This window comes from Mycobacterium sp. pUA109, from assembly GCF_041287095.1.
Lineage (GTDB): Bacteria > Actinomycetota > Actinomycetes > Mycobacteriales > Mycobacteriaceae > Mycobacterium.
In genome coordinates this window covers 1-114,792 of the sequence record NZ_JBGGKS010000018.1, presented here as the reverse complement: position 1 = coordinate 114,792, position 114,792 = coordinate 1, and the positions used below count along the sequence as shown (strand labels likewise).

Here is a 114,792-nt window from a genome sequence, read left to right as displayed (position 1 = left end):
GCCGTGGAAGGCCGAACAGCTCGGCGGCGGCTACCGGGTGTCGTCCTGGGTGGAACACACCGCGGTGAGCGCCGCCGACGCCGTCATCGCGGTCAGCTCCGGGATGCGTGAGGACGTGCTGCGGGTCTATCCCGCGCTCGATCCCAGCCGGGTGCACGTGGTGCGCAACGGCATCGACACCGAGGTGTGGCGCCCCACCCCACCCCAGCCGGGCGAGTCAGTGCTGGCCGACCTCGGCGTCGACCCGGACCGGCCGATGGTGGCGTTCGTCGGGCGGATCACCCGGCAAAAGGGGGTCGCGCACCTGGTGGCGGCCGCGCATCGGTTCGACCCCGGTGTGCAGCTGGTGCTGTGCGCCGGGGCCCCCGACACCCCGCAGATCGCCGCGGAAGTGACCGTCGCGGTTGAGGCGCTGGCTCGGGTGCGCACCGGCGTGTTCTGGGTCCGGGACATGCTCCCGATCGGCGGGGTGCGCGAAATATTATCCGCAGCAACGGTTTTCGTATGCCCGTCGGTGTACGAGCCGCTGGGTATCGTCAACCTGGAGGCGATGGCCTGCGGGACCGCGGTGGTGGCCTCCGACGTCGGCGGCATCCCGGAGGTGGTCGCCGACGGGGCGACCGGGTCGCTGGTGCACTACGACCCCACCGATCCGGCCCGCTACGAGCTCGCCCTGGCCGAGGCCGTCAACGCACTGGTCGCCGACACCGCGACGGCCGAGCGCTACGGCCGGGCCGGTCGTCAACGGTGCATCGACGAATTCTCGTGGGAGCACATCGCCGAGCAGACGGTGGATATCTACCGGAAGGTGTGCAGGTAGCGGTCAGCTGGATTCAGCTGGTGACGCCTTTGAGTTCGTCACCTAGTGCTGCAGCCTCGTCGGGGGTCAGCTCGACGACGAGCCGGCCGCCGCCCTCAAGTGGTACCCGCATCACGATGCCGCGCCCCTCCTTAGTCGCTTCCAGTGGACCGTCTCCGGTCCGGGGCTTCATCGCCGCCATCGAGTGCTCCCTCCAGATTTGAGCTGGCCCGTCGTCACGGACTCAGTCGGCGTCGGGTGTGCCCCGCCGTTGCCACTCCCGACGTTGAACTGCACATTCACCCCCCTATTGTTCCCTATCGGCGACCACAGGTGTACAAGACCCGGTTCTCGGCGGGTCTCAGCGCGCTGGCGGCACCCAGCAGGCCTGCAGGTGGTCATCGACCATCCCGGTGGCCTGCATCAGTGCGTAGGCGGTGGTGGGCCCCACGAACCGGAACCCGCGGCGTTTCAATTCGCGGGCCATGGCGGTGGATTCGGGGCTGAACGCCGGGATGTCGGCGGCGTCGACGGGTCGGCGCCGCGGCGCCGGCGCGAACGACCACAGCAACTCCGACAGGTCCACCCCGTCGGCCGCGCGGGCGTTGGCGATGGTGGCTTCGATCTTGGCCCGATTGCGGACGATGCCGGCGTCGGCCATCAGCCGGGCCACGTCGGCGTCGGTGTAGCCGGCGACCGTTTCGATATCGAATCCGGCGAACGCGCGGCGGAAGTTGTCCCGTTTGCGCAGGATCACCAGCCACGACAGTCCGCTCTGGAAGGCCTCCAGGCTCATCCGCTCGAACAATGCGACCCGGCCGCGCAGCGGTTGGCCCCATTCCTGGTCGTGGTAGTCGCGGTACAGCTGGGAACCGGTCGCCCACCCGCAACGCACCCGGCCGTCCGCATCGGTCATGCCGACTCCGGGTCCGGCCCGTCGTCCTCGGCGTCGACATCGGCGCCGGTGACGCCCGACGCCGGCAGCACGGTCGCGGTGGTCGCCCGCCGCAGCGGCGGCAGCGATTCGCCGCGACCGAACAGCACACTGGCCACACCGAACAGCACCAGCGCGATGAGGACCAAAACCACCAGGTAGAGCAGCACCAACGTCACGTCATCGATAGTGCCTCATCGGTACGACGGATCCGGCGGCGACCGCCGTCAGCGTGGTCGCAACGTGGCCACCACCTGGCGGCTAATCACCCCCAGCTCATCGAGCGGACAGTTACGATGGGCCCGCGCACCGAGATTGACCTGCACGATCACATCCAGGTCCAGCCGGTCTTAGGTGTCGGCGTCGCCATCGAGTGCTCCCTCCAGATCCACGCTGTCTTGCCCCCGGTGCGGACTTGGCCGACGCCGGGCACGCCCACCACACCCGACGTTGAACTGCACATTCACCCCCCGTTATTCGTAATCGGCGCCAACGCGTGTACCAGACCCGGCGATGGGCCGGTTTCATCTGCTTGAAGCCGCCCAGCAGGCCCGGATGTGGTCGTCCCGAGGACGACTCCGACGTCGCGGACTCGTTCGAGACCAAGACTGACCCGGCGACCGCGCGCGCGGTGGCCAAGGCCGAGGTCGACGCCCGCACCGCGCCGCCGGCGCTGACCAAGTCCGGTCCGCAAATGCCCGGCCGGCGGGGCCGATCCAGCCGGGCCTCGGACCGGGTCTGCGGAGCGGTGCCCACCGGCCGGCCAGTGACCATCGAGAGGAACCGCGCCGCATGAGCCTGACGTCACCGCGCACCTACCAGGGCCTGACCTTCCTCCAGGCCGTCGATGCCGCGCTGTGCATCCCACCGGTGGCCCCGACCGAGGAGGCGCTCGACACCGTCGGTGTGCCGGAGAAGTACCGGCCCGTCCTTGCCGATGGTCAAAGGCGCCTCGGCGCTGGGCTTGACCGCAGTGGCTCGGTTCCCGGCGCTGACCCGGCTCACCACGGCACTGCTCACCGTGTATCTCACCCTCGCGGCCGGCTCGCACCTGCGAGCCAAGGACTACAGCGCGGGCCTAGCGGCGTCGTCGTCGCTGTTGGCGTTGTTCGCGGTGCTCACGGTCAAGGGGCCGGAGCAGAGCCGGTCGAATCAGTGACCGCCGCCCGAGCGCACCAGCGCCGGGTTGCCGGGAGAACGGCCAGGACACCAGCGGCGACCGCCGGCGGAAGCGCGATCAGCGGCAGAACCGGGAAGACGGGGAACAGGCGACTGGCGATGGCCACCGGCGCAAAGAACTCGCCGCCGGGCTGTTCCCAAACGGGCGTCGTCGTATTGACGACCAGCCCGCCGACCGCCAGCACGCCCACTACCGCGCTACCCGCCGCGGCGAATACCGGGCCGCTGGATCGACGGCCCACCATCCGGGCGCCGGCGATCAACAGCATCACCACGGTGTACAGCAGTGTGGCAGCGACGATGGCCGACCACCAGATCGATCCGGTGAGGTCCGGACGCTCTATATCCGGGCGGGCCTCCGCCGCGTAATCCACCCAGAACAGTGCCAGCCCGATCAATGGCAGCAGCGCCGCCGCGGTCAGGAAACTCAGTGTTGCCGCGGCGATGGCGGTCTGACGTCCCCTGGGGGATGGCGTCGTCACGGTTGGTCCTCATAGGACGCGTCGAGCTTCAGCACTCGCGAATCCTTGTCGGCGCGGTCGCCGAGGTAGACATTGCCTTCGGCGTCGACGGCGATGCCGAAGACGCCTTCCGGGACGGTGAAGGGCAGATCGGTCTTGTCGCTGGTGCCGGCCGCCAGTTTCCACGCCCCAGAGTTCCACGCCCCAGAGCCGTCGGCGCCGTACAGATTGCCGGCGACGTCGGTGGCCAGCGCCGAGGTGTACCTCCATTCGAGGCCCGGCATCTTGGCCGGAAGCGCGGCATCCGGATCGAGCTTCCATACCGCGGGTCTCCCATCATCGGTGGGGGAACTGGTGTGGCCTGAGGTAGCGACATAAACAGCGCCAGCCGGGTCCACCGTGACAGCATTTGGCCAATCAAGGTTCGGGAACGGCAAGAGCGTGGGGGTTTCGTCGCCCGCGCTGAGTTTCCACACTTGGCCACTGTTCGGCAATCCGTTGGAACCAATCCCATCGGTTACGTACACGCTTCCGCGACTGTCGACGGCGATGCTGGTCGGATGGTGGACTTCAGGCAGCGCGATGGTTGACGGTTCGGCTTGGACTGCAACCAGCTTCCACGTGGCGATCACCCCGCGGCCAGCACCGCGGCTGCGATCGCTGTAGTCCGTCCCGACGACATAGAGATCATCTGCGGTGTCGACGGCCAACGCCTGGGCAATCCGGTGGGTCTGGTACCCGAAGGCTTGTAACACGGTGGGGCCTGCGGCGCCGGGGGGCAGCTTCAGCACCCGCGTTTGATCGTCGATGACATAGGCATTGCCGGTTGAGTCCACTGCCAGACCGCCTGCCGACTGCAGTCCGTTGAACGCCAGTGTGGTGATAGGAGGAGGTGGTGGCGGCGGAGGCGCCGGTCGAAACGGCCCGATGCCCGCGGCGGCGATGACGGTCGCGGTCAGGAGGGTCGCGATCATCGCCAGAGCGCTGATGACGGCGGCCCGCGAACCGCGCCGCTCCCGCTGCGGATTCATCGGGCGAGGCGGCTTCGCCGTCGCAGGCGCCCCGAAGTAGGGCTGAGGAGGTACCGGCGGGGCGGGCTGCATCGAGCCGGGCGCCAACTGGGTGGGTGCGTTGTGGGGCGCGGCCTGCGTGGGTGCGGCGTGGGGCTCGACCCGGGCCGGAGTCTGGCCGATTGCGTGTCGTGCGGCCCTGACGAGTTCGCGTGCGTTGGGGTAGCGGTCTGCGGGGTTCTTGGCCATACCGGTGACGATGACGTCATCGAGGGCTGCCGGGAGAGCGGGGTCGTGGCGGCTGGGTCGCGGGATCGGTGCGGTGAGATGAGCGGAGATGAGTTGGGGCAGGTCGACGCTGGTATATGGGGGTGTTCCGGTGAGCATTTCGTACAGGACACAGGTCAGCGAGTAAATGTCAGAAGACGCTCGGACGTCGGCGTTGTGGGTGAGGCGTTCAGGCGCCAGATACGCGAAAGTGCCAATGGTGGTGCCGGTACTGGTGAGTTTGGTGTCAGCGGCGGCATTGGCCAGGCCGAAGTCCACCAGGTAAGCGAAGTCGTCGTCGGTGAGCAAGATGTTGGCGGGTTTGACGTCACGGTGCACCATGCCGGCAGCGTGCGCGGCGTCCAATGCGGCGCCGACATGCGCGACGATCCCGACAGCGCGGTCCGGTTCCAGCGGACCCCGTTTGAGCACGACGGCCAGGTCGTTGCCGTTGATCAGGCGCATGTCGATGTAGAGCTGGCCGTCGATTTCCCCGCAGCCGTGAACCGGGACCACATGCGGTTCGTTGAGCGCGCCGGCGGTACGGGCTTCGCGGAAAAGCCGTTCACGGAAGCCAGGGTCGTGACCGTAAGTGGGATTGAGCAGTTTCAGCGCGACCCGCCGGTGCATGACGGTGTCCTCGGCCTCATAAACCTCGCCGAAACCCCCGGCGCCAAGCAACCGCGTCAACCGGTACTTCCCGAACACAGAGCCAACACGGGAACCGCGACCACCAACACCCGCCGTCGAATCCACGCCCGTCCCTCGCCACCTGTGTCGTCAACCCACCGCAGTCTAGGGTCGAATCTTGGCTGCTGCGCACCAGCGTGCCATGGCCGTCGATTCCGGGGTCGAGGACGGGATCTGGGCAAACTCGGTGGGTCGCGGCCGGGGCGGCGCGAACGACCACAGCAGCTCGGACAAGTCCAGCCCGTCGGCCGCGCGCGCGTTGGCGATCGTCGCCTCGATCTTCGCGCGATTACGGACGATGCCGGTGTCGGCCATCAACCGGGCCACGTCGGCGTCGGTGTAGCGGGCCACCGTCTCGATGTCGAAGCCGGCGAAGGCGGACCGGAGTTTGTTCCGTTTGCGCAGGATCACGAGCCACGACAGCCCGCTCTGGAAGGCCTCCAGGCTCATCCGCTCGAACATCGCGACCCGCCCGTGCAGCGGCTGACCCCATTCCCGGTCGTGATAGTCGCGATAGAGCTCAGAACTGGTGTCGGCCCACCCGCGGCGGACCTTGCCGTCGGGTGTCACGACGGCTCCGGGCCCTCGCCGGTGTCTTCGGCGGGGGCGTCGTCGCGGGCGTGGACCGCAGCGAGTTGGCCACGGAGTTGGTCGAGTTCCTGGCCCAGCCGGTCCAGCACCCAGTCCACCTCGCTGGTCTTGTAGCCGCGCAGCACCTGGGTGAACTTGACGGCGTCGACGTCGGCGCCGGTGACGCCCGACGCCGGCAGCACGGTCGCGGTGGTGGCCCGCGGCAGCGGCGGCAGCGATTCGCCACGACCGAACAGCACACTGGCCACGCCGAACAGCACCAGCGCGATGAGGACCAACACCACCAGGTAGAGCAGCACCAACGTCACGTCATCGATAGTGCCTCATGGCCCGGGGAGCCGGCCGGTCAGCGCGGGCGCAGCGTGTTCATCGGCGGCCGGTCGGCCAGCGACACCGCCGAGGTGCGCGGCAAAAAATCCTCCCCGTCGGCGAAGAACTGGGTCAGGCCCACCCCGGAGTCGCCGATCCCGCAGCGGGACAGCAAGGTGGCGACCACCTGGCGGCTCATCACCCCGAGTTCGTCCAGCGGCCGGTTGCGGTGCGCCCGCACCCCCAGGTTGACCTGTGCGATCGCGTCCAGACCCAGTCGGTCGTAGGTGTCGACCAGCAGGCCGATCTCCACGCCGTAGCCCGGCGCGAACGGCACCGACGTCAGCAGTTCCCGGGTGCCGGCGTACTCGCCGCCCAGCGGCTGCAGGACGCAGCCCAGCCCCGGGCGCAGCGCGGTCAGCAGCGGGCGGGCGACCAGCTCGGTGACCCGGCCGCCGCCGTTGGCCTCCTCGGTGCCGTTGACCTTGAGCGGGCGCCGGTAGAACCCCTTGACCAGGTGGACGCCGTCGCCGGTGAGCAGCGGGCCGACCAGTTTGGGCACGAACATCGGGTCGGGGTCGATCAGGTCGGAGTCGATGAACACCACGATGTCGCCGCTGGTCGCCGCCAGCGACCGCCACAGCGCCTCGCCCTTGCCGGGCTGCGGCGCGAGCTCGGGCACCGCTTGTTCGCGGCTGACGACGCGGGCCCCGGCGGCGATCGACCGGATTTCGGTGTCGTCGGTCGACCCGGAGTCCAACACGATCAGCTCGTCGACGAGGCTGCCGACCACCGGGGTGATGCTGTCGATCACCGATTCGATGGTCTTTTCCTCGTTGAGGGCGGGCAGCACCACCGACACGGTGCGCCCGGTGTGGGCCTTGGCCGCCACCAGCTCGGCGACGGTCCACTCCGGCCGGCTCCAGGTGCGCTCGGACAGCCAGACGTCACCGGAGAACCCGGCCAGGGCCTGGTCAGCCAGTTCGGTCATCTGCGCCGCTCCTCCTCATCGCTTCGTCGCGCTCCCCGCTGGGTCACGCCAATCCCCGCACGGTGCGCACGGGTGCGCGGTCGCCCTGGATGGCTGCCACCATCTCCAGCACCCGTCGGGTGGGCCCGACCTCATGCACCCGGAACATCCGGGCGCCCGCCGCCGCGGCCAGCGCGGTGGCCGCCAGCGTTCCCTCCAGGCGTTCGGTCAAACCCACCCCCAGAGTCTCCCCGACGAAGTCTTTGTTGCTCAGCGCCATCAACACCGGCCATCCGGTGTTAACAAGATCTTTTGTGTGCCGCAACAACGCCAGGCCGTGGAAGGTGTTCTTGCCGAAATCGTGGGTGGGGTCGATCAGTATCCGATCCCGCGCCACCCCGGCCGCCGCCGCGCGTTCGGCCGCGGCGGTGACCTCGCCGATCACCGCATCCACCACGCCCCGGGTGCTCGTCCCGTAGCACACCCGGAACGGACGGGTGCGCGGCGCCGCGCCGCCGGTGTGCGAGCACACCAGCCCGGCCCCGAATTCGGCGGCCACCCCCGGCAGGGCGGGATCCACCCCACCCCAGGTGTCGTTGATCAGGTCGGCGCCGGCCGCGCACGCGCGGCTGGCCACCCCCGACCGCCAGGTGTCGACGCTGATCAGCTGGTCCGGGTAGGCGCCGCGCAGCCATTCGATGAACGGCACCACCCGGGCGATCTCGGCGTCCTCGTCGACGCTGTCGCCGGGCCCGGCCTTGACGCCACCGACATCGATGACGTCGGCGCCCTCGGCGATGACGCGGTGCACCGCGGACTTGGCGGCTTCGTCGCTGAAGGTGGCGCCCCGGTCGTAGAAGGAGTCCGGGGTGCGGTTGACGATCGCCATGATCAGCGCGCGGTCGCCGGCCACCGGACGACCGCAGAGGGTGGAGTGCACCCGTCTATCGTGCCTGGTCGGCTTCCCGCGGTGTCCAGCGCGGGCGCATTAACCCTGCGGGCGCTTACCGGCCGCCACCTCGTCGGGGTAGTCGGCGTAGTAGGGCACATAGCCCTCGTCGCGGCTGGCCAGCACGTACAGCGGGTCCTCGATATCGTGGCCGTCGGCGCCGTAACCCTGTTCGCGCAGCTCGACCTTGCGGCTTTTGAACGTGGTGGTGTGTTCCATCGACTCCACCACCCGCACGAACAGCGGCAGCGCGTACGACGGCAGCCGGTCATAGACGGTGCGAGCCAGCGCGCCGCCGTCGAACTCGGCGCCGTCGCGGAGTTTGACCGCGGCCATCCCGGCGCGGCCACCGGTGCGCGGAATCTCCACGCCGTAGACCGCGCACTCTTCGACGCCCGCGTCGGCGGCCAGCGCCGCCTCCACCTCGGTGGTGGCGACGTTCTCGCCCTTCCAGCGGAAGGTGTCGCCGAGCCGGTCGGCGAACGCGGCGTGCGCCATCCCCTGCGGGCTCATCAGGTCGCCGGTGTTGAACCAGCAGTCGCCGGTCTTGAATGCGTTGCGCACCAGCTTCTTTTCGCTGGCCTCCGGGTCGGTGTAGCCGTCGAACGGGGAGAGCCGGTTGACCGGGCTGAGCAGCAGCCCGGGCTGACCGGCCGGTACCTTACGGACCCAGCCGTCGTCGCCGCGCAGCGGTTGACCGGTGTCGGGGTCGTATTCCACGTAGGCCAGCGGGGTCGGGCAGATCCCGGTGCTCTTGGGCACGTTGAAGATATTGAGAAACGCGGTGTTGCCCTCACTGGCGGCGTAGAACTCGCAGACCCGTTTGATGCCGAACCGGGCGGTGAACTCGTCCCAGATCTCCGGGCGCAGGCCGTTGCCGCAGATCACCCGCACCTTGTGCGCCCGGTCGGTGGGTTTGGCGGGCTGGTTGAGCAGATAGCGGCACACCTCGCCGATGTAGACGAACGCGGTGGCGTCGGCGGCGATCACCTCATCCCAAAACTTCGACGCCGAGAACGAGCGGCCCAGCGCCAGCGTCGCCCCCGCATTGAGCACCGACGACACCGCCACCGTCAGCGCGTTGTTGTGGTACAGCGGCAGGCAGCTGTAGAGGGTGTCGGAGCTCTTCAACCGCAACCCCAGCCCGCCGAACCCGGCCAGCGCCCGCAGCCAGCGGTAATGCGTCATCACGCTGGCTTTGGGATACCCGGTGGTGCCCGAGGTGAAGATATAGAACGCGGTGTCTTTGGCCAGCACCGCCGACACCGACGCCGGGTTGCCGGTGGGAGCGGTGGCGGCCAGTCGCTCCATTTCCTCAATGGTCATCGGGTCGGCCACCGCGCCGCACTCGGTCACCGCGCTGACCAGATCGGACTCGACGACCAGCAGTTTGGCGTCGAGCAGCCCCAGGCTGTGGGCCAGCACGTCGCCGCGCTGGTGGTAATTGACCATGCCGGCGATGGCGCCGGTTTTGGCCACGGCCAGCATCATCAGCACCGCATTGGGCGAGTTGCGCAGCATGATGCCGACCACGTCGCCGTGCCCGACGCCGCGCGCGGCCAGCACCGCAGCGTACCGATTGACGGTGGTGTTGGCCGCACGGTAGGTCAGCTGCTGCTCGCCGAACTTCAGGAAGACCCGGTCACCGTAGTGCGCGGCCCGGTCTTGGAACACCTTGCCGATCGAGGACTTCGAGGTGGGCCGGGCGAGCAGCCCGGTCGCTACGCCGCGCAGGATCGACGGTGCATCGGCCAATAGCCCCGGCAGCCCGGTTGCGATATCAGCCAATCCCACCGAGGTACGGGCACCGGAAGGGTCAGACACGTTATCCCTCGTTTCGCTGTCTCTTGGCGGCCAAGCGTATCGCCGACGTCGCCGCTGGTCGACACGGCCCGAGCCGGTCCGCAGGCGCGACGACCCGGCCGCAGGCGCGGCGAGGATTCACCGGGGCGCGCAGGCCGCCAGCGCCGCATCCAGCTCGTCGACGACCAGCAGCCGATCCAGCGCGGCCTGCCGGACGTAACCATCGTCGATCAGCCCGTACAGCCAGGCCCGCAGCCCGTCGTAGTGGCCGTGCGGGTCGAGCATCACCACCGGTTTGTCGTGGAAACCCAGGTAGCCGGCGGTCCACGCCTCGAACAGTTCCTCGAGTGTGCCGATGCCGCCGGGCAGCGCCAGGAACGCGTCGGCGCGCTCCTCCATGATCTGCTTGCGTTCCCGCATGGTGTCGGTGACGATCAGCTCGTCGGCGTCGACGTCGGCCAGTTCGCGGTGCACCAGCGCCTTGGGGATCACCCCGACGGTCCGCCCGCCGCGGTTCCGTGCCGCCACCGACAACGCGCCCATCGCCGACACATTGCCGCCGCCCCACACCAGCGTCCAGCCGCGGTCGGCGATCGCCGCACCCACCTGGCTGGCCAGCGTCAGCAGCTCCGGGCGGGTCGGCCCGGACGCGCAGTACACACACACCGCCCAGTTCACATCCGAAAGGCTATCGGGCCCCTACCCGGCACCGTAAAATCCGCGCGGTGCCGGTTCGGTGGAATGTTCCCCAACATGCGGCCGCAGCGCGGCAACTCGATGCCGCGCTGAATGGGGCCCGGCGCGGCGCCGTGGTGCTCGGACCGGACGGGGTCGGGAAATCCACGCTGGCCCGGTTGGCCGCCGAACGCGTCGCCGCCCAGCACCCGGCCACCCTCATCCGCTGGGTGACCGGCACCCCGACCGAGGCGGTGGTCCCGTTCGGGGCGTTCAGCCACCTGGTGGAGATCGCCGACCTGGGTAAGCCGGCCGCGTTGCTGCGGGCCGCCCGCGCGTCACTGTCCCGCGACGCGGCCGCGAGTGGCACTCCTGCGACGTCGGCCGCGGCGTGTCCGTCGTCAGGTTGCCACTCGGCGCCCGAGGGCGATCTGCTGCTGGTCGTCGACGACGCGCAATACCTCGACGTGTTGTCGGCCACCCTGGTGTATCAGCTGGCGCTGGCCGGGGTGGCCCGGATGATCGTCACCGCCCGCGCCGACACCGCCCCCGCGGCCATCGCGGCGCTGTGGACCGACGCCCTGCTGGACCGGCTCGAGGTCGAACCGCCCGGCGGGGCCACCTCGGCCGCCGAGGTCGACGCGTATCTCGCCGAGTTGCCGGCGCCGGCGCGGGCGGTGCTGACCTATCTGGCCGTGCAGGAGCCGCTGGCGCGCACTGATCTGGAAAGCCTCACCGGCGCCGACGCGCTCGCGCTCGCCGAGGACCTGGGTGCGGTGGAAACCCGGGTGCGCGGCGGGCGCGGACCCGACCCGGTGGTGTACACCGCCCACCCGCTGTTCGCCGACCGCACGCTGGTCGCGCTGGGCGGCGACGGGGCGCGACGGGCCCGCACCGAGCTGGTGACGCTGCTCGCCACCCACCCGGTCACCCATGTCAGCGACCGGCTGCGGCTGGCGGCGCTGGCCGCCGGCAGCGACGCACCGCAACCGGTCGACGACGTCGTGGCGGGCGCCCAGCAGGCGCTGCGGCTCGGGGATCTGGCGCTGACCGAACGGCTGGCCACCGCGGCCCTGGACCGCGGCGCGGGCCTGCCGGCCCGGTTGGCCTTGGCGTACGCGCTGGGCTACCAGGGCCGCGGCCGCGAGGCCGACGCGGTGCTGGCCGTCGTCGACCCGGCCGTCCTGCCCGAACCCGAGCTGATGGCGTGGGCGCTGCCCCGGGCCGCCAACCAGTTCTTCATGCTCAACGAGCCGGAGCGGGCCACCGCGTTTTTGCAGGCCACCCGCAACCGGGTCACCACCCCGAGCGCGCAGACCACCCTGGACGCGCTGACCGCCACGTTTGCGATGAACGCCGGCAACCTGGATCGCGCCGTCGAGGTCGCCGACCGGGTGCTGGCGTCGCCCGACGCCGGGGATACCGCGGTGGCGTGGGCCGGCAGCGCCGCCGCGCTGTGCGCGGCGCGGCAGGGCCGCGTCGACGACGTCGAACCCGCCGCCCGCCGCGCGTTGGACGCCGAACATCCCGGGCTGCTGCGGTTCACCATCGGCCTGGCCCAGATCACCGCGCTGGTGCTGGCCGATCAGCTCGGCACCGCCCGCGAGTTGGCGCAACAGTTCACCGACTTCGCCGAGCTGCAGCAGCCGGGCCGCGCGATCGGCGAGGTGCTGCTCGCCGAGGTGGCCCTCGCCGGCGGCGAGCATGCGCAGGCCGCGGCGCTGCTCGGGCCGGCGGCCGCCGCCCTGGAACGCACCGGCTACTCGTGGGGGCCGCTGGCGCTGATGCATCTGGCCACCGCGCTGGCCCGCGGCGGCGACATCGCCGGCGCCTCGAAAGCATTGAGCCGGGCCGAATCCCGGCACGGCACCAAGTCGGCCCTGTTCGCCCCGGAACTAGGGGTGGCGCGGGCGTGGCGGCTGGCCTGCATGCGGGATGCGCACGGCGCGGTGGCCGCCGCCCGGGACGCCGCCCGGATGGCCGAGCGCGGCGGGCAACGGGCGGTGGCGCTGCGGGCCTGGCGGGCGGCGGCGCAGCTCGGCGACACCCGCGCCGCGGATCCGCTGGCCCGGCTGTGCGCGCAGGTGGACTGCGCGCTGGGCCGGGCCGCGCTGGCCGAGGCCCGCGCGCTGGCGGCGAGTTAGCCGCTGAGGTAGCGGCGCAGCAGCTCGACCGCGGCGGTGATCTGCGCGACCGGCACCCGCTCGTCGCGGCGGTGCGCCAGGCTGGGGTCGCCGGGCCCGTAGTTGACCGCCGGCACCCCGCGGGCGGCAAACCGCGCCACGTCGGTCCAGCCGTATTTCGCCCGGACCCGGCCGTCGGCGGCGTCGACCAGAGCTTTGGCGGCCGGCTGGGACAGGCCGGGCAGCGCGCCGGCGGCGGCGTCGGTCTGCTCGATGGCCACGTCGAGCCCGTCGAACACCTCGTGCACATGGGCCAGCGCCTGCTCGGGTGACCGGTCCGGGGCGAACCGGAAGTTGACCGTCACCGAGGCGGCGTCGGGGATGACGTTGCCGGCCACGCCGCCGTCGATGCGCACCGCCGACAGCCCCTCGCGGTAGGTGCAGCCGTCGATGTCGACGGTGCGGGCCCGGTACTCGGTGAGCCGGCCCAGCACCGCGCCCAGTTTGTGGATGGCGTTGTCGCCCATCCAGGACCGCGCCGAGTGGGCGCGGGTGCCGCCGGCGCGGATGACCGCGCGCAGCGTGCCCTGGCAGCCGGCCTCGATGTAGCCGCCGCTGGGCTCCCCGAGAATGGCGACGTCGGCTGCTAGCCAGTCCGGCAGGTCGCGTTCGATGCGCCCCAAACCGTTGGCGGCGGCGTCGATCTCCTCGCACTCGTAGAACACCAGGGTCAGATCGTGGGCGGGGGCGTCGAGGGTGGCGGCCAGATGCAGGAAGACCGCGTCCCCGGATTTCATGTCCACGGTGCCGCAGCCGTGCAGCAGCTCGCCGTCGTCGCCGTGCGAGCGACGGCTGGGCAGGTTGTCGGCCACCGGGACGGTGTCCAGGTGCCCGGCCAACAGCACCCGGGTGGGTCGGCCCAGCGAGGTGCGGGCCAGCACCGCGTCCCCGCTGCGCAGGATCTCGAAGCCGGTGGTCTGTGCCCGCAGCGCGGCCTCGACCGCGTCGGCGATGCGGGCCTCGTGGCGCGACTCACTGGGGATGTCGACCAGGGCGGCGGTCAGCTCGATCGGGTCCCCACGCAGGTCCAGCACGGACTCACCATAACCGCCGAGCAGACGTAAAAGCCCCCTCGCGGGGCATCTCAAGGGTACTTTTGCGTCTGCTCGCGCAGGGAAAGTAGCCTGACCGCGTGACTGGAGCTTCGGGTATTGGATTGGCGACGCTGGCCGGTGACGGGTCGGTGCTCGACACCTGGTTTCCCGCACCGGAACTGACCGACGCCGGCGAGGCCGGCACCATCCGGCTGTCGGTGGCCGAGGTTCCCGACGAGCTGGCCGCGCTGACCGGACGCGACGAGGACCGCGGCACCGAGACCGTCGCGGTGCGGACCGTGATCGCCGACCTGGCCGACAAGGCCACCGACGCCTACGACGTCTACCTACGGCTGCACCTGCTGTCGCACCGGCTGGTGGCCCCGCACGGGTTGAACGCCGACGGCTTCTTTCCCCTGTTGACCAACGTGGTGTGGACCAACCACGGGCCGTGCGCCGTCGACGGCTTCGAAACCGTGCGGGCCCGGTTGCGCCGCCGCGGCCCGGTGACGGTGTACGGGGTGGACAAGTTCCCGCGGATGGTCGACTACGTGCTGCCGGCCGGGGTGCGGATCGCCGACGCCGACCGGGTGCGGCTGGGCGCGCATCTGGCGTCGGGCACCACCGTCATGCACGAAGGCTTCGTCAACTTCAACGCCGGCACCCTGGGCGCCTCGATGGTCGAGGGCCGCATCTCGGGGGGCGTGGTGGTCGGCGACGGCTCCGACGTCGGCGGCGGCGCCTCCATCATGGGCACGCTGTCCGGTGGTGGGACGCAGGTCATTTCGATCGGCAAGCGCTGCCTGCTGGGCGCCAACGCCGGTTTGGGGATCTCATTGGGCGACGACTGCGTCGTTGAGGCCGGCCTGTACGTCACCGCCGGCACCAAGGTCACCATGCCCGACGGGCGTGCCGTCAAGGCCCGCGACCTCTCCGGCGAGAACAACCTGCTGTTCCGGCGCAATTCGGTCAGCGGCGCGGTCGAGGTGGTGGCCCGCGACGGGCAGGGCATCGCGCTCAACGAGGACCTGCACGCCAACTAACCGTCGGCTCAGATCTGCACTTCGCTGATCTTGCTGCTGTCTTTCCCGACGGTCTGGCAGTAGACGTCCACCGCCGCCCGGGTTGCCGAGACCTCAAGATTAGCCGGCTCGTTGCCGTGCTGGTCCTTAAGCATCTTGGCGACTTCGGATTTCTGCTTCTCTTGGTCCTGGCTCCGGAATTCCTTGCAGGTGGTGTCGCCACCCTTGTTGGTGAGCTTGTCCACGGCCGAACAGCCACTCAGGACGCACACCGCGGCGACGATGCCGACCACGCCGATGCCGAATCGTCTCATCGTGGGTCTCCCCTTTTCGTATCGCATCGATCACCCCGCCAGCGGGCCACCAGCGAGCTTAGGCCAGCAGTTCCTTTTTCAGCACTTTCCCCATCGCGTTGCGCGGCAATCCATCGACAACCCGCACTTCGCGGGGCCGTTTGTGCACGGAAAGTTGCTCGGCCACATGGGTGATCAGCTCGTCGGGCGTGGCGTCGCCGACGACGAACGCGACGATCCGCTGGCCCAGGTCGGCGTCGGGCACCCCGACGACGGCCGCCTCGGCCACCCCGGGATGCCCCAGCAGCACGGTCTCGATTTCGCCGGCGCCGACCCGAAAACCGCCCGATTTGATCAGGTCGACCGATTCGCGCCCGACGATGCGGTGCATGCCGTCCCCGTCGACCACCGCGACGTCACCGGTGCGGTACCAGCCGTCGGTATCAAACGCCTCGGCGGTGGCGTCGGGACAGTTCAAGTAGCCATCGAACAGCGTCGAACCGCGGACTTGAAGGCGCCCAATGGTTTCCCCGTCATGCGGAACCGGGCCGCCGTCGTCGTCGACCAGCCGGGTCTGCACCCCGTCCAGCGGCAGCCCCACCCAGCCCGGGCGGCGGTCGCCGTCGACCCGGGTGGACACCGTGATCAGCGATTCGGTACTGCCGTACCGTTCGATCGGCGAGTGGCCGGTGAGGTCGGCCAGCCGCTCGAACACCGGCACCGGCAACGGCGCACTGCCCGACACCAGCAGCCGCGCCGAGCGCAGCGCCGCAGCGGCCGCGGTGTCGGCCACCACCCGCGACCACACCGTGGGCACCCCGAAGTACAGCGATCCACCCGCTTCGGCGTATCGGTCCGGTGTCGGTTTCCCGGTGTGCACGAATCGGTTTCCCACCCGCAGTGATCCCAGCAGACCCAGCACCAGACCGTGGACATGAAACAACGGCAACCCGTGCACCAGCACGTCGTCGGGGGTCCACTGCCAGGCCTGGGCCAGCGCATCCAGGTCGGCGGCCAGCGCGCGCCGGCTCAACTGCACTCCCTTGGGCGGTCCGGTGGTGCCCGAGGTGTAGATGACCAGGGCGGGGTCGTCAGGTGCCGGTTCGCGATGGCGGTGCCAGGACCGCGCATGCAGCCGAACCGGGATGTGCGGCAAGCCGCCCAGGTCGTCGGGCGCCTCCCCCAGCCAGGCCTGGGCGCGCGAGTCGGTGAGGATGTGGCGGCGTTCGGTGGCGCCGACGTCGGCGGGCACCGGCACCGCGGGCACGCCGGCAATCAAGCAGCCGGTGATGGCCAGCACGGTCGACGCCGTCGGGGGGGCCAGCACCGCGACTCGTTCGGCGCCGCCGACGCGTTCGGCCACCGCGGTCGCCGCCCCGATCAGATCGGCGCGGCCCAGCGTCACCCCGTCGATGCGCACCGCGTCGGCGAGGTCGCGTCCGTCCGGATTCAGCGAGGTCAACAGCACGCCAGCGAGGCTACCGGGTAGCGGCGCCGCGAGGTCGCAGCAGTCACCACCGGACTGATATTATTAATGAAACGTGTCCGTTAAATTGACAGTGCGGGAGGTAGGGGTGGCGACCCAGGGCCGCGGCCGACCGCAACGCTGGCCGCGCAACCGGCAGCGGGAACGGGTGCTGCAGCTGGTACGTGAGCACGACGGCGCGGTGGATGCCGCCGAACTCGCCGACCGGATGGGCTTGCACATCACCACGGTGCGGTTCCACCTGGACGCCCTGTGCGAGGAGGGGGCGGTGGCGCGGACCCGGATCAAGCCGGCCGGTGTGGGCCGTCCCCGGACCGGATACGTCGCCGTACAAGGGCGACTGGACTATCGCAGTTTTGCCGAAGTGCTGGCCCTGGAACTGGGTGCCACCGCCGAGCAGCGGCAACGACGCGCACAGCGCGCTGGGCAGCGCTGGGCGGCGCGGATCCTGGCCAGCGAAGGCGCTGCACCGCAGCGTGTTCCGGACATCGACGAGCGAATCGCCGGCACCGTGCAGGTTTTCGAGCGGATGGGCTTCGGCCCCGAAGCCACTCCGGGCGCCGGCGGTGAGCAACTCATCCGCCTGCACGGCTGTCCGGTGCGCGACCTCGCCCGCGCGCATCCGGAGGTGACCTGCGGCGTCCACCTGGGGCTGTTGCGCGGTCTGCTCGAGGGCAACCCCGATACGGCCGTGCAGGCCGACCTCGAACCCTTTGCCGAGCCGGAACTGTGCATCGCCCGGGTGCGCGCCGATGACTGAGCTGCTGGAGCGCAGCGGCGCCGACCTGACCGACCGCGCCGACGTGGAGGCGCTGCTGCGCCGCTTCTACGGCCAGGTGCTGGTCGACGACGTCCTGGCCGACCCGTTCACCGAGGTGCGGGAGGTCACCGGGCTCGACGCCCACATCCCGGTGATGGCCGACTTCTGGGAGACGGTGCTGTTTCGCGCCGGGCGCTATAAGGGCAGCGCGCTGACCGCCCACCGGCACGTTCACCAGCACACCCCGCTGTCCGCGCAGCACTTCATCCGCTGGCTGACCACGTGGCAGGCCACCGTTGACGCGATGTACCGCGGGCCGGTCGCCGAGCAGGCGAAAGTTCAAGCCACCCGGATCGCCTGGGCCATGCACCGCCGGCTCACCGGTGGCGACGCGCCGGAACTCGACGCCCTGCTCAAACGCTAACCCGGCCCCGCCCAAGGTGACTCTCGGCGCGCAGCCGCGACACCAGGTGCGGGTAGTGCAGTTCGAAGGCCGGACGCTCCGAACGGATTCGGGGCAGGTCGGTGAAGTTGTGCCGCGGCGGCGGGCAGCTGGTCGCCCACTCCAGCGAGTTGCCGTGACCCCACGGGTCGTCGACGGTCACCACCTCGCCGTAGCGCCAGCTGCGGAACACGTTCCAGCAGAACACGATCATCGACGAGCCCAGGATGAACGAGCCGATGGTGGACACGATGTTCAGGGGTTGGAAGCCGTCGGTGGGCAGGTAGTCGGCGTAGCGGCGCGGCATGCCCTCATCACCGAGCCAGTGCTGCACCAAAAACGTGGTGTGGAACCCGATCAGCGTCAACCAGAAGTGCAGCTTGCCCAGCCGCTCGTCGAGCAGCCGGCCGGTCATCTTCGGGAACCAGAAGTAGATGCCGGCGAAGGTGGCGAACACGATGGTGCCGAATAGCACGTAGTGGAAGTGCGCGACGAGGAAGTAGGTGTCGGTGACGTGGAAGTCCAGCGGCGGGCTGGCCAGCAGCACCCCGGTCAGACCACCGGCCAAGAAGGTGACCGCGAAGCCCACCGAGAACAGCATCGGGGTCTCGAAGGTCAACTGCCCCTTCCACATGGTGCCGATCCAGTTGAAGAACTTGATGCCGGTCGGTACCGCGATCAAGTAACTCATCAGGGAGAAGAACGGCAGCAGCACCGCACCGGTGGCGAACATGTGGTGCGCCCACACCGCGGTCGACAGGCCCGCGATGGTCATCGTGGCGTACACCATCATGGTGTAGCCGAACAGCGGCTTGCGGGAAAACACCGGGAACACTTCGGTGACGATGCCGAAGAACGGCAACGCGATGATGTACACCTCGGGGTGCCCGAAGAACCAGAACAGGTGCTGCCACAGGATCACGCCGCCATTGGCCGGGTCGTAGATGTGGGCACCCAGGTGCCGGTCGGCGAACAGGCCCAGCAGCGCCGACGTCAGCAGCGGGAACACCATCAGCACCATGATCGAGGTGATCAGGATGTTCCAGGTGAAGATCGGCATCCGGAACATCGTCATACCGGGGGCGCGCATGCACACCACGGTGGTGACCATGTTGACCGCACCCAGGATGGTGCCCAAGCCGGCGACGGCCAGGCCCATGATCCACAGGTCCGCACCGGCGCCCGGGTTATGCACGGCGGTGCTGAGCGGGGTGTACCCCGTCCAGCCGAAATCCGCGGCCCCGCCGGGAGTAAGGAAACCCGATACCGTGATCAACGCCCCGCATAAATACAGCCAGTAGCTCAGCGCGTTGAGCCGCGGGAAGGCCACGTCGGGGGCGCCGATCTGCAGCGGCAGCACCAGGTTGGCGAACCCGAACACGATCGGGGTGGCATACAGCAGCAGCATGATCGTGCCGTGCATGGTGAACAGCTGGTTGAACTGCTCGTTGGACAGGAACTGCAGGCCCGGCGCGGCCAGTTCCGAGCGCATCAGCAACGCCATCAATCCGCCGGCCAGGAAGAAGCCGAACGTCGTCACCATGTACAAGATGCCGATCGTCTTGTGGTCGGTGGTGGTCACCATCCGGTAGAAAAATGTTCCCTGCAGGCCGGTGCGCGGCGGGTACGGCCGAACTGCGGTCACCTCGGGCGCGGAAGTAAGAGAGGCGGTCACGTTGCGCCTCGACTCCATGGTTGCGCCATGCGCTGCCCTCCCAGTCAGTCTCGGCAGCGGGTCCGTTTATAAATGATGATACTACTCTAAATGCCGGTTTTGGGAACCGCTCGTTCCGCCAGCGCACGCAGGAAGAAGGCGAGGTTGGCGGGGCGTTCGGCTAACCGGCGCAGGAAGTAGCCGTACCAGTGGGTGCCGAACGGCAGGTACACCCGCACCTGCTGTCCCGCGTCAACGAGACGCTGCTGCTCGGCGTCCCGGATGCCGTACAGCATCTGGTATTCGAAGTCGCCGGCGCCGCGTCCGGATCGGGCGGCCAGACCCGGCGCCGCGGCGAGCACGGCGGGGTCGTGGGAGGCCACCATCGGATACCCCGTCCCGCCCATCAGAATCCGCAGACACCGCAGGTAGGTGTCGGTGATGGTGTCGCCGTCGCGGAAGGCCACCGCGCCGGGTTCGTCATAGGCGCCCTTGCACAATCGGATCCGCGCCCCGGCGGCGGCCAACTCTCGGCAGTCGCCCGCGCTGCGTTTGAGGTAGGCCTGCACCACCGTGCCCAGCGACGGGAAGTCCGCCCGCAGCTGCGCGACGATCGACAGCCGCGACTCGGTGGTGGTGTGGTCCTCGGCGTCGATGGTCACCCAGATCCCGGCCCGGGCGGCCCGCGCGCAGATGGTGTGGGCGTTTTCCAGGGCGATCTTCTCGCCGTCGCGGTCCAGCGCTTGCCCCAGCGCGGACAGCTTCACCGACACCTCCAGCGGCCGCACGCCGCCCGGGGCGGCGTCGGCGCGCCGGCCCAGCGCGTCGAGCAGGCGACCGTATGCGGCCACGATCGCGGAGGTGTCGAGAACGTTGGCGACGTCCTCCCCCAGATAGTCGAGGCTGACGTAGCGTCCCCCGGCGCGCAGCCGCGCCGCAATGTCCAGTGCCTCCGCGCACGTTTCGCCGGGCACAAACCGGTGTACCACTTTGCGGGTCACCGGGTTTCGTTGCGCGGTGCGGCGCAGCCGGTCCGAGCGGCTGGCGGCCAGCAGCGCCGGGCGGGCGGTCCTCGCGAAGACGCCGGTCATGCCGGGGCCGCCATGTGCGGGTAGGTGTGTTCGGTCGGCGGGGCGAACGTCTCCTTGATAGCGCGCGCCGACGTCCAGCGCAGCAGGTTAAGCGCCGACCCGGCCTTGTCGTTGGTGCCCGACCCGCGGGAGCCGCCGAACGGCTGCTGGCCCACCACCGCGCCGGTCGGTTTGTCGTTGATGTAGAAGTTGCCCGCGGCGAACCGCAGCCGGCGCTGCGCGGCCTGCACCGCAGCGCGGTCGTCGGCGATCACCGCGCCGGTCAGCGCATACTTCGACCCGGTGTCGACGAGGTCGAGGATCTGCTCGTAGGCGTCGTCGGGGTAGACATAGACCGCCAGGATCGGCCCGAAGTATTCGCAGGCGAACGCCTCGTCGGTCGGGTCGTCGGACAGCAACACCGTGGGCCGCACGAAATAGCCTTCGCTGTTGTCGTATTCGCCGCCCACCGCGACGGTGATCCGCGCAGCGCTCTTGGCGCGTTCGATCGCAGCGACGTTCTTGGCGAAAGCGCGCGCGTCGATCAGCGCGCCGCCGTAATTGGATAAGTCGGTGACGTCGCCGTAGCGCAGCGCCCCGGCGGCGTCCAACAACTCGTCGCCCATCTGCTGCCACGCCGACCGGGCGATGAACGCCCGGGAGGCCGCCGAGCACTTTTGCCCCTGGTAGTCGAAGGCGCCGCGGATCAAGGCGGTGCGCAGCACCTCGGGACGCGCCGAGGCGTGGGCGACCACGAAGTCCTTACCGCCGGTCTCGCCGACGATGCGCGGATAGCTGTGGTAGTGCTCGATGTTGGTGCCGACGCGCCGCCACAGCTGCTGGAAGGTCGGCGGCGAGCCGGTGAAGTGGATACCGGCCAGCCGCGGATCGGCCAGCGCCACATCGGAGACCGCGAACCCGTCGCCGGCGACCAGGTTGATCACGCCGGGCGGCAGCCCGGCCGCCTCCAACAGTTGCATGGTGAGATAGGCGGCGAACGTCTGGGTGATCGACGGCTTCCACACCACGGTGTTGCCCATCAACGCCGGCGCGGTCGGAAGGTTGCCGGCGATCGCCGAGAAGTTGAACGGGGTGATCGCGTAGATGAACCCATCCAGCGGGCGGTAGTCCAGCCGGTTCCACACCCCGGGGGTGCTGATCGGTTGCTGCGCCAGGATCTGGTGGGCGAAGGCGACGTTGAACCGCCAAAAGTCGACCAGTTCGCACGGCGCGTCGATCTCGGCCTGGTAGGCGGATTTGGACTGGCCGAGCATGGTGGCCGCCGCCAGCGTCTCCCGCCACGACCCGGCCAGCAGGTCGGCGGCCCGCAAAAACACCGCCGCCCGCTCCTCGAACGGGGTGGCCGCCCACTCGTTCTTGGCGGCCATAGCCGCCTCGATCGCCGCGGCGGCGTCGGCGCGGGTGGCGTTGGTCAGCGTGCCCAGCCGGTGGCGGTGCCGGTGCGGCTGAACGACGTCGACGCGTTCCCCCTCACCGAGTCGGTGCTCGCCGGCGATGACGTGCGGCAGGTCGATGGGGTCGGCGGCCAGGGCGTGCAATGCGGCGACCAGCCGGCCGCGTTCCAGGCTGTGCGGTGCGTAGTCGTGAACCGGCTCGTTGGCCGGCAGCGGTACCTGGGTGATCGCGTCCATGCCGCCAGGATCCTCGGCCAGGACGCTTCGAGGCTTGGCTGATCCGACAAATTTTAGAACCTGGCTAGTAGAATCAGACAATATGCGGGCCACCGGTGTAGGCCTGGGCCAACTGCTGCTGGCCCTGGACGCGACCCTGGCGCAGTTGGTCGAGGCGCCGCGCGGCTTGGATCTGCCGGTGTCCTCGGCGACGCTGATCGATTCCGACGACGTGCGCCTGGGGTTGGCGCCGGGCGCCGGATCCGCGGATGTGTTCTTCCTGCTCGGCGTGGCCGAGCGGGACGCGCTGGACTGGATCGAGGGACAGACCGCCCGCCCGGTGGCGATCTTTGTCAAGCAACCCTCCGAGCCGGTGGCAGCCCGTGCCGTCGCCGCCGGGATCGCGGTGGTCGCCGTCGACCCACGGGCCCGCTGGGAGCGGCTCTACCGGTTGGTCCACCACGTCTTGGAGCATCACGGCGATCACGCCGACCCAGTGGAGAGCGACACCGACCTGTTCGGCCTGGCGCAGGCCGTCGCCAACCGCACGCACGGCATGGTCAGCATCGAGGACGCGCAGTCGCACGTGCTGGCGTACTCGGCGTCCGAAGAAGCCGACGAACTGCGGCGGCTGTCCATCCTGGGCCGGGCCGGGCCGCCCGAACACCTGGAATGGATTGCCAAGGCAGGCATTTTCGATGCGCTGCGCACCGAGCCGACGGTGGTCCGGGTGGGTCAGCGCCCCGAGCTGGGTCTGCAGCCGCGGCTGGCTATCGGCATCCATCGCCGAACGGGGGCGGCACGGCGGGCCCCGGAGTTTGTCGGCACCATCTGGGTGCAACAGGGGTCGCACCCGTTGGCCGACGACGCCGAGCAGGTGCTGCACGGCGCCGCCGTGCTGGCCGAGCGGATCATGGCCCGGCTGGTGGCCCGTCCGTCGGCACGCGCGCTACGGGTGCAGCAGCTGCTCGGGTTGGCCGAGCCGGACGATACCGACCTGGCCGTGCTGGGCCGCGAGCTCGGCGTCAACGCGGACGGGCGCGCCGCGGTGATCGGCTTTCAGGGCGCACCGGCCGATGTCATCGCGTTGAGCGCCACCGCGTTTCGGTTCGACGCTCAGGTCACGTCGGTCGGTGACCAAGTGTATGTGGTGTTGCCGCAGACCCCGGCGCCGTCGACGGTGACGTCCTGGGTACGGGGCACCGTCGCCGCGCTGCACCGCGAACTCGACCTGGAGCTGCGGGCCGTGATCGCCGCACCGCTGAGCGGGTTGGCCTCGGCGGCGTCGGCGCGCGCGGGGGTGGACCGGGTGTTCGACAGCGCCGGTCGCCACCCGGCGACCATCGGGCAGGTCACCTCGCTCGATGAGGCGCACACCACCGTGCTGCTCGACGAGATCGTTGGCCTAGTCGGCGACCGGCTGGTGGATCCGCGGGTGCGCCAGCTGCGCGAACAGCACCCGCTGCTGGCCGACACGCTGCGGGTCTACTTGGACAGTTTCGGCGATATCGCCGCCGCGGCGGCGAACCTGCATGTGCACCCCAATACCGTGCGCTACCGGGTACGGCGCATCGAGACGCTGCTGTCCATCTCACTGGCCGATCCGGAGGTGCGGCTGGTGCTTTCGCTGAGCTTGCGGGCCACCGAACGCTAGCCGCCGACGCTGGGCCGAGGCATCGTGAACCGGTGATTGCGCATGCGCAATACCTTCTTGCTCATCGCCTGCGCCGGGCTGCCGCGCAGCGGTCCCGGTCCCCACATCCGCGACCCACCCGGGTCGTTTGCCGAGGGGTCGTGCGCCCACGCCGGAACCGCCCGGAAACCCATTCCCGCCGAAGGTGAATCCGCCACGGTGCCGGCCATCGGGGTCGTTGACGCCCAACCCTGCGGTACCGATAATCCACCGACCGCCATGGTGCGGCCCATGCTGGCAAGCACTGGCCCGCGAACTCCTGCTGCCGCGGACGGTGCCGGTTTCGCTGCGATGAGTTGCGGGGCCAAGGTGGGCTGCGCCGCCGCGCTACCGGCTTCGGCATCGGCTTTCATCGCATAGATGAGGCTCACCCATTGATTAGTGGCGTAGGCGGTCTGCCACACCGGTGTTAGCGGGCCAGTAACGGTACTGAAATCCTTGACGGCGCTGAGCAACCCGGAAGATGCGTTCCCCGTCGCAGCGTCGGCGGCAGCAGATTTCGTCGACCCCGCCAATGTTTGCAGCTGTTGGGTCACCGCGGACATCAACTGAGCGTGGCCGGCGGTTTGGGCCAGCGCGGTGTCGTGGCCGGATCGCTCCGCGGGGTTGCTGATCGGCGGTGGCGGGCTGAACGCCGTCAGCCGGGTCGCCGTCAATGCGGACGCGGCGTAGCCGTACATCGCCGCGGCGTCTTGGGCCCACATTTCGGCGTAGGCCGCCTCGACGGCCGCAATCGCCGGCGTGTGCTGACCCAGAAAGTTGGTCGCGCTCAGCGATATCACCAATGCCCGGTTGGCTTCGATCACCGGGGGTGGCACGGTGGCGGCGAACGCGGCCTCGTATGCGGCTATGGCGGCTGCGATCTGATCGGCCGTCTGCTGCGCTTGGGTAGCGGTTTGGGTCATCCACGCCACGTAGCGCGCGGCGGCGGCCTCCATGTCCGTTGACGACCGGCCCTGCCAGTGGGTGGCCAGCTCGGCGAGCTCCGCCCGGAAGCCAGCCGCGGTGGAACTCAATTCGGCGGACAGCGAATTCCATTCGGAGGCCGCGGCATGCAGCGGTCCTGCCCCGGGGCCGTCATACATTCTGGCTGAGTTGACTTCGGGGGGAAGAACCCCAAAATCAAACATTGACAATACCTTTCGCGACGGCGGTCCCAGGTGGCAAAGATCGCGGTGCTGCCGGCGACCGGACAGGCGCTAGCGGGCTATCCCCCGACCGGGGTGCGCGGCATTTTGAAGCGGCGCGGCGCCACGCGCAATACGCTGCTGACGGTGGACCGCGCCGCCGCACCGGTCATCCGGCCCGCGCCCGCCACCGGCGCGGCGCCCATCATGGCGGTGGCTTCCTCTGTTTCCACGGCGGGCGCCGCCGCCAGGTTGGATTCCGGCACCCACACCGGCTCATCACCGAGCAGGGCCGCTGCCGCCGGCGGCGCCCAGCGCGGTGGAACGGTCAGGCCGCCAACCGGTGCCGCCCCACCCATGGTTGCGCTCACCGGGCCGCGGATAGCGCCCGGCTCCGATTCGACAGCCGGGGGGCCCGCGCCGACCGGTTGCCGGACCGGTTCGGGTCGCGGAGCCGGCTCGGGTTGGGGCGCGGGCTTGGGTTGCGCGGCCGGGTTGTGCGTCTCGATATCACGCTTGGCGGCGTAGCCCATGCTGCCCGCCGAGGTGTAGGTGCGGCTCAGGCCGGCACCCAGGCTGATCGGCGAGGTCAAGGTATTGAAGTCACTGAAGGCGGTGAGCAGCGACGGCAGACCCGTCGCCGTGGAACCCCCGGTCGCCGAGGTGGTCGCCGATCCGCCCGACGCGAGGGCTTGCAGGTGTTGTGGTACCGCCGAGATCAGCTGTGTCAGCGATGTCGGCGACCCTGTGGCGGCTGCGGTACTAGCGGCCGGGTCGGGTTGCGCGGCAAGGTTGGTGGTGTTGGGTGCTGCGCTGAACGGCGTCAGCCGAGTCGCTGCCGACGAACTCGCCGCGTAGCCATACATCGCGGCGGCGTCTTGCGCCCACATGTCGGCGTAGGCCGCCTCCACGGCCGCGATCGCCGGGGTGTTGAGCCCCAGCATGTCCGTGGCGATCAGGTTCGCCAACTCGGTGCGGTTGGCCTCGATGAGCTGGGGCGGGACGGTGGCGGCGTGCGCGGTTTCGTAGGCCGCGGCCGCGGTGCGCGCCCGCCGAGCCGCCTCCTCGGCCGTTGCCGCGGTGGCGGTCAGCCAGGCCACGTACGGTGTGGCCGCGTCGGCCATGGCATCCGAGGCGACCCCAGACCAGCTCTCGCCATGCAATCCCGAGATCGCCGCGGAGTAGCCCCGCGACGTCGAGGCCAAGCGGCCGGCCAGCGCCTCCCAAGCCGCGGCCGCCGCCATCAACGGTCCCGAACCCGGGCCGGCATACATCCGGGCCGAGTTCACTTCCGGTGGCAACGCTGCGAAGTCCATCGATCACACCCAAACACAGTCGACCACCACACAGCATCCAGCCGACGGGCTCGGCGCGGGTCGATACCTGCGGTGCGGGGGGCCGCCCGAGAATCCGGTCGGCGGGGCCACTAGCCACGCCAACACGCCCCGACCGCCGACACGAACGTGAGATGACCGAAGGGTGGCCGGACATTTAAATCACGGTGAACAGAAATCCGCAAAGACCTGTCGGTGGGCGCTGGTAGCGTCCGGCACTGCCCCGCCAAACACCCCGGAGGTCGCCGTGCTCTTCCACCCACACCGGCCGCGGCTCATCGCCGCCGCAGCGGTTGTCGGCGCCCTGAGCCTGACCGGCCTGGTCATCGCCGGCCGGGTGCCCGGCACCGGCCACGGGTGGGTCAGCCCGGTCGCCACCTCGGAGGTGGCCCCGGCCCCGGCCGGCGACGCCGAGAACGAGGCGTTGGCCACCCTGGACAGTTTGCCGATCAAGGGCCGCGCCCCCAAGACCGGCTACCATCGCGAACTCTTCGGCCCGGCGTGGAGCGATGACGTGACGGTGGCCGACGGGCACAACGGCTGCGACACCCGCAACGACATCCTGCGCCGCGATTTGGTCGACGTGCAGCTCAAACCCGGCAGCAACGGATGCGTGGTGCTGTCCGGCACGCTGCACGACCCCTACACCGGCACCGTCATCGGCTTCCAGCGCGGCCGCGGCACGTCGCGGGCGGTGCAGATCGACCACATCGTCGCGTTATCGGATGCCTGGCAAAAGGGCGCGCAAGGCTGGGACGAAGCCACCCGACGCAACTTCGCCAACGACCCGGTCAACCTGCAGGCCACCGACGGGCCGATCAACGAGCAGAAGGAGGACGGGGACGCCGCAACCTGGTTGCCGCCCAACAAGTCCTACCGCTGCATCTACGTGACCCGCATTGTGACGGTGAAGGCCGGCTACGGGTTGTGGGTCACCCAGGCCGAGCACGATGCGATCGCGCGGATCCTGACCGACGACTGCGCCGCGCCCTAATCCCGCGTGCCGATGAGAAGACCACCAAGACCGAACGCTGCCACCGCGGTGGTGGTCAACGCCACCGGCCACAACGCCCCGCCCAGCTGGGCGACCGTCGACGTCAGCAGCAGCGGAACAAGTCCGCCGATGATGGTGGAAGTCTGGCCCGACAGCGACATTCCGCTGTAGCGCACCCGAGCCGGGAACGCCTCGGACAGGTATTTCGGCAGCGCGCCCCAGATGACCCACAACGACGCGCCGATCAGGACCTCGGCAACCAGCAGCGCCGGCAGCGTCGACGGGCCGGACAGAATGTCCAGCAACCCCACCGGCGGCAGCACCAGCAATCCGACCAAGCCCGCGCGCACCACCGAAATCGCGCCGACCCGATCCGCCAGCCAGCCACCCAGCAGGGTCAGTGCGCAGAACACGATGGCGTGCAGCACCGATACGCCCAGCAGCACCGACGAGGAGGGCAGCCCGAGGGTCTTGGTGCCGTAGCCGGTCAGGAAGACGGTCTCGACGAAAAACGGAACGGTGACACCGCCCAAATAGACCGCGAAGCACACCAGCACGGTGCGCGCATGCCGACGAAGGACTTCGCGCACCGGGAACGCCGACAACTCGCCGCTGCGGCGTAGCTCGGTGAATTCCGGAGACTCCATCACCTTCAGCCGGATGAACAGACCGACGACGCTCAACGCGACGCCGAACAGGAATGGCACCCGCCAACCCCACGCCAGGAAGCCGTCATCGCTGAGCAGCCAGGCGAGGATGAACAGCGACCCGGTGGCCAGCGCCTGTCCCAGCGCGGAGCCGGTCTGCACCACCGCTCCCCACAAACCGCGGCTGCGGCGTGGGCTGGTCTCGGTGACCACCAGTACCGAGCCGGCCCACTCGCCGCCGAGCCCCACGCCTTGAAAAAACCGCAGCACCACCAGCAGCGCGGGCGCGGCCGGACCGATGGTGGCGTAGCCGGGAAGCAGCCCGATCAGAAACGAGGGGATTCCCATAATCAACAGGGTGGCTACCAGCATCTTCTTGCGCCCCAGCCGATCACCCCAATGTCCGAACAGGACCCCGCCCAGCGGACGGGCGACGAACCCCACCGCGAACGTGCCCAGCGCGGCCAGCACACCGACCGTCGAGGAGGCGTGCGGGAAGAACTGCGGACCGAACACCAGGGTGGCGGCGAACCCGTAGAGGAAAAAGTCGTACCACTCCAGCACGCTGCCGGCGAGGCTGGCCAACGCCACCCGCCGCATCGGCGATTTGGGTGCGGTGCGGCCTCCCGCGGTCGAAACGGCGGTGCGGTCCTGTTCTGTGGTTGTCATAGCGAGCCTTAGTTACTCGGCGCGAGCCGACGCGAAAGCACCCAAATCAGCGTGATTTTGGGGACTTTTGCGTCCGCTCGGCGGGGTGTTAGCCAGCCGAGAATGGCCGAGCCATGATGGTCGGCCGGAACCCGTATTTCGGCCCGGCACCACCGCCGGCGCCGGCGCCCGCGCCGGCCAACGGCATTCCACCCAAAAGCTGTCCGGCACCGCCGATATCCGGGGAGGCGGCACTGACGCTGTTGATCGGTACCGAGGACAGCGGCTTCAACACCGGACCGCTCCCCAGCCAGGCGGGCGGCACCGACAAGCGGCCGGCCGCAGCCGCATTCCCCAACCCCGCGGCTACCGGGCCGCCGCCTAGCAGACCCCCCGCTCCCCCGGTAGCTGGCAATCCCGCCGCTGCGGCGGCGGCGCCGTCGCCGACCGCCTTGGCGGCCGCGGTGGCGGGCACCCAGGCTTTGGAGAGCGCGGTCGTGTTGTTCATGAAACCGGTGAGGAAGTGCGGGATCGCGACGCTGCTCTGAATCGCCCCAACGTAGGTTGTCCACGGGGCAAGCAGGTTCGCGATCGGTGCCCCGTCTTTGTAGGTCAGGCCGAACGCGCTATACAGGCTGCTCAGGATGGTGTCGAGCGACGTACTCGACGACGTGGACGAGGTCGCCGTCGATGAGCCGGACGAGGCCAGGCTCTGCAAGGCATTTTGTACCGAGGAGATCACCGACGAGCTCTGCGAGCTGCCAGCGGTGCCGGCCGCTTGGCCGACCGCGGCGCCCTGCGCGGCCGCCCCGGCCGCATTCGTGGTCTGCTGCGGCGACGTGAACGCCGTCACCTTCGCGGCATTCGCCGACTGGCCGGCATACCCATACATGGCGGCCGCGTCCTGTGCCCACATTTCGCCGTAGTTGGCCTCGGTCGCCGCGATGGCCGGGGTGTTTTGCCCCAGCACGTTCGTCGACAGCAGCGACTGCAGTTGGGTGCGGTTGGTGGTGACCTCCGACGGATGCACCGTCGCAGCCAACGCGTTTTCGTAGGCGGCGGCGGCCTCCCGCGCTCGGGTAGCCGTCTGCTCAGCCTGGGCGGCGGTGGTTTGCATCCACTCCACATAGGGTGCGGCGGCCTGCGCCATCGACGACGACGCGGGACCAAGCCACTCTTCGCTGCTCAGTCGCGTGATGATCGACTCGTAGCCGTTGGCCGCCGAGTTCAACTCGGCGGCCAACTGGTTCCACGCTGACGCGGCGGCCGTCAAGGATGACGACCCAGCGCCGGAATAGATGCGCGCGGAGTTGACTTCTGGCGGTAATGCCCCGAAATCCATTGCTGCGCCCGTTATCCAGCTGCGGACGCGTTGGCCGCCTCGGTGGCCGCGTACGACCCGGCACTGAGCCCCAACGTCTTGACAAATGCCTCGTGCACCGCGGCGGCCTGAGCACTGACCTGCTGATAGGCCTGCGCGTGCGCGGCGAACAACACCGCGGTCAGGGCCGAAACCTCATCGGCGGCCGCCGGCACCACTCCGGTCGTCGGCGCCGCCGCAGCGGCGTTCTGGGCAACCACCCCCGAGCCGATACCCTGCAGATCGCCCGCGGCGGCGGTCAACGCCTCCGGCTGCGTGTTCACGAACGACATGAATCCCTCCTCAATGACCGTTAGCACCAATGGCCTTCGCGCATCCGTTGATGTTGTGACACTAGATGGAATCTTTCGCGTCACCTACCGCAGGTATTTTTCGCGGCTCGCCGCACCGCGTGGATCGCCCTTGTCGTGAACGGCGCACCGCAGTCGGCCGTCGGCTTCCTCGACGGCTGTGAGCTGCTGAAATGCGCCAGATTTCGCGCTCGGCCGCAGAATTGCCAACCCCATATCGATCACCTTCTCCGTCCGGGCGGGGTAAAAATCTGGCCGCAAATAAAGTCTCACCACGCTTGCTCTTCGATCCCGCGAATTGCCGAATCGCACGGCACAGCCGCTTAATTGGTTACCCGTTGAATCAGATGAAATCGACATCGTGGCACAACGGCGGGGAGCGCCGGCTGCGTCGAACCGTCCGTCGGCCTTGGTGCGCGGTGGTGAACCGCGCGCCTATCCGGCGAACGGCGGGCGGGGGATCACGGTGTTGCGGAACCCATATCGGTTGACGAAGCCATCGGCGCGCCGACCGGAACTGGTCATCGGTATTCCCCGCAGCAGCCCGCGGGGCTGGTCCGCGGCGGCGGCAGTAGCGCTCACCCGCAGCGGGCTGACGTCAGCGCTGGCCACCGGAGTCGCGCCGACCCAACTCGGTGGCACCGACAACCTGCCGATAGTTCCGGCTCGACCCACGTTCACGGCCGGTCCACCGCCCGCCGACGCCGACGCCGACCCAAAACCAGCCTTGCCCGGAATACCCGCTGGCAGAACGGGTTTCACCGACCCGGCTGGGCTGGCGGGCGCCGGGCTGCCGGTCAAGAGCTTTGCAAGGGAAGTATCGTAGAACGGGGTCGAGATGAGGCGTTGAAAAATCTGCTCGGTCTTGGTGGAATTCCCCGGGAGCTGCTTGAGGTAGCTCTGAAGCTGAGTCCAGATGTCCTGCAGGGACGTCGATGAGGACGTCTGCGTCGAACCCGAGGACGTCAGTTGCTGCAGCGCCTGCTGCGCGGAAGACACCAGATGCGAGGAACTGCTTTCCTGACTGCTTTCGGCGGCTTTGGCGACCGCCGCCTGTTGCAGAGCCGATCCGTTTTCGTTGCTGGTCTGCGGCGCGGCCGTGAAGGGGGTCACCGTCGTCGATGCGGCCGACGACGTATCCGCGTAGCTGTACATCACCGCGGCATCCTGGGCCCACATTTCGGCGTAATGCGCCTCGGTGGCTGCGATTGCCGGTGTGTTTTGTCCGAAGAAGTTCGTCGCGACGAGCGCGGCCAGTAGGGCGCGGTTGGCCGCAATCTCCGCCGGCGGCACGGTGGCGGCGAACGCGGTTTCGTAAGCGCTGACCACCGCCCGGGCGTGGGCGGCGGTCTCCTCCGCTTGGCTCGCGGTGGCGCTGAGCCACGACACATAGGGTGCGGCCGCCGACGCCATCGCCAGCGACGCCGGCCCCGTCCACACACCGCTCGTCAACCCCGAAACCACCGATTGGTACATGCCGGCCGCCGTGTGCAATTCGGCGGCCAGTTCGTCCCAGGCCGTCGCCGCGGTCAACAGCGGCCCCGAGCCGGCTCCGGAATACATTCGCGCGGAATTGATCTCCGGCGGCAGCGCTCCGAAGTCCACTGCTCAACTCCTCCTCATGACAGCACCGGATGAGCCGGGCGTGACCATCGGTTATCGAGGAGGTTAAAGGACCGCGTCGTCGCATGCCCGCTGCCGACGCCAGCTTGCATCCCCACTGCGAACCCGATCCAGCCGGATGCGCGACCGCCGGACAAGGCCCCGAGCTGGTGAAACGCGCCGCCGCCGTGGCGGTCTGCGGCCAGTACTGCGCCGCGTCGGGTCATCGCAGATGAATAAAATCTGAACGCGAGTAAACCCATGGCGCTAGCTCCACCGGAACGCAGCGTCGAGGGTCAGCGTCCGTTCCGCCTTCGGATACCACCCCTGCGGCGCGTGCTGGCTGGTGTGCAGATAGCACTGCACCCGCACGTCGCGACTACCGGGAGTGAACGTCAGCAGCCGGCTCATGGGCAGCGTGGTCAGCGGCATGTGATGCCGACTCAGCGAGGCCACGTTGAGAAACCAGGTTCCCCAGCGGCGCTCGATGTGGGTCTTGCCGCCGCACGCGTCGTCGGGGTGGGTGTGCGTGTGCCCAGCGAGCCACAGCGCCACCCGGCCGGGGTGTTCGGCAAGGAATTCCTCGAAGGCGCCGGAATCCGGGGTGCTGTCGACCCAGTACAGATACGACGCCGCCTGCGGGGTGCCTTGCGCGAAGTAGCGGTGGTAGTGCTCTTCCCACTGCCCGCTCAGGCCTTTGCGCACGCCTTCCCACGGGCCGGACGCGACGGTGGTGTTTTTCAGGACGTAGTGATGCACCGTCACGATGATCGCGTCGGGATTGTCCAGCACCATCCGCTGCCACCAGGCGAAGGTCTCGCCGCTCACCACACCGCCCGGGTTTCCGCCCAGGGTGCCGCGACCGACGAGTTGGGTGGGTTCATTGCGGTCACTCATCATCAAGAACAGCAGGTTCCCGACTCGGAACGAATAGCGTTCCCAGGTCCCCTCCACCCGATACCGGCGCGCCGTCGGGTCCACACCGGAGTACTCGGTGTGCTCACCCAGCGGGTCGACCCATTTCTGCCACCACCATGCCTCCGGCTCGTCCAGGCCGCTGCGGTCGTGGTTGCCGCAGACGCTGTAGACGTCCTCGCGGCGGTGGCTGCGCAGCGCGGAGAACTGTCGCCGGAGCTCGGCGCCCTCGGCGTCGTCGGGCAGGCTGTGATGCGCCCCCGACATATCGCCGACGTCGACGGCGATGTCCCACGGCACGGCCGGGCCACCGTCCGGCCCGTCCGACTCGGTCTGCGTAATCGCTTCGGCGAGGCTGCGTCGACCAAAACGTTGGTCGGTCCCCACGTGCGCATCGCCGAATGCCCACAGCCGAAACGGTGCGGACGGTGACTCGGGTGGCATTACTCGATCAGCTCTTTCTGGTGTGTGTAGCCTCAGCCGCTACCGGACTCGGTGAGGCCGCGTCGTCGGCGGATCGCCCGATCCGCCTGGGTAAACAGCGTGTCGATAATCATTCCGACCGCCAGGATGACAATCATGATGGCGATCGCGGACGGCATATCGCTCAGATTCTGGGCGTTGTTGAGCAGCACGCCGATCGAGGGCGTGTTAGCCATGACGACCAGTAGCTCCCCGGCCATGAGGCTGCGCCACGCGAAGGCCCATCCTTGTTGGAGTCCGGCCAGAACCATCGGGAGGGCGGCCGGCAGCACCAGGTAGCGGTAGCGCACCACGCCCTTGAGCCCCATCGTGGTCGAGGCCCGCAGCAGCAACGGCGGGATGTGGTTGACTCCGGCCACCACCCCGTTGGCGATCGAGGGAGCCGCTCCGATCACGATCACAAACACGATCGCCGAGGTGGACAGGCCGAAGAAGATGATCGCGAAGGGAAACCAGGCGATGGCCGGCATCGCCTGGACCGCACTGATGATCGGCCCGAATCCCACCCGCAGGATCCTGTTGCGTGACACCGCTAGACCGAGCGCGGTGCCGATCAGCACCGCGATGCTGAACCCGCAGACGGCCCTGTCCATCGTGGTGCGCAGGGCCTGCCAGAGCACCGGGGTGTGCCATTGGTGCCATAGGTTGGTGAAGACGGTCGCCGGGCCGGGCAGCACCGACGACGGCTTCCAGCCGCTGAGGTACACCAACTGCCAGGCGACTAGCACGAGCGCGATCGCCAGCAGGTTGGCGCCCACCACCTGCAATCCGCGCCGGGCCAGGGGCCGGCCTTCGGCCCGGTCCGTGACGGCGGCTTCAGTGGTCATCGCACACCCGTTGCAGCCGAGCGGTGATCATGGCGGCGACCTCGGCCATCACCGGGGTGTTGATCTGTCTGGGCCGCTGCACCGGCACGCTGAATTCGGCGACGATCCGCCCGGGCCGGTTGCTCAGCAGCACGACGCGGTCACCGAGCCGGGCGGCTTCGCGCACATTGTGGGTCACAAACAGCACGGTCAGGTGTCGCTCCTGGCAGATTCGTTCGAGCTCCCCATGCAGCAGATCGCGGGTGATCGCATCCAGCGCACCGAACGGCTCATCCATCACCAGCACGTCCGCGTCTTGGGCGAGCGCCCGCGCCAGCGCGACGCGTTGGCGCATCCCCCCGGACAGCTGATGGGGGCGCTTGTCGGCGAATTCGGACAGGCCCACCGTGTCGAGCAGATCCACCGCACGTCGGCGCCGCTGCCGCTTGGGCACCCGGCGCGCCCGCAGCGGAAGTTCGACGTTTTCGGCCGCGGTCAACCAGGGGAACAGCGCGGGTTCTTGAAACATCATCGCGACCCGACGGCCGTCGGTATCGACGCGTCCTGAGGTGGGCCGATCCAGCCCGGCCACCAGCGACAGCAAGGTGCTCTTCCCGCACCCCGACGGCCCAACCAGACAGACGAACTCGCCGACACCGACATTGAGCGAGATGTGCTCGATCGCAGCGACCGCCGAACGTCCCGCCCGGTAGCTCTTGCCGACATCGATCAACCGAACCGCGATCGCCGCGGCCGTCGGGTCTTGCACCGCAACCGGCAGCGGGCGTGCGATACCGGTCATTCGGGCACCTCCGGTTTGCCCGAAGCGCGCAGGACTTCGTTCAGCAAGCGGCCGTCGAAGATGCCCTGCAGGCTCAGCGGTTCCAGCAGACCCAGCGCTACCGCCTTGCTCGCCTGGTCGCTCAGTGACACGGTGTTCGGGTCGTTGGTGAACACGGTCTCCTGGAAGGAGGCCGTCACGATGTCGGGCTCCAATCCGGTGCCCAGCGCCTTGGCTAGGGCGGCATTGGCGGCCTGCGCCGCCCCGTCACGATCATTGTGGATGAGGTCGTCGGCGGCGACCTGGCCGCGCAACAGTCCTCGGACCGCGTCGGGGTGGGCGTCGAGAAACTCCTGCCGCGCCACCAAGACGGTGATAGTGCCCGGGTCCGACCATAGCCGCGTTCCGCCCGCCTGGAGTAGCTCCACGTCGTAGGGCGCGGAGACCAGCGCCCCGGCAATCTGGTTCGTCTGGAACAGCTGCAGGTAAGCGGACTCGGGGGTGGTCGGTTTGATGGAGACGTCCCCGCCGCCTTGGGTGTTGGTGGTGAGCCCGTGTTCGGCGAGCCAGTGACGCAGGCTCACATCCTGGGTGCCGCCGAGCGCGGGGTCGGCCACCGTCTTGCCGCGGAGGTCTGAAGCGGTGACGATTCCCGGTTTGACGACCAGTGCGGTGCCACCGGTCGCCGAACCGGAGATGATCTTGACGGTGCCGCCCGACTTCTGCCACGCGTTGATGGCCGGGTTGGGACCGACATAGGCGGCGTCGAGCCGCCCGGCGAGCAGGGCGGTCACTTCGTCTGTCCCTCGGCTAAACGGCTGCACATTCAGGTCGACGTCCGCGCCGAGGTTGTTGCCGAAGTACCCCTTCTCGATCGCCACCAAGGCCGAGGCGTGGGTGATTCTGGTCAGATAGCCCAGGCGCAGGGTGACGCCCGAGGTTTTCGACGCCGGATTCCCGCATCCGGTCGCGGTGAGTCCCAACAAAATGCCCAAGGTCAGGGCGATGGTGGTGATCAGGCGGTGCGGCACATTGTCTCCCCGGGGATTTCGGCGCATGGATGACCAGACGATTCGACGACGGCGCGCGAACTAGACGCGCGCCGTCGGTGCCCGGCCCGGACAGCCGACACGCGGGATGGCGTACGAATCGTTCGGCATCGGTTATTCCGCACCGAGGCGGTGGACGAACAGCGGGCTGGTCCAGACTTGATGCCCGTCGGATTGCTGTGCCCGCAAGTACGTGGCGCTGTGTCCGATGGGCAACGCAAGGTTTAGCCCGCCGGTCACGGTGACCGGCAGCGCCGCCGGATCGGCGATGCGTTCCAGCCGCAGTTTCAGGTTCAGGCCGCCCATCTCGATTTCGCGGTGGCCGTGGTCGATCAACTCGGCGCCGGCCACCGCCACCTGGGCGCGCCGGTCGTCTTCGAGCACCGTGGTTTCCAGGTCGAAACGCGCCCGCGCGAGGTCACCAAGCCGGAGCACCAGGCCGATGTCGGAGCCATAGGTGGTGGTACGCCAGCTGGTTTCGGCGCCGCCGATGTCAAAATGCTGTTCGGGATGTGTCGCTGCCCAGGGTGTCGCCTCCTCGACGCGGGTTCCGGTGACCCGCAGGCTGCCGACCCAGGTGGCCCAGCGATAACGATCCCGGTGCCGGGCCCCGCCCCAGCGAACGCGGACCAGCGCATCGGACAGGCCGACTTCGGCACCGAAATCCCGCCGCCACACTGCTCCGCGGGTATCGAGGATCTGCAGCTGCTCCCAACCACTGGTGCCGTACAGGGCGTACTCGGCATCCAGTTCGGCTGCGCCGGTGACGATATCATCGCCCATCCAGTTGTCGCGCGAACGCAGCAGCGCGACGGCACGAGCCCCGGTGGTCGCCCAGGTGCGGCGTGCTCGCAGCGCGCGGCCGACGTCGTGGGCAGTGAGTGCGGGCGCGAGCACACCGGTGACACCGCCGAACCCGCCGAAGATATTGGCGCCGGGTGCGCCGCTGCCGGGCCGGCCGCGGTGCTCATCGCTGGCGGCGCTGGCGCCCAGGCGTAGCCCGCGCGCCAGCGCGTCCTCGAGAAACCACGGGCTGCTCCCCCAGGCGGAGTGCACTTCGATCAGCCGCTCGAGTTCCGGGTGATGCCAGTCCGGCGTCGCGCGTCGGCCGCCCACATGCGGGATCAGCAGGTACGATTCGGGGTCCTTGTCGTAGGCCGCGTACAACCGGGTGATCGGCCACGTCTCGGGGACCGGAACGCTGCTGGACATGTCCTGGTGCCATTCCAACGAACGCGCGATCGTGGTGGCCTCGCCGAGGAAGACCACGTTGTGGTCGCCACCGGCACCGGCGGTGCCGCACCACTCGACCCCCGGGTAGCAGACAAAGCGACCGTCCTGCGAGGCACGGCGGCAGGTAGCAACCACCTGCGCCCACGCCGTGTCGGTGATCTGGAAGTCGTTGGCGGTGTAGCCCAGCACGTCGAGTGCACCGATGTCGCGGCCGAAGGCGAGATTCCAGTCGGTGCTCTGGGTGCCGACGGTGTCGTTGGAATGCACGTGCAGGTCGGCGAAATAGGCTCGCGGTGCTGGAAAGTCGGGGTTGACGTCGAGATGGCAGACCGCGGGTTCGCACACCTGCGGGTCGGACTCGACGGCAACGTCGATTCGGGCGGTCCGGGCCGGAACGACGAGCGTGGCGCTGGTCCACCCTTGGTCGGGTGTGCGGGCGGTCGCCAGCGTTACGCCATCCGCCGAAGCCCGCAGCGTCGCCGGGATGTCGCGGCAGGCGTTGCCCCATCGGTCCTGAAGGTGCGCGCGCAGCGCGACGTCGGGGTGCTGCCCGCTGGTGAGTCGGGGTCCATGGACGACGAGACGCTGCGGCGGCCCGGGGGTTATCGCCAGCCGGCAGCCGGCGGCATAGGCCATCCGTGAGGTCCCCAGCGCGTCCACGAAGAGCCGGATCTCGAACTCATCCTCGACGAACGTCTGGATCCTGGTGCCGGGTCCGCCGAAACGGCGGTCGCCCAGCCGGATTTCGATGACGTCGCCCGGTGCCAGGAATCCGTCGATCGTGTGCACCAGGATCGACTTTTGAAAGGGGCGCTCGCCGCCCTTAACGTCATAGCGGGTCTCCAGGCGCGGCGCGCTGCCCGCATCGTCGCCCGAGGCCGCGCCGAGCCGTGTCCGGTTGATCAGGCGCGCAGAGGCAAAGTCCCGCCCGCGTGGGTCGGCGGTCTGCAGGTCCCAGTCCGAGTAGTAGCGGAAGCACAGTTTCAGCCATCCGCTGTCGGCGATTCCCGACCGGCCAACGGTGTAACGCAGCACCAGTTCTTCGACCGCGCCCGCGACAGCCGTGTCGGTCGAGCAGGTGAGCGTCCCGAGGAACGGCAGCGCGTCGAATTCCGCGGTGATCCGATCGCGCACGGCCGCCGTCGAGCAGTCGTGGCTGTCCAGGTGGCGCTGCGCACGCACGGGTACCGCGGCGACCGGCGGCGGCGTTGGAGACACGCCAGCCATTCTGTGCCCCATCGACCTACCGGTCCAACGCATAGATATGATCCGATTAATCATCGAGAGTGAACAATCATGAATCTTCAGCAGCTCCGGTACGTGATCGCGTTGGCGGACGTGCAGAGCTTCACCAAAGCCGCCGAGAGCCTGTTCATCGTGCAGTCGGCGTTGAGTCAGCAAGTGCGCAAACTCGAAGACGAGCTCGGCGTCCAACTGTTCGAACGCACCACGCGGACGGTTTCGTTGACTTCCGCCGGCGAGGCGCTGCTGCCGCTGTTCCAGCAGGTGCTCGCCGGCGTGGACCAGATCAAGATCGATGCGCAGGCGATGAGCGGAGTCATCGCGGGTCGCCTCACGGTGGGCATCATGGAGGTGCCCTCCGAGAATCTGGATGTCGCCGCCCTGATGGCGACGTTTCACGCCCGCTATCCCGACGTCCGGGTGACGTTGCGCAGCGGCGGCAGCGACCTGCTGGTTAACGCCATCCGGGACCGCAAACTCGATGTCGCGATCGTCGGGTCAAACGCCGTCGCCGCTGGCCAGCTCGTCTTTATCCCATTGTTCGTCGAGCCGCTGGTCGCGGTCTTGTCGGCCCAGCAGCCGCTGGCGGCCAAATCGTCGGTGTCGCTGCGGGAGCTTGCGGACCTGCCGTTCATCGACTTTCCGCCCGGCTACGGGCTCCGCCACGAAACCGACCGCGGATTCACCCAGCTGCCGCGACGGGTCGCCTTCGAAGTCACCCGCGTCGAAGAGGTCATCCAGTTCGCTCGCAAGGATCTCGGGGTGGCGCTGTTGCCGGAGTCCGTCGCCCGGTCGCGTGCCGACGGTGATCCGGATTTGGCCATTCTGCCGCTGCGGGGCGCCGACCTGCATCGGCAGGTTCACCTGGTGACGCCGGGCGGCACCGGCTCGGCGGCCTGCCGAGCATTCCTGCGCTGCGTCACCGAGCATGTTGGTCAGGGCACACGGTAACAGCGGTTTCGTTCACCGCAATTCAAACCATTGTTCGGTCGCGGACGTGGTTCTACCGTCGCACACGACTGTGCCGCAGTGTTGCCGGCGCGACCACGTCTGCCCAAACCAGCAAGAGGATTACCCAACCTGTGAGCCAGTCCAGCATCCTGCCGTTGGCATCGCCGACGCGGCCACGCTCGGCTTGGGCGGCGATGCGGGTCGCCTCGCCGCTGGCGCTGCTCGTGCTGTGGCAACTGGGCAGCGCAGTCGGCGTGATCCCGCAGAATGTGCTGCCGGCGCCGTCACTGATCGCGGAGGCCGGCTGGGAGCTGCTGCGCGACGGGCAGCTGGCCGACGCGCTGCGGGTATCGGGGGCCCGGGTGGCCGAGGGCCTGCTGCTGGGCGGCCTGATCGGCACCGGACTCGGTATCGCCGTGGGGCTCTCATCGTGGTTCGAAGCCGTCGCCGACCCCCCGCTGCAGATGATCCGCGCGCTGCCGCACCTGGGCCTGATCCCGCTGTTCATCCTGTGGTTCGGCATCGGCGAGCTGCCCAAGGTGCTGCTGGTGGCACTCGGCGTGATCTTCCCGCTGTACCTGAACACGTTCTCCGCGATCCGGCAGGTCGACCCCAAGCTGTTTGAAACCGCTCGGGTGCTGGGCTTTTCGTTCTGGCAGCGGCTGACAACCATTATCATTCCCAGCGCGACACCCCAGGTGCTGGTGGGGCTGCGCCAATCGTTGGCCGCTGCCTGGCTGACGCTGATCGTCGCCGAGCAGATCAACGCCGACAAGGGGGTCGGCTATCTGATCAACAATGCACGCGACTTCCTGCGCATCGACGTGATCATCTTCGGGCTGATCGTCTACGCCCTGCTCGGCATCATCACCGACGCGATCGTGCGGGTCCTGGAACGCCGAGCAGTGAGGTACCGATCATGACCGTGACCGCCGAACATTCCGACGTCCGCGCCACCACCGTTGCCGCGGAGCTGCGCCAGGTGCATAAGTGGTACGGCGAGCACCACGTGCTCGACGATGTGTCGCTGCGGATCGGTCGCGGCGAAATCGTCGCACTGCTGGGCCGCAGCGGATCCGGTAAGTCAACGGTGTTGCGGGTACTGGCTGGGCTGTCGGGAGACCATACCGGCGAGCGCGTCGTCGCTAGCCCGCCCGCGCTGGCATTTCAGGAGCCGCGGCTGTTCCCGTGGCGCAAAGTGCGCACCAACGTCGGCTACGGCTTGACCCGCAGCCGGCTTGCCCGCGCCGAGGTCGTTGCCCGGGCCGACGGGGCGCTGCGGGATGTCGGCTTAGCCGACCGCGCCGACTCGTGGCCGCTCACCTTGTCCGGCGGTCAGGCACAACGCGTTTCGCTGGCCCGCGCCCTGGTGGCCGAACCCGAACTGCTGCTGCTCGACGAACCATTCGGTGCGCTGGACGCGCTGACCCGGCTGAGCATGCACACCCTGCTGTTGCAGCTGTGGAGCAGACACGGTTTCGGGGTGTTGCTGGTCACCCACGACGTCGATGAGGCGGTCGCGCTGGCCGACCGGGTGCTGGTGCTCGACGCCGGACGGGTCGTGCATGAACTCGACATCACCGACCCGCGCCGGCCACCGGGCGATCCGCTGGCCAGGACCGACCACTACCGCGCCGTGCTGCTCGACCAGCTCGGCGTGCGGATTTAAGGAGATCGATGACGCGACGACGTTATCCGGCAGTTCTTGTGGCCGTCGCCGCCCTGCTGTTAGCGGCGTGTGTCTCCCGCCAGCATGGCACCGGGCCCCAGCCGGCCCCGTCCGCGGTGCCGCTGTCGGAGTTGGCCGGTCTGACCTTGAACGTGGGCGATCAAAAGAGCGTGGGCACCGAGGCGATACTGCGCGCCGCCGGCGCGCTCGACGGCCTGCCGTACAAGGTCACCTTCTCCACGTTTTCCTCCGGGCCGCCGATGGTCGAGGCCGCCACCGCCGGCAAGATCGACTTCTCGGTCACCGGGGACACCCCGCCGATATTCGGCGCCGTTGCCAACGCCCGGATCAAGGTGGTCACCGCATTTGACGGCGGCGGGCCCGGTGACCAGATCTTGGTGCACACCGATTCGGCGATCGGATCCGTCGCCGATTTGCGCGGCAAGACCATCGCGCTGGCCAAGGGTAGTTCGGCGCACGCCAACGTGCTGGACCAGCTGGACAAGGTCGGTTTGAAACCCGACGACGTCCACCTGGTGTTTCTGCAGCCCGCCGACGCGTTGTCGGGTTTCCGCAACGGCCAGGTCGACGCGTGGGCGGTGTGGGATCCCTATACCGCCCAAGCCGAGCAGCAGCTGCCGGTGCGTGGACTCGTCGCGCGTAAACACAAGTACTCGTTCGGCATCGCGTCCGACCAGGCGCTGGCCGACCCGAAACGCAACACCGCCCTGGCTGACCTGGTGGCGCGCTACGCCAAGGCCGCGGTCTGGGCGCGCGAACATCCCCAGGAGTGGGCCGCGAAATACGCCCAGTCCGCCGGCATCGATCTCGCCGTCGCGACCGTCGCCCAGGGCCGCACCCTGCGGCAGCCGATCCCGCTGGACGACACCGTGGTCGCGGCGGAGCAGCGCCTGACCGAGTTGTTGGCGTCCTCCGGCCAGATCCAGTCCGCACCACGGTTTGCCGACTGGGTGGACCGCCGCTTCGATAACGCCCCGGAATCCCGTTGATCCACTACCGATAGGACGTTCGTGACCGCCAAGTTTTTCTGGTTCCTGCCCACCAACGGCGACAGCCGCTCGATCGTCGGTGCTTCACACGCCTCAACCCACCACACCATTCCGGACGGGTACCGCGAGCCCAGTCGCCGCTACCTGGCCGAAATAGCCCGCGCGGCGGACCGCCTCGGCTACGAGGGCGTGTTGACCCCCACCGGAACCTGGTGCGAGGACGCCTGGTTGACCGCGTCGGCGCTGCTAGCCGAAACCGAGCGGCTCAAGTTCTTGGTGGCGTTCCGGCCCGGGCTGGTGCCGCCGACGCTGGCGGCGCAGCAAACCGCCACCCTGCAACGGTTCTCCGAAGGCCGGGTATTGCTCAACGTCGTCAGCGGCGGTGACGACACCGAACAGCGCCGCTTCGGTGACTGGCTCGGCCACGACGAGCGCTATGCCCGCACCGCCGAGTTCCTGCGGATCGTCACCTCGATCTGGGCACAAGAATCGGTGGACTTCACCGGCGAGCACTACCGAGTTCAGGACGCGCGGGTGTCGGCGCCACCGGATCCGCTGCCCGGCATCTACTTTGGTGGCTCCTCGGCGGCCGCCTTGCCGGTCGCGGCCGAGTTCGTCGACGTCTATCTGACCTGGGGGGAGCCCCCGCAGGCGGCCGCCGCCAAGATCGAGAAGGTGCGTGCCCTGGCCGCCGCCCGCGGCCGCGACATCCGGTTCGGCATCCGGCTGCACACCATCAGCCGCGACACGTCGGCGGCGGCGTGGGCGGTCGCCGACGAACTGGTCGCAGAGTTAAGCCCGGAGCAGATCGCGAAAGCCACCGCGCTGCACGCGCGCTCGGAGTCCGAGGGGCAGCGCCGGATGACCGCGTTGCACGGCGGCCGCGTCGACAAGCTGGAGATCTACCCGAACCTGTGGGCGGGGGTGGGTCTGGTCCGCGGTGGTGCTGGCACCGCGCTGGTGGGCAGCCACGAGGAAGTCGCGAACCTGATCTGGGAGTACTACTCGCTGGGATTCGACGAGTTCATCCTGTCCGGTTACCCGCATCTGGAGGAGGCGTACTGGTTCGCCGAAGGCGTGCTGCCGATCCTGCGCCGCAAGGGTGTCGCCTAGTACCCGCGAGCAGACGTAAAAGCCCCCAAATCCCCGCCGATTTGGGGGCTTTTGCGTCTGCTCGCGCGGCACGCTGCAATCGTGGTGCGCGTAACCCTGGCCGGACGCACCGCGATACCGCTTACTGGTCAGATGGTTTCGTCTGCACCCGTCGCCACCCTCCCCGATTACACCGGCACCGCCGACGAGACGTCGGCAACGACGCTGCGGACATCGCTGGTGGCCAGCCTGCTCGGTACCACCATCGAGTGGTACGACTTCTTCCTCTACGCCACCGCCGCCAGCATCGTGTTCAACCACGCGTTCTTCCCGGCTCGCAGCTCGTTCGTCGGCACCATGCTGGCGTTCGCCACCTTCGCCGTCGGGTTCCTGGTCCGCCCGATCGGCGGGTTCGTGTTCGGCCACGTCGGTGATCGCATCGGCCGCAAAAAGACGCTGGCGCTGACCATGGTCCTGATGGGCGGCGCGACGGCGCTGATGGGTGCGCTACCCACCGCCGCCCAGATCGGGGTCGCGGCCCCAATCCTGCTGCTGGTGCTGCGGATCATCCAGGGGTTCGCGCTCGGCGGCGAGTGGGCCGGCGCGGTCCTGCTGGCCGTCGAGCACAGCCCCCGGCGCCGTCGTGGCGTGTTCGGCAGCATTCCGCAGATCGGACTGGCGCTCGGACTCGCGCTGGGCACCGGGGTATTCGTGCTGCTGCAGCTGGCGCTGCCGCCGGACGCGTTCGACGCCTACGGGTGGCGGCTGGCATTCGCCTTCAGCATTGTGCTGGTGATCGTCGGCGTGCTGGTGCGGTTACGGGTGACCGAGACACCCGCCTTCGAGCGGATCCGCCACCAAGACCAGCGGTCCGCGGTGCCGCTGCGGGAGATCTTCCGGCCGCCGACGTTGCGCAACACGCTGCTGGGCCTGCTGTCCCGCTGGGCCGAAGGCACCGCGTTCAACACCTGGGGCGTGTTCACCATCTCCTACGCCACCGCGACGCTGCAGCTGGGCAAGGTGCCGGTATTGGTGGCGGTGACCGTCGCCGCCCTGGTGATGGCGGTGCTGCTGCCGCTGTCGGGGATGTTGACCGATCGTTTCGGCGCCGCGGCGGTGTACGCCAGCGGTATCGCCGCCTACGGATTAGCGGTGTTCCCCTGCTTCGCGCTGTTTCACACCGGCAGCATCACCTTGTATGCGGTCGGCATGGTGGTGGCGTTCGGGGTGATCCACGCCTGGTTCTACGGGGCGCAAGGCACCCTGTACGCGTCGCTGTTCCCGACCCGGACCCGGTACACCGGGCTGTCGACGGTCTACCAGCTCTCCGGGGTGTACGCGTCCGGGCTGACCCCGCTGGTGCTGACGGCGTTGGTGGCCGCCGACCACCAACGCCCCTGGTATGCCTGCGGTTACCTCGCCGCGACCGCGGCGATCAGCGTGCTGGCCACCCTGCTGCTGCGGCCCCGGCCGTAGCGTGTTGAGATTGCGCCGGTGGTCGCGAATTTCCGAAAACCACGACCCTACACGCAATCTCAACGTCTGGCCCGGTCTGCCGCCCGGGGCTAATCGAGCACGTGGTAGGCGGCGTCGACCATCGACAGCGGGCCGTTGCCACGTTGGCGCGCCTTCCCGGTGATCCGCAGCAGTTGCCCCGGGGCGATATCGGCGCCGTAGCCGGGCTGCAACATGACCCGCACGTCCCCGCTGTCGTCGCCGACCACGATCCACCGGAACGTTCGTCGCCGCTTGGTGATGTCCTCGACCTGGCTGACCCGCCCCTCAATGGTGGCTCGCCGGCCCGGGATCAGGCCCTCCACCGCGATCACCGCCGAGGAACGCTCCGGGTGCTCGTAGGCTTGGACGCTCTGCTGTTCACTGCGGGAAATCCGGGCCTGGATCTTGGCGACTTCACGCGCCACCCGCTGCTCGAACATGTCCGGATACGCCTGCGCGATCCGCGACTGCACGTCGTAGGGGACGATGGTCGCCGCCGCGTCGGGGATCCGGCTGATGGCGCGGGCGATCTTGTCCGCGGTGCGGTCGTGCAGCAACCGACCCAGCAACGGCGCGTAGGTCCGACGCGGCAGCAGCACCGTCACGTTGGTGTCCGGGTGCTCCTTCAGCGCCCGAGCGACAAGTTCTTGGGCAGCCCTGGTGATTTGCCGATCGGGGCAGTCGACGACACGCAACCGGGTGTCCAGCCCGAAATGATCCCAGCGCTTGCGCAACAGCGCCGCGTGGGACGCGTCGACCATCAAATGCACCGCGATCAGTTCGTCGGCCCGCAGCCCCCGCCCGTAGCGCAGCGCCTCGAGCACCGCCAGATCGACGGCGTTCACGAGGACAAACACCCGGTGGCGGGCATATTTGGTCAGCTCCGGGCGGTCGGTGCGGAACATCTCCAGAATGGCGGCCTCGGCGCGGTATTCGCGGTTCAGCCGGGTCAACGCGAACACCAGCAGCGGGAAGACCACCACCACCAGCCAGGCGCCCTCGGTGAACTTCGCCACCGCGAAGATCCCCACGATGATTGTCGACAAGATGCCCGCGGAGAAGTTGATCGCCAGCTTGTGCCGCCAGCCGCGCTGACGGTGGGTGAGATGGTGCTTGGTCATCCCGTACCCGGCCATCGCGAATCCGGTGAACACACCGATTGCGTAGAACGGCACCAGCGCGTTCACCGAACCACCCGTGACCACCAGCAACGCCACCGACAGTGCGGTGAGCACGATGATGCCGTTGGAGAACACCAGGCGGTAGCCGCGTTTGGTCAGCTGCCGGGGCAGGAAACGGTCCTCGGCGACAAAGTTGGCCAGCGCCGGGAACCCGTTGAAGCTGGTGTTGGCGCCGGTGAACAAGATGGCCGCCGTCGACGCCTGGACCAGGACGTACAGCACGTTGCCGAGGATCCCGTGGCCGAACACCGCGCGGGCGATCTCCGAGAGCATCGACGGGTATTCGTCGATGTACGGGGTGGCGTGGGTGACGTGGGCCAGATAGGCGACACCAGCCAGCAGAAACCCGAGGATGCAGGCCATTGCGGTGAGCACCCGGCGGGCGTTGAGGCCTTCCGGTTTCCGGAAGACGTTGACGGTGTTGGAGATCGCCTCGACCCCGGTCAGCGACGAGCCCCCGTTGGCGAACGCCCGCAGCAGCACCAGGATCGTCGCGCCCATCACCAGCCCGCCGCCCTGATGCACCGGCACCGCCCCGGCGATGTGCTCGGGGTCGTAGGTCGGCAAGCCGCCGAACACGCTGCGCGTCACCCCGACGACGATGACCAGCGCGATCATGACCACGAAGGAATAGGTGGACACCGCGAACGGCAGCCCCGCTTCCCGCAATCCGCGCAAGTTGGCGTAGCAGATCAGCAGCACCACCGCCACGGTGATTTCCAGGCTGTAGGGACCCAGCGCCGTCAGCGCCGACACCACCGCCACCGTGCCCGCCGCCGCCTGCACCGCCACGGTGACCACGTAATCGATCAACAGGGCCGCGGCGGCAACCTGGGCGACGCGGGGCCCGAAGTTCTCCCGCGCCACCACATAGGAGCCGCCGGCTCGGGTGTAGGCGATGACGACCTGCCGGTAGGAGGCGGCCACCAACACCAGGATCAGCAAGATGACCCCGGTGATCGGCAGCAGCAGCGCGAACGCGGCCAGCCCGGCATGCGGCAACAGCTCGATCATGATCTGCTCGGGGCCGTATGCGGTCGATGAGATGGCGTCGGGTGACAGCGCGCCCAGCGCGACCGGGTTGGACAACCGCTCGGATTTCAACTCCTCGGTGATCAGCGGTTTGCCGAGGAAGACGCGCTTGACGACGTCGCTGATCGCGACCGGGATGCGCGGCTGGGCCGACGAGGATGTCATAACCGCCCATCCTTGTCGCCCAGTGGCCAGTTATTGCACGCGTTTGGCGAAAAAGCGTGCGATAAGTGGCCGCCCGGCGCCAGGTCAGGACTGTTGCGCCCGGGCCTCCCAGATCACGTTGAGCGAGTTCGGGGTGTCCTCGAAGCGGCTGCCGTTCAGGTACAGCACCGGCGTGTCCGGCAGCCCGGCCGCGGCGGCGTCGATGTCGTCGTCCTCGATGCGCGCCAACCCGACTCCGGCGGTGACATCGTGCAAAAACCGGCGGGCGTCCACGTCGGTGCGCTCGGCGAGGTCGGTCAGCGCCGCCTCGTCCAGGTCGCCGCGGTGCGCGACCAGCGCGTCGTGCATGGGCCAGAACCGTCGTTGGTCGGCGGCGGCTTCCAGCGCCAACGCCGCCGTCGCGGTGTCGTCATCGTAGGTGTGGTGCCGGAACACCACACACACCGCGTCGCCCATCCGGCGGCGCACGTCGGACAGCAGCACCGCGGTGCGCTTGCGGTAGGTGTCGTCCATCGCCGCGTACACCACCAGGGCCGTCGCCGCGGCGGCGTCCCCACGGATGTGGTCCCGGCCGCGCTGGATGGGCCGTTGCAGGGTGAGACCGGCCGGGGTGGGCAGCGGCTTGACGCGTTCACCGAGCCGAAACACCAGCCACGCCAACCCAAACGCCAGTAGCGAGGCCAACAGCACACCGGTGCGGGCGTCGTCTTTGGCCACTCGGTCGGCGAATGCCAGATCGGCGACCAGCAGCGAGATGGTGAAGCCGATCCCCGAGACGGCGCCCACCCCGGCGATGCGCGGGAAGTCCAGCCCCGGCGCCCGCGCCGCCGGAACGAAGTACATCACCAGCTGCGCCGCCCCGGCGATGCCGATCAGTTTGCCGACCACCAGGCCCAGCACGACGCCCCAGGTGATGGCGGAGGTGACCGACCCTCGAATCCCCGCCCCAGACAGCGATACCCCGGCATTCGCCAACGCGAAGACCGGCACCACAACGTAGTTCACGTACGGCGCGAGCAGGTCCGACAGCCGCTGGTTCAACGGCACGGCGTGGGCCAGGCTCATCCGCGCGTACCGGGCGCTGCGCGCCTCCGGCGCCTGCTGGTAGAGGTGCGCGAACGCGGTGGCGCCGGCCACGTCGCGGTCGCGGGGCGGATAGACCGGGATCAGCAGCGCGACCAGGACACCGGCCAGGGTGGCGTGAATCCCCGATTCCAGCACGGCGATCCAGGCCCCGACACCGACCACCAGATACGGCGTCACCCGCCACACCCGGTAGTGCCGCAACACCCAGATCCCGGCCAGCGCGACGGCGGCCACCGCCAGGGCCAGCAGATCCAGGCGTTGGGTGTAAACCCCGGCGATCACCAGCAGCGCGGCGATGTCGTCGACCACGGCCAAGGTCAGGATGAAGACGCGCAACCGCGGCGCGTTCTTCGGCCCGACCAGCGCCAGCACCCCCAGCGCGAACGCGGTGTCGGTGGAAATCACCACCCCCCAACCGTTTACCGCACCGGTGCCCCAGTTGAGCGCCATGTACAGCACCGCGGGCAGCACCAGGCCGCCCACCGCCGCCACCACCGGCAGCATGGCTTGCTCCCGATCCCGCAGCTCCCCGACGGCGAACTCGCGGCGAACCTCCAGCCCGATCGCGAAGAAGAACACCGCCATCAGGCCTTCGTTGACCCATTCGACCAGCGGTAACGCCAGGTGCAGCGGGCCGGCGAGGACGCCCAGCTCGGTGTGCCAAAGTCCGTCATAGCTGGCGCTGAGGTTGGCCCAGACCACCGCGGCCACGGTGGCGATCAGCAAGGCGACGGCCGGCAGGGTTTCGCCGCTGAACCGTTTGGAAATTTCGATGCGGCGACGTAATGAGGCGGACAGCGGAATGACGTGCGGAGACGGATTCACGCTTTGCAACTCACCTCAACGACCACCGGGTTTCACCGGTCATCCTATCGGTCGGCGCGGAGCTGGGCTAACCGTCGTGCGCCGCCAGCCGACGCGCCGCGGCGGCGATCCGCTCGTCGGTGGCGGTGAGCGCCACCCGCACATGCCCGGCGCCGCCGGGGCCGTAAAACTCGCCGGGGGCCACCAGAATGCCGCGCTGCGCCAGCCACCCGGCCGTGTCACGGCACGCCTCGCCCCGGGTCGCCCACAGGTACAGCCCCGCTTCGGAGTGCTCGACGGCAAACCCGGCCGCCCGCAGCGCCGGCAGCAGCACCGCGCGGCGGCGCGCGTAGCGGTCCCGCTGCTCGCGCTCGTGGGCGTCGTCGTCCAGCGCGGCGACCATGGCCGCCTGCACGGGAGTGGGCACCATCATCCCGGCGTGCTTGCGCACCGCCAGCAGCTCGGCGACCAGGTGCGGATCCCCCGCGACGAAGCCGGCGCGGTACCCGGCCAGCGACGAACTCTTCGACAGCGAATGCACGGCCAACAGCCCGCGGTGGTCGCCGCCGCAGACCGACGGGTGCAGCACCGACACCGGCGTGGTGTCCCAGCCCAGCCCCAGGTAGCACTCGTCGGAGACCACCAGCGCGCCGCGGTCGCGGGCGGCGGCGACCGCCGCGCGCAGCTGCTCGACGTCCAGCACCCGCCCGGTCGGGTTGCTCGGCGAGTTCAGGTACACCAGGGCCGCCGGCTGGCTCGGCGCGTCGGCGCGCAGCACCTGCGTTCCGGCCAGCCGGGCCCCCACCTCGTAGGTCGGGTACGCCAGCTCCGGCACCACGACGACGTCGTCGGCGCCCAACCCGAGCAGGGTGGGCAGCCAGGCGATGAGCTCCTTGGTGCCGATCACCGGTAGCACTGCCGCCTCGGTGAGCCCGGTGATGCCGTACCGGCGGTCCAAGGCCGAGACCGCCGCCTGCCGCAGCGCCGGGGTGCCCGCGGTGGCCGGATAGCCCGAGGCGGCGCTGGCCGCGGCGAGCGCGTCGCGGATGACCGGCGCGACCGGGTCGACCGGGGTGCCGACGGACAGGTCGACGATGCCGTCGGGATGGGACCGGGCCAGCGCGGTCGCGTCGGCCAGGGTGTCCCAGGGAAACTCCGGCAATGCCGCCGACACCGGCCGGCGGTTCACCAAGCTGCTCAGGCGTCCTCGCCTTGCGGCGGCAGATCCTTGACGACCTGCGGGTCGTTCTCGGTCATCCCGACCTTGGAGGCACCGCCCGGCGAGCCGAGTTCGGTGAAGAAGTCGGCGTTGAGCTGGGTGTAGTCGCTCCACTGATCGGGGACGTCGTCCTCGTAGAAGATGGCCTCGACCGGGCAGACCGGCTCGCAGGCGCCGCAGTCCACGCACTCGTCGGGGTGGATGTACAGCATCCGCGCACCCTCGTAGATGCAGTCGACCGGGCACTCCTCGATGCATGCCTTGTCTTTGACGTCGACGCAGGGCTCGGCGATCGTGTACGTCACGAAGGTCTCCTCCATGTCCTGTTTGGGGGCGTATCCACCCCTCAATGCTGCCGCATTGGTTGCTGATACTAACCGTTGCAGATACCCCGCTTCTACCGGGCCACGGTCGTTTTGCGGACTATGCGCGCAGGTGCAGTGCAACTAGTTGCATAGGACCTGCGGTCACCCCTATGCTGCCGAGATGGCGCTGCCCCACGCGATCCTGGTGTCGCTGTGCGAACAGTCCGGCTCGGGCTACGAGCTGGCGCACCGGTTCGACCGTTCGATCGGTTATTTCTGGAGCGCCACCCACCAGCAGATCTATCGCACGCTGCGGGCCATGGAGAACGACGGCTGGGTGCACGTCACCCCGGTGACGCAGCAGGGGCGACCGGACAAGAAGGTGTACACGGTGTCCGAGGTCGGGCGCGCCGAGTTGGCCCGCTGGATCGCCGAGCCACTGGCCGGGCGCGGCAACGCGGTGGTCGACGCGCCGCTGCGAGATCTCGCGGTCAAGGTGCGCGCCGCCTGCTACGGGGACGCCGAGGCGGTGCGCGCCCAGGCCGCGGCGTTGCGCACCGAGCGCGCCGAGCGGCTAGACCTGTACCGGGCGCTGGAAAAGCGCCAGTTCCCCGACCCCGACGCACTTTCCGGCGCCGCCCTGCATCAGTACCTGGTGCTGCGGGGCGGTATCCGCGCTGAGGAAAGCGCGATCGACTGGCTCGACGAAATCAAGGCGGCGTTGTGACATCTGAGTACCCAACCCTGTTGTCCCCATTGGATCTTGGTTTCACCACACTGCGCAACCGGGTGGTGATGGGGTCGATGCACACCGGGCTGGAAGACCGCGCCGGCGACATCGAGGCGCTAGCCGCGTATTTCGCCGAACGCGCTCGGGGTGGTGTCGGGCTGATTATCACCGGCGGGTATGCGCCCAACCGTGCGGGTTGGCTGCTGCCGTTCGCGTCCCAGATGATCAGCGCCGCCGATGCCCGGCGGCATCGGCGGATCACCGACGCCGTGCACGAGGCCGGCGGCAAGATCCTGCTGCAGGTCCTACACGCGGGACGCTATGCCTTCCATCCATTTTCGGTCAGCGCGTCGGCGGTGAAGTCGCCGATCACGCCGTTTCGGCCGCGCCGGCTCTCGGCGCGCGGCGTGGAGCGCACCATCGACGACTTCGCCCGCGCCGCGTCGCTGGCCGCCGACGCCGGCTACGACGGGGTGGAGATCATGGGCAGCGAAGGCTATCTGCTCAACCAGTTCCTGGCACCGCGCACCAACAAGCGCCGCGACGGCTGGGGTGGCAGCGCGGAAAACCGCCGCCGGTTTCCGGTGGAGATCGTGCGGCGCACCCGCGCGGCCGTCGGCGGCGAGTTCATCATCTGCTACCGGATGTCGCTGGCCGACTATGTGCCCGACGGTCAGAGCTGGGACGAAATCGTGGCGCTGGCAACCGACGTCGAGGCCGCCGGCGCCACGATCCTCAACTCCGGTTTCGGCTGGCACGAGGCGCGGGTGCCGACCATCGTCACGTCGGTGCCCAACAGCGCGTTCGTCGACATCTCCAGCGCGGTCGCCGAACACGTCACCATCCCGGTGGTGGCCTCCAATCGGATCAACATGCCGCAGGCCGCCGAACAGATCCTGACCGACACCCATGTGCAGCTGATCTCGATGGCCCGCCCGATGCTGGCCGACCCGGACTGGGTGGTTAAGGCCGCCGCCGGCCGCGCCGACGAGATCAACACCTGTATCTCCTGCAATCAGGCGTGTTTGGATCACGCGTTCGTGCACAAGAAGGTGTCGTGTCTGCTCAATCCGCGCGCCGGTCGGGAGACCACCCTGGTGCTGAGCCCGACCCGCCGGTCCCGCAGCGTGGCGGTGGTGGGCGCCGGCCCGGCCGGGCTGTCGGCGGCGGTGAGCGCCGCGCAGCGCGGCCATGCCGTCACCCTGTTCGAGGCCGGACCGGTGATCGGCGGCCAATTCGACTTGGCCAAGCGTATTCCCGGCAAGGAGGAGTTCGCCGAAACAATCCGCTACTACACCCGGATGTTGGAGCGGCACGGGGTGAGCGTGCGGCTGAACACCCGGGCCGAGGTGCCGGAGCTGACCGGGTTCGACGAGGTGGTGCTGGCCACCGGGGTGGCGCCACGGATTCCGGACATTCCCGGGATCGAGCACCCCAAGGTGCTGTCCTACGCAGAGGCGATTTCCGGTGCGCCGGTCGGCAAGAGCGTGGCCGTGATCGGCGCCGGCGGCGTCGGATTCGACGTCAGCGAGTTCCTGGTCACCGACTCCTCCCCCACCCTGAACCTCAAGGAGTGGAAGGCCGAGTGGGGCGCGGCCGACCCGCAGGAGGCCCGCGGCGCGCTGGTGCCGCCGTTACCGGCCGAACCGGCCCGGCAGGTGTATCTGCTGCAACGCAGCAAGGGCCGACAGGGCACCCGGCTGGGCAAGACGTCCGGCTGGGTGCACCGCGCCTCGTTGAAAGCCAAGAAGGTGCAGCAGCTTTCCGGGGTGAACTACGAGCGCATCGACGACGCCGGGCTGCACATCAGTTTCGGGCCGGACCGCAAGCGCCCGCAGCTGCTGGCGGTGGACAACGTGGTGATCTGCGCTGGCCAGGATTCCGTGCGCGATCTCGAGGACGGGTTGCGCGCCGCGGGGGTGCGCCCGCACATCATCGGCGGCGCCGCGCTGGCCGCCGAACTGGACGCCAAGCGGGCGATCAAGCAGGGCACCGAGTTGGCGGCCCGCCTGTAGCGTTTTTTGCGGGAGCGTGCGCAAAATGCCACCCGCACCGGCGTGTCGGCGTACAACTGCGCACGTTCGCGGCAAACTACCCAGGCTGACGCCCGGTCCGATCCGCAGCGTCGACCGGTGGGTCGCGACCACGTCGCGAAAGTGCGCTCAGGTGGCAAAAGATCGAGTGACCGCCTGCGTGAGCGCAATCTCGCGTGACGAGCCGGTGACTCGGGCCCCGACGCTCGCACGGCGTCCCCCGGTCAGAAGAGAATGAATCAGCCCGGCTGGCCGTAGACGGCGACCACGACGGTGCGATTGAGACTGCTCTCCGACCACACCCCGATCCTGGTGTTGGCGCAGTCGGACATGATCGCGAAATCGGTCGGGTCGTAATACCACTGGTTGAGGATCTCGATGCCGCTGATCGCCAGCGCGGGGTTGATCGCGACAGTTTCGGCCACCTTGCCGTGGAACCCGGCGGCCAGCGCGCGGGACTGCGGCGTGGACCCATCCGAGCCGACGTCGCCGTCGAGATCGTGATCGTTCAGCACATCGTTGGTGTGCCATTGGGCCGCTAACCGCAACTGAGGACTGACGGTGACATCGTTGGTGCACCCGGCCTGGTGCTGAACGGTGTAGATGTTGGCGACGACGCTGTTGTTGAGACGTGAGTTGTCGGCGTGCGCTACGGCTATCGCCGCGGCAGCGCCGGCCGCCAGCGACACCGCCAGGCACCCACGCACGGACTGCCACATCGCGTCACCGCACCGCGGGACGGTAGGTGGCCGCGGAGCGGCGGAGCTGCCAGATCAGCGCGGGACACAGCTCGTTGACCGCTTGACTAATCAGATAGCTGGCCTGGTACTCGTCGGTGGTGCTGAAGTCGGTTTCGACGTCGTTGACGAGCTCCGGATAGCTTCGGGAACCGCCGACTTTCTCGCAGATGCCGTGCCCGTAGCTCAGCGCGGCGTCGGCGTTAGCGAAGTTGTAGCCGGGCCGCATCGTCACGTTGACCAGATAGGCCACCGTGTCGGCCCGGGACTGCGGGGCGGTGATCGCGCCGAACCCGAATAGCCCGCCGGCCACGATGATCAGTGCGCCGGCCGCGCGACTTACACCGGGTCGAACTGTGAAATCAGCCATCGATCATGGACCTTGTCGAGGGTTACCCGCACGCTCGAGGCGGTGTTGCTGGGCGGATTGTCGCCGATCGTGGTGGTCTGATTGACGAAAACCAGGACGACGGCGTGCGCGGTGGTCGCCGACACCGACGCCGCGGCCGGCACGGTGGCCACCGCCGCAATGTGCTGCTGCTTGGCGCCGGGAACGACGACGTCGTTGATCAACTGGCGGTATTGGTCACGGAATGTGCCGGTGAGCCGATCCGCGGCCGCCATCAGCGCCGTATCCACGGTGTCGGGTCGGTACGACAGGATCGCGACCGTGCTGTCGGTCGCGGCTCGAACGGATTGTGCGGCGGCCTGCTCGGACAGCCGCGCCGAGTCGTCCCACCATTTGAGGTAGCCGGCGGCTACGGCGACGATCAGCGCCAATCCGGGCAGCAGCCCCTGGGCCAGCAGGCGCCTCCAGGAGAATCGGGCGGGCCGCTCGGCCGGCGCCGGTTCCTCCTCGACGACATCGGCGTCGTCGGCGGCTTCGGCTTCGTCGGCCACGTCGCGACCGACAGCGGCATCGTCGGGCTGGTCGTGCAGTTCCAGCGGTGAGACGTCGGTGCTGAGTTCGGTATCGATGGACACGGTGGGCTTCCCTCCTGGTGTGTTGTTGGGCCGTTACGGCACGAACACCACGTTGGACACCTTGGTGCTGTCACCAACCTGCTGAACGCTGATCCGCATCCGCCAGCGGCGTGGGTCTTGGTCGGGCGCAGCGGCAATCGAGGTCCGCACCGACACCGCGACCAGCACTTGCGCCTGATCATCGGCGACCGACTCCAGGGCGGCCTCGGTGACGGTGCCCTCCGATTTCGACTGCGTCTGTTTGACGACGTCGACAAACGGTTGGGATCGCTGCTGGAAATCGTCGTGGAATGTGCCGGTGGCCGAGTCCAGGATCCGCTGCACGTCGGCGTCGACCTCGGTGTAGCTGATCGTGGTCAGGTTGACCGCCGCCTGGCGGGCAAGCTGCACGAACATGGCGTGCTGAGCCTGCACCCGGTGGGCGTGATACGCGCGGTATCCCAGCCAGCCGGCCAAGCCACCCAGCATCGCGACGACCAGACCCGCCGCAATCACCGCCCGGGTACCCGCAACCGGCGAGTCGGTGGATTCGGCGGGGTCACCGCCCTGCCGATCAACGCGCACCGGGTCGGCTACCCGCTCGGTGGCGTCAGCATGCTCTGCCATGTCGTGCCTTTCGCGCCGTGGGCCAGATCGGCCTGGGTATAGGGCTGACCGTCCGGACCGATGTAACGGCCGGTGGCCGGATCGTAGGGAACAAAGGCCACCGGGGGTGGCGAAGGAGGAGCGGCCCCTGGCGGCGGCGACCGCGGATCGGTACCCGGCGGATACTGCGGCACCCCCTGGCCGGACAGGGTCGCGTTGGGGTCGCCCTTCCAGTTGTAGCCGTCGTTGAGCGGGACGTAGGGTTCATCGCTTTCGCACAGCTCGACCGTCGGGGCCCGTTTGCCCGGGTTGGTCTCGCACGGAATGTTGCGTGACCCGCGAACGTTGAGGTCCGAGTCCTGCGGCACCCGGCAGTACACCTCGCCGGCGGGCCGCTCGGGGTAGTCGACATCGGTGGGCACCCGCTGCTGCTGGACCGGCAGAAATCCGGTGTTGCACGGCGGTGGGTAGTTCAGGTTGAGGTTGAAGTCGAGATAAATGCCCCGATACGGCGTTTTCAGGTCGGCGTCCGGCAAGGCGATCGCTGACATGAGCGCGGTCCCCTGCGGGAACAGGACCAACAGTTGTTCGATGTCGTTGCGGTAGCTCACCGCGATGTCGCCGAGGCTGACCAGGTTGGCCAGCAGCACCGGCAACGCCGGGGCGACCCGGTCCAGCAGGGCTTTGCTTTCCTGCAGCGCCGGCCCACCCATGGTGAGCAGGTCGGCGAAGGCTCGGTCTTGCGCCTTGAACTGTCCGGTGATCGCGGCCAGGTGGTGCGCCCAGGCCGCGATCGAATCCGTCGTCTGCACTTGGGAGTTCAACACCGGCGGGGACTGGTCGATCAACTGGGCCAGTGGATCGGCGGTGTTCCCGGCCTCGATCCCCAGCGACGCCGATCCGTCCACGATGCGCGACAGTTCCGGCCCGAGCCCGCCGACGGCCGTACTGGCTTCGTTGACGACGGTGCGCAGATTATCCTGCGGGATCGCCTGTAGCGCTTTGTTGGTGGCGTCGAGCAGGCTCCCGATATCGGCGGGGATCTGCGTTCGGCCCACCGGAATGACATCGCCGTCCCGCAGCGGCGCGCCGGTGGTGCCCTGCGGTGTCAGTTCGAGGAATTGCTCGCCGACGGCGGATCGGCTGTGCACCGCCGCGGAGACGTCGGACGGGATCTTGATGGACGAGTTGAGTGTGAGAACGGCGCGAACACCGGTGCGGGTGACCTCGATCGAGCTGACCCGGCCGATCTCGGTGCCCCGATAGGTCACCACCGAGGTGGGGTACAACCCGCCCGAGCCGGGCAGCTCGACGGTCACCGTGTAGCGCCCCACCCCGAGCAGCGCGGGCACCTTGACGAAACCGAACGCCATCACCCCGCACGCGCTAAGGGTGATGGCGGCGAGGATCGCCAACTGGGTCCAGACCGCGCGGGACAAACGCAGCATGTCAGTACCCCCCGACGTGGTAGGGGGCGATCAGTGGGTTGCCCGCGGTGTAGGGGCTGGGCATCTGACCGATGGTGCGTCCCCACTGCAGTTCGAGTTCGGTGAGGTTGCCTTCCCACCGTGTTCCGGTGAACAACCCGCTGTCCAGCCGGCTCAGGGTCAAGTCGATGACGAGCGTGATGTTGGCGAAATCACCGCGGAACCAGTTGGCCAGGTTGCTTTTCACCCACGGATAGGTGGACAGGAAATCCAGCCCCCTGGTGAGCGCGGGGCCGGCGTCGGCCAGCGAACGCAGCACCGGCTCGATGTTGCGCAGGTTGTTCACCAGCGATTCCTGGGTCTGATGGACCGTCGAGTTGGCGATGGCACTGAATTTGCCCAGCGCGTCGATGGCGTCGGCTAGTTTGCTGCGCTGATCGCTCAGCACGGCCACCGCTTGCGGGATGGTGTCCAGCGCCGTGTCGACGGTCTGATCCCTCGCCGCGACCTGTCCGGTCAACGCGTTGAGGTTTTCGGTGGCGGCGATGATGTCGTCGGTCTGGTTGTTGAGCCGCGAGATAAAGCTGTCCAACTGGGTTAACAGGCTGCGCATGTCGTTTTCCCGGCCGGCCAGTGCCTTGGCGAACGCGTGGTTGATCTCCTGCAGTTGAGCGAGCCCACCGCCGTTGAGCAGAACCGACACCGACGCCAGCGTCTGCTCGGTGGTCGGGTAGGTGCTGGCCCTGGAGAGCGGAATCACCGAACCGTCTTTGAGCTCGCCCTGCGGCGCCTCGTCGACCGGTGCAGCCAATTCGATGTGCATGGAACCCAATAGGCTGGTCTGGCCGACCTTGGCGGTGCTGTTCGCGGGGAGATGCACGTGACCGTCGATACGCATGGTCACCAGGGCATGCCAATCCTGCACCTCGATTTTCGTGACGTTGCCGACGTTGACGTCGGCAACCCGGACTCGGGTGTTTTGCTGAATGACCACGACATCGGGTAGCTGCGCCTGCACGGTATACGAACCGTGGCCGCTGCCTTCGGTTCCCGGCAGGCTCAGCGAGTTAAGGCCCCGCCATTCACATCCGGTCAGCGCCGACAAGCCCGCGACGATCAGGACCGCGGTCAGTGCGGGTTTCACGGCGCACCCCCGGGTGGCACCGGCGGTGTGACGGGCGGAACCATCATGCCCGGCAGTCCCAGGGCCGGGTCGGTGGCGGCGCGGGTATCGGCCACGGCCGGCGCGGGCGGCGGCGGTCCGTCGTCTTGGCCCTCGGGCGGCGGCAGGCTCGGATTCAACCTGTCTTCGCTGTAGGTGAGCTCGTTGGGCCGCGCCGACGCCCCCACGAACGGGTTGCCGCCGATCGGCGGGTAGTTGTACTGGCGGTTTTTGATGATCGGGGCCAGGTACTGCACGCACAGCTTGGAGGATTGCTCGAAGTCCATGCGCGACGCGGCCTGAATGGCGCCGCAGATGAATTGGACGGTGCTGGCGAAGTTGACCGGCGCCAGGATGCCGGTGATCGCGCTCTGCGCGGGCTGATAGATGTTGGTGAAGTTCTGAAACACCGTCGGCGCGATGTGCAGGATCTGCTTGACGTCGGCGCGGCTGTCGTTGAGGGCCGCCGTGATCGCGGTGAGGTGGTCGAAGGTCGCGCCGAGACCGTCCCGGTTCTCCGAGACGAGGCTGCGCAGGTCATTTACCGCATCGTCCAGACCCCGCGTCGCCTCGGCCACCTCGTTGGGCGTGTTGGACAACACGGTGCTGACCTCGGCCAAGTTGGTGTTGAACGCAGCGAGCAGATCACTGCTGGACGACAGCGCCGAAACCAACAGCTGCAGGTTGCGCACCGTGCTGAAGATGTCGGTGCTGTGGTCGCCCAGCGCGGAAATGGCCTGCGAGAGTTTGATGACGGTGTCGCGCGCGGTGTCGCCCTCACCGCGCAGGTTCGCTGCGGCGGTGTTGATGAATTCGCCCACCGCGCTGGCCCCACCGGGGGTGGTGGGCTGCAACGAATCGGTGAGTTTGTCCAGCTGCTGGCGGAAGTCGTCCCACTCGACCGGGACCGCGGTGCGGTGCTGCGGAATAGCGGCGCCCGCAGCCAGTTTTGGGCCCCCGGAGTACGCCGGGACGAGCTGAATCGCCCGCGCACTGACCAGCGACGGCGACAGGATCGCGGCCCGCACGTCCGCGGGAACCGGGTACTGCCGTTGTACCGAGAAGGTCACCTTCGCCGCGGTGGGCTGCGGCTCGATCTTGTCGACCGTGCCGACGGCCACACCGAGGATGCGGACCTCGTCGCCGGTGTAGAGACCGTTGGTGTTGGCGAAGTAGGCGACGTAGGTGGTGGTGGCGACCCGGTCCCACCACGGGGTGGCGATCACGGTGACCGCGACGGCAAGGATGACCGCCAGACTGGCCGCGGTCACCAACCGCACCGTGCGCCGCCGGCCACCGCGGTGCCCGGCGGCGGCTGGGTCAACCGACACGGTCACGGCCCCTCCCCCGGCAGCGGCGGGACGGTGGGCGGCGGCAGTTCCCCGGGCGCCGGCGCCGGCGCGGGTGGGCCCGGCGGCGGCCCGCCCGGCGGCGGCGCGGGCAGTGGCTCCCGGTAGGGGTAGCGGGGGTCACCCGGATTGCCGGTGATGGCGTCCGGCAACGTCAGATGCGGTTCGCCGCCCTGACCGGTGCGCGGGTAGGGCGCCGGCAGCGGCGGAGTGCCCGGCTGGCCGACCGGCGGGTCGACCAGTTGGGAGGGCAGCAGCACGCTGGGGTCCAACCCCAGATCGGAGAACGCGGCGTCGATGGCCGGCTGGGAGAACTGACCCGGGATCAGGTTGACCACTGAGGCTTTGAAGAACGGCCCGGACCCCAGCACTTCCCCGAATGACATCGCGTACCGCCGAAAGAGGTACAGGGTGCGTTGCAGTTCTTGCTTGCGGGTGTCCAGGATTCCCAGCACCCCGTTGAGTTTGTCGACCGCGGGTTTGAGTTGCGCCCGGTTGTCGTCGACCACCGCGGAGATCTGGTGGGACACCGCGGCGAGGTTGGTCATCAACGCGTCAACCGCATTGCGTTGTGACAGCAGCTCAGCTAAGAGCGCGTTGGCGTTGGTGACCAGGCTGGCGATCTGGTCGCTGCGCTTGGCCAGTACCGATGTGACGTTATTGGCGTTGGCCAGCAACTGCCGCAGCTTGGCGTCGCGGGTGTTGAGGGTGTCCGAGAAGCGTGCCACCCCCTGCAGCGCGATCTTCAGATCCGGTGGGGTGTCGGCGAAGGTCTGCGCCAATGTGGTGAGCGAGGAGGACAGCTGGGTGGTGTCCAGACCGCTGATGGTGGTGGTGAGATCACCCAGCGCCGTCGGCAAATCATAGGGCGACGTGGTGCGTTCGAGGGGTATGGTGCCGCTGAGCCTGCCGTCGCCGCGCGGGGTGAGCTCGAGCACCTTGGTGCCCAGCACCGTTTCGGTCTTGATGGCGGCCTCGGTCCGGTCCCCCAGCTCGACGCCGTTACGGACCGTGAAGTCCACCCGAACTTTGGTGCCCTGCAGCTGCAGCCCGGTGACCCTGCCCACGTCGAGGCCCGATACCCGCACATCACTGGCGGGTTTGATGCCGCCGGCCTCGGCGAAGTAGGCGGAATAGCCGGAGGTCCCTTTGATGAACGGCAGCTTGTCGTACGAGAAGGCGGCAACCACCAGGGCGGCCAAGAACACCGTACCGGCCACACCGACGGCTGCCCTGTTGCGCTCGGCCAGCGGCGTGATGCTCGGTCGCTTCACCGTGAATCGCCTCATTTGGGGGTGCACCGCCCGCTAGGTTGATTGACGAGCGCCACGTAGACCGGTTGGCCGCCTTTACCGTTGAGTTTGAGCAGCGCATCGCACAGGTAGAAGCTGAAGTAGTCGCCGTATAGGCCGTTACGGGCCAGGATCTGGTAGGCGTCGGGCAAGGTCTTGACTAAATCGTCGACGTAGTCGTGATCGGCCATCACCTGGCCGGCGACCCGGTCGGTCTGCCGCACGGTGTCGTTGATCGGCTGGTGGGCGGCGGTCAATAGCTCCGCGACGGATGCGGCGGCGCCGTTGATGTGGGCAATCCCGGCCGCGATATCGGCTCGGCGATCGGCTAGTCCGTGGACCAGCTGGGACAGCTGGTCCAAACCTTCGGAGAATTGATCGTCACGGGCGGCGAACGTGCCCAACACGGTGTTCAGGTTGGTGATGACTTGGCCGATCAGCTCATCGCGTCCGGCCAGTGTCGTCGTCAGCGCCGAGGTTTGGGCCAGCACCGACGAGACGGTTCCTCCTTGGCCCTGGAACACCTTCAGCAGCTGGCCGGTCAATGCGTTGACCTGGTCGGGATCCAGCGCCCGAAACAGCGGCCGGAAGCCACCGATGAGCGCGTCGACGTCGAGCGCGGGCGAGGTCCGTGCCCGCGGGATCGTCTCGCCCGGTTCCAGTCTGCGCATCGAGCCCGGGCCCTGCTCCAGGGACAGATAGCGGTCGCCGATGAGGTTCTCGTAGCGAACCGCCGCCCGGGTGCCCTCGGTGAGGGTGAGTCCCTTGTCGATCGCGAAGTCCACGGTGACCGTGCCGTCCTTGTGCAGGGTCATGCTGCTGACTTTTCCGATCTCGACACCGGCTATCCGAACGAAGTTGCCTCCTTTGAGACCGGACACATTGGTGAACACCGCGCGGTAGGAGGTGCGGGTGTCGAACCGGAATTGCCCGAACACGGTGACCAGCACGAACATGAAAGCCAGGGACGTCGCGGTGAACAGCACCACGCGCACCACGGTGCGGCCGGTTCTGCCTCTCATCACCGCTCCCCGGATGCGCCGGGGGGCGGGCCCGGCGGCGGCGGATATGACGGGGTTCCGTCCGGCCCGAATTCCGCTGCGCCGTAGGGCGGCGCTCCCGGATAAGGCGGCACCGGGCCGGGCGCCGGGCCGCCGCCGTAGCGGATGCTGGGCGGTTCGGGCACTGCCCGAGTAACCGGGAAGTAGTCGGCCCATCCGGGGAATCCGATGCCGGGATTGGGGCGCATATCCAGGCCGGTACCAAACCCGGTGTCGGTCACCAAATACTTCACCGGGAAGTTCTTGCTGACGTCGGGGAGTGAGCCGCAACTCGGCTTGCCGCCCGGGCCGCCCTTGGCGTTGACCACCGGCAGGTTGTCCGGATAGCGGTACGGGTCGTCGCCGGCCAGCAGGGCGGCGTCCATGATCACCGACTTTCCGTTACCGCCCATCGCGTCTCGGCCGCCGTGGTCGAGGAACCACTGGGCGCCCTGGAACAGGCAGGTGTAGGTCGGTGAGTACTTCATCAGCAGAGCCGTGGTCGGATCAAGGAGGTTCATCGCGCGCACCAGGTTCGGCTGGTTTCCGCCGATGGTGTTGACACCCGATTGGGCGAAGCCGACCACTGACAGGAGCAGCTCGTCGAGGGACTTAGCCCCTGTGGTGATCGTCGTGCTGGTCGTCGCAACCGAGTCCAGGATCGACAAGATGTTCTGCGCGGCGCCCGAATAGGCCTGAGCGGTCTCGCCGAACAGCTGCCAGTCGCGCTGCACGGTCGGCATCCTCGGGTTCACCGCCAGCAGCACGGTGTTCGCGCCGGTGATCGCCGCGCCGATGCGGTCCCCCTTGCCGCGCACCGATTCCGCGACCGCCGACAGCACCGAGTTCAGCTTCGCCGGGTCAATGGAATGCACCACGGCCTGCAGGTTCTGGAACACCGTGTTGACCTCGACGGTCGTGTTGCGAGAGCGCAGCACCGCGCCGGGCGCCAACGGCGCCTGACTCGGCGGTTCGGGAACGATGAGGTCGACATATTTCGCGCCGAATGCGGTGCTCGATTTGATTTCCGCCTCGATATTGCTCGGCAGGTAGCGGAACGGCTTGGGGTATATCTTGAGCTTCAGCTTCGCGAAATCGGAGCCACCGGTGTCGGCGCCGATGGCGGCGACCTCCCCGACCTGCACGCCACGCAATTTCACCTTCGCGCCGCTTTCCATCACCAGGCCGGCCCGGTCGGAAACCAAGGTGAGCGGAACGAAGGTCCGCAGCGTCCCGGAGAACAACAACGCCGTCAAGGCACTCAGTGCCACGATGACAAGGATCAATACCGGCGCCCACCAGATGGGGTCGATACCGCCTCGCCGGGTTGTGTTGGCCATCTCCATCACCCCGACAGGTGGAAGTTGCCGGACTGCCCGTACACCGACAGCGTGATGGTCAGCAGAATGAAGACGCCCGCGGTGATCGAGGTGCGCACCGCCCGGCCGACCGCTTCGCCCACGCCGGCCGGACCCCCGGTCGCGGTATAGCCGTAGTAGGTGTGCACCGCCATCACGGCGCCCGCCATGGCCAGCGCCTCCACGAAGGACCACAGCATGTCCACCGGGTGCAGGAACGTCGAGAAGTAGTGGTCATAGACCCCCCGCGACTGGCCGTAGATGATCGTCGTGCCGAAACGTGTTGCCAGAAACGACATCAGCACCGCGACCGTGTAGATCGGGATGACCGCGACCACCCCGGCGACGATGCGGGTGGACGCCAGGTAGGTGACCGCCCGGATCCCCATCACCTCCAGCGCGTCGATTTCCTCGTTGATCCGCATCGCGCCCAGCTGCGCCGTCGCCCCCGCGCCGATGGTCGCGGCCAGCGCCACACCGGCGGTGGCCGGTGCGATGAATCGGACGTTGAGAAAGGCCCCGAGGAACCCGGTGAGGGCCTCGATCCCCACGTTGGACAGTGTGTTGTAGCCCTGCACAGCGATCAACGCGCCGGTGGTCAACGTGAGGAATCCGACGATGACCACCGTGCCGCCGATCACGGCCAACGCCCCGGTACCGAGGCCCATCACCGCGATCAACCGCAGCACCTCGGCGGGGTAGCGGCGGACGGCGTCGATGCTGGCGCCGAGCGCAGTGCCGTAGAACGCGGTCTGCTCACCCAGCCTACGGGTCACGTCACCGGCACGACTGAAGATTTCCCCGCCCCGTGCCGAGTCGCGCACCTGGGTCGTGCTCATTGCCGGTCCCGTTTCATGGGGCAACCTTCACACCGAACGCGGTGGCCAGAATGTTGATGAAAAACAGTGCCATGAAGGCGAATACGACGGTTTCGTTGACGGCATTGCCGACCGCGGTCGGACCGCCGCCGACGGCCAGTCCCTTGTAGCAGGCGATCAGTCCGGCCGAGAGCCCAAACAGCAGCGCCTTGCCTAACGAGACCAGCACCTGCGGCAAACCGGTCAGCAGTGTCATTCCGGCGACGAACGCTCCCGGTGTGACGTGCTGGACGAACACGACGAACGCGTAGCTGCCGGAGAGCCCCACGACCGCGACAATCGAATACAGCATCAGCGCAACAAATGTTGCGGCAATCACCCTCGGAACGACCAGCGCCTGGATGGGGTTTACGCCGATGACCTTCATCGCGTCGATCTCCTCGCGGATTGTCCTCGCGCCCAGATCCGCGCACATCGCCGTGGCCGCCGCGCCGGAGACCACGATCGCGGTCACCACGGGACCCACTTGCGTCACCGACGCCAGCGCTGCGCCGGCGCCGGACAGATCGCCCGCACCGACCTCCAGCAGCACGATGTTCAGCGTGAAGACAATGAGCACCGTGTAGGGCATCGAGAGCACAATCGTCGGGACGATCGATACCCGGGCCACAAACCAGATCTGATCCAGCAGTTCGCGCCACGCGAGGGGAGGTCGCAACATCGCGGCGAATGTTTCGCCCGCCAGGACGACGAAGTCCCCGACGGCAACGGCAGGCTTGGACCAGGCGGTCCCGCTGATGGCCGCCTGCCGGGAGGCGACCGTCATCGGCCTAATCCTGTTGTCCGGGAAGCGGATACACGCGCAGCAGGCGGCGCGGCATTTGCCACGTCGCGCGGTCGCTGCCCCGTTGATGCCACCCTGAGTCCTATCCTCGTCAGCCTTGCGGGAACGCTAAGAGCGCATGAGTCAGCTGTCAACGCAACCGACGATCCGATGCTGCTCTCAGGCACGAAATACGCTGGCCGCTGGGCGTATTTGATTCCATTCACCGAGATTGAATCAGCGCGATTACAACCCTTGCCGTTGCATGTGATTCCGCCGCGAACGTGCGCGGAATGCCAGGTTTTTTGGCTTCAGGGCGTACAACTGCGCACGCTCGCGGGGCGATCGCGAAGGCTCCCGTCACCGGACGTGCATCCAGGGCGGAAATCCGCCGAGATTTCCGCCCTCAGCGCACGTTCGGCGGCCCGGCCAACGCTAGGCCGCTAGCGGGCTGTAGTCGGTGGCGCGTTGACGGGCCGGACGGCCGATACCGTCGGCGATCGCGACCAGTTCGGCGACGGTTTTCGCCGACCCGTATTCGGAGCCGGCCATCCGCGAGATGGTCTCCTCCATCAGCGTGCCGCCCAGATCGTTGGCGCCGCCGTTGAGCATCACCTGGGTGTGGGCCACCCCGAGTTTGACCCAGCTGGTCTGAATCTGCGGGATGCGGCCGTGCAACATGATCCGGGCCAGCGCGTGCACGGCCCGGTTGTCGCGGTGGCTGGGCCCGGGCCGGGCGCCACCGGCCAGATACAGCGGCGAGCTCTGGTGCACGAACGGCAGCGGCACGAATTCGGTGAAGCCGCCGGTGCGGTCCTGGATGCCGCGCAGCACGTTGAGGTGGGAGACCCAGTGCCGCGGCGAATCGACGTGGCCGTACATCATCGTCGAACTGGAACGCAGCCCCACCTCGTGCGCGGTGGTGACGACCTCGATCCACAGCGAGGTGGGCAGTTTGCCCTTGGTCAGCACCCAGCGCACCTCGTCGTCGAGGATCTCCGCGGCGGTGCCCGGGATGGTGTCCAGCCCGGCCTCGCGCAGCCCGGTCAGCCACTCCCGAATGGATAACCCGCTTTTGGTGGCCCCGTTGGTGATCTCCATCGGGCTAAACGCGTGCACGTGCATCGAGGGCACCCGGGCCTTGACGGCCCGCACCAGATCGGCGTACCCGCCCACCGGTAGCTCCGGGTCGATGCCGCCCTGCATGCACACCTCGGTGGCACCGGCGACGTGGGCCTCCCAGGCCCGGTCGCCGACCTCCGCGGCGGACAGCGAGTAGGCGTCGGCGTCCCCCTTGCGTTGGGCGAACGCGCAGAACCGGCAGCCGACGTAACAGATGTTGGTGAAGTTGATGTTGCGGTTGATCACGAACGTGACGTCGTCGCCGACCGTGTCACGGCGCAGCGAATCGGCCAGTGCGGCAACCGCATCCAAGGCCGGGCCGTCGGCGGTGGCCAGCGCCAGGTATTCGGCGTCACTGCAGCCGGCCGGATCGCGTTCGGCGGAGCGCAACGCGGCCAGCACGTCGGTGTCGACGCGTTCGGGCGCCCGTGCCGCCAGTTCGTGCACCTTGTCGCGGATCGACTCCCAGTCCCCGAACGCGGAGTCCAGATCGCTGCGGGTCGCACTGGCCCGCCCGTCGGTGTCGATCGCCGCGTGCAGGTCCACCCGACCGGCGGAAGCCGCCTCGTCGGGCTCCTGCCACACCAACCCGACCGGGTTGACGTCGCGGGCCCACCCGGTGGCGGGATCGGCCAGCGCGGCGACGTGGCCGGCCACCCGCGGGTCGATCCACCCGGCACCGGCCTGCACGTAGGCGGGCTGCGCGGTCAACCGCTGCACCAGGTCGTAGCCGGCTTCGACGGTGACGTCGGCCAACTCATCCAGGGCCGGCCATGGCCGCTCCGGGTTGACGTGGTCAGGCGTCAGCGGCGACACCCCGCCCCAGTCGTCGACGCCGGCACCGACCAGGGCCAGGCACTCCGCGCGCGACACCAGGTTGGGCGGGGCCTGCACCCGCATCTTCGGGCCCAGCACCAGCCGCGCCACCGCCACGGTGGCCAAAAAGTCGTCGAAGTCGGTGTCGGGCGTCGCGGCCATCGCGGTGTGTTCTTTGGCCCGGAAGTTCTGCACGATCACTTCCTGGATGTGCCCGAACTCCTTGTGCACCTTGCGGATCGCGTGCAGGGTGTCGGCGCGTTCGGCCAGGGTCTCCCCGATGCCGACCAGCAGACCGGTGGTGAACGGAATGGATAACCGGCCGGCGTCGGTCAGGGTGCGCAGCCGCACCGCCGGATCCTTGTCCGGGCTGCCGTAGTGGGCCAGCCCCTTGGTCTCGAACAACCGCCGCGAGGTGGTCTCCAGCATCATGCCCATCGACGGCGCCACCGGCTTGAGCCGGGACAGCTCCGACCAGCTCATCACCCCCGGATTCAGGTGCGGCAACAGACCGGTCTCCTCGAGCACCCGGATGGCCATCGCCCGCACATAGGACAGCGTGGAGTCATAGCCGCGCTCATCGAGCCACTGCCGCGCCTCCGGCCAGCGGTCTTCGGGCCGGTCCCCCAGGGTGAACAACGCCTCCTTGCAGCCCAGTTCGCCACCCCGGCGCGCGATGTCGAGGATCTCATCGGGTTCCAGATACATGCCCGCCCCCGCGGCGCGCAGCTTGCCGGGCACGGTGACGAACGTGCAGTAGTGGCAAGTGTCCCGGCACAGGTGGGTGACCGGGATGAACACCTTGCGCGAGTAGCTGACCGGCAATCGGCCGCCCGGCCCCCGCCGGCCGGCCGATTGCAGCCCGGCGTCGCGGACCCGGGCCGCGCTGGCACACAGGTCGGCCAGGTCGTCGCCGCGGGCGGTCATCGCCAGGGCGGCCTCGTCGACGTTGAGCACCACGCCGTCGCGGGCGCGTCGCAGCACCCGGCGCAGCGCCGATGGGCTAGATCGTGGCGGCACGACCGGGCTCGGCAGGGCGGTCGGCTCGTCGCCTGGAGTCAGCGGCACGTGGGTGTAACCTCCGCCCGGCCGTGTTTCATCCGCGCGGCCGGACAATCTGTGACCCGTGCGCCTGCCATGTTGATCCACAGTAGCGCCAGCCGCGGGCGGGTAGGTGGGCGGCGGGGGCACTCGGGCCAGCCGACCGCACCGCGGTATCCGCACCGGCGATGCATCGCGGCGGATCGTGCTGCGCCCGGTACATTCACGCCCATGTTCGACCGCGTTTTTGCCCAGTCGTTCGTGATCCCAGCCATCGGGGCCGCCACCGCCACCGCGGTGCTGCTGGCTCCTGCGGTCACGCCGGCCACCGCGCAGATCGCCAGCCCGACGGCGGCGCTGGCCGCGGCGGTGGAGCCGATCGATCTGGATCTGTTGGGTCCGGCGCTGGCCTCGCTACAGCCCGACATGCTCGACGCCGCCGTCGCGGCTCCCGCGTCGATCGCCACCTCGATCGGCGACGCGATCGAGGGCCTGTACAGCACCGTCGAACCTTGGGTGCGCTACGGCGTCACCCTGGCCCAGTGGGCGGCGGGCTGGGTCCCGTTGGTCGGCCTGCTGGCGCCGCAGATCACGATCTTCTACGACCTGGGCGAGTCGGTGGTGCAAAGCGGGCTGTTCAACACCATCGACGTGCTGGACGGATCAATCGGCTTCGGCCAGGGGCTGAGCAACTTCGGCGCCGACACGGTGGCCGCGTTCAACACCTTCATCACCGATCAAATCAACTGGGTGCTGCACTTCTTGCCGCCGTTCCCGCCGCTCGACCTCAGCACCGACGGGTTGATGGACGCCGCGAGCAGCTTCACCGCCGCCACCGACGTCCTGGGTGCCCTGGATCCGGGGCTGTTCGACCTGAGCGGCCTGTTCGACGCCGGCGCGCTGGGCGGTCTGCTCGACGTCAGCCCGCTGTCGGACCTGGGTGGCCTGCTGCTCAGCCTCATCCCCTGATCGGTCTGCGGTAGCGGCGCCACCACAGCAGCGCGGCCGGCGGCGCGGCGCCCACCACGATCATGAACAGCGCCCCGTAGGCCATCACCCCGCGCCCGGCGAAGATGAAGTCGTCGCCGGGCCCACCGAAGGTCATCGCGGCCACGGTCAACAGCCAAGTCCACAGCGGCAACGCGGCCAGCCGCAGCGATTTCGTCCAGTGCGTGGCGGCCCACACCAGGACCGCGTTGATCACGCCGCTGACCACCGCGCTGATCGGAAATGGGTACCGGCCGATGTAGCTGGGCAACAGCAGGGCCGCGGTCACCGCGGAGAGCACGCCGTCGACGCCCAGCAGCGTCAGCACGACGAACCGGATCCCCCGATCGGGGGCGCCGGTGTCGTCAGCCGACCCGGCGCGGGGTTCGGCAACCGTCAAGTCGGCATGCTGTCCAGCTGCGCAACCAACGAACCCACCACCCACTGATAGCTGTCCATCCAGTACTGCCAGTGCTCCAAGTTGGGGTCCAGGTCGGGATCCATGCCAATACCTTCCGTGGGCTGCCTGCGTCCGGCAGCCTACCGCGTGCGGCCCGCCATGTCGTCGGCTCGGGTGGGTAAACCCAAGCCCGGTTACGACGCCCGCGGGTCCCCGAGGTCGATGCCGGCCAGCAGATCGGTCTCCCAGCCGCGCGCGTCGCGCTCCCCCGCCACGCCGGCGGCCAGCACGTAGTGCTCACTGGCCAGGATCGGCAGGGCCACATTGTTGGACAGGGCGAATGCCCGCCCGGTGGGCCCGACGCTGACCTGGGTGGCGTGCGCGGCCATCGCCGCCACCTTGGCCGGCAGCACCTGCGTGCCGTCGATGACCGCGTCGATCCGCTCGTCGGGGTAGCCGAAATCCAGCTCGCCGTCCGACGTGTGCACCCACTCGGGCAGCAGGTCGGTGGGCCGCAGCCCCCGCAGCCCGGCCTCGATCGCGTCCGCCGACATCACCGTCCAGTACAGCTTGGGCACCGCCCAGGGTTCACCCGGCTGGTCGCCGTCGGCGGCGGCGGCGACGGCGGTGGTGGTGACGCGGTGGGTCTGCACGTGGTCGGGGTGGCCGTACCCGCCCGGCGGGTCGTAGGTGACCACGACATGGGGGCGCAGCGCGCGGATGATCGCCACCAGCGCGCCGACCGCCGCGCCCTCGTCGGCGTCAATGAAGCGCGACCGACCCCGCGGCGGCGTGCCGGCCATGCCTGAGTCGCGCCAGCGGCCCGCTCCGCCCAGGAACGTCGGCGCCGGGACACCCAGCGCCCGCAACGCCGCGGACAGCTCGCCGATCCGATACCCGCCGAGCTGATCGGCGGCGTCGACCGCCAGCTGCGCCCAGCGGTCGCCGATGACCTCACCCTCTTCGCCCAGCGTGCAGGTCACCACCTGCACCAAGGCGCCGCGGGCCGCGTAGTGGGCGATAGTCGCGCCGGTGGTCAACGTCTCGTCATCGGGATGGGCGTGCACGAACAACAGTCGGGGCGTCACCGGAGACGACATCCGCAAAACACTACTCCGCGTCGACAATCCCCTCGTAGTAGCCGCTAGCGTTCCTTGTAGATCGCCCGCCGCTAGTATCGAGGGATGGCCGCGCACGCCGATGTCGTCCCGCACCCCGTCCGCAGCCGCCGGCGCGGCAAAGAACTCGAGTGTGCGCTGTATGACGCGACGCTGGCCGAGTTGACCGCCGTCGGATATGGCCGGCTGACCATGGAAGGGATTGCGGCGCAAGCCCGCACCGGCAAAGCCGCGCTGTATCGGCGCTGGTCGAGTAAGCATGACCTGGTGCAGGCGGCGTTGCAGTATGCGCTGCCCCCGCCGCCGGAGCCGCGGGCCGACCGGTCGGCGCGCGACAACCTGCTGACGATGCTGGTCTCGCATCGGGACCTGCTGGCCGGCAAGACCGCGTTCCCGGGGCTGGCCATCGTCGGCGAGCTCATTCACGAACCGGAGCTACGCGCCATCTTCGCCGATGCGGTGGTGGCCCCGCGGCTGGCAATCATCGAATCGATCCTGCAGGCCGGGGTGCGGGCCGGCGACATCGATGCGGGCACCCTCACCCCGCTCACCGCGCGGATCGGACCGGCGTTGATCAACCAGCATGTGTTGCTCACCGGCGGGCCACCGACCCGGCGGCAACTGATCGCGATCGTCGACACGGTGATCCCGCGCCCGGTGAGCGGCTAGGGGGTCTTAGACCAGTCGCCGGCGTCGCCGACGATGCCGACCGGCACCGCGCCGGACAGGCTGACGTCGGCCACGCTGGGCCCGGCGGCCACGATCGTGGTGTCCTGCAGGATCGGCAGCACCGTCGCCAGGTTCCACAGCCGCGGCTCCACGGCGGTGATCACCTCGTCGATGTCCTTGCTGCCGTTCAGCGCCGCCTCGATGTTGGACTGGAGGCTGCGGTCGCAGATGCCGGTGACGTTCGACGGGGCCTGCACCAACGCCCCGGCCGGCGGTTTCGTCGGGGTGTGAGTGGGTGCGGCGGGCGTCGCCGGCGTCGACGACGAGGACGCGGTGCTGGTCGGCTCCGCACCCGGCGTCGACACCGCGGTGGCCTCCAGGGCGGTGCAGCCGTAGCGCGAGGCCAGCAGGGTCGCCAAATCCCCGCCGGCCTGACGCCAACTGACGACGGCGTCCACCTGGTTGTTGGTCAGCGCGTCGCGGTACAGCTTGACCGGGTCCAGCGCCAGCACGGTGGCCGCGATGCCGACGTTGCGGAGCTGGTCGGCGGCGGTGTTGGCCACCGCCACCGCGGTCGGGTCGTTGGACGCTACCCCGATCACGAAGGACAGCTGGTCGCCGGCCATGCTGACCCGGCCGCGGGTGATCTCCGGCGCGTGGGACTCCGCCGGGGTGGGCGGGGCGCCCGACGGGGGCGGCACCGACGACGGCGGCGCGTCCTTCTCAATCTGGTACCCGGAGGCCTGCAGCAGCGCCAGCGCCGCCGCGGTGGTCATCGCCGGCGGCGCGGTCGGCACGTACCCCGGGTCGCTGGGTGCCCGGATCTGCGCCTGATCCAGCGTGACGGTGTTGTCGCTGCCGGCCCCGACCGCGGCCAGCAGGTCGACGTCGAGCAACCCGAGGATCGCCTTGCGGACCTGGGCGTCGGCCAGTTTGGGCTGGTTGGCCCGCAGCGCCAGCTCCAGCACCCGCGGTGCCACGATCCGGGCGGTGCGCACATCCGGGATCGCCGACAGCTGGGCGAACGCCGCCGAACCGCCGTGCACCTGGGCGACCTGGGTGTCACCGTTGCGGATCGAGTCGGCCAGCGCCGCCGGGGCGCCGGCCCGGCGGAACAAGATGAGATCGGGCTTGGCCGGCGGACCCCAGTACCGGTCGTTGCGGGCCAGCAGGATCGCGTCGCGCTGCGGGTCGATGTTCTCCACCCGGAATTGGCCGCCGGTGACCGGCAGCGCCCGGGCCAGCCCGGCCGGGAACCCACCCGGCACGTCCTTGACGATGTGGGCGGGCAGCAGATCGGAAAACAGCTCCCGCCACGCCGGGTACGGCTGGGCGAACGTCACGACCGCTTGCTTGCCGCCTTCCAGCGACTGCACCGAGGTGATCAGGTCGTAGCCGGCGGGATCCACCACCCCGGGCTGGCTGACCATCTGCTGCCACAGGTACCAAAAGTCGTCGGCGGCGATCGGGGCGTTGTCCGTCCAGGACGCCTCCGGCCGGATCTTGTAGGTCACGGTGAACGGATTTTCGGAGGTCACCGCCGCCGATACCAGCAGCGTCGGATCCATCTCCCACCGCGACCCCGTCGACGTGGTGGGGTCCGGGATCGGGCGAAACGCGCTGGGCAACACCAACGCGCTGATCGCCGCGTTGACCGACGACAGATCCGACACCAGGTGCGGGTTGAAACCCGCCCCGATCCAGTCGATGCCGACGATGATCTGGTTGATCCGCTGCGGCGGCGGCACCGTGCTCTTCGACGTCTCGCTGCTCTGCGGCGCCGGTGGCGGGTTGACCGTGCACGCCGACATGGTCAGCAGCAACGTCGACACCACCGCGCCCAGCGTCACGCGGGCGCGGTGGGCGGGTCTCGGCACGCCCATCAGGGTATCGGGGGCGCGTCCGCGCGCCGCACCCCTAGGCCCGGGCCTTGGCCCGCGACCGGGCCCGCGCCCGCATCGTGGCGTCCAACTCCACCTTGCGCACCCGCACCACCTCGGGCGTCACCTCCACGCACTCGTCGGCCGCGCAGAACTCCATGGCCTGCTCCAGGTCCAACTCGATCGGCTTGGCCAGCGTCTCGATCACGTCGGCGGTCGAGGAGCGCATGTTGGTCAGCTTCTTCTCCCGGGTGACGTTGATGTCGAGGTCCTCGGCGCGCGGGTTGATGCCGACCACCATGCCCTGATAGGTGTCCTGGCCGGGTTCGACGAAGAACTGGCCGCGGTCGGCCAGCTGAATCAACGCGAACGGGGTGATCGCCCCGGCCCGGTCGGAGACCAGCGAGCCGGTGTGCCGGGCCCGGATCTCGCCGGCCCAGGGCTGATAGCCGTCGAAGACGGCGTTGGCGATCCCGGTGCCCCGTGTCTCGGTGAGAAAGTCGGTGCGCCAACCAATCAGGCCGCGGCTGGGGATGACGAACTCCATCCGCACCCAGCCGGTGGTGTGGTTGGCCATCTCGGTCATCCGGCCCTTACGGGCGGCGGCCAACTGGGTGATCGCCCCGACGAATTCCTCCGGGCAATCCACGGTCAGATGCTCGAACGGCTCGTGCAGCTTGCCGTCGATGGTGCGGGTGACCACCTGCGGTTTGCCGACGGTCAGCTCGAAACCCTCCCGACGCATCTGCTCGACCAGCACCGCCAGCGCCAGCTCACCGCGGCCCTGCACCTCCCAGGCATCCGGCCGGCCGATGTCGACCACCCGGATCGACACGTTGCCGACCAGTTCGGCGTCCAGTCGGTTGCGCACCATCCGGGCGGTCAGCTTGTGCCCGGACACCTTGCCGGCCAGCGGCGAGGTGTTGGTGCCGATCGTCACCGAGATCGCCGGCTCATCAACGGTGATGCGCGGCAACGCATTCGGTGCGGCCGGGTCGGCCAGGGTGTCACCGATCATGATGTCCGGGATTCCGGCGACCGCGACAATGTCGCCGGCCTGCGCCTCCTCGGTGGGGGTGCGCTCCACGCCTTCGGTCACCAGCAGTTCGGTGATCTTGGCGGTGGCGGTCACCGGCTGCCCGTCGACCTCGCGCAGCCACGCCACCTGCTGGCCCTTGCGGATGCGCCCGTTGTACACCCGGATCAGCGCCAGCCGGCCCAGGAAGTTGGACGCGTCGAGGTTGGTCACCAGCGCCTGCAGCGGCGCCTCCGGGTCCCCGGACGGCGGCGGCACATGCTCGAGCAGCACGTCGAACAGCGGATCGAGGTTGTTCCCGTCGGGCACCTGACCGTCGTCCGGGGCGGTGGTGCTGGCCACCCCGGCGCGCCCGGACGCGTACAGCGTCGGCAGCCCCAGCGCGTGCTCGGCGGCCTGCTGGGCCGCGTCGTCCAGGTCGCTGGCGACGTCGAGCAGCAGGTCGTGGCTGGCGTCGACCACCTCGGCGATCCGGGCGTCGGGCCGGTCGGTCTTGTTGACCACCAGGATCACCGGCAGGTGCGCGGCCAGCGCCTTGCGCAGCACGAACCGGGTCTGCGGCAGCGGGCCCTCGGACGCGTCGACCAGCAGCAACACCCCGTCGACCATGGACAGCCCACGTTCCACCTCGCCGCCGAAGTCGGCGTGGCCGGGGGTGTCGATCACGTTGATGACGGTGACGGTGCCGTCGCCGTGGTGGCGGTGCACGGCGGTGTTCTTGGCCAGGATGGTGATGCCCTTTTCGCGCTCCAGGTCACCGGAGTCCATGATGCGTTCTTTGGCGTCGTCACCGCGTTCGTGCAGCGCGCCGGACTGTCGCAGCATGGCGTCGACCAGGGTGGTTTTGCCGTGGTCGACGTGGGCGACGATGGCGACATTGCGGAAGTTCACCTGGTGATTCTCGCAGCGCAGACCGCCAATCGCGAAAACGCGGTGACGGGGGTCACGCCCGCCGAGATCGACGCTAGCGTCACGCCTTCTTGAACTTTTCCGCGCCAGCGTCGATCTGGGCGTCGGTGTTTACCCGCGTGTCGGTCGGACGGCCCCGGACCCGGACGCGGTTCGATCCGACGGTGGGCATCGGGCTGGGACGCCAATTCGGCTGGCTGTGGACGGCCTACGCGGTCAGCACCGCGGGCACCTGGCTGGCGTTCGACGCGTTCCCGATGATCGCCATCTTGGTGCTGCACGCCACCGCCAGCCAGGTGGCGCTGCTGGCCGCGGCCGGGCTGGCGGTCGGGGCGCTGGTCGCGGTGCCGCTGGGGAGCTGGGTGGAATTCCGCCGCAAGCGGCCGGTGATGATCGCGACGGACCTGATCCGGTGTGTCGCCCTGCTCAGCGTCCCCGTGGAATTCCTGTGCGGAGCACTGGGTTTCACCCAACTCGTGGTGGTCTCCATCGTGGTGGCCACCGCCGATGTCACGTTCACCGCGGCCAGCGGTGCCTACCTGAAGCGACTGCTGGCACCGCCGCAGCTGCTGCCCGCCAACGCCCGCTTCGAATCGACCACCTGGGCCGCCACCATCCTGGGGCCGCCGTTGGGCGGCGCCGCCATCGGCATTCTCGGCCCCGCCTGCACCGTCGTAGCCAATGCGGTCAGCTTCCTGGTGTCGGCGGTGGCAATCGGCGCGATCAGCGGCACCGAACCGCGCCGGCCTCGCCCGCGGGGGCGCCGGGCCCGGGACCTGCTCGAGGGGTGGCGCATCATCGCCACCCACCCCACCCTGCGACCGCTATTCGTCAACACGGTGGCGGTCAACGGCCTGATCATGGCGCCCGCACCGCTGCTGGCGGCGCTGATGCTGGGGCCGCTGGGCTTCCCGCCGTGGCAGTACGCCCTCACGTTCGCGCTGCCCTGCCTGGGCGGCATCGTCGGTTCCCGGCTGGCCCACCCGCTGGTGGCGCGCTTCGGCCAACCCGCCGTGCTGCGCACCGTCGGCGTGGTGCGGGCCTGCTGGCCGCTGGGCCTGGCCGCGGTGGCACCGGGGTTGCCCGGCCTGGTCCTGGTGATCGTCGTGCAACTGGGCTTGGTGACGTGCTGCGGCATCTTCAACCCGGTCCTGGCCACCCACCGACTCGAGCAGCTGCCCACCAGCCACGCCACCCGCGCCGTGGCGGCGTGGTCGATCAGCACCAAGGTCAGCATCGCGGCGCTCACCGGCCTGTGGGCCGGGCTGGCCGCGCTGGCCGGGCCGCGGATCGCCATCGCTGCGGCCGGATTGCTGCTGCTGGCAACACCTTTGCTGCTGCCGCGGCCATCCGCGTGGCACGATGCCGAGTTGGCGTTGGCCGGGGCGGAGACCGGGTGACGCGCTCATCCAGCCGCTCAGGCGGGCGGTGGCGGTGCCGGATCCCCCGGCGGCGGGTCGGGCGGAATCGCGCCGTCGCAGCCGCCCGGCGGCGGCGGTGCCGGGAAGACGTGGTTTCCGCTGTCGCCGACACAGTCGTAGTTCCACGTCGGCCCGACCAAGCGGTTGCCGCCCATCCACTGATGCCAGTACGAGCCGTCCGGATAATCCTCACCGTCGCAGACCCGCAGCCGCCCGACCCCCCACTGCCCACCCGGGCAGTGGTTCTTCGTGATGTCCGGTTCGTGCGGGTCGATGTCCAGGGGGTCGGCGTGGGCGAGCGGCGCTAACGACAGGATCGCCGCCATACCGCCGACCGCCACGCCGACCCGGGCAAACCTCACCGACCGCCGGTATTTCGTCATACTTACGGTAGTACTCCGCAATAGTTGCGTACTGCTATAGTTGTTTGCTGCAAGAGTTCTGGGGTTTGGCTGTGAACGATACCGACGATGTGGATGCGATCACCGACGCGTTGCTGACCGCGTCGCGATCGCTGATGGCCATCTCGGCGGATTCCATTGCCCGCGTGGACGAGACGATCACCATTCCGCAATTCCGGACCCTGCTGATCTTGTCCAAACACGACCCACTCAACCTGGGCACGCTGGCGGGTCTGCTGCACGTGCAGCCCTCGACCACCGGCCGGATGATCGACCGCCTCGTCACCGCCGGGCTAATCGACCGCAGGCCGCACCCGACGTCGCGGCGCGAGACCCTCGCGGCGCTCACCGCGCGCGGGCAAACGGTCGTCGAGAAGGTCATCACGCACCGCCGCGGCGAGATCGCTCGCATCGTGGAGAACATGCCCTCACCAGAACGCCGCGGGCTGGTGCGCGCCCTGACCGCGTTTACCGCCGCCTGTAGCGAGCCCGCCTATCTCGACGTTGACGTGTAGGGCTGGGGTGTGGGAGGCCGCCCGCTACGGCCCAACGCTCAGCACGCGCCGCGTCTGCACGTCGGGAAGATGGCGCGCGGCGAGTTCGTAATCGGCGTCGTCGTGCAGGACCACCAAGCCTCGGGCCGCCGCGGTCCCGCAGATCAGCAGGGCGACGACCGATAATGCGCGAACCGCGCCGGCGTCCGCAAGCCGATGCTGCGCCGACTCGACCCACCGCCACACCGATTTCGGCACCGGAACATCTGGGTAGATATCGCGAAACGTCTGGTTCATCTGATCGAACTCGGCTGTGCTGCGCGCCGACCACCGGAACTCGGCGCGTTGCGGTTCGCAGGATCCGATGGCCCCGCGACGAAGCGAGGAACTCCAGGCCTCGGTGAGTTCCGGTTGTCGTTGCAGCCGCCAGACCGCGGCGCCCAACATCGCGAGTATCTTCATCCTGGACTGCGGCAGCCCAAATGCTCGGCCAATGCCGCCCGGAAGTCACTTCACCCGTGCGAGGAGGCAATACCGATGTATCGTCGCACCGCCGCGCTATCCGCGCTGGTCGCCGCGGGCGTGGCGGGCTGTGGCTCCCCGGCGGGCGCGCCGTCGATCACGGTGCTGGCCGCGGCATCGCTCAAGCCGACGTTCACCCAGATCGGCGAGCGCTTCATGACCGAGCATCCCGGCACCACGGTGCGCTTCGACTTCGCCAGCTCGTCGGATCTGGCCGCCCAGCTGACCCAGGGCGCCACCGGGGATGTCTTCGCCTCGGCCGACACCGCCCAGATGGACACCGTCGCCACCGCCGGCCTGCTGGCCACTGCCCCGGTCGATTTCGCCTCCAACACGTTGGTGATCGTCACCGCACCGGGCAACCCCAAGCACGTCGCATCGTTCGCCGATTTGGCCCAGCCGGGGCTGGCGGTGGTGGTGTCGCCGCCGCCGATGCCGTGCGGGGTGGCCACCCGCCGCGTCGAGGATCTCACCGGGGTGCACCTGGACCCGGTCAGCGAGGAGCCCGACCCGGAGGATGTGCTCAACAAGGTCGCCACCGGGGAGGCCGACGCCGGCGTGGTCAATGCCACCGACGCACGCGCCGCCGGCGAGAAAATCAGCACGGTCGCGTTTCCCGAGGCTGTGCAGGCGGCGAGCAGCTACCCCATTGCGGCGCTGCAGAAATCGGCGCAACCCGCGCTGGCGCAGGGCTTCGTCGATCTGGTCACTGGCGTGACCGGTCAGCAGATCCTGGCGCGGGCCGGGTTCGCTAAACCTTGAGCGTCACCAACCGCGGCGCGGTGGGGCCGACCCGACCCACTGGTTTTTCGGTGCGACATCGCGGCTGCGGTAGACGATGTAGGGCCGGAATAGGTAGGCGATCGGAGCGCTGAACGCGTGCACCAGGCGGGTGAACGGCCACAGCGCGAACAAGGTCAGCGCAATTAGCACGTGGATGTGAAAGTACAGCGGGGCCTGCACCATCAGGTCGCCGCGCGGATCGAGAATCCAGATCGACCGGAACCAGATCGACACGGTCTGGCGGTAGTCGTGTTCCTCGCCATAGGCGGTGGTCCCGATCAAAGTGCAGGTCATCCCGGCGATCAGCGCGCACACCAGCACCGCATACATCAGCTTGTCGTTTCTGGTGGTGGCCTTGAACACCGGACCTCGGGTGCGCCGCCGGTAGATCAGCAACCCGACACCGATCAAGGTGGCGATCCCGGCGGGCAAGCCACCGGCCAGCGCCTGCATGTGGTACACCTTGTCGCTCATCCCCAGCGCCTCGGTCCACGACTCCGGGATGAACAAGCCCATGATGTGGCCGAAAATGACGACCAGGCTGCCGAAGTGGAACATCGGGCTGCCGATCTGCAGCAGCTTGGACTCGTAAAGTTGCGAGGAACGGGTGGTCCAGCCGAACTTGTCGTAGCGATACCGCCACCAGGTGCCGACCGCGGCAATCGCGATCACCACGTAGGGCACGTCATCCCAGAATACCTGGGCCAGGTTCAACTCGGCCATCTCACGCTCCCTCGGTCCGCCGCGGCGGCACAGTCAATGTGAAGGGCTCCAGCCCAACGGCTTCCGCGGGCGGCCCGGACTCAGCCAAGCGTCGCGCCCGGCGTACCTGCTGATCGGTCACCGGCGGCAGGGTTTCGCACACCGCAGCGAGGACGTGCGCGTACGGGGAGCCGGCTTCGGTCAGCGCACCCAACACCACATCGATCGGCACCCGGTTGTCGATCAACAGCCGCCGGCCCAGGTCCGGGTTGACCGTTGCGGCGAACTCGAGCACCACCGGCAGGTGATCGGGGGCCTCGTTCTTCGGGGGTTCCACTCCCGCTTCCCGGTAAGCGCTGGCAAACACCAGCATGGCGCGACCCCGGTTGCGGGTGTCGCCGGCCGTCCAGTAGGTGAGATACATCGTCGAACGTCGGCGCATGTCGAAGGTTTCGACATACTCGGTCGCGGCGGTCAACAAGTCGGTGCCGCGCAACGCGGACACGGTGCGCCGCAACAGTTCTGCTGGCCTCCCGTCGAGGTGCGCCAACAGGCCTTCCACGGTGTCCAACCGCTCGTCGCGCTGCTCGTCGGGATAGGCCAGCAGCAGCGAGGCGGCCTGCCAGATCAACCGATCGCGCAGTGCAGGCTGTTGTGGTCGGAAGCGCAGCCTCACCGCTTGTGCTCTTCGGGAAACATACCGGGCGGCACATCGTGACCGTCCCAATTCAGCAGGTTCACTCGCGACGAACCACCTCCACCGGTGGGGGCGGTCTGCCGCTGCTTGAGCGCGTGGAACGTTTCCACCGCGACGGGCACCGGTTCACCGCTGCCCTCGCCGAACGGGCCCGACTCGTACATGCCCGGCCCGCCGTCGACATCCAACGAGCACCCCATCTCCTCGAGATCACGGGCCTGGTCGCGGTAGGCGGTGGGGATGACGTAGCGCTCTTCGTATTTCGCGATCGCCAGCAACCGATACATCTCGTAGATCTGTTCCTCGGTCATGCCAACCGCGGCCGGGATGTGCGGCTGGGTTTCGCGTCCGAGGTTGATGTCGCGCATGTAGGAGCGCATCGCCGCAAGTCGGCGTAGCACGTCCTCGACGACCCCGGTATCGCCGGCGGTGAACAACTCGGCCAGATACTGCATCGGGATGCGCAGGGCGTCGAGCGCACCAAACAGGTTGCCCAGGTCCTCCCCGTCGTGACCGTCCCGGCTGACCGCGTCGACCACCGGCGACAGCGGCGGAATGTACCAAACCATTGGCATGGTGCGGTATTCCGGATGCAGTGGCAACGCCACCTTGTAGGTATTGATCAGCGCATAAATTGGTGAGCGTTGCGCCGCCTGGATCCACTCATCGGCGATACCTTCGGCGCGGGCACCCGCGATCACCTCCGGGTCGTTAGGGTCCAGGAAGACCCCGCACTGCGCCTCATACAGGTCGGCGTCGTTTTCCACCGAGGCCGCTTCCAGCACCTTGTCGACGTCGTAGAGCACCAGCCCGAGGTAGCGCAGCCGGCCGACGCAGGTCTCCGAGCAGATCGTCGGCAGGCCGACTTCCATCCGTGGATAGCACAGCGTGCATTTCTCGGCTTTGCCGGTCTTGTGGTTGAAATAGACCTTCTTGTATGGGCATCCCGACACACACATCCGCCAGCCGCGGCATTTGTCCTGGTCGACCAGCACGATGCCGTCCTCGGTGCGCTTGTACATCGCCCCCGACGGGCATGAGGCCACGCACGACGGGTTCAGGCAGTGCTCGCAGATCCGGGGCAGGTAGAACATGAAGGTTTCTTCGAGCTTGGTCTTGACGTCGTCGCTGACCTTGCGCAGGATCGGGTCGTTGGCCATGGTCGCCGCCGACCCGGCCAGGTTGTCATCCCAGTTCGGGCCCCACTCGATCTTCATCGGCTCACCGGTGATCTGGCTGCGGGGGGCGGCGACCGGAAAGGTGTCGCCCAGCGGCGCAGAGGTGAGGTTTTCGTAGTCGTAGGTCCACGGCTCGTAGTAGTCGCTGATGCCGGGCAGCTTGGGATTGGCGAAAATCCGCAGCAGCTTACTGATCCGGCCGCCATCGCGGAGCCGTAACCGTCCGCGCTTGTCGCGCACCCATCCGCCGTGCCAGCGCTCCTGGTCCTCGTAGGTGCGCGGATAACCTTGGCCCGGCCGGGTTTCAACGTTGTTGAACCACACGTACTCGGTGCCGGCGCGGTTAGTCCAGGCCTGTTTGCAGGTGACTGAACAGGTGTGACAACCGATGCACTTGTCCAGGTTCATCACCATCGCAAGTTGGGCCATGACCTTCATCGTTAGTACTTGACCTCCTGGCTGCGACGGCGAACCACGGTGACTTCATCACGCTGGTTGCCGGTCGGACCCATGTAGTTGAACGCGAACGCATGCTGACCGTATCCACCTGCCAAATGGCTGGGTTTGATCCGCACCCGGGTCAGGGCGTTGTGGTTGCCGCCGCGCTTGCCGGTGGCCTCGGCGCGCGGCGTGTCGACGGTGCGTTCCTGCACATGGTAGACGTACACCACGCCATCAGGCATCCGCTGGCTGACGATGGCCCGACACACGAACACGCCGTTGTTGTTAACGGCCTCGACCCAATCATTGTCGCGCACTTGGATTTTCGCCGCGTCGCCCGGACTCATCCACATGGTCGGACCACCACGGGACAACGACAGCATGTACAGGTTGTCCTGGTAGGTGGAGTGGAACGACCACTTCGAGTGCGGGGTCAGATACCGCACCGTCAGCCCAATCCCGTCGGCATGCTCGCCCAGCGGCGGCTCACCGTACAACCGGGTCATGTCCAGCGGCGGGCGGAACACCGGCAGATGCTCGCCCAGTTCCTCGACCCAGTCGTGGGCCAGATAGAAGTGCATCCGCCCGGTCAGCGTGTGGAACGGTTTGAGGTTCTCGATGTTGACCGTGAACGGCGCATACCGGCGTCCCCCGGTTTCGCTGCCCGACCATTCCGGGCTGGTGACCACGGGGACGGGCCGCGCCTGGGTGTCGGCGTAGGTGATGCGCTTTTCCTCGCTGCCCTCGGCCAGATATGCCAGCCGCTGTCCGGTGCGCTTCTCCAGCTCCCGGAAGCCCTCCACGGCCAACCGCCCGTTGGTCGTCCCCGACAGCAACAGCACCACATCACACATCCGCTGGGCGTTGGTGATCGCCGGGCGCCCCCGGCCGGCACCGGAATTCATCACCCCGAACTTCTTGGCAAGTTCGTCGACCTCTTGGAACGGGTGCACCGTATAGCCCTTGACCGTCAACCCGAATTTGTCGACGAGCGGCCCCAGGGTCTGCCACTTGTCGTAGACCGCGGCGTAGTCACGCTCCACCACCGTAAGTTTGGCCATCGTCTTGCCGGGTACCGGTGTCTCGCCGGTGTGCAGCCAATCCCGTTCGGTGCCGTCGGGATACGCCATTGCATCGGGGGTGTCGTGCTGCAGCGCGGTCATCACCACATCGGTGCGGGTGCCCAGGTGGCGTTTGGCCATCGCGGAAAACGCCCGCGCGATCGCCCCAAATGCCTCGTAGTCGCTGCGGGTTTCCCACGGCGGGTCGGTGGCCGCAGAAAACGAGTGCACATATGGGTGCATGTCGGTGGACGACAGGTCAGCCTTCTCATACCAGGTCGCTGCCGGCAGCACCAGATCCGACACCAGCGTCGTCGACGTCATCCGGAAGTCGATCGACATCATCAGGTCGAGCTTGCCCTCGGGGATCTCGTTGTCCCAGGCGACGTCGGCCGGACGCACCCCATCGGTCGGCGGTTGGCCCAGCACGTTGGATTCGGTGCCCAACAGGTGCTTGAGGAAGTACTCCCCGCCCTTACCCGAGGAGCCGATCAGGTTGGCCCGCCACACGGTCAGCACCCGCGGCCAGTTGGCGGGGTCGTCGGGATCGGTCACGGCCAGCTTGAGGTTGCGCTGCCCGAGTTGCTGGGCCACGTACTCGGCGGGGTCCTGACCGGCGGCTTTCGCCTCGTCGGCCACATCCAGACTGGACCGGTCGAACTGCGGATAAAACGGGCTCCAACCCATCGCCGTGGCCGAGGCCAACAGATCCATCGTGTGCTTGCCGTCGAACCGGCCGCGACCCAACGGGCTGGTCAGCTTGTCCGCCCCATAGCCGTCATAGCGCCATTGGTTGGTGTGCACATACCAGTAGGAGGCACCGGGGACCTGCCGCGGCGGCCGCACCCAGTCGGTGGCCATCGCCATCGTCTGCCACCCGGTCAGCGGGCGCACCTTCTCCTGCCCGACGTAGTGCGCCCAGCCGCCGCCGTTGCGTCCCATCGACCCGGTCAACATCAGCAATGCCAGCACCGCGCGGTAGATGGTGTCGCCGTGGAACCACTGACAAATGCCACTGCCCATGATGATCATCGAGCGGCCGCCGGATTCCTCAGCGCTGCGGGCGAATTCGCGGGCCACCCGGATGGCCTGGGCCGCCGACACCCCGGTGATCGGCTCCTGCCAGGCCGGCGTGTTGGGCACGGTGGGGTCGTCGTACCCGGTGGCCCACTGTCCGGGCAACCCGGGGCGCCCCACCCCGTAGCCGGCCAGCATCAAATCGAAGACCGTGCACACCAAGTGCTTACCCACCCGGCGCACCGGGACGCCGCGCTGCACGGTGGTGCCTTCACCGGTGATGGTGTCGAAGCTGGGCAGCGACACCAGCGCGGTGTCGGTGCCGTCGGCTTGCACACTGAGCGCCGGCGTGATTCCGCTGAGGTCCAGGTTCCACTTGCCCACACCGTCCTCGCCGAACCGGAAACCCAGTGAGCCGTGCGGCACCAGGACGCTGTCGGTCACCTCGTCCCACAGCACCGGCTTGAGGGCCGCGTTCTCGACCGCCTCCCCGATGTCGGCGGCGGTGAGGTTCTTGCCAGGCACCAGCTGATCGCCACGCTGGTCAAGCTTGATCAAAAACGGCAGATCGGTGTATTGCCGAACATAGTCGACGAAGAACGGAACCTGCTGCTGCACATAGCATTCCGATAATATGACGTGGCCCATCGCCATGGCCAGTGCCCCGTCGGTGCCGGCCGCGCACGGCATCCACTCGTCGGCGAACTTGGTGTTGTCCGCGTAGTCGGGGCTGACGCTGACGACCTTGGTGCCGCGGTAACGCACCTCGGCCATCCAGTGCGCGTCGGGGGTGCGGGTGATCGGGACGTTGGAGCCCCACATCATCAGATACGCCGCATCCCACCAGTCCCCGGATTCGGGCACGTCGGTCTGGTCGCCGAACACCTGCGGCGAGGCCACCGGCAGGTCGGCGTACCAGTCGTAGAACGACGTCATCGGTGCGCCGATCAGCTCGAAGAACCGCGACCCCGCGGCGTAAGAGATCATCGACATCGCCGGGATCGGCGAGAACCCGGCCACCCGATCGGGTCCGTAGGTCTTGATGGTGTGCACGTGCGCGGCGGCGATGATCTCGGTGACCTCGGCCCACGTCACCCGAACCAGACCACCCTTGCCTCGGGCCTGCTGATAGCGGCGGCGACGCTCCGGATCGGCCTGGATGTCGGCCCACGCCAGCACCGGGTCACCGAGTCGGGCCTTGGCTTCCCGGTACATCTCCACCAGCACGCCGCGGGCATACGGATAGCGGACCCGGGTTGGCGAGTAGGAATACCAGGAAAACGAGGCGCCGCGGGGGCAGCCCCGCGGTTCATATTCGGGGCGGTCCGGGCCCACCGACGGGTAGTCGGTCTGTTGCGTTTCCCAGGTGATGATGCCGTCTTTGACGTAGATCTTCCACGAGCACGAACCCGTGCAGTTGACCCCGTGGGTGGAGCGGACCACCTTGTCGTGGCTCCACCGGTCCCGGTAGAACACGTCGGCCTCGCGGCCGCCGTGGCGGGTTACCGTGCGCAGGTCTTTAGAGAAGTCCCCGGGTGTGAAGAACCGGCCGCTGCGTTCCAGCAACTCCTCGAGCGGGCCACCGATGTGGGGGGTCACCGTCATGTGGGGGCCTCCTTCGTGGCAGTGCGGCCCGGCTCCGGGGGTCGTCGGGCACTCGCGTCGTGGTGTATTCAGGTTCGGCCAGTGAACCAATGGCTATCCGATTGGCCGGCGTCGATGACGGTCCGCGGGCTGGTCAGCGGCAGGTTCAGCATAGGTCGGTTGCGAGCCGGCTCACCTTCCAGACGCCGGGGCGGAACGCGGAAACGCTGACCTGCATCGACGTCGCGTTCCGACAGGCACCGGTATCCGTTGAGCAGCCATCCTCACTCCATCCAGAAAACCATCCTGACCACGAACAACGCCTCACTTCGGGGTTAACGTTAGGTAACGTCCGCAGGCCACGATGCTTCCTGGCGAGGCTCTGTGGCTTTTCTGGAAATTGGCTGTGGGAGCCGTCGCACCGGAACGTTTTGGCTCAGGGCGCGCCCAGCAGCCGCGTCAGATCTGCCAGCCAGCCGCGGTCGGCGGGCACCCAGTCGATGTCGGCCAGGTCGCTCGCGGTCACCCAGCGCAGCGCGTGATGATCGTGCGGGCGGGGCTCGCCGCGGGTCAGGGTCACCCGGTAGGCGCGCAGCGTGGCGGTGGTACCCAGGGCCACGTCGCCGCCCAGACGCTCCCCGACCTCGACCGCCGCGCGCTCGACGCCCAGTTCCTCGGCTAACTCGCGGGCCAGCGCGGCGGGCTCGGTTTCCCCGGGCGCGACCTTGCCGCCCGGCAGTTCCCAGCGGCCGGCCAGCTCGGGAGGACGACGCCGTTGCGCCACCAAGAGCGCGGCGCCGGACACAACGGCACCGGCGACGACGATTTGGGTGGGCATGGCGTAGGAGGCTAGCAGCGCCGCTCGCTGCGCAAGCCGGCTTGCGGCCGTCGAGGTTGGCCGCATTCCCGCCCGGGCACCGGCCCGTCGGTTCGTCTCCGTGCTGAGCCGGAGAATCGAGTCACTGCGGCAGCGCGCGGGCATGGCGTGCGACGCGATAGCGTCCTACCGTCGGGATATGGCTGTATTAAACGATGAGCAGGTAGACGCCGCCCTATCCGACCTCAAAGGCTGGCAGCGTGTTGAAGGCGTGTTGCGCCGGTCGGTCAAGTTTCCGACGTTCCTTGCCGGGATCGAGGCCGTGCGCCGCATCGCCGAGCATGCGGAAGAAAAAGATCACCACCCCGATATCGATATCCGTTGGCGGACGGTGACTTTCTCGCTCGTCACGCATTCCGCCGGTGGCATCACCAAAAACGACTTAGCGATGGCCCGCGATATCGACGGGATCCTGGCCGGCTAGGACTCGAGGCTGCGGGTCGGGCGCCGAAACTGCGTCCAGGCGTCGATTCCGCCGCAGACCACGCCGTCACCGCAGGGTCGGGGCCGTCACCGCGGGGTCGGCGGCCCGCCACGGCGATCCATCCCAACGTGGCCAGTGTCGCGACGATGTACACCAGTCCGGCCCAGGCCAGATACCACGGCCGGTCCTCTTGCCAGATGCTCGGCTGCGCGAAGCTCAGCAGCCAGGGCACCCCGATGAGCGTCAATCCCAGCCAGCCCCAGCCCAGGATGCGCGCACCGCGGCGGCCGCTGAGCGGTCCGTGCAGGAGCCAGATCATCAAGGGCACCAACCACACCCAGTGATGGGTCCACGAAATCGGGGACAGCAGCAACCCGAATAGCTCGACCACGAGCAGCAACCCGAGGCGGTCGCGGCGGCCGAGCGCACGCCAGGCCAAGATGGCCACCAGCGCGGTGACGGCCAGGGCGGCGAGCACCAGCACGTCGTAGCCAGCGTCGTGGCCGATGATCCGCGAGATGCCCCCGCGCCAGGACTGGTTGAACGAGGTGGCGACCGGCCCGATGCGGTCCGGGTCGCCGATCAGTTCGGTGAAGTAGTAACGGGTTTCGTCGCCTGCAAGCCAGACCGACACCGCGATGCTGGCGAGGAACACCACCGCCGAAAACACCGCCGCACCCCACCGCCGGACCCCGACGAAGTACACCCCGGTGATCGCCGGGGTCAGCTTCACCCCGGCGGCCGCACCGACCAGCAGACCCGACAACCACCACCGGGTGCTGCAGGCCGCCCACAGCGCGGCCAGCGCCAACACCACGTTGATCTGCCCGTAGTCGAAGGTGCTGCGCAGCGGCTCGGTCCAGATCCCCACCGCCGTCCACAGCATCGCGACGCGGTAACCGGTCCCCGCGGGCACCCCCAGCATGCGTTGGCTGAGTCGCACCAGCCCGTACAGCGCGGCCATCGTCCCGACCTGCCAGCAAAACGCCACCACGCCGAACGGCAGCAGGTGCAGCGGGTAGAAGACGATCGCCGCGAACGGCGGATAGGTGAACGGCAGCGGGAAATCCGGGGTCTGATCGGCGTAGACGTAGCTGTACAGGGTGCCGGGATGATCGAGCGCGGCCGCGCCACCGATGTAGACGTGCAGGTCCACGAAGTTGGCGCCGTTGGGGGCCAGATAGGTCCACCCCAGCCGCGCGCCGACGCTGGCCACCAGCAGCAGCGGGGCCAGGGCGGTCAACCAGTTGGTCGACTGGCGGGCGGGGGCCGCCGCGGGCGCGGCGTTGGATAAGGCGTCTACCGGGTCGACTTTAGCGGGGCGACGAACCGGACCGCAGGACCGGCGAGGAGCCGCGCCATCCCACCCAGCGGGGCGAGGAACCGGGCCGCAGGCCCCGTGGGCCGGAGCCGGCGGGCGTTCGCGCCGCTTGGGTCACCGGAACCGCACTGCTCCGTAACGGTTCTATAAATGCCACACGTGTCACTTGAGTCTCTCTAGCAACAAACTAGCTTCGGCTTGCAGACCTGCTGTCGAGGATGGGGAGAAACCAATGTCGCGGACCCGGACGCTGTTCGCCGCAACCGCCGTTGCGGTCGGCTCGTCGACTGCGCTGATCTTCGGCGGTGTCGCCGCGGCCGACCCGGCCGTGTCTCCGCAGCCGATTCCCAGCGCGCAACTGCCCGGGATGCCGGCCATCGAGCAGATCAGCCCGGTGATCCAGCAAGCTGCCGCCGACCCGTCCAGCGCGTCGTCGCTGCTGATGGCGGCCGCGGCGGCCTTCGCCGGCAACTCCACCGCACCGGCCGACTCCAAACAGGTCGCCGACTCGGTGAGCCAGTTCGTGGCGACCCCGACCGGCGCCAACGTGCTGCCGCGTGCGCAGGTGAGCAACCTGCCCGACACGGTGCCCGGCACCGGGATCCCGCTGCCGGCCAACGTCAACCTGCCCGGCCCGGCCAGCCCGCCCGCGGCGACCCCGGGCGACCCGGCCGCCCACGTGCCCACGCCGGGGACCGCGCCCGGCGGCACCGCGCATCTGCCCAGCGGCGTCGATCCCGCCAACGCGGTGGGACCGGCCCCGCAGGCGGTGCCGCACGCGCCCGCCCCGGACGCCGCGCCCGGACCGGCGCCCGCTCCCCCGGCGCCCGAGGCGGCACCGGCACCCGCGCCCGCGCCGGCACCCGCGCCGGCGCCCGACGGCGCGCCGGCTTTCGGCCCGGACGCCCCGCCCACGCAGGACTTCATGTACCCGTCCATTGGCCAGAGCTGCCTGGCCGACGGCGGCAACGTCATCGCCACCGCGCTGTCGGTGGCGGGCCCGGCCAAGATCCCGGCCCCCGGCCCCGGACCGGGTCAGACCGCTTACGTCTTCACCGCGGTCGGCACCCCGGGACCGGCCGAGGTGCAGAAGCTGCCGCTCAACGTCACCTGGGTGAACCTGACCTCGGGGAAATCGGGCACCGCCGCGCTCAAGCCGCGTCCCGACATCAACCCGGAGGGGCCGACGACGCTCACCGCGATCGTCGACACCGGCTCCGGCAGCATCATGTCGACGATCTTCGGGCAGGTCAGCACCAAGGACAAGCAGTGCAACTTCATGCCCACCATCGGTTCGACGGTGGTGCCGTAGCCCGCGCTACCTGCCGCGAGCGTGCGCAGTTGTACGCGCCCAAGCCACAATTCGTGGCATTCTGCGCACGCTCGCGCTCAGCGGCTAACGATCAGTAAGCCATGAACAGGATGGCGTCCCGGTCGTACTCCATGCCCGGGTGCGCGTCGGCGAGATGCTTTTGGGTCAGTTCGACCAGCTCGTCCTCGTCCTTGCCGGCGATGGCCTCACCACACGGGCAGTTGATGTGCGTCTTCACGGTGCCGCCTTTCCCTTCACCTTCGGGGCGGCCTTTTTAGCCGCCTTCATCTGCTTCTTGTAGGACCGGACTTGCCCGAGCGACTCGGCGTCGACGACGTCGGCGATCGACATGCGGGCACCGGCTTTGCCGTAGTCGCCGGCGGCGGCCCGCCAGCCGGGCGGGGTCACGCCGTATTGCTTGCCGAGCAAGGCCAGAAAGATCCGCGCCTTCTGGTCGCCGTAGCCGGGCAGCCCCTTGAGCCGCCGCAACAGTTCGGGTCCGTCGGGATCACCCGCGGTCCACAACGCGGCCGCGTCGCCGTCGTAGCGATCCACCAGAACCCGCGCCAAATCCTGGATCCGGGTGGCCATCGACCCCGGGAAGCGGTGTATGGCAGGCTTTTCCGAGCACAGCGCGGCGAACTTGTCCGGGTCGTAGTCGGCGATCTCGCGGGCGTCGAGCCCGCCCATCCGGTCAGCGATCTTCTTCGGCCCGGCGAACGCGGTCTCCATCGGCACCTGCTGGTCGAGCAGCATGCCGACCAGTAAGGCGAACGGACTGGACTCCAGCAACGCGTCGGCGGCGGGTTCCTGAACGAGCTGCAGCTTCGGCACGCCGTCAGTGTACTGAGCGCCCTGGCCGGCGCGAGCCCGAAAATTAGGGGGAAATTACCTACCCCCACCACGGTTAGCGTTGCCGCATGACGCAACTGCTGAGCTTTCCTGCCCCGGCGGACGTTGCCGCGCAAACCCCGACCGACCGCGACCGCGCCCTCGACGTCATCCGCATCGTGTCGCTGATCGGCGTGGTGGCCGGGCACACGATCATGGCCACCAGCATGATCCGCGACGGCGTTCTCATCTGGGACAACCTGCTCACCACCTCGACGGTGTTTCAGGCGCTGACCTGGGTCTTCCAGATCATGCCGTTGTTCTTCTTCGCCGGGGTGGCCGCCAGCGTCGGGTCCTGGCGGCCCGGCACCAGTTGGGGCGGTTGGTTGATGAAGCGCTGCACCCGGCTGTACCGGCCGGTGTTCTACTACCTGGCGTTTTGGGCGGTCGCCCTGGTGGGGCTGCGCCCGGTGCTGCCCCCGCACGTCTACGAGCCGATCGCCGGCGTCAGCATCCAGTTGCTGTGGTTCCTCGGCGCCTACGTGCTGGTGCTGGCCAAAGTGCCGCTGCTGTCCCGGATCACCACCACTCGGCAACTGGTCGTCAGCGTCGCCGCGGTGTACGGGTTGGTGGCGCTGGTCGACATCATCCGGCTGCACACCTCCGGGTTGGCCCTGCTCGGCTACCTGAACATGGCCGCCTGGGTGATCCCGGGGATGTTCGGCGTCGCCTACCGCCGCGGGCTGCTCACTCGGGGCGCCGCGTTGGGCGCCGGGCTGGCGATGCTGGGCGTCAACCTGGCGCTGTGCCACTACGGCCCCTACGAGCTGAGCCTGGTCGGTATCGAAGGTCAGCGGTTGGCCAACATGTCGCCGCCGTCGCTGCTGATGGCTGGGCACGCAATCATGATGTGCGCGTTGGTGGTTGCGGCCGCGCCCGCGATCGCGCGGTGGGCGCAGCGGCCCCGGGTGTGGTGGTTGACGGCGATCGGCAACTCGGGCGCGATGACGCTGTACCTGTGGCACATGCCGGCGCTGCTCGGCGTGCACCTGGTGTTCGACTCCCTGGGCTGGTACCGCTTCCCCGGCCAGCCGCACCTGGTCGCGCTTAGCCTGGCCCAACTGCTGCTGATGGCCGGCCTGGTCGGCGCGCTGTTCGTGGCGCTGCGGCCGCTGGAGAACTCGCCGCTGCCGGGCTGGGACGGCGCGCGGGTGACCGCGCCCGGATTGCGCAGCCTGGCGGTCGGGGTCCTGCTGTGTGTGGCGTCGGCGGCGACGCTGGCGTCGGTGAAGTGGGGCCTCAAAGACGACGGCCTGTACTGCGTGGCGATCATGCTGGCGGGCTTGGTGGGGGCGCGGGCGTTGGCCACCCGCTCCGCCGGGTAGCGCCGGCGGACGGGGACTACCCGCTCTTGCGGCGGAACTCCCGACGGCTCTCCAGCGGGCCGTGCGCCCGGGGCTGCTTGGCGCCGCCGTCCTTATGCGCGGACCCGCCCGACGCCTTCGCCTTCTTGCGGTCCAGGGCTTCCCGGAACTTGCGCTTGGTGTCGTCCTCCGAGGTGGATTCCGGCTCGGAGTGTGCAGCGGCCATGCCCGCAGCCTAACGCGCCGACGGACCTACCGCATGCCCGGCGGCATGCCGTACACGTGCGAGATCGGCAGCGTCAGCACCACCCGCCGATCGGTGACCATGGCTTGCCGGTACTCATCCCAGTCCGGGTGTTCGCCAGCGATGTTGCGGTACAAGGCAATCAGCGCCTCGACGGTGTCATCGTCGGGCGCGGCCGCCGGCGGCGTCAGCTCGGCGGTGCCCTCGGCGACCGCGTACGCCCAGCCGTCGTCGGCGCTCACCAGGATCGAGGCCCGCGGGTCGCGGCGCAGGTTGCGGGTCTTGGCCCGCGGCTCGGTGATCGAGACCTGCACGACGAGATTGCGCGCGTCGAAGTGGTAAGACACGTTGGACAGCTGCGGGCGCCCGTCGGCCTTGATGGTGGCCAGCACCCCGATGGAGTTCCCGCTGATCAAGGCCAGCAGCTTGTCGTCGAAGACTTCGCGTCCCATCCGCCTAGCCTACGTCGCTACCATCACGTCATGGCGCTGGTCGACGGCAACAGCCTACAAGGAGTCTCGGCCACCACCTTGTGGACGCTGCGGAACCGGGCCGCCGAAGCCCAGCGGCCCGACGGGGTGATCGACGACCCTTGGGCGGTCACGCTTTTCGATGCGATCCGGTACGACTACGACAAGTTCGGCAGCATCGAGCGCTACCACGCGCTGCGGGCGCTGACCTTCGACACCGCCCTCGCCGAGTACCTGCGCACCGCGCCGAAGGCCGCGGTGGTGGCGCTGGCCGAGGGGTTGCAGACCAGTTTCTGGCGGCTGGACCGCGCGGGCGTGCTGAACGAGGCTACCTGGTACTGCGTGGACCTGCCGCCGGTGGTCGCGCTGCGCGAGCAACTGCTGCCCCGCGACGCACGGATCGTGCACCTGGCCACGTCGGCGCTGGACCGCAGCTGGATGGACCGCGTCGACCCGAGCCACGGGGTGTTCATCACCGCCGAAGGGCTGCTGATGTACCTCGACCCCGACGAGGTGCACGCGCTGATCGCCGACTGCGCCCGACGCTTTCCCGGCGGCCGATTCCTGTTCGATGGGATTCCGCGCTGGTTTAGCCGACGGACGTTGAAGGGGTGGCGCATGTCGGACCGGTGCATCGCCCCGCCGATGCCGTTCGGGCTCAGCCCCGACGAGGGGGTGGCGCTGGCTGGCGAAATCCCGGGGGTGCGCGCGGCGCGCGATGTCTCCCAGCTCGCGCGCCCGGCCGGCCGGGCGCTCTGGCAGGCGGCGGACCGCATCGGTGTGCTGCGCCGCCGGCGGACCAGCATCACGCTGCTGGAGTTCGCATGACCACCTACGCGGCGTTTCTGCGCGGCGTCAACGTCGGCGGGGTCAACCTGAAGATGGCCGAGGTGGTCGCCGCGCTGACCGACGCCGGATTCAGCACGGTGCGCACCATCTTGGCCAGCGGCAACGTCGTGCTGGAGTCGTCGGCGCGGGCGCCGGCGGTGCGGGCCACAATGGAGGCCGCCTTGCGCGCACGGTTCGGCTACGACGCCTGGGTGCTGGTCTACGACCTCGACACGGTGCGTGCGGTGGTCGAGGCCTACCCGTTCGAACCCGAGGTCGACGGATACCACTCCTACGTCACGTTCGTCGCCGACGACGCGGTGCTCGACGAGCTGGCCGCCCTGTCCCCCCGCGCCCAGGAGCGGATCGCCCGCGGTGACGGCGTCCTGTACTGGCAGATCCCCAAGGGCAACACGCTGGACAGCGCCGTCGGCAAGACGACGGGCAAGCCGCGCTACAAGTCGTCGACCACCACCCGCAACCTGCGCACGCTGGGCAAGGTGCTGGCCCGGTAGTGTTGCGTCGGTGCTCACCGGTGTGTCCGAAACCGCCCTGATGACGCTGCGGTCCCGCGCTCGGGAGGCGATGCGTCCCGACGGGATCATCGACGATCCGATGGCGATCAGGCTGCTTGAGGCCATCGACTTCGACTTCGCCAAGTTCGGCCCCACCCGGCAAGACATGGCGGTGCGCGCGCTGGCGTTCGACCTGCACACCCGCCGCTACTTGGCTCGACACCCGGCGGCCACCGTGGTGGCGCTGGCCGAAGGTTTCCAGACCAGTTTCTGGCGCCTCGACGCCGCCCTTCCCGACGCCCAATTCCGCTGGCTGACCGTTGATCTCCCGCCGGTGATCGACGTGCGCACCCGACTGTTGCCGGAGTCGCCGCGGATCTCGGTGTGCGCGCAGTCGGCGCTGGACTACAGCTGGATGGACCAGGTCGACCCGTCGGACGGGGTGTTCATCACCACCGAGGGGCTGCTGATGTACCTGCAGCCCGAGGAGGCCTTGGGGTTGATCGCCGAATGCGCGGCGCGGTTCCCGGGCGGTCAGATGATGTTCGACCTGCCGCCGCCGTGGGTCAATAAGGTCGCCCGGCGCGGGATGCGGACGTCGCTGCGCTACCAGGCCCCGCCGATGCCGTTCAGTCTTCCGGTGTCGCAGGCCGCCGAGCTGGTGAACACGGTGCCGGGTATCCGCGCCGTGCACGATGTGCACACCCCGCGCGGCCGCGGCCTGCTGTTCGGCCCCGTGCTGTCGGCCGCATACCGGATTCGCGCGCTCGACCCGCTGCGCCCCTCGATGACCCTGCTGGAATTCGGCTGAGTTAGCTCAGCCGTCGGCGGCGTCGAACGCCGCGTCCAGATAACGGACCGCCTCGGCCTTGCCCAGCCCCAGCGACCGGGCCGCGTCGGCATAGGCGTACGCCGCGGCCGCCATCGCCGTATCGGCGGGATCCACGGCTGCGACGAAAGTGCCGAAGCGTCCGCGGGTTTCGACGATGCCTGCCCCCTCTAATTCCCGGTAGGCGCGGGCGACGGTGTTGGCCGCCAAGCTCAGTTGACTTGCCAGCTCGCGCACGGTGGGCAGCCGGCTGCCGGCCGGCAACTTCCCGGACCGGATGGCGTCGATGATCTGTGTTCTGAGCTGATCGAACAGCGGCCGGCCCGGGTCCCCGTCGACCCGCAGCCACTCCCCCAAATCCACCTGCCCCAGTATTCCCTAGGACCGCTATGTTGGTGGAGTGCGGGTAACGGTGCTCAGCGGCGCGGGGATCTCCGCGGAGAGCGGGGTCCCGACGTTCCGCGACGATAAGAACGGCTTGTGGGCGCGGTTCGACCCCTACGAGCTGTCCAGCATCGAGGGTTGGCTGCAGCACCCCGAGCGGGTGTGGGGCTGGTATCTGTGGCGGCATCACTTGGTCGGCCGGGTGGAGCCCAACGCCGGGCACCGCGCCGTCGCGGCCTGGCAGGACCATGCCGAGGTCAGCGTCGTCACGCAGAACGTCGACGACTTGCATGAGCGCGCCGGCAGCGACCCGGTGCACCACCTGCACGGCAGCCTGTTCGAATTCGTGTGCGCCGACTGCGGAATGCCCTACACCGAGACGTTGCCCGACATGGCCGAGCCCGCGCTGGAAGTGGAGCCGCCGGTCTGCGGATGCGGCGGCCTGATCCGCCCGAACATCGTGTGGTTCGGGGAGGCGTTGCCCGAAGGCCCGTGGCGGCACGCGGTCGAGGCGACCGAGGCCGCCGACGTGCTCGTGGTGGTGGGAACGTCCGCGATCGTTTATCCGGCCGCCGGCCTGCCCGAGCTGGCGCTGGCCCGCGGCACGCCCGTCATCGAGGTCAACCCCGAACCGACACCGTTGTCCGCCAACGCCACGGTGTCGATGCGCGACACCGCGAGTTCCGCGCTGCCGACGCTGTTGCAGCGGCTGCCTGCGCTGCTGGATTGACGCACAGCTAGGCCGGTCGCACCGCCCGGCCCAGCGCGAACTCCGACACCGGCACCGGCGCCCACGCCGGGAACTGCCAGCCGCGACGCGAGGTCTGCGGTTCGAACCCGGCCGCGGTAATGGCCGCTTCGGTGTCGCGGTGGGTGTGGCAGTTGCCGAACAGGCGCGGCCAAAACGTCGCATCGACCACCTTCTGCAAACCACCCCGCGCGCCGGCGGAGGCGACGTGTTCGAAGTAGCGCAGCTCGCCGCCCGGCCGCAACCGGGAAAGCAGTTGACCCAATACGGTTTCCGGCTCGTCGATCGAGCACAGCACCAGCGAGCACACCACCGCGTCGAACGGCTCACCCGCGGCCAGGCTCTCGACGGTCCCGGCCGTGACGGTCACCGGCACCGGCGCCGACGTCGCGGCTTCGCGGGCGACCTCAAGCAGCCGCGGCTCCGGCTCGATCGCCACCACCTCGGTCACCGTGCCGGGGTAGAACGCGAAGTTGGTCCCGGTGCCGGCGCCGACCTCCAGCACCCGCCCGGAGAGCCCCTCGAGGTTCTCCCGCCGCCGGTCGTGCAGCCAGTCGGTTTCGTGGCTCGACATGAACTTCCAGATCCGAGCGAAAAACGGGTTATCCACCGCGCTGCTCACGGGTCACCTCCACGGGTCGCCAGCCAATCCATGAATTGCTGAGGTGTGGCGTCCTCACCTATCAGTCCGACCAAGATATGCCCGGCGCACACCGCGCGAAGCACCCGGTCGGTGAACGCCTCGACGTCGCCGAACGGCAGGTGCGGTTTGGCGATCAGCAGCGCCGCCACCCCATGCGCGGCGGCAAACAGTTCCAACGCCGCGGCGGTCGGGTCCCCCGGCGGATAGATGCCCTCATCCATCAGCGCCTGCACCGCGCCGAGCAGGTGGGTAAACGCCGAACTGGCCAGCACGGCGTCCACATCGCTGCCGGGCCGGTCCTCCCCCATGGTGGCGATGCGGTACAGCTCGGGAGTCGCCACCGCGAACCGGACGTAGGCCAGCCCCTGCGCCCGCAGCACTTCCAACGCGGAGGGCTGCCCGGCCGCCGCGCGTTGCATCTCGGCGTCGAGCTTCTCGAAGTACCGGGCGCACACCGCGTCCAGCAACGCGTCCTTGTCGTCGAAGTGCAGGTAGATCGACGGCGAGGTCACGCCGACGCGCTGGGCCACCGCCCGGATCGACACCGCCTTGGCGTGCCCGGTCTCCAGCAGCAATTCGGTGGCGGCGTCGAGGATTTCGTCGCGCAGCAGATCGCCGGATCCGCGGGGCGCCCGGTGGCGGCGGGGGCTAGGCATGGACGGGCTCGTGCACCTCGCCGGATTCACTGATCCCGATCCGCTGGTGCAGCCGCACCAGCGGCCGCGGCGCCCACCAGTTCCACCGGCCCATCACGTGCATGAACGCCGGCACCAGCATCATCCGCACCAGGGTGGCGTCGGCCAGCACGGCCAGGGTCAGGCCGACCCCGAACATCCGCATGAACGACACCTGGGCGGCGATCAGCGCGGCGAACGAAATCGACATCACCAGCGCGGCGGCGGTGATCACCCGCCCGGTGCGGGCCACGCCCAGCGCCACGCTCTCGTCGTTGTCGGCTTTGGTCTGACCCGAGTCCAGCCAGTACTCCCGGATCCGGGCGATCAGGAACACCTCGTAGTCCATCGACAGCCCGAACGCGATGCAGAACAACAACACCGGCATGTTGGCCACCAGCGTGCCGGTGGGGGTGGTTCCGAACGCACCCAGGTGGCCGTCTTGGAAGATCCACACCAGCGCCCCGAACGCGGCGGTCAGCGACAGCACATTGAGCACCAGCGCCTTGGCCGGGAGCACCAGGCTGCCGGTCAACAAGAACAGCAACATAAAGCTGATCACCGCGATCACCGTGAGCACCAACGGCAGCCGGCCTGTGATGGCGGCCACGCTGTCCCGGTTGATTTGGGCCAGCCCGGCCAGCTGCACGGCGCGGTGACCGGGGCCGGCCACGTCGTGCAACCGGTCCAGCTGGGTATCGGAGGCCGACGAGAACAGCGGCGCGGAACTGGATACCGTCAAATAGGCGCTGCCCTGCGCCACGCCGGTGCCCGCGGCGGCGGGGCCGACGCGGTTGCCGGCGACGAAGGTGCCGGTCGGCGCGCTCACCGCCGACACGTCGGGCACCCGAGAGAGCTCGGCGGCGTACCGGTCGTAGTCGAGCGGCAGCAGGCCGTCGGCGTTCGGCACCACAATTTGGACCGCGGTCGCCGAATCGTCGGCGAAGTCGGTGCGCAGCTGCTCCCCCACCTGATGCGCCGACGCCGAGCGCGGCAGCACCCGCTCATCGGGGAAGCCCCATTTGACGCCCAGGAACGGCAACCCGAGCAGGGCGAGCAGCACCACCACGGCCAGCCCGATCGGCACCGCACGACGCATCACCAATTTCGTCGACCGGTACCAGAACTGGTGCTGCACCGGCTGGGGTTCCGGGTCCGGGCGACGCAGCACCCGACGCACCAGCCGGCGCACATCCAGGGCGTCGAGCCGGTCGCCGAGCAGCACGATCGCCGCCGGGGTCACCACCACCGCGGCGGCGGCCGCGAACACCACGGTCGCGATCCCGGCGTAGGCGAAGGATTTGAGGAAGTACATCGGGAACAGCACCATCGCCGACATCGACAGCGCCACGGTGGTCGCCGAGAACAGCACGGTGCGCCCCGCGGTGACCATGGTCCGCAGCAGCGCTTGAGTGGGCTCGGCACCGTCGGCGAGTTCGTCGCGGTAGCGGCTGATGATCAGCAGGGTGTAGTCGATGGCCAACGCCAACCCCATCGCGGTGGTCAGGTTCAGCGCGAAGATCGACACGTCGGTGCTGAAGGTGATCAGCCGCAGCACCGCCATCGAGCCGACGATCGCCAGCCCGCCGATCGCGACCGGCACGGCAGCGGCCAAGACGCCGCCGAACACCCAGACCAGCACCAGGAAGCTCAGCGGGATCGCCAGGGACTCCATCAGCAGCAGATCATGCTGAGTCTGCCCGTTGATCTGGGCGTACACCATCGCCACGCCGCCGGCGCGAACGCTGACCCCGTCCCGGTCGTGGACCACCTCATCGGCCAGGGTTTTGGCGTACTTCTGGGCGTTGTTCTCCCCACCCTTGAGGTTGGCCACGATCACCCCGGATTTGCCGTCCTTGCTGACCAGCGGCGACGGCCACGGGCTGACGTTGTAGGCCAGCCCCGACCGGGTGATGTGGTCGACGATCTCGGTGCCCACCGCGCGGGCGGCGGCGCTGTTGGCGCCGTCGGGTGCGGTCACCACGATCAACATCTGCTGATCGCTTTGGCCGAACTTGTCAGCGAGCAGCCGGGTGGCCTGAGCCGATTCCGAGGACGGGTCCTGGAAGCCGCCCGCGGACAGGCTCTTGGCGACCGGGACACCGAAGGCCGCGGCGCCGATCAGGACCAGGACGGCGACGGCGATGACCCGTCGCGGTGCGGCAATGGCCAGAAGCGCGATGCGGTGCAGCACGGCGGGATCCTTCCGTTTGGATATCTGCGGTAACTTACCGTTGTTAACCAACACGGTCAAGACGTGCCCCGGCCCCCTCTGGCGTGATCTGGCTCGCACCGATTCGCCCTCGACGGGGCCACCACAACGGCGACGTGGCAAAAACCTACCCATCGGTAGTATTGCCACCATTTTCCGAATCGTGACTCAAAGATTCCTTAATGGTTACCCATACGCTCAGTGACATGTGGATCGACGACTCGAGTGCCGACGTCATCAAAGCTGACTTCGAAGCTCTCTACCACGGCGACGTGCTGGTAGAGGGCGACACCTCGGAGCAGTTCGAGGACTGGCACCCCCTCGCCAACGCCAGCTGAGGCTCGGCGCCGCCGGGCGCGAAACCTCACGGTGGTCGCGCCCCTCCGGGCTCATCTTGCCCGTGGTTTATTGATTCGTCGTTTTCTGTGACCGGTATCCGCTGCGGCTCTCACGCCGCCATGGCCGCCAAGAACCCCGGCCAGTCCGGGAACAACGCTCGGTCGACGATTTCGATGCGGACACCAGCCGGGTCGGTGTAGTAGGCGAAGGTGGACAAGGTGTCGCCGCTGGGGCGGGCCTCCAACCGGTAACCGGCCGTTTCTAGTCGGGCCGCCGCGGCGGCGATGTCATCGACCCAATAGCCCAGGTGATGTGCGGCCGCGCCGGCCGGCGCGGTCCACACGGTGCCCGGCACTTCCTGCACCAGCTCCAGGTGCGGCGCCTGCAGTGAATACACGAACCGGAACGGCACCTCATAGTCACCGCCCGCGGTGGTGACCGCCAGGGTGTATTCCACCGGCTTCGTCCACCGGTAACCGCTGGCCGCACTGAATCGCCGTGCGGCAGCCTCGATGTCGGGAACGATGAAGCCGATGTGGTAACAGTCGGCCGGGGACAGGGTCTGCATGCTCAGACCGTACCGGCCACCGGACGTCAGCTACTGCTGATCACCCGGGACAGTGCCCGCACCGCCTGCCTGCTGACCGCGTGCCGGAGACGCTGGGTGATCGGCCCCGGACTCGGCGCCGGTACCGCGCCGAGCCTGGGGAACAACGCCAGGGCGTTGGTTCGGTTGATGGCATCCAGCGTGCTGTCGTCGATCCCGCGGTAGGTGTCGAGCCCCGCCGCGAACAGTTGCCCGGCGGCGATCGGCGCGAACGGCCAGTCGGACCCGAAGGTGATGTGGCCCGGTTTCGCGAATGCCAGCAGGGTGGGCAACGCGGCGGCGCTGGAGGACAGCGCGGTGTCGAAGTAGAAGCTGGCGAAGTCGTCGAGGCTGTCCGCGGGGCTGCGGCCGGTGTCGCCCATGATGGCCACCGCCATTCGATGCGATGCGTACGGCACGAAGCCGCCGGCGTGGCTGAGGATGAACCGGATGTTGGGATAGCGGCGGCGAATACCGTTGCGCACCAGCAGGTAGGCCGCACGAGCGGTGTCCAGCAGGAAGTCGGCGGCAAACGGAGCGACACCGGGCACCGTGGGGCCGGGCAGGTCGGCGGGATGGATGAACACCACGGCCGAGCGTTCGTCGAGGGCGGCGAACAGCGGATCCTGGCCCTCTTGGCCGAGGTAGGTTCCGGCGTTGTTCGCCAACAGCACCACCCCGTCGGCCATCAACTCGTCGAGGGCGCGGACCGATTCGGTGACGCTGGCATCGATGTGCGGCATGGGCACGGTGGCGAAGAACCCGAACCGATCGGGGTGGGCGGCCACCAGGTCGGCGGTGTAGTCGTTGAGGTCGCGGGCCAGTGCGGCGGCGTCCGCCGGATCGGGCAGGAACGTGGTACCCGGCGTGGACACCGACACGATGGCGGTGGCGATGTCGAGTTCGGCCATGGTCTGTAGTGCCGCCTCTGGACTCCAGTCCGGCAGTGCTCTGCCGCCGGCTTCGTCGATGCCGGCTTTCTGCAGGGCCTTCCGGTAATCCGGCGGGATCAGGTGGTGGTGGGTGTCGATCCGTGGCATGGTCGTCCTCCCTGTTAGTTGTCCGGGATGCCGGCGCCGGAGAGGGCCGGGACGCTGTCTTCACGGCGCAGCAGCGAGGAGGCGCCGGCCTTGAATTGGGCGAGCTTGTCGGCGATGGTTTGACCTTCGGGGGTGTGGCCCCAGATGCTGATCCCTTGGTAGGTGGCGGGTTCCCAGGTGTTTTCGTCGACCACGATCGGATTCCACCCCACTTCCCATTCGAAACCCGACGGGGTGAGCGCATAGTAGGACAGCTCACGGTCGTTGGTGTGCTGTCCGACCGACAGCGCCACCCGAAAGCCGAGTTCTTTGACCCGCTGATACGACGCGGTCATATCGTCGAGGTCAGCGACCTGCACGTTGAGATGCTGAATATGGGTGCGGATCGGGTTGAGCGGCAACCGATTCACTGCGGCGATCGCCACCGAGTGGTGGCGCTGGTTGACACGCAGGAACCGGATCTTGAGTTTGACGCCGCTGATCGTCTCGTCGATGTAGTCGGACAGCCGCGCATCGAACACGGTGTTGTAGTAGCCGCGCATCTGGTGCGGTTTCTTGGTGGTGACCGCGACATGCCCGATCCCGGCGTCGCCGATCACGAAGCCGCCGCGCACCGCCATGTCCAGCGGCTGGGCGCTGGTGCGGGCCCGTGTGAAGATCTCTTGGGCCAGCCCGTTGGGGCCCGGGAACCGCACCAGGCGCTCCACCCCGCGCAGCGCGGCTTCTTCGGCGGTGCCTTCGCTGATCGGTACCCCGTGGCGGGTGACCCGGGTGAGGACCTCGTCGAAGGTGGCGTGGTCGTCGAGCTGCCAGCCCAGCGCGGTGACATCCTCGGCCGGTCCGCACCGCAACAGAAACCGGCATTCGTTGTCGTCGAGCCGAAACCGCATGACATCGGGCAGGGTGTCGTCGACGTGCATTCCGATGGCGTCGCGGCCGAACCGGCGCCAGTCGGTGAACTTCTCGGTCTCGATCACCAGGTAGCCGAGGTGCACGTTGCCGAAGACGCTAGCCATGGGCGAGTCTCGAATCCGGGCTCAGGAACTCGGTGACCAGCTGGTTGAACAACGCGGCGCGTTCCCACTGCATCCAGTGGCCGGTGTGCGAGGTCATCACCAGTTCGGCGTTGGGCATGGTGTTCAGCAGCATCGGCCCGCCGGCGGGGCGGTTGACCTTGTCGTCGCGGCCCCACAGCACCAGCGTGGGTGTGGCCAGCGTTTTGAGCCGCTTGTCACGGGTGAGGTCCATCCGCCACAGGGTGCGCAGCGCCATCGGCCCCGATGGCCGGCGCAGCGGCGGGTTGGCCACCACCTCCGGGTCGATCGACGCCGCGTACCGCAGGTCGATCACCTCGTCGGGAACCGCGGCGCCGTCGTAGACGAGATAGGTGCGGATGAAGGCGGCCAGTTTGTCGCGGCTGGGGCCGTCGCCGCCGTAGTAGGACAGCAGGCTGTTGAGCCCGGCGGTGGGGGCACCCCGGGTGGTCCCGATCCCGCCGGGACCCATCAGCACGAGTTTGTCGACCCGGTGCGGAGTGTCCAACGCCAGCCGCAGCGCGGCCGCGCCGCCGTAGGAGTTGCCGACCAGGTGCGCGGTGTCGATACCGAGTTCGTCGAGCAGGCCGCGAACCATGTCGGCCAGGTAGCCGAACGAGTCGGTTTGGTTGACGTGTTTGGTGGAACGGCCGTAGCCGGGCATGTCCGGCACGATCACCCGGAACTGCGCGGCGAGCGCGTCGACATTGCGCGCGTAGTTGGAGACCCCCGAGGCGCCGGGTCCCCCGCCGTGCAGCATGACCACTGCGGGCCCGCTGCCGGCTTCGGCGAAATAGATGGGCTTGTCGGCGACGGTGACGGTGCGTTCGGTCAGATTGGTGGTCATGCGGTGGCCTCGGTTCTGGTCGCTAGGGCGTAGCCGGCCGGTGGTGGCGGCAGCGGGTGTCCGGCTTTGGCTGCGGCATAGATGAATCCGTCGGGACGAACTACCACGGCGCTGGCCTTGTTGCGGTGTAGCCATCGGGTGAGGCTGGGATCGTTGATCCGGATCGCCGGGACGCCCCGGGTCATCCACGCCTGTGCGCCGGTCGGCGGCGCGCCGGTGTGCAGGATGGTCCACTGCCCGGTGAGGAGATCGTCGAGGCGGACCCGGGCGCCGTCGGCGTCGGTCACCCACGGTTGCGGGATCTGCCACCCGACGGCGCGGTGACCTCCGACGGCGAGGAAGCCCTCGCTGTATCGGGCGTCGGGAACCCACATTCGGTTCTGCGCGAACGCCACCGCGCCTGGCACGCGCAACAGGGCACGGATGAGGTGGTTGCGCGCGGCGGCGATGACCCGGTTGCGCTCGGTGATGAGCCGGCCGGTCAGGCAGGCGCGCCGGGTGGTTTCGGTGACATGCGGTTTGCGTTCGACCTGATAGGAGTCCAGCACCGAGTCCGGTGCCTGGCCACGGATCACCGCGGCCAGCTTCCAGCACAGGTTGGCCGCGTCGCGTACCCCAGCCGACATGCCTTGCCCGATCCAGGGCGGCATCGCGTGCGCGGCATCGCCGGCCAGAAAGACGCGACCCACCCGCCACCGCTCGGCGACGCGGACGTGGTGGCTGTAGATCACCGCCCGCAGGATCTTGACATGTTCGGGAGTGATGCCCTGATCGTTCAGGACCTTCCAAATCTCCTCGTCGCGCAGCAGTTTCTGCTCATCCTCACAGGCGCGGACGGGGAACTCCCACCGATGATGCCCCAACGGGGTCGGGCAATCGACCAGGGGGCGGGCTGGGTTGGCGTGGAACCGCAGCCGGTCGTGGGCGTCCCACTCCTTGAGCACTTTGGTGTCGATCACGACCCAACGTTCGGCGTAGGTGCGGCCCGAATAACCGACTCCCAGCTGGCTCCGCGTTGGCGACGACCCGCCGTCGGCGGCGATCACATACGACGCTCGGAAGCGTTTGAAGGTATCGGTGCTCAGGTCGGCACACATGAGCTCGACGTCGTTGTCTTTGGGCAGCACCCGTAGGCATTCATGTTCCAGCAGGACGTCGACACCCGTGAATCGCTGCACGCCCTCGCGTAGCACGTGATCGACCGCCGGCTGATACAAGAACTGCTGCGGCGGGTGCCCGCAACCACGCGGGGTGATCTTCAGATCGATGAACGGGATACCGTTGGCGTCGACGAAATTTAGCGGCCGATCGGGCAGCATGTCCTGCTGCAGCCGCTCGGCCAGCCCTACCGACTGCCACACCCGCATGACCTCCTCGTCGGTGGAGATCGCCCGGGCACGGCCATACACGTCGAGGTCACGTTCGACCACAAGCACTTTGAGGCCGAACTGGCCCAACAGGTTCGCGGCAGTGGCACCGGTCGGACCGTAGCCGATCACCGCCACGTCATAGGTAGGTGTGGTCACGAGTTCACTCTCATCTTCGGAGTTGATCTGTAGCGATCACTACGGTAATGTAGCGATAACTACAGAGTCAAGACTTGGGCATCAAGGAGAGCGGAGATGGCAGCCAACGGCCAGCCCAAACGGCGCAAACGCGTCGACGGGGAACTGTCGCGCGAACGCATCCTGGACGCCGCCACCGAAATCGCCGCCGAACGCGGCTACGAAGGCACCAGCATCGCGCTGGTCAGCGCCAAGTGCGGGCTACCGGCCAGCTCCATCTATTGGCATTTCAAGGACAAGGACGACCTGATCGCGGCGGTGATCGAGCGCAGTTTCGCGAGTTGGCTGACCGCGTGGCAGGTCCCCGAAGAAGGCGGAGCGCAGGAACGCGTGCAGGGTTTGGCGATGCAGATCGCCAAGGCTCTGTTGGACTCACCCGACTTCATTCGCCTTGGGCTCATGCTCGCGCTGGAACGCCGACCGGTTGAGGTGCGGGCGCGGGCGATGTTCATCCAAGCCCGAGCGCAGACTTACTACCAGCTCACCAAAACGCTGCGCGAACTCACCCCGGGGCTGACCGATGCTCAGATTCACCAGTTGGTCACCTATGCGATCGCCGGTGCCGACGGTCTGTTCATCGCCAAGGAGATCGGCGGCGACGCGGTGGACCTAATCGAGTTGTTCGAGTTGCATGCCCACGCGCTGTACGACGCCGCGGCCCGGCTGATATCGGAGAACACCGGACAATGACACAAAAACCCGACGTGATACAGCAGGCCGCGGATCTCCTGTATGTGGCGCAGGACAAGCAGGCACCGATCACTCCGCTCACCGAGCGCTATCCCGGCCTGAACGTTGCCGACGCCTACGCTATCCAGCAGGTCAATCTGCGTCGTCGACGCCACAACGGCTGCACTGTGGTCGGACACAAGATCGGGCTTACCTCGGCGCCGATGCAAACCCTGCTCGGCGTCGATGAACCCGACTTTGGCTACATCCTTGACGACATGGTGCTGACCGATGGCTCAACTGCCCCGGCCGCCCGCTTCTGCGCGCCGCGCGTCGAACCCGAAGCCGCCTTCCTGCTGCGCGCACCACTGCAGGGTCCCGGTGTCACCGTCGAGGACGTACACACCGCAACCGAAGCTGTCGCCGTCGCTTTGGAGGTCGTCGACAGCCGGATCGCCGATTGGAAGCTCACGTTGCCTGACACCGTCGCAGACAACGCCAGCTCGGGTGCAGTCGTGCTCGGCGACTGGATCCCCTACGACAACCGCATCGACCTGCCCCACGCACAAGCCTCCCTGTTGCTCAACGAAACCGAGGCCGACTCCGGTATGGGATCGGCGGTCCTCGGCGACCCCGCCGCAGCCGTCGCGTGGCTGGCAAATGCACTGGCGCCATTCGGCACCGCGATCCTGCCCGGACAGTTCGTCATGTCAGGGTCGTTCACTTCGGCGGCATTCGTTTATCCCGGCGACCACGCCACCGCTACCATCACCGGCCTCGGCGCCGTATCGCTGCGCTTCGGATAGGAACTCCATGTCAGCACAACCCAGTTGGCCGGTGGCCATCATCGGATCGGGAAATATCGGCACCGACTTGATGATCAAGATCTTGCGCAGCGACGGACCGTTGACGGTCGCCGCCATGATCGGCATCGATCCCAACTCCGACGGCCTGGCCCGCGCCGCCCGCATGGGCGTGCGGACCACCGCAGCGGGTGTCGACGGCCTCCTGGCCATGCCGAATTTCGCTGATATCAAGCTTGTTTTCGATGCGACCTCCGCGGGCGCGCACCGCGCTAACTGGGCCAGGTTGGCCGCCACCGGTGTGCGGATGCTAGACCTCACTCCCGCGGCGGTTGGACCATATTGCATACCGGTGGTCAACCTTGACGATCACCTCGACGCCCCGAACCTGAACATGGTGACCTGCGGCGGGCAGGCCACCGTACCCATCGTCGCCGCCGTCGCACAGTCCGGGATCGTGTCGTACGCCGAGATCATCTCATCGATTTCATCGAAGTCGGCCGGTCCAGGGACCCGCGCCAATATCGACGAGTTCACCGAAACCACCGCATCCGCGTTACATTCCGTCGGCGGAGCCGAGCGCGGCAAGGCCGTGATAATCCTCAATCCCGCCGATCCACCCGTGCTGATGCGCAACACCGTGTACTGCCTGGTCGATGGCGACGCAAATCAGCAACAGATCGAGGCGGACGTGGAAGCGATGGCGGATCAGGTGCGCGGCTACGTCCCTGGATATCGGCTCAAGCAACGGGTCCAGTTCGAAACGTTCGGTTCCCAGCATCCGCTGTACATCCCGGAGACCGGCAAGTTCACCGGCACGAGGGTGTCCGTTCTGCTCGAAGTCGCAGGCGCTGCAAACTATCTGCCGGCCTACGCCGGCAACCTCGACATTATGACCTCGGCAGCCAAAGCCACCGCTGAACGCATTGCCGCCTCCGCCGCCGAAACATTCGGAGCCATACGATGAACCTCTACATCAGCGACGTCACCCTGCGCGACGGCATGCACGCCGTGCGGCACCAGTACAGCCTTGACCACGTGATGACGATCGCCGCTGCACTGGACGCTGCCGGGGTGGACTCCATTGAGGTCGCCCACGGTGACGGGCTGGCCGGATCCAGCTGCATCTACGGCTTCGGTGCCCACACCGACCTGGAATGGATCCAAGCCGTCGCGCAAGTCGTGCGGCGTGCCAAGGTTGCCACCCTTCTGTTGCCAGGAGTCGGCAGTGTGCACAACCTCAAGGAAGCGTACGAAGCCGGCGCCACCGTGGTGCGGGTGGCTACGCACTGCAGCGAGGCCGATATCTCGGCCCAGCACATCGCCGCCGCCCGCGAACTCGGCATGGACACGGTCGGGTTCTTGATGATGAGCCACATGGCGTCGCCTGATGTACTGGCCGCCCAGGCGAAACTGATGGAGGGCTACGGCGCTACCTGCGTTTACGTCGTCGACTCCGGCGGTGCGATGACCATGCGCGACATCGCCGAGCGAGTCGACGCGCTGCGCCAGGCGCTCCTTCCCACCACCGAGATCGGTATCCACGCCCACCACAACTTGGCGTTGGGCGTGGCCAATTCGATCACCGCCGTCGAGCACGGTGCCCACCGCGTCGACGCCTCGCTAACCGGCATGGGTGCTGGCGCCGGCAACGCGCCGCTGGAGGTGTTCGTCGCCGTCGCCGACAAGCTGGGCTTCGATCATGGCTGCGATCTGCATGCACTACAAGACGCCGCCGACGACATCGTCCGCCCCCTGCAGGACCGCCCGGTGCGCGTCGACCGGGAAACGTTGACGCTCGGCTGTGCCGGGGTGTACTCCAGCTTCCTGCGGCATGCCGAAGCCGCTGCCGAGCGGTTCTCCGTCGACGCGCGCACCGTCCTTGAAGAAGCCGGGCGCCGGGGGATGGTCGGCGGGCAGGAAGACATGCTCGTCGACATCGCGCTTGATCTCACGGCGGATCAGGAGCCGGTGCGATAAGCGTCACCATCGTTAAGTGGTACCGACGACGCGCGTCGCACAGGTGAAAGCTATTGGCGCACGCCATTGTCTGCCGTACACCGTCGCAGCGGTACGTCACCGTAATCTCGCAATCACCGCCCGATCTGGTTCGTTCGTCGTCCAGACCACAAGCAGCACGTGGTTCTCCCGGCGGCGGGCAGGTGGCAAGCGACTCGTGGATACTCTGTTCGCCATCAAGTCGTTCTTGGTCGCGCAGAGCTGTCGCTACTGGTCAGCTTCCAAACAGTACCCGCAGAAATCGGAATTTTATTCGATCAGAGGTACCAACAGATGCGAGTCATAGTGGCCCCCGAGGTAAATATGGTGCAATCCCCGGTTTACCACCATCTTGTGCCCGATAGAGGGATTGCCCGTTATGTCCTTTCCCTGCACCACCAGACGTAGCGTTTCGCCTTTTCTGAAAAGGGTACTTGAAGGGAGGACCTCGATCTCTACTGGCACAATATCTCCCGGCTTGATCGTCCGCTTCGTGCGATGCCTGAGATAGGGCATCCAGGGCTTCGAACGGTCCGGGTCTAGTTCTCTTTGCGAAATGCGCAGCCAACCCGATGCAACCATATCCTTTTCAAACCCAGCGACTCCGCCCTCGAAAAATACCTGGGCTCCATCAACGTCAAGTTTCTGAACCCCTACAAACAGGTCTATGTCGCGACCCGATTCTGCCGACACCCACAGTTTTAGCTTCATGTTGCCGGTAAGTTCGACATCATTCTCCCATCGGCAATCGAAGTGAACACCTCCATGGGCCCTCGAGTCATAGCTGACAGAAGCCGCCGCAGTCGATTTATCGAACGTCAACACGCCGTGAGGTGCCAGGTGCAGATCCACATATCGCGTTCTACGCAGAGGCCATTTGTCCTCGTATCGAGCTTCCCATTTGTCTCGGGTCTCGCGCACCTCGATTCGCACCCGAGGTACTTCCAGCATACCGTTCGCGATGTTCTTGAGAAAGAAGTCGAAGAATTTCTTCTGGGCTCGGACACCCTCCTCACTGTAGAACACCTCCCATTTCTTCCGGCCGTGCGTATAGAGCCACTTGTTTACTGACTTAACGTGTGAATATCCCTCAAAACTACCCCTGGTGTGCAGGCCCTGGTCGGACCATGTAGCGCAAATCAGCGCCGGAACGTCAATGTTTTCCAGATCGGGCGCAGGGAAGAGCCGTTGAACCAGACGGAAAAATTTCCTCTGCCCGATCCACAGCGTTTGTGGATAAAGCATCGGATTAGGATATCGTGCGCCCACCCGCATGACTTTCATCCAGTCGCGGGTGAACTTCGTCTCCGGGATTCCGCCGTGAAAGAGGACATCGCGGCAAAGATCAGATACACCCTGCCAAGGAATGATCGCCCTGAGGTGGGGCGGCCGTTGCGCTGCAGTGTACCACTGGGATATGGCAAGATAGGAAACCCCGCTAAGCCCAACATTTCCAGCGCTCCACGGCTGTCGAGCCGCCCATTCGATCAGCTCATAGCAGTCTCGGGCATCTTTCGGGTGGAAGATTCTGGGGAAGCCGCGCGACTTGAAGTAACCCCGAACGTCGGCAACGATGACAACGTATCCTGCAGGTACCCAGAAGGCGGGATCGGGCGCCTCAAAAGACGTGACCTCCGAGACTCGAACGAATCCCGACTCCGAACCATGCTCGGGCAACATCTCGAAAGTGGTCTTGGCGCTCGCCGCGACCAGCCAGCCTCGTGGGCCGACATCTTTACCGTACGGAGTAACGGAAAGGATGACTGGATATTCTCCGGAACGATCGGGGCGAAAGACATTAACGGACAAGACGCAGCCATCTGGCATCTTCACCGATACATCACGCTCGAAAACAATACCCTCCGGAAGCGGATAGATTTCAAGCTTGGAATTCCTTTCATGGTTAACAACCGAAGGCCGATTATTCGTCATATCGCTTCCTTTTCATGAGCACCTCCTGTGCAATATTCGATAGATTTAACATCTGGTGACGGGGCAAAACGCGCTTCTCGGATACGCCTCCCAAGTTGGATCGTCCCCTCGCCAGGGAGCGGGTGATCCCTAGGCGCCCTGGCGGATCAGCGCGTCGATGAGCGTCACCGGCATTCCGGCAATGCCGAAACCGCCGACCAGCACGGTCGAGCTGTCAGCAATACCGGCGACCACGTGATCGGCGTCCGAGAAGATCTGCACCATCCGTTTCACCGGCCCAAGACGGTAGACAATGCCGACGACAGATGCTCGGCCGCGCCTGCCACATCGGGCGAGACGCAGTCCGATCGCCAGGTAATGTAGCCATCGGGGCGCACCAGCAGTGCGTCGTCTTCCTCGATCTCCCGGAGCCTGGCCCAGCGCCCATAGGCGTCGCGTGCGCCTTTGGCGCCGATGCGCACCGCCCGCAGCGGCACACCGAGTTCGGATTGCACGGTCTGGGCAGCCTGCTCCCACACCCCACCGGAGAGCCCGCTTACAACGGTGAACATGCCGTGCCCGACCAAGTCGAGAGTCGAGATACGTCGTCCTTCGTCGTTGATCAGCCAGACGTGGGGCATTTTTGCGCCAGGACGGGTGGACGGTTGGTGGAACAGTTCCCGGTCTCGCGGCCACTGCTCGTCCGGGCCCTCCTCAGTCAGTATCGCGTTGGATTGGTAGCGCTGGTTGAGTTCGACGCCGTGCGCATTGAATTCGTAGTCCTTCAGCCGGATCGCCTCGTCGAGCTGTTCGCGTCGTTTAGCGCCCTCGGCGTCCTCGGCCCGGCAGGCGGCCAGTCCGGCCTCGATTCCCTCCGCGTCGCTGCCACCGTCGATGCCGAGGGACTCGAAAATTGGCGTGAATTGGGCGCGGCTGAGGTTGGCACGCTCCACGATCTGGCGGCCCACCGGCGCGCGTTCGGCGGTGTAGGAGTCCAACAGTGTCGGGGATGCCTGGCCCTTGATGACCGCAGCAAGCTTCCACGCCAGATTGAACGAGTCCTGGATCGAAGTGTTGGAGCCCAGCCCGTTCGACGGTGGGTGCCGGTGCACGGCGTCTCCGGCGCAGAACACCCGCCCCACCGAATAATCGGTCGCGTAGCTGTGGTTCACGGTCCACAGCGACTTGGAGTCGATGTGGATGGGGATTGTGTCGTCGCCGATCAGGTTCTTGACGATCCGCTCGGCTTCGGCGTCGTCGAGTCGCGGTGGCGGCTGGTTGATGTCGTAGCCCCAGGTGAGCAGCCATTGGTTCCACGGCCGCACCATGCGGATGAGGCCCATGCCAATCCCACCCAGACGGGCGCCGGGTCGCATCGTCCAGTACAGGACGCTGGGGCGGTGTGCGACGTAGCGGCCCAGCTCGGCGACGAAGAAGATGTTCATACTGCCACCGACCCCGGTGCGCCCGGCGATCGGCAGCCCGATCTGCTCGGCGACGCGGCTGCGAGCCCCGTCGGCGCCGAGCAGATACTTTGCTCGGACGGTGTAGTCGTCGCCACGCAGCCGGTCATGCAGTCTCGCGGTGACGCCGTCGGCGTCTTGGTCGAGTGAAAGGAACTCGGTGTCGAAGCGGCAGTTGGCGCCGCGTCTGGCGGCGTTGCTGAGCAGGATCGGCTCCAGGTAGGTCTGGGGCAGGTCGATCATCGGGCACGGGCTGGCGCTGGTGTATTCGGTCAGGTGCTCATCACTGGCGCCCCAGGTGCGGATTCGCCCGATCTCCTCGCCGGCCAGCGAGGTGCACAACACGGTGTCGCCCATAATTTCTTGTGGCGTGCCCAGTGCCAGCGCCTCGTGCTCGACACCCAGGTCGCGCAGCACTTCGAGCGTGCGCTGATTGGTGATGTGCGCTCGCGGGGTGTTGGCCACCCAGTTGTACTTGTTGATCAGCATGGTTTTGATCCCATACGTCGCCAGCGCGAGCGCGGCCGCGCCGCCGGCCGGTCCGCAACCGACCACGAGAACGTCGGTGTCATAGTCCAAGTAAGTGTTCACTTCGTGCTCCGCGCTGTGTGAGTGTCAATCGGACGGGGCTAGGTGGAAGACGTAGTCGAGCAGGTGCCAGCGCCCGTCGACGGCACGGCCGTCGGGTGTCGGGCCGTCCTGGGCGGGGATATCGATGATCAATGCTTCATTCACAGCAAACACGGCGTCGGAGTCGAGGTACTTTCCGCTTGCCGGGAACAGCTGGGTGATCAGCCGGCGGTACCCGGGCGCGCAGATCATGAAATGCACATGCGGCGCCCGGTAGGGATGCCGCCCGACCGCGGCGAGCATCTGTCCCACCGGGCCGTCGTCTGGGATCGGGTACTCGTGGGGCAGGATCGACCAGAAGCAGACTCGCCCGTCGGTGTCGGTGCGGAAGCGTGCCCGCAGCACCGGCCGGTCCAGATCGGCTAACTGCACGTCGTAAAAGCCGTCGGCGTTGGACTGCCATACGTCGATGACCGCGCCCCGGATCGGTGTGCCATCGGGGTGAGTCACCGCGACCTGCACCCACATCGGCGCGCCGGGCGTCCCGTGGGCGATGTCGGCGCCCGATTCTTCGGCCGACGGGTCCTCGACATAGAACGGCCCCAGGATGGCGGACGGGGTCTGTGCCACCACGCGCGAGTTGGCAAGCATGTCCACTGCGCTCGAGATTCCCAAGGTGTCCGAAAGCAAGACGGTTTCCTGCCGGGTATCGCTGCTGATCTGGCCGGTGCGGGTGAGGAAGTCGATGCCAAACGCCCACTCTTCTTGGGTGACGTCGTGGGTGGTGACGAACTCATGGGCGTGGCTGACCAGGCCGGTCATCAAAGCGTGCAGCCGCGAATCGAATGTGGCATCGAAACTAGCAAGCACGGTCCGGGTCAGCTGGTCCAGGCGGATGCGCGGGAACCCGGTGCCCCCGCCAGGACGCCGGCCGGCGTGAGCGCCTTCCAACAGCGTGGCGATGCCGTCGCCGGTCACCTCGCGCGGGTTCGGATACGGCCTGGCAACGGCCAGCTGCGCAGCACGTCCGATGTCTGCGCGATCAAATCCCAGATCCGCCAATGATGTTGGGCCACCGAAGGTGGATACCAGGTCGAAAACACCCGCCGGGGCGTCGGGCACCCGCATGGCCTCGGCGATCCGGGTCATAGCATCGTGAGAAGCGGGCGCGTTGTAGGCCATCGCGTGCGGCAAGACCACGGTATGGGTTGGCGCATGCGGCAGGGCGAAGCTACCGCCGAGGGTGTGACACAGCTTGTGGTGTAGCCCCATCGCGACCGAAGCGAAGCAAATGCCAGCCAGCCACGCCGACTGCAGTAACTCGGCGCGGGCGTCACGGTCACCCGGCTGGTCCATCACCGCCGGCAACGCCCGCGTGATCTGCGTGACCGCCTGCAGCGCCACACCGTCGACTACGGGGTTCGCCTCGGGCGAGTACAGCGCCTCGACCGCGTGCGCCAGCGCATTGACCGCGCTCGTCAAGGTGAGATCAGTGGGCATCCCCAGGGTGAGGTCGACGTCGTAGACTACGACCTCAGGCAGGATGTCCGCAGATGAACGCGTTGTCTTGCTTCCGTTTTCGGTCTCACCGAGCACCGGGGTCACCTCCGACCCTGCGTAGGTGGTCGGCACGATCACCTGGTCATATCCCGCACGCACGGCGAGGGCCTTCGACAGACCGGTGGTCGATCCACCGCCGACGGACACCACACAATCGACCGCGTTATCCTTGGCGGTCTCCAGCGCGCGGACCGTCACCTCGATCGGAGTGTGCATCGCGGCGTCATCGAAGCGGGCCACCACCAACGAACCCAGCGCGTGTTGGATGGCCGCAACAGCGTCGGCGACGTGCGGGCCGCCGAGCAGGAGCACCCGGCTGCGCTGCAAACGCCGCACCTCCTCCCCGACGGCCGCCGCGGCGCCGCTGCCGAACACAACTCGTGCCGGCCGAGCGTTATAGGTGAAACTTCTCATCGGCACTGACTCCAACTGTTACCGAGATCACGTAGCGGTCCCAGTATTTGTCGAGGATCGCCACCTGTCCTGCATGTTTGACGCGGCTTTCTTGTACAAAACACGCATGCAGCAGGTCAGTTAGTGCGCCGTACCTCAGCGGGGGTGGTGCCGGTCTGCATCCGCATGGTTCGGGTGAGGTGTTCCTGGTGCGAGAACCCGCACGACGTGGCGATGTCGGCGATCGCGCGGTCGCTGGTGCGTAACTCGCGCACCGCCTGTGCGAGGCGCAGTCGCACCAGGTAGCGGTGCGGTGTTAGGCCGGTCGCAGTTTTGAACCTGCGAGTCAGCTGACTGGTGCTCAAGCCAGCCACTGCCGCCAGGTCGGCAAGCGGGATCGGTTCGGCCAGACGTAATTTCATCACATCGATGACGTGGTCAAGCTGACGTTGGTCTAGCGCAGCGGCCACCGGTGCGGACAGCGCCATAGTTCCGGTGAGGTTGTACCGGTGCGCTAGATGAGCGGCGAGCATCGCGGTGAGGTGGTCCACGTAAGTGCGCGCGGTGGGCCGATCAACTTTGAGCACGGCGTCCATCGCGAGCAGCAGCTGCTCGACCATCGGATCGTGCGGACCCAGCCTTGGCAACAGCTCGACCCTGCGGCCACCCGCCGCTTGGTCGACCTGTTCTGTCGCCAAATTCGCATGAATGGTGTTCAGGTCGCCGTCCAAACCGACGTTGAGATCACGCCCCGCTGGATATAGGAAGAATCCACCGGCTGGCACGGGCTTGCGTTCGATCCAGCCACCGCTGCTGTACTCGACCACGACCGGACCACCAAGGTGCAATACCACCAGGTGTGTCCGTGCGGGCTCAAAGCTCGCCTGGTATGGCAGCTCACGCTGCGTCGACAGATAGAGTCCGCGCCACCCGTGTCCCGCACTGGTCCGCAACGGCTGCACCCACGGTTGGCGCAGCATGCCGATGGTGTCGGCTAGGCCAACCTCAGCATCGGCAGTGCTTTGGCCGCTCATCAGCTCAATCTTCCTCTGCACTCGGTAGCGAAGTCGCATCGAGGCCTACGGTCGCGCCGGCGTCAGCTTTGGTACCGCGCTGCGTGGCGGCGAAGTCGGATTCGTAGCGGCCATCCGAACCAGGATCCTAGTAGCGCCGCAACCGACGGCGTGATCAGCGGGGTCTGCTGCATGAACAGGTGACATCTGAGTTGGCTTGCCCCGTGGGGTGGGCTGGAAGGATGTCAGCATGGCAAGGC

At 68.1% G+C, this 114,792-nt stretch carries 101 protein-coding genes and 9 pseudogenes (1 of these 110 only partly in view); 34 read left to right on the top strand and 76 right to left on the bottom strand.

All coding sequences use genetic code 11. The features are described from left to right. Positions 1-820 carry the 3' portion of a glycogen synthase gene (gene glgA, locus ACAG26_RS20275; protein ID WP_370484855.1) on the top strand. Its footprint begins 344 nt before the window's first position, so the window shows 820 of its 1,164 coding nt (coding positions 345-1,164); its start codon lies beyond the left edge, outside the window; it ends in the stop codon at positions 818-820. A gap of 13 nt (positions 821-833) precedes the next feature. Here glgA and ACAG26_RS20270 read toward each other — a convergent pair whose 3' ends face one another. The 4 genes and pseudogenes from ACAG26_RS20270 to ACAG26_RS20255 form a co-directional block, all read right to left on the bottom strand. Further along, the gene (locus ACAG26_RS20270) at positions 834-1,001 is read right to left on the bottom strand and encodes a DUF3117 domain-containing protein (protein WP_003406247.1); all 168 of its coding nucleotides are present in this window, start codon (positions 999-1,001) and stop codon (positions 834-836) included. A 159-nt stretch (positions 1,002-1,160) separates the two neighbouring features. Beyond that, positions 1,161-1,715, bottom strand: a complete 555-nt coding sequence (locus ACAG26_RS20265; protein ID WP_370484854.1) for a DNA-3-methyladenine glycosylase I — start codon at positions 1,713-1,715, stop codon at positions 1,161-1,163. Positions 1,716-1,744: 29 nt separating this feature from the next. After that, positions 1,745-1,912 (bottom strand): annotated as a pseudogene (locus ACAG26_RS20260) (cell division protein DivIVA); the annotation flags it as partial. A 51-nt stretch (positions 1,913-1,963) separates the two neighbouring features. Further along, positions 1,964-2,083, bottom strand: a pseudogene (locus ACAG26_RS20255) (glucosyl-3-phosphoglycerate synthase); the annotation flags it as partial. A gap of 182 nt (positions 2,084-2,265) precedes the next feature. Between ACAG26_RS20255 and ACAG26_RS20250 the strand changes: the two are divergent. Next, on the top strand, positions 2,266-2,529 hold the full coding sequence (locus ACAG26_RS20250; RefSeq protein ID WP_370484853.1) for a hypothetical protein: 264 nt from the start codon (positions 2,266-2,268) through the stop codon (positions 2,527-2,529). Next, positions 2,526-2,892 (top strand): annotated as a pseudogene (locus tag ACAG26_RS20245) (DoxX family protein). The gene ACAG26_RS20250 and the pseudogene ACAG26_RS20245 overlap by 4 nt, the downstream one beginning before the upstream one ends. On the opposite strand, the gene ACAG26_RS20240 reads toward ACAG26_RS20245, so the two are convergent. From ACAG26_RS20240 to ACAG26_RS20205, 8 genes and pseudogenes are all read right to left on the bottom strand, one after another. After that, positions 2,858-3,394: a hypothetical protein gene (locus tag ACAG26_RS20240; RefSeq protein ID WP_370484852.1), complete on the bottom strand. Its 537-nt coding sequence runs from the start codon at positions 3,392-3,394 to the stop codon at positions 2,858-2,860. The pseudogene ACAG26_RS20245 and the gene ACAG26_RS20240 overlap by 35 nt on opposite strands. Continuing rightward, positions 3,391-5,406, bottom strand: a complete 2,016-nt coding sequence (locus ACAG26_RS20235) for a serine/threonine-protein kinase (protein WP_370484851.1) — start codon at positions 5,404-5,406, stop codon at positions 3,391-3,393. Before ACAG26_RS20235 ends, ACAG26_RS20240 begins: the two co-directional genes overlap by 4 nt. A gap of 69 nt (positions 5,407-5,475) precedes the next feature. Next, positions 5,476-5,910: pseudogene (locus tag ACAG26_RS20230) on the bottom strand (DNA-3-methyladenine glycosylase I); the annotation flags it as partial. Beyond that, entirely contained in the window at positions 5,907-6,239 is a 333-nt protein-coding gene (locus ACAG26_RS20225; protein WP_370484850.1) for a DivIVA domain-containing protein, read from the bottom strand. The pseudogene ACAG26_RS20230 and the gene ACAG26_RS20225, both read right to left, overlap by 4 nt. A gap of 38 nt (positions 6,240-6,277) precedes the next feature. Continuing rightward, complete coding sequence (locus ACAG26_RS20220) at positions 6,278-7,231, bottom strand: glucosyl-3-phosphoglycerate synthase (protein WP_370484849.1); 954 nt, start codon at positions 7,229-7,231, stop codon at positions 6,278-6,280. 43 nt (positions 7,232-7,274) lie between these two features. Then, positions 7,275-8,260, bottom strand: a pseudogene (gene folP, locus ACAG26_RS20215) (dihydropteroate synthase). Then, entirely contained in the window at positions 8,199-9,983 is a 1,785-nt protein-coding gene (gene fadD6 / locus ACAG26_RS20210; protein ID WP_370484848.1) for a long-chain-acyl-CoA synthetase FadD6, read from the bottom strand. Before fadD6 ends, folP begins: the two are co-directional and overlap by 62 nt. Positions 9,984-10,100: 117 nt before the next feature. Continuing rightward, a complete protein-coding gene (locus ACAG26_RS20205) occupies positions 10,101-10,640 on the bottom strand; it encodes a TIGR00730 family Rossman fold protein (protein WP_370484847.1) in 540 nt (179 codons plus the stop codon). Positions 10,641-10,687: 47 nt separating this feature from the next. Between ACAG26_RS20205 and ACAG26_RS20200 the strand changes: the two genes are divergently transcribed. Then, positions 10,688-12,781, top strand: coding sequence for an AAA family ATPase (locus ACAG26_RS20200; protein ID WP_370484846.1), 2,094 nt, complete (start codon positions 10,688-10,690; stop codon positions 12,779-12,781). On the opposite strand, the gene dapE is transcribed toward ACAG26_RS20200, so the two are convergent. After that, entirely contained in the window at positions 12,778-13,854 is a 1,077-nt protein-coding gene (gene dapE, locus ACAG26_RS20195) for a succinyl-diaminopimelate desuccinylase (protein ID WP_370484845.1), read from the bottom strand. The genes ACAG26_RS20200 and dapE overlap by 4 nt on opposite strands. Before the next feature lie 98 nt (positions 13,855-13,952). Between dapE and dapD the strand changes: the two genes are divergently transcribed. Then, positions 13,953-14,897: a 2,3,4,5-tetrahydropyridine-2,6-dicarboxylate N-succinyltransferase gene (gene dapD, locus ACAG26_RS20190; RefSeq protein WP_370484844.1), complete on the top strand. Its 945-nt coding sequence runs from the start codon at positions 13,953-13,955 to the stop codon at positions 14,895-14,897. Positions 14,898-14,905: 8 nt separating this feature from the next. On the opposite strand, the gene ACAG26_RS20185 is transcribed toward dapD, so the two are convergent. After that, the gene (locus ACAG26_RS20185) at positions 14,906-15,190 is read right to left on the bottom strand and encodes a hypothetical protein (protein WP_370484843.1); all 285 of its coding nucleotides are present in this window, start codon (positions 15,188-15,190) and stop codon (positions 14,906-14,908) included. 58 nt (positions 15,191-15,248) lie between these two features. Continuing rightward, on the bottom strand, positions 15,249-16,637 hold the full coding sequence (locus tag ACAG26_RS20180) for an acyl-CoA synthetase (protein WP_370484842.1): 1,389 nt from the start codon (positions 16,635-16,637) through the stop codon (positions 15,249-15,251). 73 nt (positions 16,638-16,710) lie between these two features. Here ACAG26_RS20180 and ACAG26_RS20175 point away from each other — a divergent pair, with 73 nt between their 5' ends. After that, entirely contained in the window at positions 16,711-17,415 is a 705-nt protein-coding gene (locus tag ACAG26_RS20175; protein ID WP_370484841.1) for a helix-turn-helix transcriptional regulator, read from the top strand. Next, on the top strand, positions 17,408-17,839 hold the full coding sequence (locus ACAG26_RS20170; RefSeq protein WP_370484840.1) for a group III truncated hemoglobin: 432 nt from the start codon (positions 17,408-17,410) through the stop codon (positions 17,837-17,839). The genes ACAG26_RS20175 and ACAG26_RS20170 overlap by 8 nt, the downstream gene beginning before the upstream one ends. Here ACAG26_RS20170 and ctaD read toward each other — a convergent pair. The 3 genes from ctaD to pruA all read right to left on the bottom strand — a co-directional run bounded on the left by ctaD (position 17,829) and on the right by pruA (position 22,233). Next, on the bottom strand, positions 17,829-19,550 hold the full coding sequence (gene ctaD, locus ACAG26_RS20165; protein WP_370484839.1) for a cytochrome c oxidase subunit I: 1,722 nt from the start codon (positions 19,548-19,550) through the stop codon (positions 17,829-17,831). The genes ACAG26_RS20170 and ctaD overlap by 11 nt on opposite strands. Before the next feature lie 68 nt (positions 19,551-19,618). Beyond that, the gene (locus ACAG26_RS20160; RefSeq protein WP_370484838.1) at positions 19,619-20,602 is read right to left on the bottom strand and encodes a proline dehydrogenase family protein; all 984 of its coding nucleotides are present in this window, start codon (positions 20,600-20,602) and stop codon (positions 19,619-19,621) included. After that, positions 20,599-22,233 carry an L-glutamate gamma-semialdehyde dehydrogenase gene (gene pruA / locus ACAG26_RS20155; protein WP_370484837.1) on the bottom strand — a complete coding sequence of 545 codons (1,635 nt, stop codon included), beginning with the start codon at positions 22,231-22,233 and terminating at the stop codon, positions 20,599-20,601. The genes ACAG26_RS20160 and pruA overlap by 4 nt, the downstream gene beginning before the upstream one ends. Before the next feature lie 82 nt (positions 22,234-22,315). On the opposite strand from pruA, the gene ACAG26_RS20150 reads away from it, so the two are divergent. Continuing rightward, positions 22,316-23,866 carry a PucR family transcriptional regulator gene (locus tag ACAG26_RS20150; RefSeq protein WP_370484836.1) on the top strand — a complete coding sequence of 517 codons (1,551 nt, stop codon included), beginning with the start codon at positions 22,316-22,318 and terminating at the stop codon, positions 23,864-23,866. On the opposite strand, the gene ACAG26_RS20145 is transcribed toward ACAG26_RS20150, so the two are convergent. Both ACAG26_RS20145 and ACAG26_RS20140 read right to left on the bottom strand, forming a co-directional pair. Continuing rightward, positions 23,863-25,035: a PPE family protein gene (locus ACAG26_RS20145; protein ID WP_370484835.1), complete on the bottom strand. Its 1,173-nt coding sequence runs from the start codon at positions 25,033-25,035 to the stop codon at positions 23,863-23,865. The two genes, ACAG26_RS20150 and ACAG26_RS20145, sit on opposite strands and share 4 nt — an antisense overlap. Before the next feature lie 77 nt (positions 25,036-25,112). Further along, complete coding sequence (locus ACAG26_RS20140) at positions 25,113-26,348, bottom strand: PPE domain-containing protein (RefSeq protein ID WP_370484834.1); 1,236 nt, start codon at positions 26,346-26,348, stop codon at positions 25,113-25,115. Positions 26,349-26,613: 265 nt separating this feature from the next. On the opposite strand from ACAG26_RS20140, the pseudogene ACAG26_RS20135 reads away from it, so the two are divergent. Then, positions 26,614-27,354 (top strand): annotated as a pseudogene (locus ACAG26_RS20135) (HNH endonuclease family protein); the annotation flags it as partial. Positions 27,355-27,356: 2 nt separating this feature from the next. Here the strand turns inward: ACAG26_RS20135 and ACAG26_RS20130 are convergent. The 9 genes from ACAG26_RS20130 to ACAG26_RS20090 all read right to left on the bottom strand — a co-directional run bounded on the left by ACAG26_RS20130 (position 27,357) and on the right by ACAG26_RS20090 (position 38,422). Beyond that, positions 27,357-28,676, bottom strand: a complete 1,320-nt coding sequence (locus ACAG26_RS20130; RefSeq protein WP_370484833.1) for an MFS transporter — start codon at positions 28,674-28,676, stop codon at positions 27,357-27,359. Between the two features lie 88 nt (positions 28,677-28,764). Further along, positions 28,765-29,997: a PPE family protein gene (locus tag ACAG26_RS20125; RefSeq protein WP_370484832.1), complete on the bottom strand. Its 1,233-nt coding sequence runs from the start codon at positions 29,995-29,997 to the stop codon at positions 28,765-28,767. Between the two features lie 11 nt (positions 29,998-30,008). Next, positions 30,009-30,308, bottom strand: coding sequence for a PE family protein (locus ACAG26_RS20120; RefSeq protein WP_370484831.1), 300 nt, complete (start codon positions 30,306-30,308; stop codon positions 30,009-30,011). A gap of 453 nt (positions 30,309-30,761) precedes the next feature. Next, positions 30,762-31,931, bottom strand: a complete 1,170-nt coding sequence (locus ACAG26_RS20115) for a PPE family protein (RefSeq protein ID WP_370484830.1) — start codon at positions 31,929-31,931, stop codon at positions 30,762-30,764. A 264-nt stretch (positions 31,932-32,195) separates the two neighbouring features. Continuing rightward, positions 32,196-33,287, bottom strand: coding sequence for a metallophosphoesterase (locus ACAG26_RS20110; protein WP_370484829.1), 1,092 nt, complete (start codon positions 33,285-33,287; stop codon positions 32,196-32,198). 32 nt (positions 33,288-33,319) lie between these two features. Next, positions 33,320-34,153 (bottom strand): ABC transporter permease, encoded by an 834-nt coding sequence (locus tag ACAG26_RS20105; RefSeq protein ID WP_370484828.1) that lies wholly within the window; start codon positions 34,151-34,153, stop codon positions 33,320-33,322. Then, positions 34,143-34,934 carry an ABC transporter ATP-binding protein gene (locus tag ACAG26_RS20100; protein ID WP_370484827.1) on the bottom strand — a complete coding sequence of 264 codons (792 nt, stop codon included), beginning with the start codon at positions 34,932-34,934 and terminating at the stop codon, positions 34,143-34,145. Before ACAG26_RS20100 ends, ACAG26_RS20105 begins: the two co-directional genes overlap by 11 nt. Next, positions 34,931-35,944: an ABC transporter substrate-binding protein gene (locus ACAG26_RS20095; protein WP_370484826.1), complete on the bottom strand. Its 1,014-nt coding sequence runs from the start codon at positions 35,942-35,944 to the stop codon at positions 34,931-34,933. The genes ACAG26_RS20100 and ACAG26_RS20095 overlap by 4 nt, the downstream gene beginning before the upstream one ends. 132 nt (positions 35,945-36,076) lie before the next feature. Next, positions 36,077-38,422: a hypothetical protein gene (locus tag ACAG26_RS20090; protein WP_370484864.1), complete on the bottom strand. Its 2,346-nt coding sequence runs from the start codon at positions 38,420-38,422 to the stop codon at positions 36,077-36,079. A 69-nt stretch (positions 38,423-38,491) separates the two neighbouring features. On the opposite strand from ACAG26_RS20090, the gene ACAG26_RS20085 reads away from it, so the two are divergent. From ACAG26_RS20085 to ACAG26_RS20060, 6 genes are all read left to right on the top strand, one after another. After that, a complete protein-coding gene (locus ACAG26_RS20085; RefSeq protein WP_370484825.1) occupies positions 38,492-39,388 on the top strand; it encodes a LysR family transcriptional regulator in 897 nt (298 codons plus the stop codon). 194 nt (positions 39,389-39,582) lie between these two features. Further along, a complete protein-coding gene (locus ACAG26_RS20080; RefSeq protein ID WP_370484863.1) occupies positions 39,583-40,311 on the top strand; it encodes an ABC transporter permease in 729 nt (242 codons plus the stop codon). After that, on the top strand, positions 40,308-41,057 hold the full coding sequence (locus tag ACAG26_RS20075; RefSeq protein WP_370484824.1) for an ABC transporter ATP-binding protein: 750 nt from the start codon (positions 40,308-40,310) through the stop codon (positions 41,055-41,057). The genes ACAG26_RS20080 and ACAG26_RS20075 overlap by 4 nt, the downstream gene beginning before the upstream one ends. 8 nt (positions 41,058-41,065) lie before the next feature. Next, on the top strand, positions 41,066-42,067 hold the full coding sequence (locus ACAG26_RS20070; RefSeq protein WP_370484823.1) for an ABC transporter substrate-binding protein: 1,002 nt from the start codon (positions 41,066-41,068) through the stop codon (positions 42,065-42,067). A 21-nt stretch (positions 42,068-42,088) separates the two neighbouring features. After that, positions 42,089-43,180 (top strand): LLM class flavin-dependent oxidoreductase, encoded by a 1,092-nt coding sequence (locus ACAG26_RS20065; RefSeq protein WP_370484822.1) that lies wholly within the window; start codon positions 42,089-42,091, stop codon positions 43,178-43,180. 132 nt (positions 43,181-43,312) lie between these two features. Then, a complete protein-coding gene (locus tag ACAG26_RS20060) occupies positions 43,313-44,635 on the top strand; it encodes an MFS transporter (protein ID WP_370484862.1) in 1,323 nt (440 codons plus the stop codon). Between the two features lie 89 nt (positions 44,636-44,724). Here ACAG26_RS20060 and ACAG26_RS20055 read toward each other — a convergent pair whose 3' ends face one another. The 4 genes from ACAG26_RS20055 to fdxA form a co-directional block, all read right to left on the bottom strand. Next, positions 44,725-47,034, bottom strand: a complete 2,310-nt coding sequence (locus ACAG26_RS20055; protein ID WP_370484821.1) for an amino acid permease — start codon at positions 47,032-47,034, stop codon at positions 44,725-44,727. Positions 47,035-47,118: 84 nt separating this feature from the next. Further along, entirely contained in the window at positions 47,119-48,945 is a 1,827-nt protein-coding gene (gene nhaA / locus ACAG26_RS20050) for a Na+/H+ antiporter NhaA (protein WP_370484820.1), read from the bottom strand. Positions 48,946-49,012: 67 nt separating this feature from the next. Beyond that, the gene (gene dapC / locus ACAG26_RS20045) at positions 49,013-50,098 is read right to left on the bottom strand and encodes a succinyldiaminopimelate transaminase (protein ID WP_370484861.1); all 1,086 of its coding nucleotides are present in this window, start codon (positions 50,096-50,098) and stop codon (positions 49,013-49,015) included. Between the two features lie 23 nt (positions 50,099-50,121). Further along, positions 50,122-50,448, bottom strand: a complete 327-nt coding sequence (gene fdxA, locus ACAG26_RS20040; protein WP_071026427.1) for a ferredoxin — start codon at positions 50,446-50,448, stop codon at positions 50,122-50,124. A 181-nt stretch (positions 50,449-50,629) separates the two neighbouring features. Between fdxA and ACAG26_RS20035 the strand changes: the two genes are divergently transcribed. Then, entirely contained in the window at positions 50,630-51,175 is a 546-nt protein-coding gene (locus tag ACAG26_RS20035; protein ID WP_370484819.1) for a PadR family transcriptional regulator, read from the top strand. Next, positions 51,172-53,193 (top strand): FAD-dependent oxidoreductase, encoded by a 2,022-nt coding sequence (locus tag ACAG26_RS20030; protein WP_370484818.1) that lies wholly within the window; start codon positions 51,172-51,174, stop codon positions 53,191-53,193. The genes ACAG26_RS20035 and ACAG26_RS20030 overlap by 4 nt, the downstream gene beginning before the upstream one ends. Before the next feature lie 263 nt (positions 53,194-53,456). On the opposite strand, the pseudogene ACAG26_RS20025 reads toward ACAG26_RS20030, so the two are convergent. The 13 genes and pseudogenes from ACAG26_RS20025 to ACAG26_RS19965 form a co-directional block, all read right to left on the bottom strand. Beyond that, positions 53,457-53,930, bottom strand: a pseudogene (locus ACAG26_RS20025) (CAP domain-containing protein); the annotation flags it as partial. A gap of 4 nt (positions 53,931-53,934) precedes the next feature. After that, positions 53,935-54,318 (bottom strand): DUF732 domain-containing protein, encoded by a 384-nt coding sequence (locus ACAG26_RS20020; protein ID WP_370484817.1) that lies wholly within the window; start codon positions 54,316-54,318, stop codon positions 53,935-53,937. Then, positions 54,288-54,932 (bottom strand): hypothetical protein, encoded by a 645-nt coding sequence (locus ACAG26_RS20015; RefSeq protein ID WP_370484816.1) that lies wholly within the window; start codon positions 54,930-54,932, stop codon positions 54,288-54,290. Before ACAG26_RS20015 ends, ACAG26_RS20020 begins: the two co-directional genes overlap by 31 nt. 33 nt (positions 54,933-54,965) lie before the next feature. After that, entirely contained in the window at positions 54,966-55,538 is a 573-nt protein-coding gene (locus tag ACAG26_RS20010) for a mammalian cell entry protein (protein WP_370484815.1), read from the bottom strand. Continuing rightward, a complete protein-coding gene (locus ACAG26_RS20005; RefSeq protein ID WP_370484814.1) occupies positions 55,505-56,965 on the bottom strand; it encodes an MCE family protein in 1,461 nt (486 codons plus the stop codon). The genes ACAG26_RS20010 and ACAG26_RS20005 overlap by 34 nt, the downstream gene beginning before the upstream one ends. Position 56,966: 1 nt before the next feature. Next, positions 56,967-58,088 (bottom strand): virulence factor Mce family protein, encoded by a 1,122-nt coding sequence (locus ACAG26_RS20000; RefSeq protein WP_370484813.1) that lies wholly within the window; start codon positions 58,086-58,088, stop codon positions 56,967-56,969. Beyond that, positions 58,085-59,437: an MCE family protein gene (locus ACAG26_RS19995; RefSeq protein WP_370484860.1), complete on the bottom strand. Its 1,353-nt coding sequence runs from the start codon at positions 59,435-59,437 to the stop codon at positions 58,085-58,087. The genes ACAG26_RS20000 and ACAG26_RS19995 overlap by 4 nt, the downstream gene beginning before the upstream one ends. Before the next feature lie 2 nt (positions 59,438-59,439). Then, positions 59,440-60,744 (bottom strand): MCE family protein, encoded by a 1,305-nt coding sequence (locus tag ACAG26_RS19990; protein ID WP_370484812.1) that lies wholly within the window; start codon positions 60,742-60,744, stop codon positions 59,440-59,442. After that, on the bottom strand, positions 60,741-61,769 hold the full coding sequence (locus ACAG26_RS19985; RefSeq protein ID WP_370484811.1) for an MCE family protein: 1,029 nt from the start codon (positions 61,767-61,769) through the stop codon (positions 60,741-60,743). The genes ACAG26_RS19990 and ACAG26_RS19985 overlap by 4 nt, the downstream gene beginning before the upstream one ends. Further along, positions 61,769-63,127, bottom strand: a complete 1,359-nt coding sequence (locus ACAG26_RS19980; protein ID WP_370484810.1) for an MCE family protein — start codon at positions 63,125-63,127, stop codon at positions 61,769-61,771. The genes ACAG26_RS19985 and ACAG26_RS19980 overlap by 1 nt, the downstream gene beginning before the upstream one ends. 5 nt (positions 63,128-63,132) lie before the next feature. Further along, on the bottom strand, positions 63,133-63,984 hold the full coding sequence (locus ACAG26_RS19975; RefSeq protein WP_370484809.1) for an ABC transporter permease: 852 nt from the start codon (positions 63,982-63,984) through the stop codon (positions 63,133-63,135). 13 nt (positions 63,985-63,997) lie between these two features. Next, a complete protein-coding gene (locus ACAG26_RS19970) occupies positions 63,998-64,789 on the bottom strand; it encodes an MlaE family ABC transporter permease (protein WP_370484808.1) in 792 nt (263 codons plus the stop codon). 432 nt (positions 64,790-65,221) lie between these two features. Then, positions 65,222-67,792, bottom strand: coding sequence for a bifunctional FO biosynthesis protein CofGH (locus ACAG26_RS19965; RefSeq protein WP_370484807.1), 2,571 nt, complete (start codon positions 67,790-67,792; stop codon positions 65,222-65,224). Between the two features lie 204 nt (positions 67,793-67,996). Here ACAG26_RS19965 and ACAG26_RS19960 point away from each other — a divergent pair, with 204 nt between their 5' ends. Next, positions 67,997-68,734, top strand: coding sequence for a hypothetical protein (locus tag ACAG26_RS19960; RefSeq protein ID WP_370484806.1), 738 nt, complete (start codon positions 67,997-67,999; stop codon positions 68,732-68,734). Here ACAG26_RS19960 and ACAG26_RS19955 read toward each other — a convergent pair. Both ACAG26_RS19955 and mshB read right to left on the bottom strand, forming a co-directional pair. Continuing rightward, complete coding sequence (locus ACAG26_RS19955) at positions 68,724-69,152, bottom strand: hypothetical protein (protein ID WP_370484805.1); 429 nt, start codon at positions 69,150-69,152, stop codon at positions 68,724-68,726. The genes ACAG26_RS19960 and ACAG26_RS19955 overlap by 11 nt on opposite strands. 194 nt (positions 69,153-69,346) lie before the next feature. Continuing rightward, positions 69,347-70,252 (bottom strand): N-acetyl-1-D-myo-inositol-2-amino-2-deoxy-alpha-D-glucopyranoside deacetylase, encoded by a 906-nt coding sequence (gene mshB, locus ACAG26_RS19950; RefSeq protein ID WP_370484804.1) that lies wholly within the window; start codon positions 70,250-70,252, stop codon positions 69,347-69,349. Positions 70,253-70,336: 84 nt separating this feature from the next. Here mshB and ACAG26_RS19945 point away from each other — a divergent pair, with 84 nt between their 5' ends. Beyond that, on the top strand, positions 70,337-70,939 hold the full coding sequence (locus tag ACAG26_RS19945; RefSeq protein WP_370484803.1) for a TetR/AcrR family transcriptional regulator: 603 nt from the start codon (positions 70,337-70,339) through the stop codon (positions 70,937-70,939). Here ACAG26_RS19945 and ACAG26_RS19940 read toward each other — a convergent pair. Both ACAG26_RS19940 and typA read right to left on the bottom strand, forming a co-directional pair. Further along, on the bottom strand, positions 70,936-72,822 hold the full coding sequence (locus ACAG26_RS19940; protein ID WP_370484802.1) for an ABC transporter family substrate-binding protein: 1,887 nt from the start codon (positions 72,820-72,822) through the stop codon (positions 70,936-70,938). The genes ACAG26_RS19945 and ACAG26_RS19940 overlap by 4 nt on opposite strands. 34 nt (positions 72,823-72,856) lie before the next feature. Then, complete coding sequence (typA, locus tag ACAG26_RS19935; protein WP_370484801.1) at positions 72,857-74,746, bottom strand: translational GTPase TypA; 1,890 nt, start codon at positions 74,744-74,746, stop codon at positions 72,857-72,859. A gap of 182 nt (positions 74,747-74,928) precedes the next feature. On the opposite strand from typA, the gene ACAG26_RS19930 reads away from it, so the two are divergent. Then, positions 74,929-76,164, top strand: coding sequence for an MFS transporter (locus tag ACAG26_RS19930; RefSeq protein ID WP_370484800.1), 1,236 nt, complete (start codon positions 74,929-74,931; stop codon positions 76,162-76,164). A 17-nt stretch (positions 76,165-76,181) separates the two neighbouring features. On the opposite strand, the gene ACAG26_RS19925 is transcribed toward ACAG26_RS19930, so the two are convergent. Beyond that, the gene (locus tag ACAG26_RS19925) at positions 76,182-76,568 is read right to left on the bottom strand and encodes a hypothetical protein (protein WP_370484799.1); all 387 of its coding nucleotides are present in this window, start codon (positions 76,566-76,568) and stop codon (positions 76,182-76,184) included. Positions 76,569-76,615: 47 nt separating this feature from the next. Here ACAG26_RS19925 and ACAG26_RS19920 point away from each other — a divergent pair, with 47 nt between their 5' ends. Further along, positions 76,616-77,101 carry a MarR family winged helix-turn-helix transcriptional regulator gene (locus ACAG26_RS19920; protein WP_370484859.1) on the top strand — a complete coding sequence of 162 codons (486 nt, stop codon included), beginning with the start codon at positions 76,616-76,618 and terminating at the stop codon, positions 77,099-77,101. A 24-nt stretch (positions 77,102-77,125) separates the two neighbouring features. On the opposite strand, the pseudogene ACAG26_RS19915 reads toward ACAG26_RS19920, so the two are convergent. Further along, positions 77,126-77,510 (bottom strand): annotated as a pseudogene (locus ACAG26_RS19915) (VapC toxin family PIN domain ribonuclease). A 107-nt stretch (positions 77,511-77,617) separates the two neighbouring features. Here ACAG26_RS19915 and modA point away from each other — a divergent pair. Further along, positions 77,618-78,364 carry a molybdate ABC transporter substrate-binding protein gene (gene modA / locus ACAG26_RS19910; protein WP_370484798.1) on the top strand — a complete coding sequence of 249 codons (747 nt, stop codon included), beginning with the start codon at positions 77,618-77,620 and terminating at the stop codon, positions 78,362-78,364. A 3-nt stretch (positions 78,365-78,367) separates the two neighbouring features. Here modA and narI read toward each other — a convergent pair whose 3' ends face one another. From narI to ACAG26_RS19885, 5 genes are all read right to left on the bottom strand, one after another. Continuing rightward, the gene (gene narI / locus ACAG26_RS19905) at positions 78,368-79,108 is read right to left on the bottom strand and encodes a respiratory nitrate reductase subunit gamma (protein ID WP_370484797.1); all 741 of its coding nucleotides are present in this window, start codon (positions 79,106-79,108) and stop codon (positions 78,368-78,370) included. 1 nt (position 79,109) lies between these two features. Continuing rightward, entirely contained in the window at positions 79,110-79,763 is a 654-nt protein-coding gene (gene narJ / locus ACAG26_RS19900; RefSeq protein ID WP_370484796.1) for a nitrate reductase molybdenum cofactor assembly chaperone, read from the bottom strand. Further along, positions 79,760-81,400 (bottom strand): nitrate reductase subunit beta, encoded by a 1,641-nt coding sequence (gene narH, locus ACAG26_RS19895; RefSeq protein ID WP_370484795.1) that lies wholly within the window; start codon positions 81,398-81,400, stop codon positions 79,760-79,762. The genes narJ and narH overlap by 4 nt, the downstream gene beginning before the upstream one ends. Before the next feature lie 2 nt (positions 81,401-81,402). Continuing rightward, the gene (locus ACAG26_RS19890) at positions 81,403-85,086 is read right to left on the bottom strand and encodes a nitrate reductase subunit alpha (protein WP_370484794.1); all 3,684 of its coding nucleotides are present in this window, start codon (positions 85,084-85,086) and stop codon (positions 81,403-81,405) included. A gap of 415 nt (positions 85,087-85,501) precedes the next feature. Further along, a complete protein-coding gene (locus tag ACAG26_RS19885; RefSeq protein ID WP_370484793.1) occupies positions 85,502-85,903 on the bottom strand; it encodes a (deoxy)nucleoside triphosphate pyrophosphohydrolase in 402 nt (133 codons plus the stop codon). 178 nt (positions 85,904-86,081) lie between these two features. Here ACAG26_RS19885 and ACAG26_RS19880 point away from each other — a divergent pair, with 178 nt between their 5' ends. Next, positions 86,082-86,366 carry a 4a-hydroxytetrahydrobiopterin dehydratase gene (locus tag ACAG26_RS19880; protein ID WP_370484792.1) on the top strand — a complete coding sequence of 95 codons (285 nt, stop codon included), beginning with the start codon at positions 86,082-86,084 and terminating at the stop codon, positions 86,364-86,366. Here ACAG26_RS19880 and ACAG26_RS19875 read toward each other — a convergent pair. Next, positions 86,311-87,609 carry a mannosyltransferase gene (locus tag ACAG26_RS19875; RefSeq protein WP_370484791.1) on the bottom strand — a complete coding sequence of 433 codons (1,299 nt, stop codon included), beginning with the start codon at positions 87,607-87,609 and terminating at the stop codon, positions 86,311-86,313. The two genes, ACAG26_RS19880 and ACAG26_RS19875, sit on opposite strands and share 56 nt — an antisense overlap. A 310-nt stretch (positions 87,610-87,919) precedes the next feature. Here ACAG26_RS19875 and ACAG26_RS19870 point away from each other — a divergent pair, with 310 nt between their 5' ends. Next, a complete protein-coding gene (locus ACAG26_RS19870) occupies positions 87,920-88,999 on the top strand; it encodes a hypothetical protein (protein WP_370484790.1) in 1,080 nt (359 codons plus the stop codon). A gap of 91 nt (positions 89,000-89,090) precedes the next feature. Here ACAG26_RS19870 and ACAG26_RS19865 read toward each other — a convergent pair whose 3' ends face one another. Further along, positions 89,091-89,237, bottom strand: coding sequence for a DUF1059 domain-containing protein (locus ACAG26_RS19865; protein WP_071029370.1), 147 nt, complete (start codon positions 89,235-89,237; stop codon positions 89,091-89,093). Further along, positions 89,234-89,833: an HhH-GPD-type base excision DNA repair protein gene (locus tag ACAG26_RS19860; protein WP_370484789.1), complete on the bottom strand. Its 600-nt coding sequence runs from the start codon at positions 89,831-89,833 to the stop codon at positions 89,234-89,236. Before ACAG26_RS19860 ends, ACAG26_RS19865 begins: the two co-directional genes overlap by 4 nt. 86 nt (positions 89,834-89,919) lie before the next feature. Here ACAG26_RS19860 and ACAG26_RS19855 point away from each other — a divergent pair, with 86 nt between their 5' ends. Next, entirely contained in the window at positions 89,920-91,215 is a 1,296-nt protein-coding gene (locus tag ACAG26_RS19855) for an acyltransferase (RefSeq protein ID WP_370484788.1), read from the top strand. Between the two features lie 16 nt (positions 91,216-91,231). On the opposite strand, the gene ACAG26_RS19850 is transcribed toward ACAG26_RS19855, so the two are convergent. Further along, positions 91,232-91,420 carry a DUF5302 domain-containing protein gene (locus ACAG26_RS19850; protein ID WP_370484787.1) on the bottom strand — a complete coding sequence of 63 codons (189 nt, stop codon included), beginning with the start codon at positions 91,418-91,420 and terminating at the stop codon, positions 91,232-91,234. A gap of 26 nt (positions 91,421-91,446) precedes the next feature. After that, on the bottom strand, positions 91,447-91,890 hold the full coding sequence (locus ACAG26_RS19845) for a PPOX class F420-dependent oxidoreductase (protein WP_370484786.1): 444 nt from the start codon (positions 91,888-91,890) through the stop codon (positions 91,447-91,449). A gap of 30 nt (positions 91,891-91,920) precedes the next feature. On the opposite strand from ACAG26_RS19845, the gene ACAG26_RS19840 reads away from it, so the two are divergent. The 3 genes from ACAG26_RS19840 to ACAG26_RS19830 are packed head-to-tail and all read left to right on the top strand — an operon-like array spanning position 91,921 to position 94,062. Further along, positions 91,921-92,736: a class I SAM-dependent methyltransferase gene (locus ACAG26_RS19840; protein ID WP_370484785.1), complete on the top strand. Its 816-nt coding sequence runs from the start codon at positions 91,921-91,923 to the stop codon at positions 92,734-92,736. After that, on the top strand, positions 92,733-93,251 hold the full coding sequence (locus ACAG26_RS19835; RefSeq protein WP_370484784.1) for a DUF1697 domain-containing protein: 519 nt from the start codon (positions 92,733-92,735) through the stop codon (positions 93,249-93,251). Before ACAG26_RS19840 ends, ACAG26_RS19835 begins: the two co-directional genes overlap by 4 nt. Positions 93,252-93,291: 40 nt before the next feature. Beyond that, complete coding sequence (locus tag ACAG26_RS19830) at positions 93,292-94,062, top strand: class I SAM-dependent methyltransferase (protein WP_370484858.1); 771 nt, start codon at positions 93,292-93,294, stop codon at positions 94,060-94,062. A 6-nt stretch (positions 94,063-94,068) separates the two neighbouring features. On the opposite strand, the gene ACAG26_RS19825 is transcribed toward ACAG26_RS19830, so the two are convergent. Further along, positions 94,069-94,443, bottom strand: coding sequence for a GntR family transcriptional regulator (locus ACAG26_RS19825; RefSeq protein ID WP_370484783.1), 375 nt, complete (start codon positions 94,441-94,443; stop codon positions 94,069-94,071). 37 nt (positions 94,444-94,480) lie between these two features. Here ACAG26_RS19825 and ACAG26_RS19820 point away from each other — a divergent pair, with 37 nt between their 5' ends. Further along, the gene (locus tag ACAG26_RS19820; protein ID WP_370484782.1) at positions 94,481-95,194 is read left to right on the top strand and encodes an NAD-dependent deacylase; all 714 of its coding nucleotides are present in this window, start codon (positions 94,481-94,483) and stop codon (positions 95,192-95,194) included. A gap of 7 nt (positions 95,195-95,201) precedes the next feature. Here ACAG26_RS19820 and ACAG26_RS19815 read toward each other — a convergent pair whose 3' ends face one another. The 3 genes from ACAG26_RS19815 to ACAG26_RS19805 are packed head-to-tail and all read right to left on the bottom strand — an operon-like array spanning position 95,202 to position 98,723. Further along, positions 95,202-95,834 (bottom strand): class I SAM-dependent methyltransferase, encoded by a 633-nt coding sequence (locus ACAG26_RS19815; protein ID WP_370484781.1) that lies wholly within the window; start codon positions 95,832-95,834, stop codon positions 95,202-95,204. After that, the gene (locus ACAG26_RS19810) at positions 95,831-96,511 is read right to left on the bottom strand and encodes a TetR/AcrR family transcriptional regulator (RefSeq protein WP_370484780.1); all 681 of its coding nucleotides are present in this window, start codon (positions 96,509-96,511) and stop codon (positions 95,831-95,833) included. Before ACAG26_RS19810 ends, ACAG26_RS19815 begins: the two co-directional genes overlap by 4 nt. Next, a complete protein-coding gene (locus tag ACAG26_RS19805) occupies positions 96,504-98,723 on the bottom strand; it encodes an MMPL family transporter (RefSeq protein WP_370484779.1) in 2,220 nt (739 codons plus the stop codon). The genes ACAG26_RS19810 and ACAG26_RS19805 overlap by 8 nt, the downstream gene beginning before the upstream one ends. Before the next feature lie 224 nt (positions 98,724-98,947). Between ACAG26_RS19805 and ACAG26_RS19800 the strand changes: the two genes are divergently transcribed. Continuing rightward, complete coding sequence (locus ACAG26_RS19800) at positions 98,948-99,079, top strand: hypothetical protein (RefSeq protein ID WP_370484778.1); 132 nt, start codon at positions 98,948-98,950, stop codon at positions 99,077-99,079. A 110-nt stretch (positions 99,080-99,189) separates the two neighbouring features. On the opposite strand, the gene ACAG26_RS19795 is transcribed toward ACAG26_RS19800, so the two are convergent. From ACAG26_RS19795 to ACAG26_RS19775, 5 genes are read right to left on the bottom strand one after another with little or no spacing between them, the layout of a single operon-like run. Further along, complete coding sequence (locus tag ACAG26_RS19795) at positions 99,190-99,654, bottom strand: VOC family protein (protein WP_370484857.1); 465 nt, start codon at positions 99,652-99,654, stop codon at positions 99,190-99,192. A 20-nt stretch (positions 99,655-99,674) separates the two neighbouring features. Further along, the gene (locus ACAG26_RS19790) at positions 99,675-100,706 is read right to left on the bottom strand and encodes an amidohydrolase family protein (protein WP_370484777.1); all 1,032 of its coding nucleotides are present in this window, start codon (positions 100,704-100,706) and stop codon (positions 99,675-99,677) included. A 14-nt stretch (positions 100,707-100,720) separates the two neighbouring features. Beyond that, the gene (locus ACAG26_RS19785; protein WP_370484776.1) at positions 100,721-101,722 is read right to left on the bottom strand and encodes a VOC family protein; all 1,002 of its coding nucleotides are present in this window, start codon (positions 101,720-101,722) and stop codon (positions 100,721-100,723) included. Then, positions 101,715-102,587 (bottom strand): alpha/beta fold hydrolase, encoded by an 873-nt coding sequence (locus ACAG26_RS19780; protein ID WP_370484775.1) that lies wholly within the window; start codon positions 102,585-102,587, stop codon positions 101,715-101,717. Before ACAG26_RS19780 ends, ACAG26_RS19785 begins: the two co-directional genes overlap by 8 nt. Further along, complete coding sequence (locus ACAG26_RS19775; protein WP_370484774.1) at positions 102,584-104,113, bottom strand: bifunctional 3-(3-hydroxy-phenyl)propionate/3-hydroxycinnamic acid hydroxylase; 1,530 nt, start codon at positions 104,111-104,113, stop codon at positions 102,584-102,586. The genes ACAG26_RS19780 and ACAG26_RS19775 overlap by 4 nt, the downstream gene beginning before the upstream one ends. 96 nt (positions 104,114-104,209) lie before the next feature. On the opposite strand from ACAG26_RS19775, the gene ACAG26_RS19770 reads away from it, so the two are divergent. The 4 genes from ACAG26_RS19770 to dmpG are packed head-to-tail and all read left to right on the top strand — an operon-like array spanning position 104,210 to position 107,604. Then, a complete protein-coding gene (locus ACAG26_RS19770) occupies positions 104,210-104,842 on the top strand; it encodes a TetR/AcrR family transcriptional regulator (RefSeq protein WP_370484773.1) in 633 nt (210 codons plus the stop codon). Beyond that, the gene (locus ACAG26_RS19765; protein WP_370484772.1) at positions 104,839-105,627 is read left to right on the top strand and encodes a 2-keto-4-pentenoate hydratase; all 789 of its coding nucleotides are present in this window, start codon (positions 104,839-104,841) and stop codon (positions 105,625-105,627) included. The genes ACAG26_RS19770 and ACAG26_RS19765 overlap by 4 nt, the downstream gene beginning before the upstream one ends. A gap of 31 nt (positions 105,628-105,658) precedes the next feature. After that, complete coding sequence (locus tag ACAG26_RS19760; RefSeq protein ID WP_370484771.1) at positions 105,659-106,591, top strand: acetaldehyde dehydrogenase (acetylating); 933 nt, start codon at positions 105,659-105,661, stop codon at positions 106,589-106,591. Further along, positions 106,588-107,604, top strand: coding sequence for a 4-hydroxy-2-oxovalerate aldolase (gene dmpG, locus ACAG26_RS19755; protein WP_370484770.1), 1,017 nt, complete (start codon positions 106,588-106,590; stop codon positions 107,602-107,604). Before ACAG26_RS19760 ends, dmpG begins: the two co-directional genes overlap by 4 nt. Before the next feature lie 288 nt (positions 107,605-107,892). Here the strand turns inward: dmpG and ACAG26_RS19750 are convergent, their stop codons facing one another. The 5 genes and pseudogenes from ACAG26_RS19750 to ACAG26_RS19730 all read right to left on the bottom strand — a co-directional run bounded on the left by ACAG26_RS19750 (position 107,893) and on the right by ACAG26_RS19730 (position 114,553). Next, complete coding sequence (locus ACAG26_RS19750) at positions 107,893-109,554, bottom strand: CocE/NonD family hydrolase (protein ID WP_370484769.1); 1,662 nt, start codon at positions 109,552-109,554, stop codon at positions 107,893-107,895. A 132-nt stretch (positions 109,555-109,686) separates the two neighbouring features. Next, positions 109,687-109,818 (bottom strand): annotated as a pseudogene (locus ACAG26_RS19745) (CoA-transferase); the annotation flags it as partial. Between the two features lie 5 nt (positions 109,819-109,823). Further along, on the bottom strand, positions 109,824-111,587 hold the full coding sequence (locus ACAG26_RS19740; RefSeq protein ID WP_370484768.1) for an FAD-dependent oxidoreductase: 1,764 nt from the start codon (positions 111,585-111,587) through the stop codon (positions 109,824-109,826). Positions 111,588-111,611: 24 nt separating this feature from the next. Further along, on the bottom strand, positions 111,612-113,540 hold the full coding sequence (locus ACAG26_RS19735) for a maleylacetate reductase and hydroxyquinol 1,2-dioxygenase domain-containing protein (protein WP_370484767.1): 1,929 nt from the start codon (positions 113,538-113,540) through the stop codon (positions 111,612-111,614). Between the two features lie 116 nt (positions 113,541-113,656). Continuing rightward, a complete protein-coding gene (locus tag ACAG26_RS19730) occupies positions 113,657-114,553 on the bottom strand; it encodes a helix-turn-helix domain-containing protein (RefSeq protein WP_370484766.1) in 897 nt (298 codons plus the stop codon). Positions 114,554-114,792: the final 239 nt, after the last annotated feature.

Bases quoted from the DNA above. Each gene is read 5' to 3' on its own strand.
- modA (WP_370484798.1), top strand. From the start codon at position 77,618: ATGTATCGTCGCACCGCCGCGCTATCCGCGCTGGTCGCCGCGGGCGTG.
- ACAG26_RS19945 (WP_370484803.1), top strand. From the start codon at position 70,337: ATGGCCGCGCACGCCGATGTCGTCCCGCACCCCGTCCGCAGCCGCCGG.
- ACAG26_RS19890 (WP_370484794.1), bottom strand. From the start codon at position 85,086: ATGACGGTGACCCCCCACATCGGTGGCCCGCTCGAGGAGTTGCTGGAA.
- ACAG26_RS19975 (WP_370484809.1), bottom strand. From the start codon at position 63,984: ATGAGCACGACCCAGGTGCGCGACTCGGCACGGGGCGGGGAAATCTTC.
- ACAG26_RS19770 (WP_370484773.1), top strand. From the start codon at position 104,210: ATGGCAGCCAACGGCCAGCCCAAACGGCGCAAACGCGTCGACGGGGAA.
- ACAG26_RS19985 (WP_370484811.1), bottom strand. From the start codon at position 61,769: ATGAGAGGCAGAACCGGCCGCACCGTGGTGCGCGTGGTGCTGTTCACC.
- dmpG (WP_370484770.1), top strand. From the start codon at position 106,588: ATGAACCTCTACATCAGCGACGTCACCCTGCGCGACGGCATGCACGCC.
- ACAG26_RS19970 (WP_370484808.1), bottom strand. From the start codon at position 64,789: ATGACGGTCGCCTCCCGGCAGGCGGCCATCAGCGGGACCGCCTGGTCC.
- ACAG26_RS20145 (WP_370484835.1), bottom strand. From the start codon at position 25,035: ATGTTTGATTTTGGGGTTCTTCCCCCCGAAGTCAACTCAGCCAGAATG.
- ctaD (WP_370484839.1), bottom strand. From the start codon at position 19,550: ATGGAGTCGAGGCGCAACGTGACCGCCTCTCTTACTTCCGCGCCCGAG.
- ACAG26_RS20105 (WP_370484828.1), bottom strand. From the start codon at position 34,153: ATGACCACTGAAGCCGCCGTCACGGACCGGGCCGAAGGCCGGCCCCTG.
- ACAG26_RS20130 (WP_370484833.1), bottom strand. From the start codon at position 28,676: ATGACAACCACAGAACAGGACCGCACCGCCGTTTCGACCGCGGGAGGC.
- ACAG26_RS20220 (WP_370484849.1), bottom strand. From the start codon at position 7,231: ATGACCGAACTGGCTGACCAGGCCCTGGCCGGGTTCTCCGGTGACGTC.
- ACAG26_RS20170 (WP_370484840.1), top strand. From the start codon at position 17,408: ATGACTGAGCTGCTGGAGCGCAGCGGCGCCGACCTGACCGACCGCGCC.
- ACAG26_RS19980 (WP_370484810.1), bottom strand. From the start codon at position 63,127: ATGGCCAACACAACCCGGCGAGGCGGTATCGACCCCATCTGGTGGGCG.
- ACAG26_RS20185 (WP_370484843.1), bottom strand. From the start codon at position 15,190: ATGAGACGATTCGGCATCGGCGTGGTCGGCATCGTCGCCGCGGTGTGC.
- ACAG26_RS19730 (WP_370484766.1), bottom strand. From the start codon at position 114,553: ATGAGCGGCCAAAGCACTGCCGATGCTGAGGTTGGCCTAGCCGACACC.
- ACAG26_RS19835 (WP_370484784.1), top strand. From the start codon at position 92,733: ATGACCACCTACGCGGCGTTTCTGCGCGGCGTCAACGTCGGCGGGGTC.
- ACAG26_RS20160 (WP_370484838.1), bottom strand. From the start codon at position 20,602: ATGACCGGCGTCTTCGCGAGGACCGCCCGCCCGGCGCTGCTGGCCGCC.
- ACAG26_RS20035 (WP_370484819.1), top strand. From the start codon at position 50,630: ATGGCGCTGCCCCACGCGATCCTGGTGTCGCTGTGCGAACAGTCCGGC.
- ACAG26_RS20005 (WP_370484814.1), bottom strand. From the start codon at position 56,965: ATGCTGCGTTTGTCCCGCGCGGTCTGGACCCAGTTGGCGATCCTCGCC.
- ACAG26_RS20120 (WP_370484831.1), bottom strand. From the start codon at position 30,308: ATGTCGTTCGTGAACACGCAGCCGGAGGCGTTGACCGCCGCCGCGGGC.
- narI (WP_370484797.1), bottom strand. From the start codon at position 79,108: ATGGCCGAGTTGAACCTGGCCCAGGTATTCTGGGATGACGTGCCCTAC.
- ACAG26_RS19840 (WP_370484785.1), top strand. From the start codon at position 91,921: ATGGCGCTGGTCGACGGCAACAGCCTACAAGGAGTCTCGGCCACCACC.
- ACAG26_RS20270 (WP_003406247.1), bottom strand. From the start codon at position 1,001: ATGGCGGCGATGAAGCCCCGGACCGGAGACGGTCCACTGGAAGCGACT.
- ACAG26_RS20055 (WP_370484821.1), bottom strand. From the start codon at position 47,034: ATGACATCCTCGTCGGCCCAGCCGCGCATCCCGGTCGCGATCAGCGAC.
- ACAG26_RS19855 (WP_370484788.1), top strand. From the start codon at position 89,920: ATGACGCAACTGCTGAGCTTTCCTGCCCCGGCGGACGTTGCCGCGCAA.
- ACAG26_RS19750 (WP_370484769.1), bottom strand. From the start codon at position 109,554: ATGACGAATAATCGGCCTTCGGTTGTTAACCATGAAAGGAATTCCAAG.
- ACAG26_RS19780 (WP_370484775.1), bottom strand. From the start codon at position 102,587: ATGACCACCAATCTGACCGAACGCACCGTCACCGTCGCCGACAAGCCC.
- ACAG26_RS19960 (WP_370484806.1), top strand. From the start codon at position 67,997: ATGTTCGACCGCGTTTTTGCCCAGTCGTTCGTGATCCCAGCCATCGGG.
- ACAG26_RS20060 (WP_370484862.1), top strand. From the start codon at position 43,313: ATGGTTTCGTCTGCACCCGTCGCCACCCTCCCCGATTACACCGGCACC.
- ACAG26_RS19785 (WP_370484776.1), bottom strand. From the start codon at position 101,722: ATGGCTAGCGTCTTCGGCAACGTGCACCTCGGCTACCTGGTGATCGAG.
- pruA (WP_370484837.1), bottom strand. From the start codon at position 22,233: ATGGACGCGATCACCCAGGTACCGCTGCCGGCCAACGAGCCGGTTCAC.
- ACAG26_RS20070 (WP_370484823.1), top strand. From the start codon at position 41,066: ATGACGCGACGACGTTATCCGGCAGTTCTTGTGGCCGTCGCCGCCCTG.
- ACAG26_RS20265 (WP_370484854.1), bottom strand. From the start codon at position 1,715: ATGACCGATGCGGACGGCCGGGTGCGTTGCGGGTGGGCGACCGGTTCC.
- ACAG26_RS20125 (WP_370484832.1), bottom strand. From the start codon at position 29,997: ATGGATTTCGGGGCATTACCGCCAGAAGTCAACTCCGCGCGCATCTAT.
- ACAG26_RS20110 (WP_370484829.1), bottom strand. From the start codon at position 33,287: ATGCCACCCGAGTCACCGTCCGCACCGTTTCGGCTGTGGGCATTCGGC.
- ACAG26_RS19735 (WP_370484767.1), bottom strand. From the start codon at position 113,540: ATGAGAAGTTTCACCTATAACGCTCGGCCGGCACGAGTTGTGTTCGGC.
- ACAG26_RS20100 (WP_370484827.1), bottom strand. From the start codon at position 34,934: ATGACCGGTATCGCACGCCCGCTGCCGGTTGCGGTGCAAGACCCGACG.
- ACAG26_RS20150 (WP_370484836.1), top strand. From the start codon at position 22,316: ATGCGGGCCACCGGTGTAGGCCTGGGCCAACTGCTGCTGGCCCTGGAC.
- ACAG26_RS19880 (WP_370484792.1), top strand. From the start codon at position 86,082: ATGGCTGTATTAAACGATGAGCAGGTAGACGCCGCCCTATCCGACCTC.
- ACAG26_RS20085 (WP_370484825.1), top strand. From the start codon at position 38,492: ATGAATCTTCAGCAGCTCCGGTACGTGATCGCGTTGGCGGACGTGCAG.
- ACAG26_RS19870 (WP_370484790.1), top strand. From the start codon at position 87,920: ATGTCGCGGACCCGGACGCTGTTCGCCGCAACCGCCGTTGCGGTCGGC.
- ACAG26_RS19925 (WP_370484799.1), bottom strand. From the start codon at position 76,568: ATGACGAAATACCGGCGGTCGGTGAGGTTTGCCCGGGTCGGCGTGGCG.
- ACAG26_RS20090 (WP_370484864.1), bottom strand. From the start codon at position 38,422: ATGGCTGGCGTGTCTCCAACGCCGCCGCCGGTCGCCGCGGTACCCGTG.
- ACAG26_RS20075 (WP_370484824.1), top strand. From the start codon at position 40,308: ATGACCGTGACCGCCGAACATTCCGACGTCCGCGCCACCACCGTTGCC.
- ACAG26_RS20010 (WP_370484815.1), bottom strand. From the start codon at position 55,538: ATGGCAGAGCATGCTGACGCCACCGAGCGGGTAGCCGACCCGGTGCGC.
- ACAG26_RS20020 (WP_370484817.1), bottom strand. From the start codon at position 54,318: ATGGCTGATTTCACAGTTCGACCCGGTGTAAGTCGCGCGGCCGGCGCA.
- mshB (WP_370484804.1), bottom strand. From the start codon at position 70,252: ATGTCGTCTCCGGTGACGCCCCGACTGTTGTTCGTGCACGCCCATCCC.
- ACAG26_RS19830 (WP_370484858.1), top strand. From the start codon at position 93,292: ATGACGCTGCGGTCCCGCGCTCGGGAGGCGATGCGTCCCGACGGGATC.
- ACAG26_RS19845 (WP_370484786.1), bottom strand. From the start codon at position 91,890: ATGGGACGCGAAGTCTTCGACGACAAGCTGCTGGCCTTGATCAGCGGG.
- ACAG26_RS19800 (WP_370484778.1), top strand. From the start codon at position 98,948: ATGTGGATCGACGACTCGAGTGCCGACGTCATCAAAGCTGACTTCGAA.
- ACAG26_RS20080 (WP_370484863.1), top strand. From the start codon at position 39,583: ATGCGGGTCGCCTCGCCGCTGGCGCTGCTCGTGCTGTGGCAACTGGGC.
- ACAG26_RS19990 (WP_370484812.1), bottom strand. From the start codon at position 60,744: ATGAGGCGATTCACGGTGAAGCGACCGAGCATCACGCCGCTGGCCGAG.
- ACAG26_RS20140 (WP_370484834.1), bottom strand. From the start codon at position 26,348: ATGGACTTCGCAGCGTTGCCACCGGAAGTGAACTCGGCCCGGATGTAT.
- ACAG26_RS19790 (WP_370484777.1), bottom strand. From the start codon at position 100,706: ATGCCACGGATCGACACCCACCACCACCTGATCCCGCCGGATTACCGG.
- ACAG26_RS19940 (WP_370484802.1), bottom strand. From the start codon at position 72,822: ATGGGCGTGCCGAGACCCGCCCACCGCGCCCGCGTGACGCTGGGCGCG.
- ACAG26_RS19885 (WP_370484793.1), bottom strand. From the start codon at position 85,903: ATGCCCACCCAAATCGTCGTCGCCGGTGCCGTTGTGTCCGGCGCCGCG.
- ACAG26_RS19810 (WP_370484780.1), bottom strand. From the start codon at position 96,511: ATGCCTAGCCCCCGCCGCCACCGGGCGCCCCGCGGATCCGGCGATCTG.
- ACAG26_RS19850 (WP_370484787.1), bottom strand. From the start codon at position 91,420: ATGGCCGCTGCACACTCCGAGCCGGAATCCACCTCGGAGGACGACACC.
- narH (WP_370484795.1), bottom strand. From the start codon at position 81,400: ATGAAGGTCATGGCCCAACTTGCGATGGTGATGAACCTGGACAAGTGC.
- ACAG26_RS19765 (WP_370484772.1), top strand. From the start codon at position 104,839: ATGACACAAAAACCCGACGTGATACAGCAGGCCGCGGATCTCCTGTAT.